This window comes from Cohnella kolymensis (assembly GCF_000829465.1).
In the GTDB taxonomy this organism is placed as follows: Bacteria; Bacillota; Bacilli; order Paenibacillales; family Paenibacillaceae; genus Cohnella; species Cohnella kolymensis.
The window spans coordinates 402,479-517,821 of sequence record NZ_JXAL01000001.1 but is presented as its reverse complement, the minus strand read 5'-3'; the positions used below and the strand labels follow the sequence as shown (position 1 = coordinate 517,821).

General features: G+C 50.3%; 105 protein-coding genes, 7 pseudogenes and 2 riboswitches (2 of these 114 running past the window's edge). Of the genes and pseudogenes, 91 read left to right on the top strand and 21 right to left on the bottom strand.

What is annotated here, in order from left to right; translation table 11 throughout:
* The 5 genes from ctaD to SD71_RS02445 form a co-directional block, all read left to right on the top strand.
* Nucleotides 1-880 carry the 3' portion of a cytochrome c oxidase subunit I gene (gene ctaD / locus SD71_RS02465; RefSeq protein ID WP_052475912.1) on the top strand. It extends 926 nt beyond the left edge of the window, so 880 of the gene's 1,806 nt are visible here — the last part of the coding sequence; its start codon lies off the left edge, out of view; it ends in the stop codon at nt 878-880.
* Complete coding sequence (locus SD71_RS02460) at nt 877-1,494, top strand: cytochrome (ubi)quinol oxidase subunit III (protein WP_041059057.1); 618 nt, start codon at nt 877-879, stop codon at nt 1,492-1,494. The genes ctaD and SD71_RS02460 overlap by 4 nt, the downstream gene beginning before the upstream one ends.
* A 4-nt stretch (nt 1,495-1,498) precedes the next feature.
* Nucleotides 1,499-1,813, top strand: a complete 315-nt coding sequence (locus SD71_RS02455; protein WP_041059055.1) for a cytochrome C oxidase subunit IV family protein — start codon at nt 1,499-1,501, stop codon at nt 1,811-1,813.
* Between the two features lie 86 nt (nt 1,814-1,899).
* Complete coding sequence (gene ctaG, locus SD71_RS02450; RefSeq protein WP_041059053.1) at nt 1,900-2,811, top strand: cytochrome c oxidase assembly factor CtaG; 912 nt, start codon at nt 1,900-1,902, stop codon at nt 2,809-2,811.
* 99 nt (nt 2,812-2,910) lie between these two features.
* Nucleotides 2,911-3,372: a DUF420 domain-containing protein gene (locus SD71_RS02445; protein WP_041059052.1), complete on the top strand. Its 462-nt coding sequence runs from the start codon at nt 2,911-2,913 to the stop codon at nt 3,370-3,372.
* A 54-nt stretch (nt 3,373-3,426) separates the two neighbouring features.
* Here the strand turns inward: SD71_RS02445 and SD71_RS02440 are convergent, their stop codons facing one another.
* Nucleotides 3,427-4,500 carry a site-2 protease family protein gene (locus tag SD71_RS02440; RefSeq protein WP_041059050.1) on the bottom strand — a complete coding sequence of 358 codons (1,074 nt, stop codon included), beginning with the start codon at nt 4,498-4,500 and terminating at the stop codon, nt 3,427-3,429.
* A 241-nt stretch (nt 4,501-4,741) separates the two neighbouring features.
* Nucleotides 4,742-5,305: a hypothetical protein gene (locus SD71_RS02435; protein WP_041059047.1), complete on the bottom strand. Its 564-nt coding sequence runs from the start codon at nt 5,303-5,305 to the stop codon at nt 4,742-4,744.
* A 290-nt stretch (nt 5,306-5,595) separates the two neighbouring features.
* Between SD71_RS02435 and SD71_RS02430 the strand changes: the two genes are divergently transcribed.
* The 7 genes and pseudogenes from SD71_RS02430 to SD71_RS24130 all read left to right on the top strand — a co-directional run bounded on the left by SD71_RS02430 (nt 5,596) and on the right by SD71_RS24130 (nt 10,637).
* Nucleotides 5,596-6,030 carry a DUF2203 domain-containing protein gene (locus tag SD71_RS02430; RefSeq protein WP_041059045.1) on the top strand — a complete coding sequence of 145 codons (435 nt, stop codon included), beginning with the start codon at nt 5,596-5,598 and terminating at the stop codon, nt 6,028-6,030.
* Nucleotides 6,023-6,540: pseudogene (locus tag SD71_RS25770) on the top strand (GNAT family N-acetyltransferase). Before SD71_RS02430 ends, SD71_RS25770 begins: the two are co-directional and overlap by 8 nt.
* A gap of 454 nt (nt 6,541-6,994) precedes the next feature.
* Nucleotides 6,995-7,816 carry an electron transfer flavoprotein subunit beta/FixA family protein gene (locus SD71_RS02420; RefSeq protein ID WP_041059042.1) on the top strand — a complete coding sequence of 274 codons (822 nt, stop codon included), beginning with the start codon at nt 6,995-6,997 and terminating at the stop codon, nt 7,814-7,816.
* Nucleotides 7,817-7,842: 26 nt separating this feature from the next.
* Nucleotides 7,843-8,877: an electron transfer flavoprotein subunit alpha/FixB family protein gene (locus SD71_RS02415; RefSeq protein ID WP_041059040.1), complete on the top strand. Its 1,035-nt coding sequence runs from the start codon at nt 7,843-7,845 to the stop codon at nt 8,875-8,877.
* Nucleotides 8,861-10,156, top strand: coding sequence for an FAD-dependent oxidoreductase (locus tag SD71_RS02410; protein WP_041059038.1), 1,296 nt, complete (start codon nt 8,861-8,863; stop codon nt 10,154-10,156). Before SD71_RS02415 ends, SD71_RS02410 begins: the two co-directional genes overlap by 17 nt.
* Nucleotides 10,138-10,461 carry a ferredoxin family protein gene (locus tag SD71_RS02405; RefSeq protein ID WP_052475868.1) on the top strand — a complete coding sequence of 108 codons (324 nt, stop codon included), beginning with the start codon at nt 10,138-10,140 and terminating at the stop codon, nt 10,459-10,461. The genes SD71_RS02410 and SD71_RS02405 overlap by 19 nt, the downstream gene beginning before the upstream one ends.
* 17 nt (nt 10,462-10,478) lie before the next feature.
* Nucleotides 10,479-10,637 carry a hypothetical protein gene (locus SD71_RS24130; RefSeq protein WP_165418304.1) on the top strand — a complete coding sequence of 53 codons (159 nt, stop codon included), beginning with the start codon at nt 10,479-10,481 and terminating at the stop codon, nt 10,635-10,637.
* 15 nt (nt 10,638-10,652) lie between these two features.
* Here SD71_RS24130 and SD71_RS02400 read toward each other — a convergent pair whose 3' ends face one another.
* A complete protein-coding gene (locus SD71_RS02400; protein WP_041059034.1) occupies nt 10,653-10,883 on the bottom strand; it encodes a hypothetical protein in 231 nt (76 codons plus the stop codon).
* A gap of 134 nt (nt 10,884-11,017) precedes the next feature.
* Between SD71_RS02400 and SD71_RS02395 the strand changes: the two genes are divergently transcribed.
* The 4 genes from SD71_RS02395 (at nt 11,018) to SD71_RS02380 (ending at nt 14,490) form a co-directional block, all read left to right on the top strand.
* Complete coding sequence (locus SD71_RS02395) at nt 11,018-12,187, top strand: PQQ-dependent sugar dehydrogenase (protein ID WP_041059031.1); 1,170 nt, start codon at nt 11,018-11,020, stop codon at nt 12,185-12,187.
* Between the two features lie 130 nt (nt 12,188-12,317).
* Nucleotides 12,318-13,076, top strand: a complete 759-nt coding sequence (locus SD71_RS02390) for a zinc ribbon domain-containing protein (protein WP_041059028.1) — start codon at nt 12,318-12,320, stop codon at nt 13,074-13,076.
* Between the two features lie 264 nt (nt 13,077-13,340).
* Entirely contained in the window at nt 13,341-14,039 is a 699-nt protein-coding gene (locus SD71_RS02385; RefSeq protein WP_041059025.1) for a cyclic nucleotide-binding domain-containing protein, read from the top strand.
* Between the two features lie 22 nt (nt 14,040-14,061).
* Nucleotides 14,062-14,490 carry a DMT family transporter gene (locus tag SD71_RS02380; RefSeq protein ID WP_041059022.1) on the top strand — a complete coding sequence of 143 codons (429 nt, stop codon included), beginning with the start codon at nt 14,062-14,064 and terminating at the stop codon, nt 14,488-14,490.
* Between the two features lie 4 nt (nt 14,491-14,494).
* On the opposite strand, the gene SD71_RS02375 is transcribed toward SD71_RS02380, so the two are convergent.
* Together SD71_RS02375 and SD71_RS21845 are read right to left on the bottom strand one after the other, a co-directional pair.
* On the bottom strand, nt 14,495-15,436 hold the full coding sequence (locus tag SD71_RS02375) for an RluA family pseudouridine synthase (protein ID WP_041059020.1): 942 nt from the start codon (nt 15,434-15,436) through the stop codon (nt 14,495-14,497).
* Between the two features lie 21 nt (nt 15,437-15,457).
* A complete protein-coding gene (locus SD71_RS21845; RefSeq protein ID WP_161793319.1) occupies nt 15,458-17,098 on the bottom strand; it encodes a CAP and S-layer homology domain-containing protein in 1,641 nt (546 codons plus the stop codon).
* 136 nt (nt 17,099-17,234) lie between these two features.
* On the opposite strand from SD71_RS21845, the gene SD71_RS02365 reads away from it, so the two are divergent.
* The 6 genes from SD71_RS02365 to SD71_RS02340 all read left to right on the top strand — a co-directional run bounded on the left by SD71_RS02365 (nt 17,235) and on the right by SD71_RS02340 (nt 23,051).
* Complete coding sequence (locus SD71_RS02365; protein WP_041059018.1) at nt 17,235-17,963, top strand: hypothetical protein; 729 nt, start codon at nt 17,235-17,237, stop codon at nt 17,961-17,963.
* A gap of 35 nt (nt 17,964-17,998) precedes the next feature.
* On the top strand, nt 17,999-18,406 hold the full coding sequence (locus SD71_RS02360) for a GntR family transcriptional regulator (protein ID WP_041059017.1): 408 nt from the start codon (nt 17,999-18,001) through the stop codon (nt 18,404-18,406).
* Nucleotides 18,403-19,323 (top strand): ABC transporter ATP-binding protein, encoded by a 921-nt coding sequence (locus tag SD71_RS02355; protein WP_041059015.1) that lies wholly within the window; start codon nt 18,403-18,405, stop codon nt 19,321-19,323. The genes SD71_RS02360 and SD71_RS02355 overlap by 4 nt, the downstream gene beginning before the upstream one ends.
* Nucleotides 19,320-20,222, top strand: a complete 903-nt coding sequence (locus SD71_RS02350) for an ABC transporter ATP-binding protein (RefSeq protein ID WP_041059012.1) — start codon at nt 19,320-19,322, stop codon at nt 20,220-20,222. The genes SD71_RS02355 and SD71_RS02350 overlap by 4 nt, the downstream gene beginning before the upstream one ends.
* Nucleotides 20,219-21,478 carry an ABC transporter permease gene (locus SD71_RS02345; protein WP_041059009.1) on the top strand — a complete coding sequence of 420 codons (1,260 nt, stop codon included), beginning with the start codon at nt 20,219-20,221 and terminating at the stop codon, nt 21,476-21,478. Before SD71_RS02350 ends, SD71_RS02345 begins: the two co-directional genes overlap by 4 nt.
* Nucleotides 21,479-21,650: 172 nt before the next feature.
* Complete coding sequence (locus tag SD71_RS02340; protein WP_041059007.1) at nt 21,651-23,051, top strand: N-acetylmuramoyl-L-alanine amidase; 1,401 nt, start codon at nt 21,651-21,653, stop codon at nt 23,049-23,051.
* A 76-nt stretch (nt 23,052-23,127) separates the two neighbouring features.
* Here the strand turns inward: SD71_RS02340 and SD71_RS21840 are convergent.
* Nucleotides 23,128-24,515: pseudogene (locus SD71_RS21840) on the bottom strand (N-acetylmuramoyl-L-alanine amidase).
* A 431-nt stretch (nt 24,516-24,946) separates the two neighbouring features.
* Here SD71_RS21840 and SD71_RS02330 point away from each other — a divergent pair.
* From SD71_RS02330 to SD71_RS02205, 28 genes are all read left to right on the top strand, one after another.
* Complete coding sequence (locus SD71_RS02330) at nt 24,947-25,867, top strand: sugar phosphate isomerase/epimerase family protein (protein ID WP_041059005.1); 921 nt, start codon at nt 24,947-24,949, stop codon at nt 25,865-25,867.
* Nucleotides 25,868-25,911: 44 nt separating this feature from the next.
* Nucleotides 25,912-27,024, top strand: a complete 1,113-nt coding sequence (locus tag SD71_RS02325; RefSeq protein WP_041059003.1) for a sugar ABC transporter substrate-binding protein — start codon at nt 25,912-25,914, stop codon at nt 27,022-27,024.
* Between the two features lie 70 nt (nt 27,025-27,094).
* The gene (locus SD71_RS02320) at nt 27,095-28,603 is read left to right on the top strand and encodes a sugar ABC transporter ATP-binding protein (RefSeq protein ID WP_041059001.1); all 1,509 of its coding nucleotides are present in this window, start codon (nt 27,095-27,097) and stop codon (nt 28,601-28,603) included.
* Nucleotides 28,600-29,619: an ABC transporter permease gene (locus SD71_RS02315; RefSeq protein WP_052475865.1), complete on the top strand. Its 1,020-nt coding sequence runs from the start codon at nt 28,600-28,602 to the stop codon at nt 29,617-29,619. Before SD71_RS02320 ends, SD71_RS02315 begins: the two co-directional genes overlap by 4 nt.
* Nucleotides 29,620-29,630: 11 nt before the next feature.
* Nucleotides 29,631-30,242 (top strand): PfkB family carbohydrate kinase, encoded by a 612-nt coding sequence (locus SD71_RS25410; RefSeq protein WP_200889541.1) that lies wholly within the window; start codon nt 29,631-29,633, stop codon nt 30,240-30,242.
* Nucleotides 30,239-30,574 (top strand): PfkB family carbohydrate kinase, encoded by a 336-nt coding sequence (locus SD71_RS25405; protein WP_200889540.1) that lies wholly within the window; start codon nt 30,239-30,241, stop codon nt 30,572-30,574. Before SD71_RS25410 ends, SD71_RS25405 begins: the two co-directional genes overlap by 4 nt.
* Nucleotides 30,571-31,311, top strand: coding sequence for a DeoR/GlpR family DNA-binding transcription regulator (locus SD71_RS02305; protein WP_041058998.1), 741 nt, complete (start codon nt 30,571-30,573; stop codon nt 31,309-31,311). The genes SD71_RS25405 and SD71_RS02305 overlap by 4 nt, the downstream gene beginning before the upstream one ends.
* Nucleotides 31,308-31,898, top strand: coding sequence for a histidine phosphatase family protein (locus SD71_RS02300; protein ID WP_041058995.1), 591 nt, complete (start codon nt 31,308-31,310; stop codon nt 31,896-31,898). Before SD71_RS02305 ends, SD71_RS02300 begins: the two co-directional genes overlap by 4 nt.
* Before the next feature lie 40 nt (nt 31,899-31,938).
* The gene (locus SD71_RS02295) at nt 31,939-32,922 is read left to right on the top strand and encodes a zinc-binding dehydrogenase (protein ID WP_235426974.1); all 984 of its coding nucleotides are present in this window, start codon (nt 31,939-31,941) and stop codon (nt 32,920-32,922) included.
* Nucleotides 32,923-33,166: 244 nt separating this feature from the next.
* A complete protein-coding gene (locus SD71_RS02290) occupies nt 33,167-34,189 on the top strand; it encodes a LacI family DNA-binding transcriptional regulator (RefSeq protein WP_041058991.1) in 1,023 nt (340 codons plus the stop codon).
* Nucleotides 34,190-34,208: 19 nt separating this feature from the next.
* Nucleotides 34,209-34,886 (top strand): RraA family protein, encoded by a 678-nt coding sequence (locus SD71_RS02285; protein ID WP_082033995.1) that lies wholly within the window; start codon nt 34,209-34,211, stop codon nt 34,884-34,886.
* Entirely contained in the window at nt 34,883-35,953 is a 1,071-nt protein-coding gene (locus SD71_RS02280) for an Ldh family oxidoreductase (protein WP_041058990.1), read from the top strand. The genes SD71_RS02285 and SD71_RS02280 overlap by 4 nt, the downstream gene beginning before the upstream one ends.
* 14 nt (nt 35,954-35,967) lie before the next feature.
* Entirely contained in the window at nt 35,968-37,134 is a 1,167-nt protein-coding gene (locus SD71_RS02275) for an iron-containing alcohol dehydrogenase (RefSeq protein ID WP_052475864.1), read from the top strand.
* A gap of 40 nt (nt 37,135-37,174) precedes the next feature.
* The gene (locus tag SD71_RS02270) at nt 37,175-38,662 is read left to right on the top strand and encodes an aldehyde dehydrogenase family protein (protein ID WP_052475863.1); all 1,488 of its coding nucleotides are present in this window, start codon (nt 37,175-37,177) and stop codon (nt 38,660-38,662) included.
* Between the two features lie 29 nt (nt 38,663-38,691).
* Nucleotides 38,692-39,687, top strand: a complete 996-nt coding sequence (locus SD71_RS02265) for a 2-hydroxyacid dehydrogenase (RefSeq protein WP_041058988.1) — start codon at nt 38,692-38,694, stop codon at nt 39,685-39,687.
* A 167-nt stretch (nt 39,688-39,854) separates the two neighbouring features.
* The gene (locus tag SD71_RS02260; protein ID WP_041058986.1) at nt 39,855-40,868 is read left to right on the top strand and encodes a LacI family DNA-binding transcriptional regulator; all 1,014 of its coding nucleotides are present in this window, start codon (nt 39,855-39,857) and stop codon (nt 40,866-40,868) included.
* 88 nt (nt 40,869-40,956) lie between these two features.
* The gene (rpiB, locus tag SD71_RS02255) at nt 40,957-41,430 is read left to right on the top strand and encodes a ribose 5-phosphate isomerase B (protein WP_041058983.1); all 474 of its coding nucleotides are present in this window, start codon (nt 40,957-40,959) and stop codon (nt 41,428-41,430) included.
* A gap of 143 nt (nt 41,431-41,573) precedes the next feature.
* Nucleotides 41,574-42,902 (top strand): ABC transporter substrate-binding protein, encoded by a 1,329-nt coding sequence (locus SD71_RS02250; protein WP_041058981.1) that lies wholly within the window; start codon nt 41,574-41,576, stop codon nt 42,900-42,902.
* A 67-nt stretch (nt 42,903-42,969) separates the two neighbouring features.
* Nucleotides 42,970-43,869 (top strand): carbohydrate ABC transporter permease, encoded by a 900-nt coding sequence (locus tag SD71_RS02245; RefSeq protein ID WP_161793318.1) that lies wholly within the window; start codon nt 42,970-42,972, stop codon nt 43,867-43,869.
* Between the two features lie 13 nt (nt 43,870-43,882).
* Nucleotides 43,883-44,722, top strand: coding sequence for a carbohydrate ABC transporter permease (locus SD71_RS02240; protein ID WP_041058975.1), 840 nt, complete (start codon nt 43,883-43,885; stop codon nt 44,720-44,722).
* Nucleotides 44,723-44,746: 24 nt separating this feature from the next.
* Nucleotides 44,747-45,610, top strand: a complete 864-nt coding sequence (locus SD71_RS02235) for an NAD(P)-dependent oxidoreductase (protein ID WP_041058972.1) — start codon at nt 44,747-44,749, stop codon at nt 45,608-45,610.
* Between the two features lie 488 nt (nt 45,611-46,098).
* Nucleotides 46,099-46,998, top strand: a complete 900-nt coding sequence (locus tag SD71_RS02230) for an SDR family oxidoreductase (protein ID WP_041058968.1) — start codon at nt 46,099-46,101, stop codon at nt 46,996-46,998.
* A gap of 202 nt (nt 46,999-47,200) precedes the next feature.
* Nucleotides 47,201-49,009, top strand: coding sequence for a cache domain-containing sensor histidine kinase (locus SD71_RS02225; protein ID WP_041058965.1), 1,809 nt, complete (start codon nt 47,201-47,203; stop codon nt 49,007-49,009).
* A gap of 20 nt (nt 49,010-49,029) precedes the next feature.
* Nucleotides 49,030-49,320 carry a response regulator gene (locus SD71_RS25765; RefSeq protein ID WP_326998681.1) on the top strand — a complete coding sequence of 97 codons (291 nt, stop codon included), beginning with the start codon at nt 49,030-49,032 and terminating at the stop codon, nt 49,318-49,320.
* Nucleotides 49,321-49,337: 17 nt separating this feature from the next.
* Entirely contained in the window at nt 49,338-50,342 is a 1,005-nt protein-coding gene (locus SD71_RS02220) for a helix-turn-helix transcriptional regulator (protein WP_326998690.1), read from the top strand.
* 61 nt (nt 50,343-50,403) lie between these two features.
* On the top strand, nt 50,404-51,330 hold the full coding sequence (locus SD71_RS02215; protein WP_041058962.1) for a carbohydrate ABC transporter permease: 927 nt from the start codon (nt 50,404-50,406) through the stop codon (nt 51,328-51,330).
* Nucleotides 51,330-52,199: a carbohydrate ABC transporter permease gene (locus tag SD71_RS02210; RefSeq protein WP_041058959.1), complete on the top strand. Its 870-nt coding sequence runs from the start codon at nt 51,330-51,332 to the stop codon at nt 52,197-52,199. The genes SD71_RS02215 and SD71_RS02210 overlap by 1 nt, the downstream gene beginning before the upstream one ends.
* Nucleotides 52,200-52,321: 122 nt before the next feature.
* The gene (locus SD71_RS02205) at nt 52,322-53,758 is read left to right on the top strand and encodes an ABC transporter substrate-binding protein (RefSeq protein ID WP_041058956.1); all 1,437 of its coding nucleotides are present in this window, start codon (nt 52,322-52,324) and stop codon (nt 53,756-53,758) included.
* A 350-nt stretch (nt 53,759-54,108) separates the two neighbouring features.
* Here the strand turns inward: SD71_RS02205 and SD71_RS02200 are convergent.
* Nucleotides 54,109-54,655, bottom strand: a pseudogene (locus tag SD71_RS02200) (N-acetyltransferase family protein).
* Between the two features lie 140 nt (nt 54,656-54,795).
* Here SD71_RS02200 and SD71_RS02195 point away from each other — a divergent pair.
* The 5 genes from SD71_RS02195 to SD71_RS21830 all read left to right on the top strand — a co-directional run bounded on the left by SD71_RS02195 (nt 54,796) and on the right by SD71_RS21830 (nt 62,504).
* Nucleotides 54,796-58,521, top strand: a complete 3,726-nt coding sequence (locus SD71_RS02195; RefSeq protein ID WP_041058953.1) for a carboxypeptidase-like regulatory domain-containing protein — start codon at nt 54,796-54,798, stop codon at nt 58,519-58,521.
* A 432-nt stretch (nt 58,522-58,953) separates the two neighbouring features.
* A riboswitch (cyclic di-GMP riboswitch) is annotated at nt 58,954-59,043 on the top strand.
* A gap of 76 nt (nt 59,044-59,119) precedes the next feature.
* A complete protein-coding gene (locus SD71_RS21835) occupies nt 59,120-60,163 on the top strand; it encodes a copper amine oxidase N-terminal domain-containing protein (RefSeq protein WP_052475862.1) in 1,044 nt (347 codons plus the stop codon).
* 135 nt (nt 60,164-60,298) lie between these two features.
* Nucleotides 60,299-60,742, top strand: coding sequence for a DUF2663 family protein (locus SD71_RS02185; RefSeq protein WP_041058950.1), 444 nt, complete (start codon nt 60,299-60,301; stop codon nt 60,740-60,742).
* 16 nt (nt 60,743-60,758) lie between these two features.
* On the top strand, nt 60,759-61,598 hold the full coding sequence (gene dat, locus SD71_RS02180; RefSeq protein ID WP_041058948.1) for a D-amino-acid transaminase: 840 nt from the start codon (nt 60,759-60,761) through the stop codon (nt 61,596-61,598).
* Between the two features lie 24 nt (nt 61,599-61,622).
* Nucleotides 61,623-62,504 (top strand): alpha/beta hydrolase, encoded by an 882-nt coding sequence (locus SD71_RS21830; protein ID WP_052475861.1) that lies wholly within the window; start codon nt 61,623-61,625, stop codon nt 62,502-62,504.
* Between the two features lie 78 nt (nt 62,505-62,582).
* Here the strand turns inward: SD71_RS21830 and SD71_RS02170 are convergent, their stop codons facing one another.
* On the bottom strand, nt 62,583-64,826 hold the full coding sequence (locus SD71_RS02170) for an S-layer homology domain-containing protein (RefSeq protein WP_041058946.1): 2,244 nt from the start codon (nt 64,824-64,826) through the stop codon (nt 62,583-62,585).
* A 549-nt stretch (nt 64,827-65,375) separates the two neighbouring features.
* Between SD71_RS02170 and dcuS the strand changes: the two genes are divergently transcribed.
* From dcuS to SD71_RS02120, 10 genes are all read left to right on the top strand, one after another.
* Nucleotides 65,376-66,986 carry a DcuS/MalK family sensor histidine kinase gene (gene dcuS, locus SD71_RS02165; protein WP_041058943.1) on the top strand — a complete coding sequence of 537 codons (1,611 nt, stop codon included), beginning with the start codon at nt 65,376-65,378 and terminating at the stop codon, nt 66,984-66,986.
* Nucleotides 66,979-67,734, top strand: a complete 756-nt coding sequence (locus tag SD71_RS02160; RefSeq protein WP_082033993.1) for a response regulator — start codon at nt 66,979-66,981, stop codon at nt 67,732-67,734. Before dcuS ends, SD71_RS02160 begins: the two co-directional genes overlap by 8 nt.
* A gap of 105 nt (nt 67,735-67,839) precedes the next feature.
* Nucleotides 67,840-68,298, top strand: a complete 459-nt coding sequence (locus SD71_RS02155; protein ID WP_041058940.1) for a tripartite tricarboxylate transporter TctB family protein — start codon at nt 67,840-67,842, stop codon at nt 68,296-68,298.
* A 21-nt stretch (nt 68,299-68,319) separates the two neighbouring features.
* Nucleotides 68,320-69,837 (top strand): tripartite tricarboxylate transporter permease, encoded by a 1,518-nt coding sequence (locus tag SD71_RS02150; protein ID WP_041058937.1) that lies wholly within the window; start codon nt 68,320-68,322, stop codon nt 69,835-69,837.
* Nucleotides 69,838-69,902: 65 nt separating this feature from the next.
* Complete coding sequence (locus SD71_RS02145; protein WP_041058934.1) at nt 69,903-70,901, top strand: tripartite tricarboxylate transporter substrate binding protein; 999 nt, start codon at nt 69,903-69,905, stop codon at nt 70,899-70,901.
* An 84-nt stretch (nt 70,902-70,985) separates the two neighbouring features.
* Nucleotides 70,986-72,047 carry a tartrate dehydrogenase gene (locus SD71_RS02140; RefSeq protein WP_041058932.1) on the top strand — a complete coding sequence of 354 codons (1,062 nt, stop codon included), beginning with the start codon at nt 70,986-70,988 and terminating at the stop codon, nt 72,045-72,047.
* Nucleotides 72,048-72,062: 15 nt separating this feature from the next.
* Entirely contained in the window at nt 72,063-72,905 is an 843-nt protein-coding gene (locus SD71_RS02135; RefSeq protein ID WP_041058930.1) for a fumarate hydratase, read from the top strand.
* A gap of 117 nt (nt 72,906-73,022) precedes the next feature.
* Entirely contained in the window at nt 73,023-73,499 is a 477-nt protein-coding gene (locus SD71_RS02130) for a FumA C-terminus/TtdB family hydratase beta subunit (protein WP_152619311.1), read from the top strand.
* Complete coding sequence (locus SD71_RS02125) at nt 73,469-74,704, top strand: MFS transporter (RefSeq protein WP_326998689.1); 1,236 nt, start codon at nt 73,469-73,471, stop codon at nt 74,702-74,704. The genes SD71_RS02130 and SD71_RS02125 overlap by 31 nt, the downstream gene beginning before the upstream one ends.
* Nucleotides 74,705-74,721: 17 nt before the next feature.
* A complete protein-coding gene (locus tag SD71_RS02120; protein ID WP_041058926.1) occupies nt 74,722-75,315 on the top strand; it encodes a class I SAM-dependent methyltransferase in 594 nt (197 codons plus the stop codon).
* 10 nt (nt 75,316-75,325) lie between these two features.
* On the opposite strand, the gene SD71_RS02115 is transcribed toward SD71_RS02120, so the two are convergent.
* Complete coding sequence (locus tag SD71_RS02115; protein ID WP_041058924.1) at nt 75,326-75,811, bottom strand: hypothetical protein; 486 nt, start codon at nt 75,809-75,811, stop codon at nt 75,326-75,328.
* Between the two features lie 163 nt (nt 75,812-75,974).
* On the opposite strand from SD71_RS02115, the gene SD71_RS21825 reads away from it, so the two are divergent.
* The 3 genes from SD71_RS21825 (at nt 75,975) to SD71_RS02100 (ending at nt 78,191) form a co-directional block, all read left to right on the top strand.
* Nucleotides 75,975-76,406, top strand: coding sequence for a MarR family winged helix-turn-helix transcriptional regulator (locus tag SD71_RS21825; RefSeq protein ID WP_052475860.1), 432 nt, complete (start codon nt 75,975-75,977; stop codon nt 76,404-76,406).
* A 120-nt stretch (nt 76,407-76,526) separates the two neighbouring features.
* The gene (locus tag SD71_RS02105; RefSeq protein WP_041058922.1) at nt 76,527-77,246 is read left to right on the top strand and encodes an MBL fold metallo-hydrolase; all 720 of its coding nucleotides are present in this window, start codon (nt 76,527-76,529) and stop codon (nt 77,244-77,246) included.
* 60 nt (nt 77,247-77,306) lie between these two features.
* Complete coding sequence (locus tag SD71_RS02100) at nt 77,307-78,191, top strand: alpha/beta hydrolase (protein ID WP_041058920.1); 885 nt, start codon at nt 77,307-77,309, stop codon at nt 78,189-78,191.
* 268 nt (nt 78,192-78,459) lie between these two features.
* Here the strand turns inward: SD71_RS02100 and SD71_RS26110 are convergent, their stop codons facing one another.
* The 4 genes from SD71_RS26110 to SD71_RS02085 form a co-directional block, all read right to left on the bottom strand.
* On the bottom strand, nt 78,460-78,612 hold the full coding sequence (locus SD71_RS26110; RefSeq protein WP_407637513.1) for a molybdopterin-dependent oxidoreductase: 153 nt from the start codon (nt 78,610-78,612) through the stop codon (nt 78,460-78,462).
* A gap of 136 nt (nt 78,613-78,748) precedes the next feature.
* Nucleotides 78,749-79,672: a S66 peptidase family protein gene (locus SD71_RS02095; protein WP_041058919.1), complete on the bottom strand. Its 924-nt coding sequence runs from the start codon at nt 79,670-79,672 to the stop codon at nt 78,749-78,751.
* Nucleotides 79,673-79,835: 163 nt separating this feature from the next.
* Nucleotides 79,836-81,146, bottom strand: coding sequence for an ammonium transporter (locus SD71_RS02090; RefSeq protein WP_041058917.1), 1,311 nt, complete (start codon nt 81,144-81,146; stop codon nt 79,836-79,838).
* A gap of 126 nt (nt 81,147-81,272) precedes the next feature.
* Complete coding sequence (locus SD71_RS02085; RefSeq protein ID WP_041058915.1) at nt 81,273-81,632, bottom strand: P-II family nitrogen regulator; 360 nt, start codon at nt 81,630-81,632, stop codon at nt 81,273-81,275.
* 133 nt (nt 81,633-81,765) lie between these two features.
* Between SD71_RS02085 and SD71_RS02080 the strand changes: the two genes are divergently transcribed.
* From SD71_RS02080 to SD71_RS02040, 9 genes are all read left to right on the top strand, one after another.
* Complete coding sequence (locus SD71_RS02080; protein WP_041058913.1) at nt 81,766-82,089, top strand: 2Fe-2S iron-sulfur cluster-binding protein; 324 nt, start codon at nt 81,766-81,768, stop codon at nt 82,087-82,089.
* A gap of 183 nt (nt 82,090-82,272) precedes the next feature.
* On the top strand, nt 82,273-83,487 hold the full coding sequence (locus SD71_RS02075; protein ID WP_041058909.1) for a hypothetical protein: 1,215 nt from the start codon (nt 82,273-82,275) through the stop codon (nt 83,485-83,487).
* A gap of 43 nt (nt 83,488-83,530) precedes the next feature.
* Complete coding sequence (locus SD71_RS02070; RefSeq protein ID WP_041059708.1) at nt 83,531-84,268, top strand: hypothetical protein; 738 nt, start codon at nt 83,531-83,533, stop codon at nt 84,266-84,268.
* Nucleotides 84,265-85,827, top strand: coding sequence for a glycosyltransferase family 39 protein (locus SD71_RS02065; RefSeq protein ID WP_041058906.1), 1,563 nt, complete (start codon nt 84,265-84,267; stop codon nt 85,825-85,827). Before SD71_RS02070 ends, SD71_RS02065 begins: the two co-directional genes overlap by 4 nt.
* 18 nt (nt 85,828-85,845) lie before the next feature.
* Nucleotides 85,846-86,796: an FTR1 family iron permease gene (locus SD71_RS02060; RefSeq protein WP_041058903.1), complete on the top strand. Its 951-nt coding sequence runs from the start codon at nt 85,846-85,848 to the stop codon at nt 86,794-86,796.
* A complete protein-coding gene (locus SD71_RS02055; RefSeq protein ID WP_052475859.1) occupies nt 86,793-88,265 on the top strand; it encodes an alkaline phosphatase family protein in 1,473 nt (490 codons plus the stop codon). Before SD71_RS02060 ends, SD71_RS02055 begins: the two co-directional genes overlap by 4 nt.
* 4 nt (nt 88,266-88,269) lie before the next feature.
* Nucleotides 88,270-89,028, top strand: coding sequence for a glycosyltransferase family 2 protein (locus tag SD71_RS02050; protein ID WP_052475858.1), 759 nt, complete (start codon nt 88,270-88,272; stop codon nt 89,026-89,028).
* Nucleotides 89,025-90,452: a UDP-glucose dehydrogenase family protein gene (locus SD71_RS02045; RefSeq protein WP_326998680.1), complete on the top strand. Its 1,428-nt coding sequence runs from the start codon at nt 89,025-89,027 to the stop codon at nt 90,450-90,452. Before SD71_RS02050 ends, SD71_RS02045 begins: the two co-directional genes overlap by 4 nt.
* Entirely contained in the window at nt 90,358-91,341 is a 984-nt protein-coding gene (locus tag SD71_RS02040) for an SDR family NAD(P)-dependent oxidoreductase (RefSeq protein WP_041058900.1), read from the top strand. The genes SD71_RS02045 and SD71_RS02040 overlap by 95 nt, the downstream gene beginning before the upstream one ends.
* Here SD71_RS02040 and SD71_RS02035 read toward each other — a convergent pair.
* Nucleotides 91,323-93,015 (bottom strand): annotated as a pseudogene (locus tag SD71_RS02035) (DUF6044 family protein). The gene SD71_RS02040 and the pseudogene SD71_RS02035 sit on opposite strands and share 19 nt — an antisense overlap.
* Nucleotides 93,016-93,180: 165 nt before the next feature.
* Here SD71_RS02035 and SD71_RS02030 point away from each other — a divergent pair.
* Nucleotides 93,181-95,061: an LTA synthase family protein gene (locus SD71_RS02030; protein WP_052475857.1), complete on the top strand. Its 1,881-nt coding sequence runs from the start codon at nt 93,181-93,183 to the stop codon at nt 95,059-95,061.
* Nucleotides 95,062-95,095: 34 nt separating this feature from the next.
* Here the strand turns inward: SD71_RS02030 and SD71_RS02025 are convergent, their stop codons facing one another.
* Together SD71_RS02025 and SD71_RS02020 are read right to left on the bottom strand one after the other, a co-directional pair.
* On the bottom strand, nt 95,096-95,812 hold the full coding sequence (locus tag SD71_RS02025) for an SDR family oxidoreductase (protein WP_041058897.1): 717 nt from the start codon (nt 95,810-95,812) through the stop codon (nt 95,096-95,098).
* A gap of 13 nt (nt 95,813-95,825) precedes the next feature.
* Nucleotides 95,826-96,687, bottom strand: a pseudogene (locus SD71_RS02020) (VOC family protein).
* A 148-nt stretch (nt 96,688-96,835) separates the two neighbouring features.
* Between SD71_RS02020 and SD71_RS02015 the strand changes: the two are divergent.
* The 6 genes and pseudogenes from SD71_RS02015 (at nt 96,836) to SD71_RS01990 (ending at nt 102,502) form a co-directional block, all read left to right on the top strand.
* Nucleotides 96,836-97,168, top strand: coding sequence for a winged helix-turn-helix transcriptional regulator (locus SD71_RS02015; protein ID WP_041058894.1), 333 nt, complete (start codon nt 96,836-96,838; stop codon nt 97,166-97,168).
* A 39-nt stretch (nt 97,169-97,207) separates the two neighbouring features.
* Entirely contained in the window at nt 97,208-98,131 is a 924-nt protein-coding gene (locus SD71_RS02010) for a DMT family transporter (RefSeq protein WP_041058891.1), read from the top strand.
* Between the two features lie 171 nt (nt 98,132-98,302).
* Complete coding sequence (gene melA, locus SD71_RS02005) at nt 98,303-99,607, top strand: alpha-glucosidase/alpha-galactosidase (RefSeq protein ID WP_041058888.1); 1,305 nt, start codon at nt 98,303-98,305, stop codon at nt 99,605-99,607.
* Nucleotides 99,608-99,668: 61 nt separating this feature from the next.
* Nucleotides 99,669-99,712: riboswitch (PreQ1 riboswitch) on the top strand.
* A gap of 138 nt (nt 99,713-99,850) precedes the next feature.
* A pseudogene (queF, locus tag SD71_RS02000) lies at nt 99,851-100,341 on the top strand (preQ(1) synthase).
* A gap of 32 nt (nt 100,342-100,373) precedes the next feature.
* A complete protein-coding gene (locus SD71_RS01995) occupies nt 100,374-100,907 on the top strand; it encodes a VUT family protein (protein ID WP_041059698.1) in 534 nt (177 codons plus the stop codon).
* Between the two features lie 347 nt (nt 100,908-101,254).
* The gene (locus SD71_RS01990) at nt 101,255-102,502 is read left to right on the top strand and encodes an MDR family MFS transporter (protein ID WP_052475856.1); all 1,248 of its coding nucleotides are present in this window, start codon (nt 101,255-101,257) and stop codon (nt 102,500-102,502) included.
* A gap of 37 nt (nt 102,503-102,539) precedes the next feature.
* Here the strand turns inward: SD71_RS01990 and SD71_RS01985 are convergent, their stop codons facing one another.
* A complete protein-coding gene (locus tag SD71_RS01985; protein WP_041058886.1) occupies nt 102,540-103,553 on the bottom strand; it encodes a YpdA family putative bacillithiol disulfide reductase in 1,014 nt (337 codons plus the stop codon).
* Nucleotides 103,554-103,609: 56 nt separating this feature from the next.
* On the bottom strand, nt 103,610-104,158 hold the full coding sequence (locus tag SD71_RS26360) for a PadR family transcriptional regulator (protein ID WP_152619309.1): 549 nt from the start codon (nt 104,156-104,158) through the stop codon (nt 103,610-103,612).
* Between the two features lie 123 nt (nt 104,159-104,281).
* Here SD71_RS26360 and SD71_RS01975 point away from each other — a divergent pair, with 123 nt between their 5' ends.
* Both SD71_RS01975 and SD71_RS01970 read left to right on the top strand, forming a co-directional pair.
* Entirely contained in the window at nt 104,282-105,505 is a 1,224-nt protein-coding gene (locus SD71_RS01975) for an MFS transporter (protein WP_041058882.1), read from the top strand.
* A gap of 160 nt (nt 105,506-105,665) precedes the next feature.
* Nucleotides 105,666-106,409: a hypothetical protein gene (locus SD71_RS01970; protein WP_041058879.1), complete on the top strand. Its 744-nt coding sequence runs from the start codon at nt 105,666-105,668 to the stop codon at nt 106,407-106,409.
* A gap of 387 nt (nt 106,410-106,796) precedes the next feature.
* Here the strand turns inward: SD71_RS01970 and SD71_RS01965 are convergent, their stop codons facing one another.
* Together SD71_RS01965 and SD71_RS01960 are read right to left on the bottom strand one after the other, a co-directional pair.
* Nucleotides 106,797-107,117 carry an ArsR/SmtB family transcription factor gene (locus SD71_RS01965; RefSeq protein ID WP_041058872.1) on the bottom strand — a complete coding sequence of 107 codons (321 nt, stop codon included), beginning with the start codon at nt 107,115-107,117 and terminating at the stop codon, nt 106,797-106,799.
* A 108-nt stretch (nt 107,118-107,225) separates the two neighbouring features.
* The gene (locus SD71_RS01960) at nt 107,226-108,386 is read right to left on the bottom strand and encodes an ROK family transcriptional regulator (protein ID WP_041058870.1); all 1,161 of its coding nucleotides are present in this window, start codon (nt 108,384-108,386) and stop codon (nt 107,226-107,228) included.
* 151 nt (nt 108,387-108,537) lie between these two features.
* Here SD71_RS01960 and xylA point away from each other — a divergent pair.
* The 4 genes and pseudogenes from xylA to SD71_RS01940 all read left to right on the top strand — a co-directional run bounded on the left by xylA (nt 108,538) and on the right by SD71_RS01940 (nt 112,841).
* Nucleotides 108,538-109,850: pseudogene (gene xylA / locus SD71_RS01955) on the top strand (xylose isomerase).
* On the top strand, nt 109,847-111,343 hold the full coding sequence (gene xylB / locus SD71_RS01950; protein WP_041058867.1) for a xylulokinase: 1,497 nt from the start codon (nt 109,847-109,849) through the stop codon (nt 111,341-111,343). The pseudogene xylA and the gene xylB overlap by 4 nt, the downstream one beginning before the upstream one ends.
* 84 nt (nt 111,344-111,427) lie before the next feature.
* On the top strand, nt 111,428-112,297 hold the full coding sequence (locus tag SD71_RS01945) for an SDR family oxidoreductase (RefSeq protein WP_041058864.1): 870 nt from the start codon (nt 111,428-111,430) through the stop codon (nt 112,295-112,297).
* A gap of 130 nt (nt 112,298-112,427) precedes the next feature.
* On the top strand, nt 112,428-112,841 hold the full coding sequence (locus SD71_RS01940) for a hypothetical protein (protein WP_041058861.1): 414 nt from the start codon (nt 112,428-112,430) through the stop codon (nt 112,839-112,841).
* Nucleotides 112,842-113,357: 516 nt separating this feature from the next.
* Here SD71_RS01940 and SD71_RS01935 read toward each other — a convergent pair.
* Entirely contained in the window at nt 113,358-114,629 is a 1,272-nt protein-coding gene (locus tag SD71_RS01935; RefSeq protein ID WP_041058857.1) for a BaiN/RdsA family NAD(P)/FAD-dependent oxidoreductase, read from the bottom strand.
* A gap of 240 nt (nt 114,630-114,869) precedes the next feature.
* Here SD71_RS01935 and SD71_RS01930 point away from each other — a divergent pair, with 240 nt between their 5' ends.
* Nucleotides 114,870-115,343: the 5' end (the start) of an ABC transporter permease gene (locus tag SD71_RS01930; protein WP_082033987.1), read on the top strand. Its footprint extends 507 nt past the window's final position; the window shows 474 of its 981 coding nt (coding positions 1-474); the start codon lies at nt 114,870-114,872; its stop codon lies beyond the right edge, outside the window.

The window sequence follows — 115,343 nt, the reverse complement described above, 5'->3', positions numbered from 1 at the left end:
GCCTACCGGTGTTAAGATCTTTAACTGGTTGTTCACGTTATGGGGCGGATCGATCCGCTTTACTACGGCGAGCATGTTCGCGATCGGCTTTATTCCGACTTTTGTAATGGGCGGCGTGACCGGGGTCATGTTGGCATCCGCTCCAGCGGACTTCCAATACCATGACAGCTACTTCGTTGTCGCTCACTTCCATTACGTTATTGTCGGTGGTTTGATCTTCGGTATCTTTGCAGGATTGCATTACTGGTGGCCTAAGATGTTCGGCCGTATGTTGAACGAAGGACTTGGTAAACTTACCTTCTGGACATTCTTCATCGGTTTCCACCTGACATTCTTTGTACAGCACTTCCTCGGTCTGCTGGGCATGCCGCGGCGGGTAGCAACTTACCTTCCGTATCAGGGATTCGATACGATGAACTTGATCAGTACGATCGGCGCGTTCCTGATGGGTATCGGTACGATTGTATTCCTCATCAACGTGTTTACGACTTGGGCTAAACCTCGCAACGCTACAGGCGATGCATGGGAAGACGGCCGGACGCTGGAATGGAGCATCCCATCTCCTCCTCCGGAGTACAACTTCAAGCAAACTCCGCTTGTTCGCGGATACGATGCTTGGTGGAAAGAGAAAATGGAAGGTAAGACCGAGATGATCCCGGCAGAGCCGGTGGGCTCCATCCACATGCCTTCACCGTCTATACTGCCATTAATCATGAGTATCGGGTTATTCATCGCCGGTTTCGGGTTCATGTACAATCAACTTATCGTAGCCGGTATCGGATTAGCGATTACGTTTGGTTGCATGCTCCTCCGATCCGTGTTTGACGATCACGGTTTCCATATCGAACCCGAAGATCAGGATAAGGGGGTGCACGTATGAGCGCACATGGCCACGCAGACGGACATTTGCCGCACGATCCGGAGAAAGCGACATTAGAAGGCCGCAATAAGATATTGGGCTTCTGGCTGTTCCTGGGTGCGGAAACCGTCTTGTTCGGTACCTTGTTCTCCGCATACTTGGCTCTGCGCCATAATGTATTGGACGGTCCGCATCCTGCCGAGCTGTTCCAGCTTCCTATGGTGTTCGCGGCTACGATGATCTTGTTGACCTCGAGCTTAACGAGCGTTTTCGCTGTTCAAGCGCTGCATCATCACAAAGTAAAAGCTATGATCAACTGGCTGATCGTAACGATCGTTCTTGGACTCGGATTCCTCGGGCTCGAGATCTATGAATTTTATCACTATGTGCAAGAAGGACACGGCTTCACGACGAGCGCGTTCAGCTCCTCATTCTACACATTGGTCGGCTTCCACGGAGCGCACGTTGCGTTCGGGGTTTTGTGGATCGGTTTGCTGATCGGCCAAATCTTCAAAAAAGGTTTAACGGTTGTAACGGCACCGAAGATTTATGTGTCGGCGATTTATTGGCACTTTATCGACGTCGTGTGGGTATTCATCTTCACCGTTGTGTACCTGATGGGAAAGGTGGGTTAATCTCATGGAGAATAACCAGTCTACTGAGCAGCCGACGAAACGCCATAAGGTTGAAGGCCCGCAAAAACACATTGTCGCGTTTGTAATGTCGCTCGCGTTAACGATTATCGCCTTCGCTGCCGTTGCTGCGGGTGAGATCAATACGACTTTCGTATACATCATTCTGGTGACAATGGCGGTAATCCAGGTGTTCGTTCAGATGTCATTCTGGATGCACTTGAAAGACAAAGGACATTTGTATCCGATCATCGGAATTGTGGCCGGCGTGTTCGTTGTCTTCACCATGGTCATCATGGCCGAGTATTGGGTTTGGTGGTAACAGCTTGATAGGTTAAACTTCAGAGAGGCGGGCCTAAATCCGTCTCTCTTTTTAATGGACACGAATGTAGAAAGGGGGTTATCAAAATGTGGGGTTTGGAGTACTTCTCGTTTCGCGATCTATGGAGTCCTCTATTCATGGTGTTTATGATGGCGGTTATCGTGCTGTATACGTTCGTCGTCGGACCGTGGAGAGATCGTTTTGCAGGCGGCAAGCCTGTCTCGTTCACGCGGCAAGCTTCTTTTATTGCCGCTGCCGTACTGTTGTATTTCACTCAAGGCGGCCCGTTAAGCCTTCTTGGACACTTAATGTTTACTTTTCATATGACGAATATGGCCATCTCGTATATCCTTGTTCCGCCAATGCTGATCTATGGAATTCCGGATTGGCTGTGGCGCGCCATGTTCAAGCCGAAGTTCTGGCGGATGTTCCGGATTCTGCTGAATCCCATTATCAGCTTAGGCTTGTTCATCTTTATGTTTTCGTTCTATCACATGCCTGACAATCACGATTACATTATGACGAACTTTACGGTTCATACCGTTTACTATATTGCTCTTCTGATCTCAGCGATGTTGATGTGGTGGCAGATTTGCTGTCCCGTGCCGGAATGGAACCGGATCTCGGCACTGATGAAGCTGGGCTACATTTTCCTCAGCGGATTGCTGCTGACACCGGCGTGTGTCATGATTATTTTCGCCAGCAGCCCTCTGTTTGCCGTATACAGTGATCCCGATGTCTGGGTAAAGGCAATGGGATATTGTGTATCCGGCGATTCCAAGGCGATGCTCAGCACTTTTGACGGGCCCGGCTTCTTCAATCTTATGACTCCTCTGGAGGATCAACAGCTGGGCGGCATAGTGATGAAGCTGCTGCAGGAATTCGTTAACGCCGCTGCTCTGTATGCGGTGTTCATGCAATGGTATCGTAGCGAACGTTCACGTGAGGATGAGCCTGTGGCGGATGCCCCTGCGGGCAGCCGTTTGAACAATGTGTGACGCTCGCGTAGAACGTTTGTACAAAGCAGGCATGACAGGTAAAATAGGGATAACTGCAGGTATGCAGAAGTTCTGTCGAGTGGAGCGGGTGAACCTTACATGTCTTGGTACGACATATTTCCTATGGTCAGCACGACCTTTATCGCGTTAAGCGCCATTCTTGTTGCCATTGGCTGGCGGTTAATCATTAAGGGTAGGCGAGAAGCCCATCAGAAAGTAATGATCGCTGCGGCGATCTCCGCTTTGCTGTTTTTTATCATTTATGTTTCGCGGACGATCTTTATCGGTAACACCTCTTGGGGCGGCCCGGAAGATCTGGAGAAGATTTATTTGACATTCTTGCTTTTCCATATCGTACTGGCTACGGTTGCGGCAGTCTTCGGCATCACTACGCTGACGCTGGCATTCCGTAAGAATTTCGCCAAGCATCGCAGATGGGGGAGAGTCACCGCCGTCATTTGGTTTGCTACCGCAATAACCGGCGTAACCGTGTATGTGCTGCTGTATCAAATGTATCCGGGCGGACATACGAAGCCGATGATTGAAGCGATTTTCGGTTGAATTTGAAAAAGGAACCCGCAGGGCGCGATATGATCGTCCCGGGGTTCCTCTTTTTTATGCGATAGCAGCGATTCCCTGTATGTGCACGGCATAAAGCATAAAAATTAAAAATATCGCCAGCCCCGCATAAGCGACGCCATAGCCGATCCGCTTGCCGGCAGGTACTTCGTAGTAGTTATCGGGTTCGTGCACTTCATAATCGATTTGGCAGCTTACGGTCAATAGCGGCGGTGTGTCATTCAGGTTTTTTTCGATTTTTACGACGTGTACTTTGTGTATAATAGCCTGAGTGCCTTTCGGCAGACTGATTGTCTCGTTGATGCCTAAAGCATCCCATCGGACCCTTATCCGCTGCTCACCTTCGAGTGTCGAATAAGTGTCGAACGGAAGCTCCCTCTTGTGTTCTTCCCCCGGTATGATTGCTCCTGATGCCCACAATTCCTCAAGCGGTACTCTCAGTTTGATAACGTCAGCACGGCCTCTTCTGTTTTTACCTTTTACATACTTCTGATATAGCTCCCAGGCAAACATGGCCCAGATGACAAAAAACAAAATGCTTTGCAGGTAAATAATGACGAACAGCCCGCCGATAAGGCCGACAAGCCACAGCCATCTGGTGACCGCAGCAGAAATTCTGCCGCCATCTAAAGGGTGGATCGGCATCAAATTGATCAAGTTAAGAAAAAACCCGATGTTGGCAACCACGAGCAGCAGATCATTTTGCAAGATAAGGCCTAAAAGAAACGATGCCAGCGCCCCGGCCGTGCCCAGTATCGGACCGCCAAAAGCGATATAAGCTTCGGTTACCGCATCCCTGGGATTCCTTTTCATCGTGATCAGCGCTCCGAGAAAGGGGATAAAGATGGGTGCCGAAACGGGCAGCCCTTTCTGTTTGGCGGCGATGACGTGCCCCAGCTCGTGGATCAGAATCATGACGACCAAGCCGACCGCGAACTGAACCGGAAAAACCAGAGCATAGGCGCCCATGGTAATAAACATACTGATGAATGTTGCGCCGATCTTGGTGAATTTCAGAAGGGCCAGTATGCTTTTGGCTTTGGTTGCAATGTAAACCAACACCGCTCCGATCCAATAACGCCGCTTGTTCCCTTTTTTGTTTTGCTCCATTCGGATGAACACCCCGGAAGTTTGATAATTCCAAATAATTGCTATTCATTTGCCCACTAAGTATACCAAACTCAAAAAACATTATGCAGATAAATCGGCAAAGTGCCAAGAAAAAGAGCAACCCGGCGTCTTATTCGGACCCGGGTTGCTCGAGTGCTCTGGCAAGCATGGCGCTCTACAGAAACGGTTATTTAACTATTCTGCCGCATTATTCAGGTTAACCGCTGCAGCGCAAGTTCAATTATTGCTTGACGAAGTCAGCGAGAACGAAGTTATTTTCCGTATTTTTCTTTACGGTGAACACGCCGCCATCCTTGGTTGTCATTTTGTATTCATTGTCCGCGCCTTCGTAAGTAAGGTCATCTTTGGACGCAGCAGCTAGAATCGACACGGTGAAAAACGGATCGCTCTTGACTACAATGGCGTTGTCCGCTTTTTCCTCAGTCAGATAGTAGGTAAGGATTTTCTCGGTCAGTGCCGGATCTATGTATGCATTCAGAAATTTCGCTGCCGATTCTTTGTCAGGAGTTACCGGGTTCAAGATCGGTTTCTCGTCTTCTGACGTCGTCTGGTGGAACAGGTAGTTCACTTTCTCTTCAGCCATGCGGCCGGCGATAAAAGCTTTGGTTTTGGACACATCGGGATTCTCGGATGCCGATGCAGGTGCCGTTGCGCTAGGGCTGCTGCTTGCCGTTGATAGGGCCGGCGTGCCGGCTGCGTCGTTGTTGCCGTTTTTCGAAGAACAAGCTGCGCCGGTCAAGGCGATCGTACAGATAAGTGCTGTTGCTGCCAATTTTTTTAACATTGATAATCCCCCAGTATGTTTATTTCTATTTGCTTACCTATAAAAAAGGTAGTTCTCTCCACACTATTCGGGTTAAAAAATAAAGGGCAGAATAGTTAAATAACGGTTTCTATCGAGTAAAGAATAGTATGGATTTACCTCTTGAGATAGGCAGCTCTATCTTTCATACGTTCGTTAACAGTTTAATGTTTCAAAAGAGCGTTAAAAAGGGAACAAATTGTGACAAATTCTTCTCCTTTTACATTGCCGGTCTCTGCTAGTAAAATTTTGAGCAAGGAGTGGATGTCATTATGCAATTTAAAACCTTTACACTGAATGAGGCGAATGCTCTCCTGCCCGAGATCAAAGAGAATTTATTGAAGCTCCAGGCCATGGTAGGTGCGATTGAGGCTCGGCATTCAGATCTTCAGAAGAAAAAAGCGATGTACAAGCAGTCGCCCGTTTCCACCGGAGCCGGTAAAGATGACTTTTTCAAGGAAGAAAGCGCACTGGATTTCATGCGTATGGAAGCTGAGCTTTTACTTTCGAATTTCGCCAGAAAAGGCGTTCAGCTCAAGATGATCGATCCGGGATTGATCGACTTCCCCGCGGTCTGGGACGGGAATGATGTGCTGCTCTGCTGGAAGCAAGGGGAGGAGCGAATCACCCATTATCACGGCTGGAATGACGGATTTATGGGCCGTAAGCCGATTCCCGAGGGGGGAACGCAGGATGCTAATAATTAGAGAAGTTGCTGAGGATGACGCGCGAGAACTGATGGAACTAAATAAGCGGCTCGACTCGGATAATGAGTATATGCTGTACGAACCGAATGAAAGAGTCTTTACCGAAGAGCAGCAAACAATGATGATTAAAAACATGATTAACTCTGCCAACTCTACTATTTTTATTGCCGAGGAAGATGGCAGGCTAGTTGGGCAGCTAATCGTCATCGGAGGCGGCACGAATCGGACAGTCATCGAGCGCATATCGTCATTGGCATACTCAATGCTTACACGGGGCGGGGAATAGGTAAGAAACTATTTGATGCCGTTGAGAGGTGGAGAGAAACAACCGCATTAAGCAGGCTTGAATTAACGGTTATAACCCATAATGAGCGGGCTGTTCAACTGTATAAGAAGTGTGGGTTTGTGATTGAAGGTACAAAGAAAAACGCCATGCGCATAAGAGGTAGATTTGTAGATGAGTATTACATGGGCAAAACCTATGCTGAAAAAGAATGCGATCAAAAATAGATAAATTGGGGGCGGCGATCTATTTGCCAAACCTGCTGGAGACGTATGTTAAGGAGACTGTAAATTCGTAGCGGACAGCTTAGTTGAACGGAAGCATAACTGGAAAACCTCCCGCTAACTAATCAATTAAGGTGGCATATTGCAATAAAACTGGAAAACCTCCCTCTAATTGTCCGGGATTTATGGATTCTCGGTGAATGCGCAAAGATTAGATGGAGCATTTCCAGTTAGGTCCTGTGTAAGCGACATTGCAGTAAAATTAAGAGGAGGTTTTCCAGTAAATATGGTACTGCATTTCGAAAAACCGGGAGGAGATAATCTCTTCCCGGTTTTTCTTTTGCCGCGGTCCGCAAGTCCACGATGGACAAACCCAGTCATGATCTCAGCCCTGCCCTAATATATTAGAGTGATCGGTTGAAGCGGAAATCGGTTACGGACGGAAAGGGTGAAGAATATGCTGCATATCGTCGCTTGCATTAAGCAGGTGCCGGATACGAAGATCATCAAGATGAATCCCAAGACGAACACAATGGATCGCGCCAGCGCACCGGCCATCCTCAATCCTTACGATTCGCATGCGGTAGAAGAGGCGGTCAGGTTGAGGTCGCGATACGGGGGAACGGTTTCGGTGCTTACAATGGGACCGCCTCCGGCAGTGAAGGCCATCAAGAAGTGCATCGAAATCGGCGCGGACGAAGGCTACATGATTACGGATCGTGCATTTGCAGGCGCTGATACATTAGCTACCAGTTATGCGTTAACGAAAGCCTTGCAGAAGATTGCGGAAACACGCCCGATCGATCTGATCATATGCGGCAAAATGACGATCGACGGGGATACCGGCCAGGTCGGACCCGGTATTGCGCGCAGACTGGATATGCCTCCGCTGACATCTGTGAATAAAGTGGTGGAGCTCAACAGAGAGGAAGGATACGCCATCGTGCACCGTAAGTTGGAGGATGGCTATGAGGTCATTCGCTCGACACTCCCTTGCCTGCTTTCGGTGGAAAAGGAAATCAATGATGTTCCGTACTCCACAATGACGAACATGCTCCGGGCAGCGAGGTATCAGCCTCATATTTGGTCGGTGAACGATCTGCCGGACATTGATAAGACACAGCTGGGTTTGAAAGGTTCGCCTACAATAGTGAGCTCCGTCTGGGCACCGGAAAAGCCGAAAGGCGGAACTCAGCTGGAAGGAAATCCTCAGGAACAAGTCCGCCAATTAATTGACATCCTGCTTGAACGCAAAGAGCTGTTTCAAGGCGTTACATAACGGATCGGAGTTAGGAGGTCAGTCCCTTGAATTTTGAGGATTATCGCGGGGTTTGGGTGTTCATTGAGGAGAAAGACGGAATCATTGCGGAGGTAGCGCTGGAGCTGCTCGGAGCGGGCCGCCGGCTGGCGGACAAAAGGAAGACGCAGCTGTCGGGAGTGCTGATCGGGGATCAAGTGACCGGGCTCGCGCAGACGGCTTTTGAGTATGGGGCAGATTGCGTGTATGTATACGACGATCCGATCTATCGGTTCTATCGCACGGAAACTTACATGCGGGCCATGCTGGCTTGCGTGGAAAAGTATAAACCGGAAATTCTGCTCTACGGCGCCACTTCAACGGGGAAAGATCTGGCCAGCGCCGTGGCGACGGATCTGCCGACCGGCCTGACGGCGGATACGACGCAGCTGGATGTGGAGGAAGATACGGGGCTTCTGCTGGCCAGCCGTCCGGCATTCGGCGGCAACATCATGGCGACCATTCTATGCAAGAAGTACCGTCCGCAGATGGCAACCGTGCGTCCCAAAGTAATGAAAGCATTGCAGCGGGTGCCTGGAAGAATCGGAGAAATAGTAGAAGAGAGCATTCCAATCACAGAAGAAGATATCCGTACGAAAGTGCTGGAGATCGTGCGGGCAACAACCCAGCGCGCGCGGATCGACGAAGCGGATATCATTGTGTCCGGGGGCAAAGGACTCGGCGGTCCCGCAGGCTTTCAGCTCATCCATCAGCTGGCCGAGACGCTCGGCGCCGCTGTAGGGGCGAGCCGTGATGTCGTGGAAGCGGGATGGATCGGACATCATCATCAAGTGGGACAGACCGGTGTTACGGTGACGCCCAAAATATATTTTGCCGTCGGCATCTCGGGCGCGATCCAGCATATAGTAGGGATGCAAAACTCCGGTCTCATTATCGCGATCAACAAAGATCCGGCCGCTCCGATTTTTCAATCGTGCCATTACGGAATTGTCGGCGATGCGCTGGAAATCGTCCCGATGCTTATTGAAGGGTTTAAAGCTGCCTTGGGCAGAAAGGAAGAGGCCGATGCCCGAAAAGTTTGATGCCATAGTCGTTGGAGCCGGACCTGCGGGCATCGCGTGCGCATACGAATTGGCGAAGGCTGGAGTCAGCGTGCTGCTGCTGGAGCGGGGTGAGTATCCCGGTTCCAAGAATGTCATGGGCGGCGTGCTCTATCGCAAGATGATGGAGGAGGTCATTCCCGACTTCCATAAGGAAGCGCCTTTGGAGCGACCCATTGTAGAACAGCGGTTTATGATGATGGATAAGTCGTCGGCGGTAACCTTTTCGTACAAAGGTTTGGAGTGGGCGCAGGAACCGTTCAACAATTTCACCGTGCTTCGGGCCAAATTCGACCAGTGGTTTGCCGGCAAGGCGGTTGAGAAAGGCGCACTGCTGGTGAACGAAACGGTCGTGCTCGAATGTATCGTTGAGAATGGCAAGGTCGTGGGAGTAAGGACGGACCGCCCGGACGGGGAACTCCGCGCAGATGTAGTGGTGTTGGCCGACGGTGTCAACTCTTTGCTCGCCAAATCACTCGGGTTTCACAAGGAGTTCCGTCCCGATGAAGTTGCGCTTGCGACGATGGAGATCCTCAAGCTTGACAAGAAGTTGATCGAAGACCGCTTCAACCTGGAGGAAGGTCAGGGCTGCACCATTGAATTGTTCGGAGATGCGACGAAAGGCATTCTGGGTACCGGCTTCTTGTATACGAACAAAGATACGCTCAGCATAGGGGTCGGATCGTTACTTTCAGGCCTGATCAAGCATAAAATAAAGCCTTACGAATTGATGGAATACGTCAAAAAACACCCGATGATCCGCCCCTATATTCAAGGTGCCGAGCCGCAGGAATATCTGGCGCATCTCATTCCGGAAGGAGGGTATCGTTCAATCCCGAAGGTGGCTGGGGCGGGAGTATTAGTCGTCGGCGATGCCGCACAACTTGTCAATGCCATACACCGGGAAGGCTCCAATATGGCGATGACCTCGGGACGTATCGCAGCGGAGACAATACTGGCCGCCAAGGAGCGGGAAGATTTCTCGGAAGAATCGCTGGATCTGTACCGACAGCGCCTGATGAGCAGCTTCGTCGGTCAGGACATGAAGAAGTATAAGGACTCGACGCACCATTTTGACAAGTTTCCTCAATACTTCGAGCAGTACATTCCGATGATGAACAAGGCAATGAGCCAGATGTTAACGGTGGACGGCTCCTCCAAGTGGGAGAAGCAGAAGAAAATCTGGCGGGACATCGGCACGGCCAAACAGAAGTTCAAGATCGCCCGCGACATCTATCGGGCATGGAAGGTGATGAAGTGATGAGCGAACCGTCACCGGCATCTAAAGCGGCCAGCATCGAAGAGAAGCAGTACCTTCTGCGGTTCAATGCCGATACCCAGTCTCACCTGCATGTGATGGATACCGAAGTGTGCATGACGAGCTGCCCCGATAAAATATGCACGATCTTCTGTCCGGCGGAAGTGTATAAATGGGAAGATATTCGCATGCATGTCGGCTATGAAGGCTGTCATGAGTGCGGAAGCTGCCGGATCGGGTGTCCGCATCAGAACATCAAGTGGGTTTATCCCAAAGGCGGTCACGGGATCGTCTTTCGACTCGGATGACGGGGGTGGTGGGACGGATGTTGAAGGTCGGCGATCAGGTCGAGTTTTTACCGGACGGAAGCAAAGGCATCATTATGGAAATCCACGGCAACCTCTATCACATCGTATGGGAAGATCATTTCAGCAGCTGGGAGTATGGTGAGACGCTGAGAAAACAAGAAGCTCTTCCGTCATAGGCGGGAGAGCTTTTTTCATTCATTATTTTGTGTGCATCGATTCGACGGTAACCATTGTTCGATCAAGGTCTTGGTCTCGGAACGAAAGGTGTCAAGCGTCTCACGAACTTCTTTAATCTCTTCCTTGAGCTCAACTTTAACTTCCTTCATTTCCTCGCTTAACTCTTCGATCTTGGCATTGTTGGTAGTTTGCATCTTGATGAGGGTTGCCAGCATTTCTTCCATGCGATTCAACTGGTCGGACAATGTATACCCCCCCTCTTCAACATCAATTCATTATACCAAAAATGTCGGATCTTGCAGAGGCAATTTCACTCATTTACTAATCTTGTGATTCCCCTGTAACCTGTGCGATGATCGTGGAAAAGGGGGTTATTGTTATGAATCGTATGATTACAGTCATAACTGGGCTGCTTATCATGATCGGAATCACCGCATGTTCGGGCTCAAAGGAAACGGATGTTGAGACCGGAGAAACCGCCGATGCCGCCAAAGTGTCTCTTTACCCTATTTTCGGAGATCAAAGGGTAGAAAAGCCGGTGGGACTGGAGCATAGAGACGATCAACCGGACCTTATCTATGTCATCGAGCAGCCGGGGCGAATTGTAAGTTTGAATCTCAAAAAGCCGTCGGACAAGCCGCGCACTGTGTTGGATATTACGGATCGAGTGCACGATGAAGGGCCGGAGCAGGGCTTGCTCGGTCTCGCATTCCATCCTGAGCATCCTGCCCAGGCCTATGTGAATTACACAACGGAGACACACACCATTATCGCTCGTTATGATGCGGATCCCGGGCAGCAGGGTCAATTGGATCCCGCTAGTGAACAAGTGCTGCTCACATTTGAACAGCCGTATGCCAACCACAACGGAGGACAGCTTGCGTTCGGTCCGGACGGTTACTTGTATATTGCAACGGGGGACGGCGGAAACGGGGGAGATCCTCATAATAACGGTCAGAACCTTGATCGTTTGCTGGGTAAAATTTTACGAATTGATGTAGATAAAGAGCAGGGCGGTCGGGCTTATGCGATCCCGTCGGACAACCCGTTCCTCAGTGGCGGGGCGCCTGAAATTTATGCCTATGGGCTGCGGAATCCATGGCGCTTCAGCTTCGATCCCGATGCCGGGCAGCTATGGGCGGCGGATGTGGGACAGAACAGCTATGAAGAGATCAATATCGTGGAAAAAGGAAAAAATTACGGCTGGCGAATCCAAGAGGGGACAGAATGCTTTAACCCGAAGGAAGGCTGTGACAAGACAGGATTGGAGCAGCCCATTTTCACATATGGCCGCGATCAAGGTGTGTCGATAACCGGAGGGTTCGTCTATCGCGGGAAACAGCTGCCTGAACTGATGGGACAGTACATATACGGTGACTACGGGTCGGGAACCATATGGGCGTTAAGCCGCAAAGATAACGGATCGGTAGGCAATGAGATCTTAATCGAATCCAAGCTCAATATCACTTCCTTCGGTTTGGATACGGGCGGAGAAATTTACGTGTGCGACCAGGAGGGACAAATCTTCCAATTGCGACCGTCCGCATAGACGTTTTTCAATATACAAGTATTTTAGGTGATTAATGGTTAGACGAATGTCCCGAATCCTTCTATAATACTAGTGATTATTGAATGGGTAAATGTTCCTATAACCCAATATTATGGAGGATGAATAGCGCGTGCAATGTACCCAATGCGGTCATGACAATCAATCAGGTAAGTTTTGTGTGAATTGCGGTTCCAAGCTTGAAGCTTCAGCAGCCACGGAGGCTTCGAACTCCCCGCTGAGCCAACCGGTGTCACCTGCTCTATCAGCGCAGCCTGTGCAGTACAACACTCCCTCGCAAATGAATCCACAGCTGCAGCAAGTGAAAGAAATGGGAGGCCAATACTTCTCTTTCTTTTATCAAGTTCTGCGCAATCCTGTTCGGGTTGCAGAAACAACGAATGCCGGACATATGGCTAACGCAATCATTACTTTAGTTCTCTTTTGCCTTCTTCTGCCGCTTACCGCTTATTTCCAATTGCGCGCCGCATACGGCTTCTTCGGAGATAGCGTGCCTTTTGGCGGCATCGTCATTAAACCATTTTTCTTTTTGCTGCTGATTGTATTGATGGTCAATTCGATTATTTTTCTGGTGCTTAAGCTGGGAAATGTCAATGCCGATTATCGCGATGTCACCGCCCGGTTCGGTACTCTGATGACCCCGTCCGTTACGTTCATCTTCGCGGCCTTCCTTTTCTCCATCATTCAATTCGATTCTGAGTGGTGGGTTGGATTACGGGCCTGGGAGTTTTCTCATGGCTGGTGGCGATCTGTTTCACGATCTACAGCTTCAAGAAAGGTCACTCAAGTGGTCTGGATGCGTTCTGGGGAGTTATCATCACCTACGCGGCATCCATCCTTATTGTGTACGTGTTCGGAAATAGTGTTGTGAACAGTCTGCTCGGCGGCCTTGATCTGTAAGGAAACCCGGCATTCATATTGCAAAACAAGAAGAGACATTTCCTCTGAGAGGAAGTGTCTCTTCTTGAATACGTACAAAATTACAATTATTTCTGATCAGGAGGGGTCCGGCAAGGAACCCCTTCTTTTATTTACAAATGGGACATATGTCCTTTCTGCAGGCGCACGGTTCATTTACAATGATAGAGATCATGGTGTACCTCGTGCCTGCCGGCGCGGTCAGGAGCGCGACGTTATGAAGAGAATGCAAGACTTGGCAGCACTGCAGCGCTTGTTGGAACAGTACGAGCTCGGCGGCATATTCGATCAACGCGCTGTTCAAGCGATGGAGCTCGTCTCTTATGGAAAAGGAGACATCATCTGCGCGGACGGTGGCCGGATGAATCAGCTGTTGCTGCTTGTAAAAGGGAAGCTCAAAGTTTATAAGACGCTGCCCAACGGTAAATCCATTCTCATCCGGTTTTATAAACCGCTCGCTATTGTTGGGGATTTGGAGCTTTTAACCGACTTCACAGTGAAAGGCACGGTAGAAGCGGTGGGCGAATGTCTGTTTATCGCGATCAAATATGAGGAATTGCAGGCAACTGCGTATCACGATCCCGCATTTTTGCGATTTATCATCAAGCATTTAAGCCAAAAGTTATATACATTTTCCAATGCATCGAGCCTGAATCTTCTTTATCCGCTGGAAACCCGGTTCGCCAGTTATCTCGTTTCGATTAACGTCGACGAGAACGACCATCCGCACATTGAGGAAATCAGAACATCCAAGCTCACGGAAATCGCGGAGCTTCTGGGGGCCAGCTACCGGCATTTGAATCGGGTCGTCTCGCAGTTCGTGTCTGCAGGCTTGGTTGAGAGAACGAGAGGCTCGCTTTATGTGAAAGATATCGAGCAGCTGAAAAAACTTGCCAACGGCAACTTGTACAATTGAATAGCTAATGGGGGAAGGAATCATGCTTGGTATTATATACGCCGTCATTGCGGGTGTTGTCGTTGCTTGTCAAAGTATATTTAATGTCAGAATCAGCGAGAGAGCCGGTTTCTGGTTCACCAACACATGGGTGCACGGAACGGGATTCCTGTTGTCGCTGATCCTGTTCTGGATATTAAAGGACGGCAGTCTCGGCAAGCTGGAGTCGATCAACAAAATGTATCTCCTCACAGGATGCATGGGTGTCCTCATCGTATACTCGGTCATGCACTCCGTCGGCTCGATCGGCCCCGTGTATGCCATCGCGATTTTGCTGATCGCGCAGCTTTTGGCGGCATTGGCGATCGACACACTCGGCTGGTTCGGCGTAGAGAGGGTGGCGTTGTCAGCCAACCGGATCATCGGCATCGGAGTGATGATCGCGGGAGTCATTATTTTCAAGCTGAAATAATCATTTACTTAGGGGCAGGGTCCCGGAACACATTCATGAACGTCTTCGGGATCTCGGTCTCGAAACGCATCAATTTACCTGTACTCGGATGCGTGAAGGCAAGCACGCGGGCATGAAGACCCAGCCTTCCGATCGGCTTCGTTCTGGAGCCGTATTTCTTATCGCCGACGATGGGGTGGCCGATGTCCTGCATATGTACGCGGATTTGATTTTTGCGTCCGGTCTCGAGGCGCACCTCAAGCAGGGAATAACCTCGGCTCGCTTGAAGCAATTTGTAATGCGTGACCGCGTGCTGACCATCGTTCGGGTACGGGCTGGAATACATTTTTAACGTTGCGCTTTCCTTTAACCAGGAAGAGACGGTTCCCTCGGCTTTCTTGACGGAGCCTTCGACTAATGCGACATACGAACGTTCGTGTACGATATCCTTCCAGCCGTTCTGCATCGTTTGCTGAATCCTCTCGCTCTTCGCGAACATCATGACTCCGGAAGTATCCCGATCCAAGCGGTGCAGCACAAATATCCGGCTGCCGGGATCGGAGGCACGGACATGGGCGGTGAGCTGCCGATAGGCGGTCAACTCGGTTTCCTGCGCAGACGCGATGGACAATAATCCGGCGTCCTTATGCACGACAATGAGATCTTCGTCTTCATGGAGAATCTTAAGTCCGATCAAAGGCGGAGCCTCCGCTGTCTTATCCTTGCGGACTGTGACGGTCTGTCCGGGCTGCAGCGAATAGTTATAAGCCTTCTCGATCTTGTCGTCAACGGATACTTGTCCATGCGAAAGCAAGGACTTCACCGAATTGCGTCCTTGATTAGACAGCTTGTTTAATAGAAAAAGAAGAAGCTCCGATGGTTCCGTAACCTTGTAGTTCCTTGCGGGCGTCTCGCTTCGTTTGAAAGCCCCGCCGACTCGGCGGGGCGAATTGTTGTTGCGTCTCATCAGCAGTTATGATCCTCTCGATTACAATGGCATACGCACATCGATTATATTTTTGATGAACTGGACAGCTTCCGCGCGGGAGAGCTTATCGGCTCCGGCATAGCCGTTAACGGTTTTGGATGTTTTACCTTTGGAATAGCCGTTGTCCAGCACAAATTGAATGGCCTTGCTACCTGTAAGTTTAGAGCCTTCAAACGAAGCAATCAACTCTGCCACCGCCAGACGGTTAATCGGCATCGTTCTGGCCTTCGTATTCACGCTTCCGCGCAAGGTGAGTTTATTAGCGGCGGCATAGGTGTAATAGCTATTCGACCACCTGCCGCTCGCGTTGGAAGGGACGCTGACGTCCAATGCTTCAAGGTACATTTTGAGAAACTCTTCTTCAGTTACAAATGTATCCGGCTGAAACGTTCCGTTCGGATAGCCGGTCACAATCTTATTTTTGACTGCCCAATCGATCGCTAAACGGGCCCAGTGAGTGGAAGTGTCCTTGAACTTGATGATCTGTTCAGGCTTCTGCGTCGGCCCAGGAACCGTAATCAGATCCGGCAGCGGAATCGGCGACGGTGCCGATTCTGTGACCGGCGGCGCCAAGTATTTCTTAGCGCTTATGAAATCGACGGCATACGAAATGTAGGTCTGGGCTCCGTACCTTGTCTTAAGACCGTTAACGGTAACTTCGTACCGGTCGCCGTCACGATATTCGTCAATACCGTCCGGGCGGAAAATGATCGCAGGCCCTGTACCGTAATGGCTGTTTTCAACGTTAAAATAAGCTCCCTTAGCCGTGACCTGGCTAACTCCGGCATCGAGCTCCCATGTTCTGCCGTCACGCTCCCTCTTAACCGTCACACTGACTTGGCTTTGTGCCGGCGTTGCATACTCATCGGGATTAATGCTTACCGACCACGCATAGTAGGATTCGAACACTTCATTCGGAATAGGTCCCGGCGCCGGATAAGCGATATAGCGATAATCTACTTCCCCGGAGCGGCTGACATCGAACACCTGCAGCGCAGAGTAGGTCCATTTCGTCTTGCTGTCGGCCAAGCCCAGTCCGACCTGCTTCAGCGGGGGGTTAAGAATCCAGCGGCGATGTCCCACCCGATCCAGGTTATAGGTGTCCGAATCTTCCATATAAGCATCGATGGAACGGGCCATGATGTGATCGACATAACCGTAAGATCCATAAATATTGGCACTCGAGGTCGAGCCGTAACCGATTTTGTAAAACTCATTCGCCATATCCGCAGGCTGCGCGGGCGTATGGCTGAATTCGTCGCCGGCTGCCAGCAATACTGAGCCATGCTGCGCTTTGAGATTAAGCGCGGCAGTAGTCGTAATGTCATACGGCAGGCCGCTGATGAAACGATAGAAATTCACGGCATTCAGACCGTCTTGAATGTAATCCGGACGCAGGGTGCCGGGCGTATAAGGAGTTGCGGTGGCAGGCTTTGTAATATAAGGATTGCGGAAATCTGCAGCAGGGTGCATAAGATTCTGCCACATTGAGGCAACTTCTCGGGCGGTACGTATAGGCAAGCCGCTGTCGGTGTATGTGGAAGCGGCGGATGTGCCGGCCGGATTGAGCGTCAGGGTAAAAGAAAAAAACATGGCTATTATTGCTGTTGCCGATAAAAACTTGCGAATCAATTGTTTCATCTCGCTTTCTTTGGTGTTAATAAATAAGTTCGATAAATAGCAAAACATTCCTTTTGCATTGACGATTAGAATTTATTCATCTATAGTGTGTATATTGATATACACACATGAACACTAGGCGACAGGGGGCGGTCGTTTGACCCAGCGGCAAGCTATTCGGCATCTTGGTTCCTATTTATTGAGGCGGGAATGGATCGGAATTGTGGTTACTTTTTTATTCGCTCTGTATACCGGAGGCTTCATGAGCTTTTCCGTTAACGGCCTAATGAGTGATGAGAAAATCCCGGAGTTTCTTAACGGTCTTGTGGATTGGATTTATTTAACGATGTTTCCGACATTCGGGCTGCTGATGAACAAAACCGTATTCGCGGTTTGGAAAGGGGATGTCTATTCCAAACGGATAGCACACTGGCTCACGATGCCGATTCCCAGGTCAGCCATCGTTAAGGTAAGGATTCTGCAAACCGTGATCATGCTTCCGGTCATCGGGATCGCGTTTCTACTTTTTCAATATATACTCGCACCTGAGCTTCGAGCGGATATCTCGGTGCTGCAATGGTTGGGTGCGGGGCTGATTTGGATGTGCTATGCCTTTGTCATCGACGCCTTGTATACCTTGTTCGAGTTCGGATTCGACGGAAAGCGGAATGTTGTGTTTTGTATGGCGTTTATGGTCTTCACGGTCGCCTTATCCGTGGTGTTGACCTGGCGGGACGTTCATCTGTTTCAAGCCGCTATTCGTGCCGCAGGTTCCGAAATCTATCCGCTGTTAACTGTTTTATTGGTTACGACGTCGTTTATGGCAACCTGGATCGGATATCGCGCTACTTTAATCCGTTTAAATAAACGTTCATTGAACTTCTGATAAGAAGTGAATGAGTAAGGAAAAGAGGTGAGCATGTGTGGCTGCCGATTCGAATTGATGAGCAGCGTCCGGAACCCCTATATCATCAGATAGAAGTGCAGCTGCGCGGGCTCATTCTCGGCGGCCAGCTGCAGGAAGGCGCACTGCTTCCATCCATACGGGAGCTGGCGATGTCTCTGAAATGCAGTGCGATAACGGTGCGAAGGGTCTATCAGGACTTGGAAAATGAGGGGCTCATCCGCACGCGGCAAGGTACGGGTACTTTTGTGGCGGGGGTGGACTCCGCTGCCCGCGATGAACATAGACTGGACCGTGTGGCCGAGGAGTTGGAGCGGGCTATTGAGACCGGGCTCCAGCTGCAATGCACGGTGAAAGAGATGGAAGATCTTTTTCAACGGATTGTTGCGCGAAAAGTGAAGGACAGGAAGGAGGGGCCGTCATGACCGGCTTGGATGATGCTGCAAATGCGGTTACGCTGCGAGGCGTAAGGCTCCAAAGAGATCGATTTCAGCTTGGCCCTCTTGATTGTGATATTCCCCGCGGCATGGTGACGGCTATTGTCGGTCCCAATGGCTCCGGCAAGAGCACCTTGTTCCGAATGCTGCTGGGATTGGAGCCTGTTACGAGGGGTGAAGCTGCCGTTCTGGGAACACGCCTGGATCTCAAAAACGATGGATCTTTCAAAGCACGAATCGGGTTTTTATCGGAAAACCCTCACGCTTATGAGAACTCCTTTACCGCCGATGAGAAAGCCCGGTTCGCCAGCAAATGGTATCCCTCTTGGGACTGGGAACGCTATCGCAAGCTGCTGCGCCACTTTGACGGCGACGGGAATGTGAAGCTTTCCAAGCTGTCCAAGGGAATGCGCCGCAAGGTGGAGCTGTCCATTGCGATGGCTCATGATCCGGAGCTGCTCCTGTTGGATGAGCCGTCTTCGGGCCTTGACCCGTTCGCTTGGAAAGTCATGCTCGAGGAACTGCAACGTTATATGGAAGCCGGGGACAAAACGTTGATTCTGGCTTCCCATGTGACGGAAGAAGTTAGGCGATTGGCGGACTACATCCTATTTATTTACCGAGGACGTATTCTTGGCTTGTATGAGAAAGACCGGCTTTTCGACGATTGGCGCGTACTGGCAGTGCAGCAACAGGGTTCTGACGGCAGCGGGAAGCTGCAGCAGACACCTGGGCTTCAAGGATTGTCGGAAACCGGACCGGGGTTGTTCCGGCTTGAAGTGAATGAGCCGGAGCGGGCGGAGACTTACTGCCGTTCTTGCGGATTTCAGGTGCTGGGAGTACAGCGGATGGAATTGGAAGATATACTTGGATGTTTAATTCGTAAGGAGGAAGCAAGGAGATGAATTCGTTAATCGTAGAGCGTGTCGTCAAGAATTACGGCGACAAAACAGCCGTTAACGGCCTAAGTTTCGAAGTCTCGGAAGGTGAGATTTACGGATTGCTGGGCGCGAACGGCGCAGGTAAAACAACGACAATGAGGATGGTTTTGGGACTTATTCTGCCGGATGCCGGCGACATTCGTTATTTAGGAAAACCCTACAGCAAAGAACAGTTGAGCATGCTGGGGTATTTGCCGGAAGAGCGAGGCATGTATCCGAAAATCAAAGTGAGCGACCAAATTATTTATTTGGCTCAATTGCGCGGTATGTCCCGCAAGGATGCCGAACAGAACTTAAAGATTTGGCTTGATAAATTCCAAGTGCCTGAGTATTACAACAAAAAGGTAGAAGAGCTGTCCAAAGGCAATCAGCAGAAAATCCAGTTCATTGCCGCCGTTATACATAGACCTCGCATCTTAATCCTTGATGAAGCGTTCAGCGGTCTGGATCCGGTGAATGTCGAGCTGCTGAAAGCAACGGTGAAAGAGCTGCGGGATAATGGAACCAGCATCTTGTTCTCCACCCACCGGATGGAGCATGTGGAAGAGCTGTGCCGCAATATTACAATTATGCATAAATCAAATCCTGTGCTGCAGGGACCGATCAAAGAGATCAAGAAACGTTTCCCGCAGGAACGTGTAATTGTGGCGTCGGATGGCACGATCGACGGACTGGAAGCGGTAGCCGGCGTGAATCGGGTCATTCGTCACGAGCATGGCGGTTACGAGTTGAAGGTGCAGTCGCCGGAAGCAGGGCAAGCGATACTGCGGCATGCATTGGCGCAAGGGCCTGTGACGAAGTTCGAAGTCATGGAGCCGACCTTAAACGAAATCTTTATCAAAACGGTAGGTGAGAACCAATGAATAGTATATGGACCGTCATGGCGTTTACAATGCGCAACAAGCTGAGGAGCAAAGCTTTTATAGTCACCACCATCGTACTCGCGGTATTGCTGGTTGTCGTTGGCAATCTGCCGTACATTTTAAGCAAATTCGATTCGAACGGACCGGCAGCCGTAGGTTATGTAGAAGGGCAGCAACCGGCCGTCATCGCTGCTTTACAAAAGTATTACTCCGCGCAGGAGGAACCGGAAGTTGCCCTTCAAGCTTATCAATCGGAATCGGTGCTTAAACAAACGCTGACGGACGGCAATATTGACGGCTATCTCACCTTCGTTGACGATCCGGTCATCCATTTTCCGAAGACAACCTACAACTCGGACAGTGCGCTGGGTTCGGGAGCGTTTCCATCGCTGTTAACGGGTCTGCAAGCTGCAAAGAACGAATTGGTTGTCCAGGATTTAGGTATTACGGAAGCACAGAGAACGATGTTGGCGGCGCCGGTCGAGTTAACCCCGGTTCAGGTCAGCTCTGGCGATGACACCGGTAAAACTCAGGAAGAGCAAGGCACGGCGATCGGTTTAACCTATGTACTCATTATTCTGTTATTTATGGCGGTCATGATTACAGGACAGCTGATTGCAACTGAGATTACTGCGGAGAAGAGCTCCAGGGTGATGGAAATCCTCGTCACGAGCGTCTCGCCTCTGAAGCAGATGTTCGGCAAGATCATCGGCACGTTCCTGATCGGATTGCTGCAAATCGTCGTATTGTTGGGGGCGCTTCTGCTTAATCTTTTGCAGCCGCAGAACGCTGGAGCTTTAGAAACGATGGGCGTGCAGCTGCAGTCGATCGATCCAGCGCTTGTAGCATTCGCAGTACTGTTCTATTTAACGGGTTTCTTCCTATATGCGACTTTATTCGCTGCGGTCGGCTCCATCGTAAGTCGAACGGAAGATTTGGCGCAAGCGGTGATGCCTATCACTCTCATAACTGTTGTGGCATTCTATGTTTCGATGTTCGGGCTCACACATCCGAATCATATACTTATCGTCATCTGCTCATTCATTCCGTTTTTCACACCGTTCCTGATGTTCCTGAGAATCGGCTTAGGTGATCCCGCGTGGTGGGAAGTCGTGTTAGCCATCGGCATTCTGCTGGCGTCGGTACTCCTTATCGGATGGATCTCTGCGAAGATTTATCGCGCGGGCGTACTGATGTACGGCAAGAAGCCTTCGATGAAAGAGTTGTTCAAGGCGATGAAGGCTTATAAGGTTTAACAGGGATATATGGCACTTTGTATCCGATTCGTCAATAATCGGGACAAAGTGCCATTTTTTTGCTTCTACAAAGCAACCTTTGTTGTCTTTGGTCGTCTAATGTTGGGAAAGCAAGAAAACTACCGCATAGTTATTCGATAGGAAGGTAGAAATTTTACTCCCGAGGTGAAGCATGAAGAATTGGGTGACCTTTCTTTTCGTATTTGTATTTATGCTGTGCTTGACTGCCGGAATCACTTACGGGCAGTCGCCAACTCCAAGTATCGTTCTGAATGGCAAAGTCCTAACTCTCAAAGAGCCTCCTGGATTTATTGGAAAACATATGATGCTTCCTGTACGCGCGGTAGGAGAGAGCCTTGGCTACATAGTGAGTTATGATAACAAAACGGAGCGTGTTTCAGTAAAAAACGGCAGCTCCACTATTGTAATGACGCTCAATAATTCAACCGCAATGGTGAATCAAAAGACATTTACTTTGGAAGCCCCACCCACGATAGCTTCGGGTACTACACTTATCCCTCTTAGATTTGTTAGCGAAACTTTGGGATTGCAAGTGTACTGGGATAATGTAAGCAAAACTGTGTTCTTATACTCTGCTGAATCAACGGACAATTCGGGTACAGTTGATGAATCGGATACTCCTGCTAATCCAGTTGATGTTACCGCTCGTCTACGTCAGGTCATCTACGAAAATGGATCGGTCAATTTGAAGTACGATGGGGTGCTGACACCTGCCGTGACGACTTTGGAAAATCCGGATCGAATAGTAGTCGATTTGGCTGCAGTAGACTTCGCCGACGATTTTTTGCCGGCGCTTTCCGCGGACCCGAAGGCGCCGCGTTTGGGTGAACTGCCCATCTCAGGCGATCCCGTGCTGCAAAAGGTTCGTTATTCTGTGTTTAGCGATAATCCCAAGACAATTCGTTTCGTGTTGGATTTAAATAAAAAATCGGAATACGAGATACATAACAACGCAGAAACTGGGGAAATCCAGATTGTATTTGATTCTGAAGAGACGCCGCAGCAGAACACTTCGCTATATACTGTAGTTCTGGATGCGGGACACGGAGGCACGGACCCCGGCGCTAAAAGCATTTCAGGTCGCTGGGAGAAGGATTTTAATTTAAACGTCATATTGAAGGTGCAAGCACTGCTTAACCAAGAACCACAGCTTAACGTGGTACTTACCCGAAATGGGGATTCCTTTCCCGCTTTGGCGGAGCGGGTCAGCTTGGCGGAATCGCTGAATGCCGACCTCTTCCTATCGGTACATGGCAACAGCAATATTAAAAGCAGCATAGTAGGAAGCGAGACTTACTATACGCGGCCTGAAAGCCTGGACTTTGCTAAAATGGTTCATGATTTTGCCGTTCCAGCAGTTGGCTTGAAGGATCGAGGTATTCTCCAAAAGAGTCTGCATGTTACCAGAGAAACAACAATGCCAGCCGTATTGTTCGAAGCGGGATATCTCTCAAATCCGAACGAAGAACAACTCATGTATACTGAAGATTTTCAAAATCAGCTCGCGCAGGGACTGGTTACAGCAATCACAACGTATTTGAAACTGCCATAATAACAAACATGACTAATGTATTGCATTTATACAAAGACCCCTCCAAGTCAAAAGGAAGGGTCTACTTTTTTATTACTTATATTTTGAAAAACTGCTTAATTGACGTCGCAATTGCCAAGGCCATTTTGTCCTGCACTGCTGGATTATACATTTGCCGCTCTTCTTGGGCATTTGAGATAAAGCCCATTTCCAGCAGTACGGATGGCATAGTCGTTTCCCTAATCACATAGAACTCGCTGTCTTTATCTTTCTATCGTTAAAGCCAACCATCGTTTGTAGATTGTCGTGCATAATCTTTGCCAGTCGTTGGCTGTTGCCATGCATGTAAAACACTTCCGTTCCGTGCGCCGAGGACGGACCTGCATTTGCGTGAATAGAAACAAAAGCGTCTGCATCTTTGTTGTTGGCTAGGTTCGTGCGATTGCTTAAAGTCGGGTAGCTGTCGCCGGTTCTGGTCATTAACACTTCGATATTACCCTCTTTGGCTAATAGAGCTTGTGCCTTTTTCGCTACTGCCAACGTAAAGCTTTTTTCGGATCTGCCGGTTACCGAAATTGCGCCAGGGTCTTTACCACCGTGACCGGCATCGATAACCACTTTATATTTAGCTGCAGAAGCCGGTTTAGCGGTGAAGTTAAACAAGATCTGTTGCGTGTCGTTCATTTGACGCACTGTCATTGTTGCATTTTGCGATAAATCAAAAACAAATCGAATGGTGGAGGTTTTCTCGTCGAATAGCCCATATCGAATCTGTTTGATTAGCGGGTGACTTGTTTGGATCGTCCCGGCGAAAGTCGCAGGGTCATCCAAATTAACTAAGCCATTAAAACCACTTTCAAAATTGGAATTCGGCACATCAACCACAATACGATTCGGGTTTTGAAGGGTGAAAGTAGAATATGAAGCTTTTCCCGCATATGACAGCACCAGCGAATGATCTGATTGGGTTACAAAATCCTGAAGCACCGTTTTGTCGGGGGCGTCATGAACGGGTGGTTTTGTGTTTTCCCCTGAAGATGGCACGTTTGTATCCACATTACTCGATAGATGCACCGTCTTTGTTACGGAATTCCATTTCACTTCTAAACCAAATTGTTCTGCTATAAAACGAAATGGCAGCATTGTGGTGCCTTTGATTACAACAGGCTTTGATTGCATATGCAGGATTTGACCGTTCATTACAGCATCAGAGTGATTAAGCTGTAATTGCAGCGTTGTTGTGGCGTCAGTCACCGTAACCATCTTGTCTTGTGCGCTATAATAAACGTCATAGCCTAGCGAATTGGAGATTACCCGAACGGGTACAAGAGTTGTGCCATCTTTAATGACTGGGGACTGTGACAAAATGAGCTTAGCACCATTTAGATATATACTCGGGGTGACTTCTGCGGCATACGTTTTTTGTCCAAACGCAATGGTGATAAATAGAAATGACAAGGCAAGAACAACAAAAAACTTTTTCATTATACTTTCTTTGCTCCTCACAATCTAGTCTGGGTGATTATTTCGATCAACAGATACTTAGACGCCACTTTGTATCAACTAGTTTCTATATTCGCAGCTTTGAAACATTAGAATATTATTGGTTGACATGCCGTGAAGGAATCTAACCTCGCTTGGAAAAAATCACATAAAGTCATAAAATTTCTTTTATGTTCATGAAAAAATGAAAATAATTGAAAATACTTGACAAAAACAAGCGATTATTTTAAGTTAAACGTAGGCAATAACTCAATAACTTTCATCTAGTTTCAAAATTTATCGAACGCAGATACGTTACTTGGGAGGGGGCTCGGTCACCAGCGACCGCTTTGTAAGCGCTTATCCATTCACCCGCGCCGGAAATGGCCTTCAAGGAGTGAAAGAGAGAACCTAACTGACAAGGAGAGCTATACATGAAATTCGCAACAAGGCTTAATTCTTTTCCCAATCGCTCAATCGTCGAGACCATCGATCAGATCGCTGCGGTATCGGGTCTCACTCATGTGGACCTGAATTACCCGGAACATTTTCAAACGAACTCCGTTCAAGAAATTAAAGAGGCGCTGGAGCGGAACAACATCAAGCTGAACGCCATCGCACCGCGGTTTCGAAATGAGTTCATCAACGGCGAGCTTGGAAACTCCAATCCGGATGTCGCACGCAAAGCCATTGAACTGTGCAAGGAATCAATTGACATTTGCAGAGAACTGGGCGGAGAACATATCATTGTGTGGATGGGCTATGAGGGATTCGATTACTCCTTCCAGATCAATTACGCCAAGGTTTGGAAGCAAGTCGCCCAGGCATTCGAAGAAATTTGCCGTTACGGCTCCGATCTGAAAGTCAGCATCGAGTATAAACCGTTCCAACCCCGCGCTTATTCGTTCATTTCCAGTTATGCAGATACGCTGCTGATGGTCGGAGATGTAGGCGCTGTCAATCTGGGTGTCACTCTTGATTTCTGCCACATGCTGATGAAGGCCGAAAATCCTGCCTACGGGCTATGCTTGGTCGCTGAGCGAAACAAATTGTACGGCGTTCATCTGAATGACGGGAACAAGCTCAATGATGACGGACTTATAGTAGGCTCGGTCAACTTTATTCAATCGCTTGAGTTCATCTATTATCTGAAGAAGTATAGCTATCAAGGTGTTGTTTATTTCGATACTTTCCCGATTCGCGAACAGCCTCTGGAAGAGCTCAAGGCCAATATTGTGATGTTTAACAAACTCGACCAGTTGATCGACCAGATCGGAATGGATCGGATACAATCGATCATCGATCGCAACGACGCCGTCGCAGCGCAGGAAATCATGCTCGCCTGCCTGAAATAAACTGCTTTGCCAAGCATTCATACTATTATTTGGGGGAAACAAGAATGAGAAGAATAGGTTCTTTGAAAGCGCTTGTATTGGTTATGATTTTCGCACTGTTTGTAGCAGCTTGCGGTTCGAACAACGGAGGAGGCAACGGCGCGGCTGCACCGAGTTCTTCCGGGTCTGCTCCGGTAGAAACCGCAGCGTTCAACCCTGATGAGGCGGACGGCGTCGACTTTAAAGCAATGCGGGAGCAGCTTGGCGCGGTGCCTAAACCGTCCGGATCCATTAAGCTGGGAGGAGTTTCCAAAGCATTCGAGAATGAATACTGGAGAACTTTGAAAGAAGGTATGGAACTCGGCGCCAAGACAATGAAAGACTCCGGCATCGATGTAAGCATCGACGTCAAGGCGGCTCAAGGTGAAGGGGACGAACAAGGCCAATTGTCCGTCGTCAAAGACATGATTAACAAGAAATATTCTGCTCTGCTGCTCTCTCCGATCTCCGACGGCAATCTGACGCCGGGTGTAGAAGACGCGAAGAAAGCCGGAATTCCGGTCATTAACGTCAATGACGGCCTGATTGCCGCCGCTCCGAATTTCGTAGGTCCTAAAGCGATTCAAAATGGAGAACTGGCAGCAGAATGGATTGCAAATAAAATTAACAAGCAAGGTGAAGTTGCCATTGTGATCGGCATGCCGAAAGCGTTTGCAGCTCGTCAACGCACGGCTGGCTTCGAAAACTGGATGAAAGCCAATGCGCCGGATGTTAAAATCGTAGAGAAGCAAAATGCGGACTGGGATCGGTCTAAAGCGAAGGATCTCGCTCAAACCTGGATCAAGAAGCATCCTGATTTGAAAGCGATTTTTGCGAATAACGACACGATGGCACTCGGCATTGTGGAAGCGGTTAAGGCATCCGGTAAGAATATCCTCGTTGTCGGCGTTGACGGCATCGGCGAAGCTTACGAATCCATCAAGAAAGGCGAACTGGCCGCTACCGTCGATTCTTTCCCGAAATACAAAGGACAAATTTCCGTGGAAGTGGCGCTTCGCGTCCTCGGCGGACAGAAGCTGCCGCGTGTCGTATGGACGCCGCAAGCTTTGATTGACAGCACTAACGTAAACACTCCGGCTGAAGAAATCATCGGCTGGGAGAACGCGAAGTTCGAATAATCAAGCAAGCTGAGCCAAGAGAAATAGCCGGACGGAACCTCCGGCTGTTTCTTCATAAGAGGGTGGGAGAATGACATCAAATCCGATTATAAGCTTTAAGGCGATAACGAAGACATTTCCCGGCGTTAAGGCACTCGAAAACATCAGTTACGATGTGCTTGAAGGCGAAGTACATGCGTTGATCGGGGAAAATGGCGCAGGCAAATCCACCTTGCTCAACATTCTGCACGGCATCTATAACGAGTACGAAGGTGAAGTCTGGATCTCAGGCCAGAAGGCTGCCTTCAAGAATGCGCAAGACGCGATCGAAGCCGGTATCTCCAAAGTCCATCAAGAGGTGAGCTTGATTGCGGATTTGACCGTTGGACAGAACGTTGCGCTCGGGCATGAACCGAAGAACGGTCCTTTTATCGACTTTAAAACCCTGCATGCCAAAGTGGATGTGATACTCAAACGTCTGCGCTGCAAGTTCAAAAGCACGGATTTGGTCAGCACGCTGAGTACGGGCGAGATGCAAATGCTCTCCATCGCCAAGGCTCTCTTTCACGAATCCCGCATCATCTCTTTTGACGAGCCCACTGCGGCATTGACGGAAAACGAGACGAGAGCGTTGTTCGAGATCATTCGGGAATTGAAGGCAAATGGGATCACCGTGATATTTATTTCGCACCGGCTCGATGAATTGTTTCAAATTTCGGACCGCATCACGGTGCTGCGCGATGGTAAATATGTCGGCACCTATCACACGGCGGAGATTACGCGTCAGAAGCTGATTCAAAGTATGGTGGGCAGGGACGTCGCCGCATTCGCGGAACGCAAAAAGCTGGGACTGAGAACGAATGAGGTCGTACTGGAAGTCAAGAATCTTAGCAGAACCGGCGTTTTCGAGAATGTGAGCTTTCACTTGAACAAGGGCGAAATTTTGGGCTTTTCGGGTCTGGTCGGTTCGAAGCGAACCGATGTCGTGCGTGCGGTATTCGGCGCCGATCCGAAGACGTCCGGTGACATATATGTGAAAGGCAAGAAGGTGAAGATTCACACACCGAAGCAAGGTTTGAAGCACGGCATCGGGTTGATCCCGGAAAACCGGAAAACCCAAGGATTTATTCACAATCTGACCAATGCCGAGAATATGGGACTTGCCTCTCTGAAGAAATTTTCGCGGCTCGGCTTTATTAACCGTAAACGGAAAGTCGAAAGCTGCCGCCATTTCACGAAGGAGCTCCAGTTAAACCCCAAAGATCCCTATTATATGACCTACAATCTCAGCGGAGGCAACCAGCAGAAGGTCGTGCTCGGCAAGTGGCTCACCACGGACGTGGATGTCCTCATTTTTGACGAACCGACCAAAGGGGTCGACGTCGGCGCCAAAGCGGAGATTTACAGGCTGATGGAAGACCTGCTTGAGGCCGGCAAATCGATCATCATGGTGTCATCTGAGCTGCCGGAAGTCATCGGGATGAGCGATCGGGTGATGGTCATGCATGAAGGGAAAGTCATCAAAGAGCTTAACAGGCAGGAACTGGATGAAGAAACCATATTACATTACGCCATGGGCGGAATGGAGCAGAAGTCATGAACCTAATCAACGGATTGACCAAAAAAATGGGCAGGGAACTGGGATTGGTCGTCTCCCTGTTCCTGATGATAGCGGTTTTTGCCGCAATAGATCCTATCTATTTAAGTCCCGGTAATCTGCTGGATATCGTGGATCAAAGCACCATTAACGGCCTGCTGGCCATCGGCATCACCTTCGTCATCATTACGGGCGGAATCGATTTGTCCATCGGCTCGATCATGGCGATCGTCATCGTCAGTGTCGGCTGGTTCCTGACCAAACATGGCATGAACCCTTTTCTGGCCATCATTCTAGGAATCTTGCTCGGCGCGGTCATTGGGATCTTTAACGGCCTGCTCGTAACAAAGTTCAAGCTCCAGCCGTTTATCGCAACATTGGCAACTATGAGCGCCTTCCGCGGCGTGGCTTACATCATCACCAACGGCTGGCCTGTATTGGATATTCCTCAAAATTACCGCGATATGATGGATGGGGACCTGGTCGGAAATTTCCCGATATCGATCCCGATCTTGCTGGCGTTTGCGATTATCAGCCACATCATTCTCAAAAAGACGAGAACGGGTACCTTTGTATTCTCCATTGGAGGCAATGAGGAGGCAACCCGCTTGTCCGGCATCAACGTCGATTTCACCAAAATCGTTACCTACGCTTTGTGCGGCGTGGGGGCGGCGCTTGCCGGCATGGTTATGCTGGCTCGACTCGGCACAGGAGAGCCTGCCGCCGGGCAAGGCTATGAGTTGTACGCCATTGCTGCAGCAGCCATCGGCGGCACCAGCTTGGCAGGGGGAAAAGGAAGCATCCTCGGCACGCTGCTCGGTGCGTTGATTTTATCTGCGCTCAAAACCGGTCTGGTCGTTGTCGGCGTTGACTCGTTCTGGCAATACATCGCTACTGGGGGAATTATTGCGGTAGCCGCTTATTTCGAAATTATCCAAAGCAAATTCAGCGGTTTCGGCAAAAGATTGTTCGGAAGAAGACAAACGGACAACAAAGCGGATAAGGTGCAGGCTGGATAGGAGTGGGCAAGGTGAAGGAGAAAATCATTACGGTGATCGGCAGCTTGAATTTCGATATGATCTTTAAGCAGCAGCGGTTAGCCGTCATCGGAGAAACCTACTCGGCCGAGAATTTGACGATCACGGGTGGAGGCAAAGGGGCCAACCAGGCCGTTCAATGCGCTAAGCTGGGAGCTTCCACCTATCTGGTCGGTTCAGTCGGCAGGGATGTTCTGGGAGATCAATTGCTGAATGATTTGGCGCGTTACGGCGTCATTACCGACTACGTCAGTCGAACGGACGCAGCGACAGGTGTCGGGGTCGTCAACGCTTTGGAGGATGGAAGCCTGCTCGCAACCATCTCCAAGGGAGCCAACTATGAGATGACCCCAGAGAGGATCGATGAAATTGAGCCTCTTCTGAAACGCAGCTCTATCGTGATCCTTCAGCTGGAGATTCCGATCGAAGTGGTAGAATACAGCATTCATAAGGCGCATGAGGCGGGCTGCTATGTCATCCTGAATGCCGCCCCTGCAGCAGCCATTTCGGCGGATGCATTGGCGAAGGTGAATTGTCTGGTTGTCAATGAACCCGAGGCGTCTTTCTATTGTGGAGAGATCATCGAAGACTGGAGTCCGCGTTGAAGTATGGACGCGAGCTCTATGACAAGGTGGGTGAGCTGTTGATCATTACGTTAGGCAAAAACGGAAGCGTGCTGTTTGACGCTGCCTCACATGTCCACGTGCCAGCTTTGGAGGTTGAGGCGATCGAAACGACCGGTGCGGGCGATTCCTATATTGGCGCTTTCGCCTGCCAGCTTCTCGAAGGGAAAGAACCTGCCGAAGCAGCCGGGTACGCGACAAGGGCGGCAGCGATTACCGTAACAAAAATCGGCGGACAGCCCGCGATGCCGTCGTCAACAGAACTTGAAACGACCGTTCCGAATGGGCTGAAGGCTGAGGTGAATCAATCATGATTCCGTATGTACGCAGAAAGCAGATTCTTGAAGAGGTCGAAAAGAAAGAAATTGTTTACGTAGAAGAGCTGGCCCAATCGATGAAAAGCGCTTCTTTGTCTACGATCCGCCGGGATCTCAAGACCTTAGCCGAAGAAGGGCAAATCGAGCTTTTGCGGGGCGGCGGCGTCCGAATCAAGGAGGATGCCTACGAAACGCCGATCCAAACCAAAGAGTTACTGAACATTGAGAAAAAGGATCAGATCGCTCGGTTCGCGGCTTCGCTGGTGAATGACGGAGACGTTATTTACATCGATTCCGGAACGACCGTATTCGAGATGATCAAATATTTGAAACAGAAGAATATCAAAGTCGTCACTTCCAACACGAAAGTGATTGCCGATATTGATGATGCCAAATTCAGCTGTATCGTCCTGGGCGGAGAAATCACGAAATCGATCGCTTCTATCGCCGGACCGTTAACGGAAACCGAGCTGGAAAGTATGTTTTTTGACAAGGCATTCATAGGCGCCAGCGGTTACAGCCTTAAGAGCGGGATCAATACGCCGGACCTGAAGGAAGCCAAGAAGAAGGAAATCGTCAAGAACAATTCGGTGGATACCTATGTTCTGCTAGACAGCTCCAAGGCGAATAAAACGACCTTCTGCAAGGCTTTCGGCATCGAGGAATGCATCATCATTACCGATGAGTCGAACGAGACCCTGGAGAAACATGCCAAGTATTTTGTGGCTTCATGATCAGAATCGGATTCATTCGCCATGGCACCACCGAATGGAATTTGCAGGGCCGCATGCAGGGACTGACGGACATCTCACTTGCTGAAATTGGCCGTGATCAAGCTATATTATTAGGCAAGTCCCTTCAACCTGCGGATTGGGATGGCATCTTATCCAGCGATTTAACCAGAGCAGCACAAACGGCTGAGCTCTTGGCAAGCTCATCCGCGATTCCCTTCTTGGGCGTGGATGCGCGGCTGCGTGAGCGTGGGTTCGGGATGTTGGAAGGGACGACATTACCGGAAAGGGTTGCACGGTGGGGAGAGAACTGGCGGCAGTTGGATTTGGGAAGAGAGAAGCTAGATTCTCTGCTTGTTCGCTGGGACTCTTTTTTAGAAGAAAATTCGCGTATTCATGCTGGAAAACGAATTTTAATCGTTAGCCATGGCGGCCTTATTGAACCTGTTCTGGCTAATCGATATGGTACGGTTGTGCAGCAGCATTTGACGAATACTTCATTGTCTGTCCTGGACTTTTACGAGTCAGGCTGGCGCTGTGATTTGCTGAATTGCAGCAAACATTTGAAAATAGCTCAAAACGAGATCTAATAGATTCCGATACAAAGTGAAGGAGTGCATTTCTGTGGCTATGAACATGAAAGCGAGCGTTATTGCCGGACCGCAAAAGAGCGAGATCGCGGAGGTGCCGATTCCAGTCATTGGGGATGAGGAGGTGCTCATTCGGGTTATCGTATGCGGTGTTTGCGCCTCCGAACTCCACCCATGGACGGCAGGCGCCGGATGGCTTGAAGCTTCCGGTCAGCAGCCGATATTCGGTCATGAGCCGGTGGGCGTCATCGAATCCGTCGGCAGCCGGGTCTATGGATTCTCTGTCGGAGACAGAGTTACCGGGCTTATTCAAAACGCATTCGCACAATACGCGAAAGCCGATTATCGTAACATCGTTAAAGTGCCGGATGGATTAGAAGATATAGAAGCGATCGGAGAACCGCTTTCTTGTTTAATGAGCGGTGCGGATCGAACGCCTGTGTCACTGGGTGACAGCGTCGGAATTGTAGGCGCGGGGTTCATGGGCCTTGGCTTTCTGCAGCTAATGCGGCTAAAAGGCGCCGGTCGCCTCATCGCAGTCGATATGCGTGAGGAAAGCCTGCAGCATGCGAGGAAATTTGGTGCGGATGAGATTTATACACCGCAGAACCTACCGGCTTCATATAAAATCACGGAATGGAGTCATATGGAGCAAGGGATTAAGGGCGTGGACATTGCTGTAGAAGCGACCGGTTCCCAGGGAGGACTGCAGCTGGCAGGAGACATGACGGCCGTGCACGGCGCACTCTCAGTGGTAGGCTATCACCAAGGTAATGATGGTGTGCGATCCGTTAACATGGAGTTATGGAACTGGAAAGCCATTTCAGTCATCAATGCGCATGAACGGCGTGCTCATGTCCACATGAAACAGATGGAAGCCGGCTTGAAGCTGATCCAGAACGGATTATTTAACATGAAAGACATGGTCACTCACGTTTACGGTCTTGATGAGGTAGATAAAGCTTACGAGTCCATGAAATCCAAACCTTCCGGGTTTATTAAAGCTGTCATTAAAATCGATTGAGCTGATAGTGGCGGATGCTTATAACAGTTGTAACTATCATGCGTAGAATTTGAACTTTTAAATAGACCCTTGATGAGCCAAATCCTTGGTACATCAAGGGTTTTTCGCTTTATTCAGGCTCTGCTAATTAATCACCCAGCGGAAAAAAAGCGTTGCCAAAGGAGGAATCGTGTGATAAATTGGTTTTTGTAAACCGGTTTCCGAAAACGGTTCCTGAAATCGCTTTCCAGCAGGGGGTTAGCTTTTGAAGATAACGATCGTCGAAGTGGCAAAGCGGGCGGGCGTATCGAAAACGACCGTGTCCCGCATTCTTAACGGCAATTTCGGAAATGCGACGGAAGAAACGGTTATGCGGGTTCAGCGGGTCATTCAAGAATTGGACTACCGTCCGAATTCATTGGCTCAAGGGCTGAAGCAAGTTAAAACAAAGGTGATCGGCATTATTCTCTCCAACCTGCTCAACCCGTTCTGGATGCGGGTGCTGGAGGGGGTGGAGGACACCTGCAGGAGCCGAGGCTACAGCCTCATGATTTGCAACTCGAACGACGATCCTGCTATCGAGGAAGAACATATTCGCAGCTTTCGTTTGCGGCAGGTGGACGGAATTATCATCAACCCAACGGCCGTTAACAGTCCCCTTTTTCAAAGTCTCATCGGCGACAGGTATCCCATTGTTACAATCAACCGTAAAATTACGGATCTTGCCATAGACTCGGTGGTGATGAACAATGTGAGCGGCGCGCAGGCTGCCGTCGAGCATTTGATCGCGCAGGGAAGGAAAAGAGTCGCTTTCCTTGTTTACCCGATGCAAGGCGTGTCACCGAGAGTGGAACGGTTCGAGGGCTACAAGAAGGCCTTGAGCAACCACGGAATCGAAATCCAAGCTGAGATGTTCCACGAGATCGAAGAGAAAAAGGGCGAGGTACAAAAGCTTGTCAAGCACCTGCTTACTTCGGAGAACAGACCGGACGCCATCTTTTCCACGAACAACATGATGTCTTTGGAAGTGCTGGCGGCAATCAAGGAGACCGGGCTGCGGATTCCTCAAGATATCGCGCTGGTGGGCTATGACGAAACCGTATGGTCTCAGCATTTGAATCCGCCGCTCACGACAGTCCGGCAGCCGGCTATGCAGATGGGACAGCTCGCGACGGAACGGATCATTGAGCTTATAAATTCAACTGAAATAAAAGAACCGCAGATGACGGTATTGGAACCGGAATTGATTATCCGCGAATCCAGTTCCGGCACCGCGCTAGCAACTTGAGCAGAAAGGATTGATTTCATTGCCGAACATCGGATTTCGCGTGTTGGATATGAAGAACCGGCCGCCGCAGCAATTGGTGGAGCAGTTCCGCGATGTGGTTACGCCGCATGTCAGCGATAATTTAAACCGGATGGAAGCGGTGTCCGCAGCCCTGCGTCCCTATCATAGCGGCGGTAAGCTGCTCGGTGTCGCATTGACGGTGAAAACCCGTCCCGGCGACAACCTGATGGTACATAAAGCAATCGACATGGCTGAGCCGGGTGACGTCATCGTGGTCGATGCCGGCGGAGATTTGACGAACGCTATCGTGGGCGAAATCATGCTGCGACTCGCTGAGAAACGAGGCATAACAGGGTTTGTAATCGACGGCGCAATTCGCGACACGGCGGCGTTCGCCGACGGAGTGTTCCCGGTATACGCAAGGGGCATCACGCACCGCGGTCCGTATAAGGACGGCCCCGGCGAAGTGAACGTCCCGGTATCGGTAGGAGGGATGATCGTTCGGCCGGGCGACATTATGCTTGGCGACGAAGACGGTTTAGTGGCGATCCCTGCCGCCGAGGCTGAAGCACTGCTTAAAGTCGTACGCGAGCAGCAAATTCGTGAAAAGTCCATCATGGATTCGATCGCCGACGGGACCGTGGACAGAAGCTGGATCGACAAGACGTTAAAGGAGAAGGGCTGTGAATTTGGTTGACATTGCCGCTTAGATTTGACTGGAGGAAACTTGAGAAATTTTGCGCCCGCGTGTTCGAACGGGCAGGCGTTCCCCAAGAGAGTGCCGCAATCATTGCCGATTCGCTCATTCAAGCGGATTTGCGAGGCGTGGAGTCACACGGGGTTGTGCGCACGGCCATCTATCTGAAGCGGGTGGAGGCCGGAAGAATGGATCCGGCCGCTGAAATCCGCATTGTCAATGAAACCGGCGCCATGGCATTGATCGACGGCGGCAACAACTTCGGCTCGGTGATCGGCACGAAAGCACTGCAAGAGGCCATGAAGCGTGCGAAGGACTTCGGTGTCGGAATTGCTGCAGTGAAGGGCTCTAATCATTTCGGCACCGGTGCTTACTATGCTCTGAAAGCGATTGCACAGAACCAGATTTTGCTGGTCATGTCTAACGCTTCGCAAACGATGCCTCCGACAGGCGGCGTGCGTCCGTTCATCGGCACGAACCCGCTCGCGGTCGGTGCGCCGGCTGGTGAACAGCTTCCATTCATTCTTGATATGGCGACAAGCGTCGTGGCAAGGGGAAAAATTATCGTCGCCTCTCAAAAAGGGGAGGCGATTCCGCTTGGCTGGGCGATCGACAGTGACGGTAACCCAACTACGGACGCCGATGCGGCTCTGGCCGGATCCGTGCTCCCTGTGGGCGGCCCGAAGGGTTATGCGATATCGATGTTCATCGATATATTGTCCGGCGTGCTGACGGGTGCCGGCTTCGGCAAATATGTCAACAACATGTACGAGAATTGGGAGCAGCCTCAGAATGTCGGCCACTTTTTCATCGCGCTGGATATCGATAAATTTATTCCGATTGACGTCTTCAAGTCGCGTATGGACGATTACATACGATCGTTAAAGGAAGAGCCGAAAGCTCCAGGCGTCAAGGAAATTTTGATTCCCGGGGAGCTGGAGTTTCGCCAAACGGACAGGTTGAAAGCTGAAGGGATCACATTGCCGCTTAAAGTAGTGGAAGAGTTGGCGGAAATCGGCAAGCGCTATGACCTGGAATTGTTGGAAGCGGCCTATCAAACCACATAACGGAGGAATGTCACATGCAGCCAAATCGCATCGTTCGATATGAAATACCAACCGCCATTGAATTCGGAGCCGGATTAATCGGCAAACTCGCCGATCATGTGAAAGCGCTGTCCGGCACCAAAGTGTTAATCGTTGCAGATCCCGGTGTCGTGCAAGCCGGTGTAGTCGATCGCCTCAAGAAGCCTCTCGAAGAGGCCGGCATTCCGCACTTGCTGTTCTCGGAGATCGAAGCCGATCCGGACATCGAATCGGTAGAAAAGGGCACACAGATCGCGAAATCACAAGGCTGCGATTTGGTCGTCGGCGTCGGCGGAGGAAGTTCACTGGATATAGCCAAAGCGATCGGCCTGATGCTGACGAATCCCGGCAACATCCGCGATTATGTCGGAATCAACAAGGTCATCCACCAGGGGGCTCCGGTCATCGCCGTTCCTACAACTGCAGGAACAGGCAGCGAAGTGACGATCTGGTCGGTTATGACGGATAAGAAACAGAAGCTGAAGTTGAGCGTCGGGAGCCCATACAATTGCCCGACCCTGGCTCTGTGCGATCCGGAACTGACCGTTTCGCTTCCGCCGCACATCACCGCCGCAACCGGTATGGACGCCTTAACGCACGCTCTCGAGTCATATGTAAACAAAGCTACGCACCCGATCTCGGAAGGCTTGTCCATTCAAGCTATGAAAATGATCTCGAAGAGTCTGCGGCACGCGGTTGTCCAAGGGGAGAACGTGTCAGCACGCCATGATATGCTCGTCGCCAGCCTGATCGCCGCGATGGCGTTCAACTCGACCCGCCTGGGACTCGCTCATGCGCTCGCGCTTCCGCTAGGTGCACATTTCAAGATTCCGCACGGCACGGTCAACGCCATCTTGCTGCCTGAGGTGATGCAATTCAACATAATCGGCAACACCTCCAAGTATGCGGAAATCGCCCGGATCTTCGGAGAGAAGACTGACCATCTGTCGGAACGGGAAGCCGCGGAACGTTCGGTTCACGCTATCCGTCAGCTCAAGAACGATGTCGGCATCACCCAGACACTCAGCGATTACGGTTTGGAAGAGAAGCATCTCGACATGATTGTCGAAGAAGCGATGACTTCGGGCAATGTGCCTGTCAATCCACGTAAACCGACGCTGGAGGACCTGAAAAACATTTGCCGCGCCGCGATGGCCAAATAGTAGGTTGTTTCCGCACAATGAGACGAAAGGGGCAGTTCGGATGTCACAACATAAAATGTTAGCTTGGCTGCAGGAGAACACAGGGAAAACGCATGGCAACTTCATTAACGGCGAATGGAAGGCAAGCGTGAGCGGTAAAACGTTTCCGCTGTACCATGTCGCCCGAAAAGATCAACTGCTCGGACACTTCCCCGATTCGACGGAAGCAGATGTGAACGAGGCGGTCGAAGCCGCCCATACGGCATTTCAAACATGGTCGAAAATGCCGGCTCCGGAGCGGAGTGAGATCTTGTTGAAATTTGCCGGGCTGCTCGAAAGGGATATCGAAGAATTGGCATATATGCTGTCCGCCGAACAGGGGAAAACATTAGGCGAATCCCGAGGCGAGGTTGGCCGGGCCGTGAAAGAAACCCGATTTGCGGCCGGTGATGCGCTACGCATTGATGGTGAAACGCTGCCAGGCGAGCGGGGTAACGTGTGGAATTCCACGGTGCACAATCCGATCGGTGTAATCGCAGCCATCGCTCCTTGGAATTTCCCTATCGTAACGCCCGTGCGTAAAATTGCGCCGGCTCTTGCCTATGGTTGTACGGTCGTATTTAAACCCGCTTCGGTAACACCCTGGGCAACGGTCAAACTGATGGAACTGTACGCGGAAGCCGGCGTGCCGAAGGGCGTAGTGAATCTCGTCGTTGGAAGCGGTTCACGCGTAGGCGATCCTCTCGTAAAGCATCCGCTAGTGAAAGGGATCAGTTTCACAGGCTCTACCAAACAAGGATTGGCGATTAACGAAATTGCCGCCCGCAGGCTGGCTCGCACCCAATTAGAGTTGGGAGGCAAGAACCCGGCGGTTGTGCTCGACCATCAAGATTTAGAGTATGTGGCGAAGCAAATCGTCAATGCCGCTTTCGCTTGCAGCGGCCAGCGCTGTACAGCGATCAGCAGGGTCATCGTACTCCAGGATCGGGCACAAGCACTAACCGACGCTCTATTGAAGGAAATGAAACAGATAAAAGTAGGTCCCGCTTGGGAGCAAGGCGCGAACATGGGACCGCTGGTGGGCAAGAGCCATCTGGATACCGTGCTGTCTTATGTGCAAGCCGGCAAGGATGAAGGAGCACGACTTCTTACCGGAGGAGAGCCGCTCACGGGCGAGGAATTCTCAAACGGCTTTTATATGACGCCTGCGCTATTTGACCAAGTTACGCCGGATATGCGAATTGCCAAAGAAGAAATATTCGGCCCCGTACTGAGCGTGATCGCCGTGGAGAACGAGCAGGAAGCGCTGCAGACGGCGAATGCCGTCGAGTATGGACTCGCGGCAGCTGTCTTTACGGAAAACCTATCTTCTGCTTACCGGTTTGCCGACGGTATCGAAAGCGGCATGGTGCATGTCAACCACGGAACCGCAAGTGCGGCCCATATGCCATTCGGCGGGGTCAAGCAATCCGGATTCGGCGCCTATTCTATCGGAAGTACGAACAAGCACTTTTTCACCGAGATAAAAGTCGTCTATTTTCAATATTAATCTCATTAAGAATAAGAGAGGGTGAGGAACTGCGGCCCAAAGTTTATATTACAAGACGAATTCCTGACAATGCCTTAGGGAAAATCGCGGATTTGTGCGACGTTGAAATGTGGCAGCACGAAGACATACCTGTGCCTCGTCACGTGCTGGAAGAAAAAATCGAGCATGTCGACGGTTTATATTGTTTGTTGACGGAAACGATCGACGAACATCTGCTGAACCGCGCAAAAAATTTGAAAGCAATAAGCAACATGGCTGTCGGTTACAACAACATCAATGTGCAAGCGGCGACGAAACGGGGCGTCATGGTGACGAATACCCCGGGGGTGCTGACGGAAACGACGGCGGATCTGACGTTCGCCTTATTGATGGCGACCGCCAGAAGAATTGTCGAAGCGTCCGATTTCTTGAGACAAGGAAGCTGGAAAACCTGGTCTCCAATGCTGTTGACCGGACAAGACATATTCGGGGCCACGATGGGCATCGTCGGCTTAGGAAGAATCGGCGAAGCGCTCGCTAAACGCGCTAAAGGGTTTGATATGCGCGTTCTGTATTACAACAGAAGCCGCAAGGAAGAAGCGGAAAAGGAATTAGGGCTGGAGTACGTCGAGCTGCCGGCATTGCTTAGTCAATCGGACTACGTATGCGTCATGGTGCCTTATTCACCGGAAACCCGGAATTTAATCGGAAAAGACGAGCTTGCTCTCATGAAAAAGTCGGCGATTCTCATTAACACGGCGCGCGGCGGAATCGTGGATGAGGCGGCTTTATATACGGCCTTGAAGGATGGAACCTTGTGGGCGGCAGGCCTGGATGTGTTCGAGGAGGAACCGGTGAAACCGGATCATCCGCTTCTCTCCCTGCCCAACATTGTCACGCTGCCGCATATCGGAAGCGCCTCTATCAATACGAGAATCCGTATGTCGGAGCTTGCGACATTCAATTTGTTGCAGGCATTAACGGGTGAAGCTCCGGAGCATTTAGTAAATCGAGAGGTATTTAAACGATTTAACAGAAATGAATGAGATTAGCTTGAATTTTACCGTTATTAACACTTTCACCGGCGTCCGTGTTACTGCATTACTGAATAAATACCGAGTTCTACAGCTTTTGCCGTATCGTTTTTAATTGACATATAGCGATATCCACTTTTATACTACAGTTAATCGATTTAATGAAGGTGGATACAACAATGAAACGACCCACCCTGAAAGAAGTCGCACAATTAGCGGGGGTATCCACTGCAACCGTTTCTAATGCAATTAACGATAAAAAGTATGTGAGAAGCGAAGTCAAGGAACAGGTTTATTCGGCGATGCAAGCTTTGAACTATCAGCCGAATACCATCGCCAAAAGCCTGCGTAAGCAGGAATCCCGCATTGTCGGTCTTCTCATCTCTGATGTTGCAAACCCTTTCTTCGCCTCCGTGGCGAGAGGGATCGAGATGGAGTTGGCGGCAAATGACTACAATGTGCTGCTGTGCAACACAGATTCCAGTGTTGAAAAAGAGCGGGAGTACTTGGAGGGATTGATCGGTAAAAGAATTGACGGCCTCATCGTATCCTCGGCAGGCAATACCGGTGATTATTTTCGTTCGATGGAAGAAACCGGCGTGCCCATCGTATTTTTGAACCGCTGCCCGCAGTTCATGAACTGTGATGTGATTTTGACCAACAATACGAGAGGGGCATATGACGCCACGGAGCATCTGATCCGTCACGGATATAATCGTATTGCCATCATCACCGGACCGACTTCGCTGAGTACCGGTAAAGACCGGCTCACCGGTTACCGCAGGGCCTTGGAGGATTACGGGATCAGCGAGCAGGACGCTTTGGTCAAGGAAGGCCGTTTCGATATCGAGAGCGGTTACGAGAAAATGAAGGAGCTGCTGGAGCAAGAGTATAAGCCGGATGCCGTGTTTGTCTCCAATAACTCCATGACGCTGGGTGGATACAAATATTTAAAGGAAAAAGAAATTAGCATTCCTGATCAACTGGCAGTTATTGTATTTGACGATCCCGATTGGGCGGAACTCGTGGATCCCCCCGTGACCTCCGTACGCCAGCCAACTTACGAATTAGGAGTTCAGGCTGCTAAGCTCATGATGGCCAGCATCAAAGATAGAAAAACGAAACACGATATCATGTATATGGATCCTGCTTTGATCGTCAGGCAATCGTGCGGGTGTCCGGCGGATCATTAATTCGCAGGTTACCGTGTGAAAAGCATATATAATTTTGTTTATTTAATCGATTAAATGATGGATGGATGACACAGGAGGAAATGATCAGATGAAAATTGCAGTTGGCGGAGATCACGCAGGGTTTCCTTTAAAAGCAACAGTTGTAAACGCTTTAAAATCCATGGGTCACGAAGTTACCGATTATGGGACACATGACGAAAATCCCATCGATTTTCCGGATATCACGAGAACCGTATGCGACGCCGTGCTCTCCGGCAAATCTGAGCGCGCCATCCTGGTGTGCGGTACAGGCGTGGGTGCGTGCATAGCCGCGAACAAAATTCCCGGTATACGAGCATCGGTATGCCATGATGTCTACTCCGCGCACCAAAGCGTGGAACACGACGACGTTAATGTGATGTGTGTCGGCGCACAGATTGTAGGCCCTTGGCTGGTGGTCGATTTAATTGAAAGCTATTTGAAAGCGGAATTCAGTACGGATGAAGAGTTTCGCAGAAGAGTACGGAAGCTGCACGCCATGGAGCGGGAGTTTGCGTCCCATAACCCGGAGGCAGGGAACTGACGGATAAGCTCCATCCACTTGGGGAGGTGATGCTTGTTGTAAGACAAGCAAGAGGCGGATGATCACAATCTTCACCATAGTGACCGACCGGCTGTACCTGAACTAAAAATTGTACGGTTACCATTCGTTGAGGAGGAACTACCTTGAAAAAGCAAAAATGGGTGTCTGTCTTATTGATTGGTTTATTGCTGATACTTGCAGCATGCAGTGGCAAGAACGCACAACCGAATGCATCAAGTGAAACACCGGCAGCCGGCGGGTCATCATCCGAAGCGCCATCTAAGGAAGATGTCACGATTCGGATGGCCTGGTGGGGCGGCCAAGCGCGGCATGACATGATGAACTCCCTGCTTGATAAATTTGAGGAGAAATACCCTCATATTACAGTCGAACGGGAATTCGGAACGGAGAACCAGTTCGTAGAGAAATTGAACACGCAGGCTGCCGGCGGCAATGCCCCGGATGTGGTACAGACGAGCAGTTTCTTCCTTCATGATTTCGTGGCGAGAAATATTCATATGGATTTGGATCCTCTCGTTGCTTCCGGCGATCTTAACGTAAGCGATTTCAGTGAAGCGGATGTAAACGGCGGCAAAGTGGACGGCAAGCTGTATATGATCAGCTTCGGCCATAACATTACAGGCGTAATTCATAACACGACTCTCTTTGAAAAAGCAGGCGTGCCGCTGCCGAAAAATAATTGGACTTGGGATGATTACTTCAATACGGCGCAGCAGCTGCAAAAATACTTAGGTAAGGATGCTTGGGCTTCGGAGGACGAAGGCGGCACTTACAGAGGCTTCGATATGTTCTTGATGCAAAGAGGAAAATCTATGTTTAACGGGAAGGCCCTCGGCTTCGAGAAGCAAGATCTGGTAGACTGGTTCTCGTTCTGGGACAAGATGCGCAAAGCCGGTGTCGTTCCTCCCGCGGCCATTCAAGCGGAACAAGGCGACAAGCCGCAGGAGCAGTCCATGCTGGCACGCGGCAAAGTAGCGATGATCAGCAAAAGCTCCAACCAGCTGAAAATTTTCCAAAAAAGCACAGAAGACAAATTAAGCATCGTCAGCTATCCGCTGAATCCGAGCGGGGAAAAAGTATTCCCACTGATTATTGCGGGAGCAGGCATTTCACCGGATTCGAAACATCCGAAGGAAGCTGCTTTGCTGCTTAACTTTATTGTCAACGAATCCGACGCTGCTACGATCTTCCGAGGCGAACACGGTCCGCAAGCTTCGAAAAAGATGCAGGACGTGATCTTGTCGAATCTGGGAGAACCGGAAAAAATCGAGTACAAGTTTGTGGATGATATGCTGCCGATAACAAAGCCTTATCCGGCCATGCCGGCGGGAAGCACCTCGGTTCAGAAGCTTGTATTGACGGAAAATCAAGCGGTCGCTTTCGGACAGAAAACCATTGAACAAGCTGCTGACGATTTTATCTCCCAAGCTCAACAGATTTTGAACAGATAGGCTGTAAAAGGCAGAATAGCCTGTGCTACACAAGGCGCAGGCTATTCTTTACTTGAAAGGGGTCCGTATGATGCGCAGAGTTCTTACCCGTAGACGTGGCGAAGGCCTAATCCCTTATCTGTTTTTGGCTCCATGGCTGATTGGAGTGCTGGCGTTCAGCGCAATTCCGATTTTCACTTCTCTCTATTTGTCGTTTACGAATTACAATTTCATAGGAACGCCTAACTGGATCGGTTTACGCAATTACCTCACGATGTTCACCGACGATCCGCAATACCTGCAATCCTTAAAAGTGACATTTATGTATGTGTTCGTGGCGGTTCCGCTGGAGCTGGCATTTGCCCTAGGGTTGGCGCTGCTCTTGAACAGAGGAATCGGCGGACTGGGCACGTACCGATCCCTATATTATATCCCGTCTTTGATCGGCGGGAGCGTTGCCATCGCCATCTTGTGGCGGCAGGTGTTCGGCGCGGAAGGCATCGTGAATCAGACGCTTGGAGTATTCGGCTTCGATATGCCCAGCTGGATCGGGACGCCTGGTTATGCCGTGTGGGCGCTCATCCTGTTGAAGGTTTGGCAGTTCGGATCCCCGATGATCATTTTTCTTGCCGGACTTAAACAGATTCCAAGCGATTTTTACGAGGCTTCTTCCCTGGACGGAGCCGGACGTTGGAAACAATTCGCTCATATAACGCTGCCGATGCTGACGCCGATTCTGCTATTTAATGCGATCATGCAGATGATCAGCTCCTTTCAGGCGTTTACCCCGGCGTACATTATCAGCGAAGGAACCGGCGGACCGGTAAACTCCACGCTTTTTTACACGTTGTATCTCTACCAGAACGGATTCGGCAACTTCCAGATGGGCTATGCTTCTTCGATGGCCTGGGTGTTGTTTATCATCATCGGTGTGTTCACCTGGCTCGCGTTCAAAGCCTCCGATCGATGGGTTCACTATGATAATTAGGGGGTGATGAGATATGGCATTGGCTAACCGCTATCAAAAGATACTGCTACATACGCTGATCATCGCCGGGGTCGTCATCATGCTTTACCCTATCCTGTGGATGCTCAGCAGCTCGTTGAAACCGTCGGAGCTGATTTTTACCGACAACAGCCTGTGGCCGAAAAAAGTGACCATGGATCATTACATCAAAGGTTGGGCCGGCATATCGAAGACGACTTTTACGACGTATTATCTCAACTCGATCACACTCGTCGCGATTGCGATTATAGGCAATGTCGTTTCTTGCTCGCTGGCGGCTTACGCTTTTGCGAGATTGGAGTTCAAAGCGAAGAAGTTAATGTTCGGTCTTATGCTGATGACCATGATGATCCCCCTGCATGTCCTGGTCATCCCCCAGTACATCATGTTCAACAAGCTGGATTGGATGAATACGATCCTCCCGATCGTCGTCCCGAAGTTTTTTGCAACCGAAGGTTTCTTCGTTTTCCTGACCGTTCAGTTTATCCGTTCGCTGCCGCGTGAGCTGGATCAAGCGGCCACTGTAGACGGCTGCGGTCCGTTCCGCATCTATACAAAAGTCATTCTGCCGTTGATCGTGCCGGCGATTGTGACGACGACGATATTCACCTTTATTTGGACATGGAACGATTTCTTCAGCCAGCTGCTCTACCTGACGGGTCAAGAGAAACTAACGGTTACGCTTGCGCTTCGGATCTTCCTCGATGCCATGGGGGAATCCGCGCTCGGTTCCTTGTTTGCGATGTCGTTCCTTTCCATCGTGCCGGTATTTTTAATGTTCATGTTCTTCCAGCGTTTTATCGTTGAAGGGATTGCGACATCCGGAATCAAGTAAATTCTCATCTGGAGGCGAAAAGGTATGGGAACGAAACGCGTGGGTTTTATCGGGCTTGGCGCCATGGGGCTGCCGATGGCTCGAAACTTGCTCCGTAACGGATTCGAGCTGCATGTGGCGGGGCCAAGGAGTCCCGGTTCAGTTGAGGCGCTCAAGAAGGAAGGGGCTTATACGCATGCCTTCCTTTCAGACATGATTTCGCATTGTGACGTATTGATCACGATTTTGCCCGAGGATCGGGAAATAAAAGAGGTGCTTCTATCTCCAGCAGTGTTGGGAGGCCTCCGGTCCGGCAGCCTATTGATTGAAATGACCTCCGGCTCACCGGAGATGATGAAGCGGGTTCATGCCGCCTATCAGGAGAAGCAGATTTTAGTGCTGGATGCACCGGTCAGCGGCGGTACGGCGGGTGCCGAGAAAGGCACACTGACCGTCATGGCCGGCGGAACTTCGGAGGTTCTTGAGCGCGCTCGTCCGGTACTGGAAGCGATGGCCCAAAACATCTTTTTGGTTGGCTCCGTTGGTGCCGGCAAAGCGATTAAAGCCATCAATCAGATGCTGGCGGGCATTCATATGATCGCGGCTGCAGAAGCGTTGGCTTTGGCGGAGAAGCTGGATATTGATATTGAAATGTTAAAAGAAGTGATCGGGAAGAGTTCAGGTGCTTCTTGGATGCTGCTTAACAAATCGAACAGTATTTCGACTCGCGATTTTTCCCTTGGATTTAAACATAGATTGATGAAAAAAGATATGCAAATCGCGGCTGCAGAAGGAGCGGATCTTACGCTGCCACTGGCCACACTCGCACTGCAGCTGTATAAGATGAGCGAAAGGGACTGCGGGGAACAGGACTTTTCCGCCATCAGCAAGTTCATTCTTGCAGAATAATGAAGTTAGTCATCAACCTTGATACACCACACCCATGGTATATCAAGGTTTTTTGTTGTAAAAAAAAAGTCCCCCCACAGGCTGGACTTCAGCCTTCAGGGGGATGGAACTAATAAATTCTTTGATTAGAAGCCTGCTCTCAAAATGATAACCAGCAAGACGAAAAGCACCAGAAAGAACGCAGCCCCACGACCCGCGCCATACCCGGCACAGGAATAACCAACTCCACCAGCATAAGACATCGAACTCACCACCGTTTTTGTTATTGTCATTACCCTGTCTAATATATTGTGGAGATAAATATACGGTCAGTCTATTGGCACAATTGCAATAAAAACGGCATGTACACAGTCAAGCCCCGCTTGTTCGCTTAAGGCTCGGCTGGGTACCAATCTCGGACACAACCTTAAAAATGGATTACAGGATAGCACAAGCGGGCACTGGGCGAATATCCTACTGTTGATCAGAATTGCAATGGAGGATTGTCCATGATTCCAATGTATCCTTATTACGGTTATGAATCACGCTGCCGCCAGGTGCCGATCACTTTTCCGCCGCAGCATCAGAATGTGCAGCCCGGTTTGGAATATTTGATGTATCCGGTTCCGATCTCCGACAATCCGCAATACAAGGGAAGCGGAAAATTAGCCGGGAAAATCGCCATTATTACCGGAGGAGACAGCGGGATCGGCCGTGCTGTCGCAATCGGTTTCGCTAAAGAAGGAGCAGATATTGCGATCGTCTACTTGTATGAACGGGTGGACGCCGAAGCGACTAAGCGGATGGTGGAGAGTTACGGGCGCCGCTGCCTTATGATTGAAGGCGATTTGCGCCAGCCCGCTTTTTCCGCAGAGGCGGTAAGAAGAACTTTGGAATGTTACGGGAAGCTTGATGTATTAATATTGAACCAAGGGGTTCAGTTTCCTCAGGCAAGCATCTTGGACATTTCCGACGAGCAGCTCGAGAATACGTACCGCACGAACATATTTCCGCTGTTTTACATGACGAAAGCCGCACTTCCTTATCTAAGCCCGGGAAGCTCCATTATATCGACGGCTTCCGTAACCGCTTATGCAGGTGCGCCTTTGCTTGTTGATTATTCCTCGACCAAAGGTGCAATCGTATCGTTCACACGTTCGCTGTCACTCCAACTGGTCGACAAAGGGATCCGCGTCAACGCCGTGGCGCCGGGTCCGATTTGGACACCGCTCATCGTATCCAGTTATTCAGCCGAGTATGTTCGGACATTCGGTGTGAACACACCGATGAAACGCGCAGGACAGCCGTTCGAGCTTGCGCCGACCTACATCTATTTAGCTTCAGAAGACTCTTCTTTTGTTACGGGACAGGTGCTGCACGTGAACGGCGGCATTATGACAGAAACATGAAGAACCGGAATAAGCGCAAAAGTTTGACAAAGCCACCGGAGCTTTATGTTCCGGCGGCTTTTATGTTAATTTGTTATTTTTACATATGCAGTTGCGCGTTTGAAATATAAGATTGTAATAAAACACTTTAAATCGATAGAAACAGGCATACAACAATAGCCGGGATATTTATATACTGGGTCAAAGTCGAAGGGAGAGCTGTATGAGAGCATGGTTCGGTAACGGTAATCCCCTGACCAAAATGAGCGTCAAACAGCAGTTTCTGCTGCTTTTTGTACTCCTAATCAGTCCCGTCTTCGTGCTGCATTGGTACGGCAATTCGAAAGCGGAGCAAATCCTGACCCGCCATGTCACCGAAGCCTACAGGGAACTGAATAAAGAGAACCATCTTCTGATCGGCCGCGATCTCGGAGCGATCGATCAGGTGACCCGGACGATCATTCAAAATCCCCTGGTGCAATCTCTTGGTACTTGGGAATCCGAGACCATTTACGAACGTGTACGGGAATACGTACACATGGAACAACTGCTGACCAGTTATTCGCAGGGAGGTGTAGACGGGGAAGCGATGTCCTTCTCGTTGTATATCTACGATCCGGATCAATATTACAGCTTCGCGCCGGATAATTTCACTTCGACCGAAGGCGTTTATTTCTATAACGATAAGACGGTTCCTGTTTGGATGGAGGACGCGGTCAGCAGGAAAGGATCGGGATTCCTCACCCTGTTGGACAAGAACTGGCCGATCGCCGGTAAAAAGACGCTCGCATATGTACGGGCAGTCAACAGTACCGCTCATGGGGGCAAAGCGATCGGCGCGCTGGTCGTAACGAATATGGAGCATACGATCCGCGAATCCTTGCGTACGGTATCTTTGCCCTTCGGAGAAATTTATTTGACCGACAGCAACAATCGAATCCTGGCCGCGACAACACCTGAAATGGGGTCCATCCTCCAGGTCGATCCCGAATACGAGGCGAAGATCAAGCCCGGGGGAACGGTCGATTTTATGTCTTCCGGTTACGTGTATGTAGTGAACGCAAATCCATCGTTGTCCCGGCAGCTGTACTACCTGATTCCGGTGAAAACGCTGCTCCGGCAGCAGAGCGAGCTGACGAGGGTCATCCAGTTGATCTCGATCGTCTACGCCGCTTTCGCGGCAATCGTCATGGTATACCAGTGGCGCTCTTTGATCGCACCTCTACATAAACTGGCGTCTTTCATCCGAACCTACGAGCCGGGTAAGCTGGTGCCGAGTACGCCCGGAGCCGGCAGGAGAGACGAAGTGGGCGTGCTCATCGCTTCGGTCTATGATTCCACCAGGCGAATCAACGATTTCGTTGAGTACAAATATTTGATGGAACTCAAGCAGAAGGAGTCGCAGCTTCAGCTGCTTTATCAGCAGATCAACCCGCATTTGCTGTACAACACGCTTGAAAGCATTTATTGGAAGAGCATTCTGGAAGGCAACTCGGAATCGGCGGAAATGATCAAAGAGCTTTCCAAGTTGATGAAAATCGCGCTCAGCAGGGGAAGGGAACTCATTACCCTGAGAGAGGAATTGGAGCACGCGCAGGCTTATACCGGGCTGCAGCGGAAGCGGTATGAATACGGCTTCCAAGTGGAGTGGAGCATCTCGGACGAAGTTCTGGACCGCTTGATTCCGAAAGTGACGCTACAGCCGCTCATCGAGAACGCGATCAATCACGGTGTGAAGAACATGGGAGAAGACGGCCGTATTATCGTAACCGCTTACGCGCGGGACAAAGATATGATCATTACCGTCGAAGACAACGGCTATAAAGAAGCGGACATGCAAGCGATCGACAAGCTTCTGAACGAAGAACAGTCGCACCCCGATCTCGGATACGGCATTCGGAACGTACATCAACGGATCAGACTCCATTTCGGCGACGCCTTTGGTCTGACTTACCGAAGGGAGCCGGGAGTTGCGACAATCGCGACGATTATCCTTCCGATCGGCGAGACGTCACCGGTGCCGGAACAATAAGCCAAAGGCGAGGTATCGATATGTACAGCATTCTCATTGTGGACGACGAACCTTTCATTTGCAAAGGATTAAGCAGCCTTCTTGCCGGATCCGGCTTGGACATCGGGCAAGTGTATACTGCTCACAGCGGCTACGAAGCGTTGGATTACTTGCGCATGGAAGATATCGATTTGCTCGTTACCGATATTCAGATGGGAGCCATGAACGGCATCGAACTGATGCACCAGGCCAAAATCCTGAAACCGTGGGTGGAAACGATCATTATTTCGGCTCACGAAACGTTTCAGTACGCTCAAATGGCCATTCGCTAGGGGCCAAAGATTATTTGGTGAAACCGTTGAAAAGCGAGCAATTCCTCGACTCCGTTCGCAGCGTGCTGCTGCACTTGAATAAGCGCCAAACCACGGAAGCGGACTGGGCCTCCGGTTTTCATGAGCATTTTCGAATGGACGAACCGCGTCAGGAACAGACGGAGCTTCTGAATCGCCTGTTCGGCGAGCCGTTCACGGAGGAGATTGGGCGTGCGGCTGCTGCGGCCGACGCACCTTTGCCGGGACCGTATTATGCGGTCATTCGCATTCAGCTTTTAGACAACGTTGACGGGAAGCGGGCGGCTAAAGACACGCATTTGCTGCAATATGGGGCTTTAAACATTGTGAGCGAAGTGTTGGAAGGCCAGTGGAACAGTGTCAATTTTTATACAGGCGGCACGGAAATCAGCGCGATTCTGCAATGGAGAGAAGAGCAGTACGCAGACGATGCGGTCAATAAGATCGACCAATTGGATATGTTGGGACGGAGTCTCCATCATAATATCCGGAAGTATTTGTCCACTTCTTGCGTTGTCGGAATCAGCCAGATACTGAAAGGCCCCCAGTTCATCAACCTGCTGAATCAGCAGGCCTGCAGAGCGATCGGATGGCACGGCGAGCATCGCGATCATTATGTGTTCTATTACGGCGATTTCAAGTGGAATTTCAGTCAGGAGGAGCCCACACCGGATGAAGTTTCGGCCCAGCATAATCTGATCGTCGATAAAGCGAAGGAATATATTCTCGGCAATTATGCCCGCAAAGGTCTCACCTTGCACGTAGTCGCGCAAAACAATCATGTGAGTCCCAATTACCTCAGTTATTTGTTCAAGAAAAATATGGGCATCAACTTGTGGGAGTATGTCATCAAGCTGCGAATGGAAGAGAGCAAGCGGCTGCTGCAGCAAACCGATATGCGGCGATACGAGGTGGCGGAACGCGTGGGGTATGAATCTCCGGAGCACTTCAGCAAAATCTTCAAAAAATATTACGGCATCAGCCCGAGCGAACTAAAGAAGTAAGAACACGCATCATTGAGATAGATTCGCAAATATCCAGAGAAAATGGAATGAGGGATATGAGATGAGCCAGCCAGTCCACGCGAGTGCCGAACTTGCGCCTGCCGCAAGGCGAATTGCGGCCGCGGCCTTCGTACGCAAATACTTCTGGGGGATCCTATTTCTTCTCCCGGCGGTGATTGTTTTTTTGCTGTTTTTGTGGATGCCGATCGTGAAAGGTTTCATTTACAGCTTTTATCATGTGGATTTCGTCAAAGGCAACGAATTTGTCGGTTGGGACAATTATCGTGCCGTGCTGGACAACCCGGACGTCGGGATCGCCGTCAAAAACACGCTATATTACATGTTCTTAGGGCTCGTCATCGGATTTTGGGTGCCGATCTTATTTGCCATTCTCATTTCGGAGCTGAGACGGTTTCAAGGATTCGTCAGGGTTATCGCTTACCTCCCCAACGTGCTTCCGGTCATCGTCTTATACGGCTTGTGGCGTTGGTTCTACGATCCCGTAGGACCGGTCAACGCCGGTCTGACGCAGCTCGGACAGGATCAGATTCTGTTCATGAGCGATCCCAAGTGGTCCATGGTGTCCATTGTCATTATGGAGACGTGGCAGCAATTCGGAGCGGGGATGCTCATTTATCTGGCCGCCATTCTCAGCATTCCGAGAGACTGGTATGAGGCTGCGGAAATCGACGGAGCCGGAATTTGGCAGCGGATTCGCCACGTGACGCTTCCTTCGATCCGCGGTTTGATCGGCTTGCTGTTCATTCTTCAACTAATCGCCACTTCGCAAGGATTGCAGGCGCAATTAGCGATGCTCGACGGCGGGCCGAATAAAGCGACGCTGACGTACGCACTCTTGATCGTCAAATCCGCGTTCAATCAATTGAATTATGGCGTTGCCGCGGCTATGGGAGTATTGATGTTTCTCGTTCTCGGTGCACTTGCGGTTATCCAGTACAGACTTTCCGAGCGGGGGGAGAGAGCGTAATGCAGAACCTGGACCGGGGTATATTGTCCGTATACGATTACAGGAAAAAATCCAATTCTATTTTGTTTTTCATAGCAGTTATTGCAATTGTCGGCATGGTCGCCTCGATGCTTTATCCTATTCTCATTACGGTTTTCAACGGTCTCAAGAGCAGGGAAGAGGTGTTTGCTTTTCCGCCGACGTTCGTTCCCTCTCAATGGGTATGGGAGAACTTCGATAAAGGTTGGCATTATATCGACCTGATGCAGTTTCTGAGGAATACTCTCTCCATTTTCGCAGGCAACCTTGTCGCGACCGTGCTTATATTGGGGCTTGCCGCCTTTAGCTTATCCAAGCTGCAAATTCCATACCGTAAGCCGATTTATTTCTTCTTCCTGTCGACTTTGTTCATTCCGCCGACCACGTATATCATTCCTAACTTCGTGAATCTGCGGGATTTAGGGCTGCTAAACACGTTTTGGGCTTTTTGGCTGCCGGCGGGTGCGAGTGCATTCTATCTGCTGCTGCTGAAAAATTTCTTCGACGGCATCCATAACGAGATGTTCGAGGCCGCCCGCATCGACGGCGCATCGGAATGGAGATGCTTCATTCAAATCGCGCTGCCGCTGTCGGTTCCGATTTTCTCTACTTTGGCGATTTTCGTATTTTCCAATGCGTGGAATGATTGGTTCTGGCCGAACTTGGTTCTGCAGGGCGACAATATTCCGCTCGCCACGGCGATTTACAAGTTCGTCATCAATGCCAGAGGTTTGCCGATGAATGTCAGGTTTGCGATTCTGACCATGGTCATGCTGCCGCCGATCATCGTGTTCCTCGTGTTTCAGAAGTACATCATGCGGGGGCTGCAGCTCGGAGGAGTGAAGGGATAGCGGGAGGAAACGTCATCGTAATGTTACACACGATCGAGATAAGAATACACATCGTCCTTTGAAAGCGCCTCTCTTATGATGAAGCTGTAGCGATCATTTCATTTTCGAAAAGGGGAATTTCCATGAGAAAGATTTCTGCAATTTCGCTTTGTCTTGTGTTGCTGGCATCCTTGCTGGCGGCATGCGGCGGCGGCAGCAACAAAGGCGAACAGGCGTCCGCACCGACGAACAGCAGCACGCCGTCGAGCTCCGGGGATGCGTCCGAGACGCCGAAAACGGCGGAACCGGTCACAATCAGCATCTACTATCCGAACCCGGACCAAACCGAATTGAGAGCGATTGAAGACGCAAAAATCAAACGCTTCGAAGAGAAGTATCCGCACGTTACGATCGAGAAAAGCGATTGGCACTACAACGTGAACGAAATCGGTATCAAAATGGCGGCAAACGAGGCTCCGACTTTCTTCAATACCTGGGCGACGGAAGCGAAGTTCCTGGTCGAAAAAGGCTGGGCGGCCGACATTACGGAACTGTGGAACAATTACGAGTTTAAAGATCAAATCAATCCGATTCTGCAAAACCAATTTATTATCGACGGCAAAGTGTACGGAGTCGCGCAAAAAGGGTATGTGACAACAACCGTCGTCAATAAGAAAATGCTTGATGAAAAAGGCGCAGCGGTTCCTTCCTATGACTGGACTTGGGACGACATGGTGAATACGGCGAAAGCGGTTGCCGACCCAGGTAAAGGAATTGCGGGCATTGCGCCGATGGGCAAAGGCAATGAATCGGGCTGGAACTGGACGAATTTCCTATTCCAAGCCGGCGGAGACATCCAAAAGGTGGAAGGCGGCAAGGTGTCGGCAGCGTTCAACTCGGATGCCGGCGTGAAAGCGCTGGAATTTTACAAGAAGCTGCGTTGGGATGCCAATGTCATCCCACAAGATTGGGCACTCGGTTGGGGTGACGCGGTCGGCGCCTTTGCACAAGGCCGCACGGCGATGGTGATTGCAGGTGCCGAAGGTCCTTTGGATCAAGCGCTGAACCAAGGCGGTCTTAAACCGGAGGAGGTGCTGGTCTATCCGATGCCGGCAGCTGAGAAAGGCGGCAAACATACGGGCGTTCTGGGCGGCGACTACCTGGTGATCAATCCGAATGCAACGCCTGCCGAGCAAGAAGCGGCATTTAACTACATCACATTTGACTATTTTTCCGAGGACGGCCTGAAGTCGCTGGAAGACAACATCAAGAAATTCAAGGATGAAGGCAAATTCTACGTACCTCCGCACATGGATTATTTCAACGCCGACTCGGACTACGGCAAGAAGGTGCAAGACATTCTTGCGAAATATGACAACGTCTACCGTTACAACGCGGAATCCAATGCGCTGCTGGACGGCAAGCCTGAAGCCCAATATAATACGCAAGATTATTACGGTGCGATGACGAACGTCATCCAAGAGATTTTCTCCAAAAAAGACACCGATGTGAAAGCGAAATTGGATGCGGCGGCCAAGACCGTTCAGGAGCAATTCTTTAACGCGATTAAAGTGCAATAATCATCTCTTATGACGGAGGGTTGCTCCAGGCAGATCGCCATCTGCAGGGGGCAGCCCTTCTATTCATTTGCGGCTGCATCGGGGTATGAATCCTGATCGGGCATGAACATTGTCACTGTCCCAACAATTGTAACGGGCGCATACGCCCAAAATGTCCTTAAACACACGATGTTCCTGACAAATAGAAGCGGATGCGGACAAAATGGGCGTATCAGCAGACACTTGGCTCAAGATTAGCCTTCTTCCCTTGCTGATACGCCCAAAACGTCCTTAAACGCAGCATTCCATTATCAATTTCCCGCTGATGCGGGCAAAATGGGCGTAAGGCGCCCTGTAGGACTACGCAGATATCAATCATGAAACCTTCCCATAATAATGGTGTTATAGTATTTACCGTCAGCAAGGATTTTGTCGTTTTTTTAATATACCTTCAATCTCAAAGCCAAGCTTTTTATACAGGTTAATAGCTTTATCATTTGTTTCCAGAACATTCAAAGTCATTTTTTTAATGCCGTTGGAGTCCGCCCAAGAAACAGATTCTTGCAGCAGATTTTTCCCAATGCTGTATCCCCAAAAGTCTTTTAATACGCCTACTCCGAATTCCACTTTATGAGAGAATCTATTTAAATAAATGCCTTCGCATCTTGAAAACCCGACGATCCGATCATCCACTTCAGCAACTAAAAATAAGTTTCGCGGCTTCTCAGTGTCCGTTTTTATAATCTGGTGGAACCCTGACGCGTCTATGAAGGCCTCCCCTTTTTCTCTGTCCAAATTTTCGGTCTCACCATCAATCTGTAATCTTAATTCAGACAAATCTTGCGCATCTTTCTCGATTGCAGATCTAACAGTGTACTTTAGCCCGTTAACGTCAAATTCTTGTTTGTTAATTATCATGGTAAACTCCCATTCTTACTCACAATAGAAAAGTTTCAGATAGGCAATTATAGGATACATAACCTTATCTGTCGATATTGCATCACTCACTATGGCGGCCCCTAGAACATACTTCAGGGGTCTATTGGAGGTTGAGAAGTTTGATTAAAAAGCAACTGGTATCTCTATTAGTGTTTTGCCTCATTTTCTCATTTGGCGTTACTCCCGGGAGTCATGCGGCGGAAACGAGCATCGTGCATTACATAATTGACAACGACGATCTGAGCACCGGATTAACGAATTGGGAGACAGGCGATGCATCCAAGTTCGCCGCGCAGAAGCATCTGACTTTGAAACAGGGTGCTGCGCTGTGGCGGGCAATTCCGATTACAGGTAACGGTAACGCCCCTGCTGCGGGGGATTCCGTCTATGCAAAAGCGACGTTCATTTTGAATGGCGACGTAACGACAGACGCTAATGTATTGATCCGGTTGAACGCCGGAAGCACTCTGGCGGAGATCAACGACTTGAGCGGGCTGCAACGCGGCAAAGAAGCGGAATCGACAACCAAGTTTATCGACAATAACGGTGTCATTCCGGTCGGCCAGAACGACTTGTGGATCGAAATTCACAACGATACTCCCGGAACGATCGAAATTGCCAAAATCGTCGTCTGGGGGGAAGCGAATGGCGTTGTCAAAAACTATGCGACATACGATTTCTCCTCAGGCATGGCGGGCTGGGACAACAACGGAACGGACAAATCTTATTTGACAAGCTCGCTTCTTATGCAGCCCGGCGCGGCGGCATGGCGCAGTGTTCCTTTTGGAGACGGCAGCGGCGAGCCGCAAGCAGGCGACAAAATACAAGTAAAATCCGACTTGTTCGTCGAGGATGGCGTTAACCGGACGGACGGCGTATTTGTTCGGGTTCATGACGCGAAGGGAACGCAGGTCGATATTAATGATATTGCAAATACGCCGCGGGGCACTTGGTTTACGGCGCAGGATTCCGTCAGGACGAACGGCGGTATCCTTCATGACGACGCGGTGGAAATTTGGGTGGAGCTGCACAATGAAACGGACAAGCCTGTAAGGATCCGAAATATCGGCATATCCGCCGAGCGGGAAGAATCGATATCCAAATATGATGTCAATGGAGACAACGCCGTTGATGCCAAGGACGAAGAAGCGCTGACCGCCATGCTCCGAACCGGCAAGCCGGATTTGAAATACGATTACGACGCTGACGGGCAGCTTACAGGCAAGGATTTGTCCTTTTTCCGCAAATACGGGCTGAAAAGAGCAGATGAAGTCTACCTCAACCTGAAGCATTTCAATTTTATGAATGAGAAAATAACGATCGACGGCGTCCCCATGTTCATTACGCACCTGTACTCCGAACCGGTCGACCGCAACGATTTGTCCAGAGGGTACGAATGGGTCGGAGACCCGCAGGAAGGCCTTGGGGCCGTTGACGATGTGTCCCGGTCAGTTATCGCGTATGTCGAACACTATGAAACCTATGGGGACGACTACAGCTATGACATGATCAAGCGCGGACTCGAGTTTCTGATGTGGATGCAGTATGACGACGGCGATTTTGACAATTTTGTCGTAAGGGACGCAGACGGCACCATTCATAAGAAGGACAGCCATTCATCGCAAAAAAGCTTCAGCTGGTGGGCTGTCCGGGCATATGAAGCGATGGCGAAGTCTCTTCCCCAGTTGAAGAAAACGGATCGGGAGCTTGAGGCTCGCGTAACGGCTAGACTGAATCTTTCTTTGAAACGTCTGAAGGAGAAAACGGATCCGAATTACGGACAATATTATACTTTTGGCGATGTGAAAGTGGCGAAATGGCTGCTGATGGGGGATGTATGGGTATCATCCATTGCGGTTAACGCATTAACGGAGCATTATCATGCTACCAACGACGCGTCGGTCAAAAAATCGATACGAGAATCGCTGCTCAAGCTCGGGGAAGGCATTTACATGGCAAGAAGAGGGACTTCCTTCCGAGACTTTGCTTACGGCGGCATTATGCAGCATAACGGCGAGATGACGAATCCCGACCGCTGGGATGAATGGGGAAGCATTCAGGTAAGGGCGCTCGCCTTTGCGGGCGAAATTACAGGCCAGAGCCAATGGATCGAAGCCGCTGAGCAGGCAGCGGACGCTTTCTTGAGCGATTTGCTCATATCCGGCCGGGCCGAGAATCTTCACCCCAACAAAAAACCTTATCCGCTCATCAACTACGGAACGGCGAGCTATGTGGACAATTATCTCGCGTTGTACGAAGTAACAGGCAAGCGCAAATACGCTGTGATGGCCGGATTAGCCGGCACATGGTGGACGGGCAACAATGTGCGCAGCTTTTCGATGTTCGATCAGAAAAACGGGTACGCTTACGACGGACTATATGATACGAGGGTGAACATCAACAGCGGGGGAGAGTCGCTCGCCGAAGCGCTTCGAGCATTGTTGCGGATCAATGAGAACACGGTTGCGCGATCTTATCTGCCGGGAGTAACGACAAACGCGCATATCGCACAAACGATTGAGATCGAAAATTTGTACAAGGGCACCGCGCCGGCCGATATCGAAATGACGCTTCCCGGAGGGGAGCTGAACGTACCGGAGAAGGCGGTTATGAAGCAAGATGCGGATTCCGGTTCCGACGAAGCAAAAATTTATGAAGATGCCATGCAGGTCGGGGCCGATACGCTGATCTACCCTAACTGGAAGGGGCAGAAAACGATTTTCGTTGCCGCGAGCGGGCATAACAATATCCGGCTGTTCGATGACGGAGCGATCCGGACCCGAATTCCGCTCGATGGTGGGCAAGGCGGCTTTAAGCCAGGCGATTCTGTCAGGCTTCAGTTTAACGGACGGGTAGAGTTCGATACCGGACTGCGCGCAGAAGTGGCTGCGATTAACGCCGCAGGAGAAGAGACGATTGTCGCCGACGCCAACGACATGAGCTATCATCCCCGCACGTGGTATGCGGGTGAAAGTGCGGTAAGCACGACACCAAGGGCTGCGATCCCGGAAGGCACGGTGGAGTTGGTTGTGCGTTTTGAGGTTGACGCGGATAATCCGAAACCGTATGAAGGCTATGCGTCAATTGCGGATGCGAAGATCTATAAGATGACCGTCCCCGAAGTGCGCTACGCAAGCCCGGACTCTTCCGGCGGCGCCTATGTCGAAATGCCGGCGGGACAACAGAAGACGTTCGCCGTTGAAGTACCTAAACCCGGCGTATACGATATCATGTTAAGCTCGGTTGCGGCGGGGGGAGACGGTGCCGAGCCGGCTGTGGTCATCGGAGTCGATGATCAAGCCGGGAAAGAGTTTCCGCTGCAGAACGCACCTTCCGGCCATGTCAGCTTGAAACGGATTGCAACGGTTTCCTTAACGGCCGGCAAGCACGAGCTGCATTTGAAAAATCCCAGCCAGTCCTTCAAGGCTAATATTGACGCAATCATCCTGTACCCGATTGAGTCCGGCGTTGTTATTTCGACAGCGGACGGCGGACAAACACAAGTGGTGAGAGACAGCGTCAGCGGCACCTTGTTCGTGGGAACACCTGCAGATGCGGCTGCGCGCGACCGCATTTCCGTCAATGCGGTGACCAACGGCGTTCGCGGGGGTCAAAGGGTAACAGTCAGCGGAAAAGTAACAAACGGTGCGGGAAAGGCCGTATCGAACAAAATGGTCACGATTGCGATAGCCAATGTATCCGCCACAGGCAAAACCACGGATACGGGTGACTTTACCGTGCATCTGGCTTTGCCGTCATCCATAGAGCCCGGCCAACACCGGGTGACAGCCAAGACCGGTACAGGAGAAGGTACAACATGGATATTCGTTAACGGCACGAAATGATAATTCAATATCGAGGAAGGGGTGCCGAATGGCACCCCTTTCGTTTTATTACATCCGATTAATTTAGTTGGGCGCAGAGTGATCGTGTAAGTCCGATAGCCGGACTTAAAGCTCGAGATTGAGCGTTGAGTGCATCGTGTAAGTCTGATGGTTAGCCTTACAGCTGGATGTTGAGCGTTGAGTGCATCGTGTAAGTCTGATGGCCAGCCTTACAGTGCAAGGTGGAACGTTCTGTGCATCATTTAAGTCCGATAACCGGCCTTACAGTTCGCTTCGCGGGGGAATTTGCTCGTGTAAGACGGTTATGCCGCCTTACAGAAAGGGGTGCCGCATGGCACCCCTTTTGCTTTTTAACATCTCATTAAATCTTCTAGAAAATCGAATTTTCCATGTTATTCCACAAATTTCGATATAATGATATAATCTATGCACCGCCGCACATGGCAAACCCATTGAAAGATGGGGACGCAAAGCTAAAGGGGCTACCGCCGGGATAACAGGCCATGCCAGCCAGCTGCCGGACGAGTCGTTATGAACGAACTTGCCGGACTACGCGACGTAGTCTTTTTTTATTATATTTTCAAGGAGGAAAAGGAAAGTGAAGAAAAAAGCGAGATCACTGATGACAGCCACGTTGGCCGCGGCATTAGCGGCAGGCTTGGCACTCTTGCCAGTCCATGCGTTGGCTAAGAATGACCACGCACAAGGCGCCTCGAAGCAAGAAGGTTCCAGCACCGAAAAGCAAGGCAAGACAGACTCCGCATCGGAAGCGGATGTAGAAAAGAAAAGGGGATTGCACCGCGCTATTGAGCAAGTGAAAGACACCCCTGCCGAAGAGACCATTTCCATTCTGCTATCGTCCAAGTATGAGGTGGATGAAATCATCGAATCTCTGGACGAGCTTTCCGAGAGCGGAGAATCCGCCGACTTGACTGGGGAACCAGCAGCTGAAGCGGACGTCGAAGCGGTGGCGGATGCAATTCGTAAAGGACATAAGGAAGGCAAGTACAAAGTAACATACGAAGGTCTGACACAACTGGCGGACGTATTCGATCAATTGGACAAGCCGGCAGAGGCCATCGATACGCAAGAGGAGGCCATTGCCGAGAATCCGGCTGATTTGGAAGGCTACAAAAAGCTCGGTAAGCTCAAGAAGAAAGCAGGCAAAGCAGGTTTGCAGGCTTTTGTAAATGGTGAGGCGGTTGTCTCCGATGTTGAGCCGTTTTTCATCAAAGGACGTGCCATGGTGCCTTTCCGCGCCATCGCTGCCTCTTTGAAAGCCACAGTGGAGTATAAGGAAGACGGCACAGTAACCGTCACCAAAGACGGCGTTGTGATCGAACTCAAAGCAGGAAGCACTACGGCTTTGGTAGACGGTAAGGAATATACGCTGTCGGCTGCGCCGATTGTGAAACATAACAGAGTGTTTGTGCCTTTTCGTTTCATTGCTGAAGCGTTCGCCATGAAGGTTGGATACGAGCCGGAATCGGGGAGCGTGATCGTTAACGATCCGGCGGAGAGCACTGACGACGGATCCGCTCCGGAAGACGCCGCTGCGCCCGCCGATACGGTCACACCGGATTCCACCGGTACACCTACAGATATGACACCGGCTGAACCGACGCAGTCCCCGGCATCTTAATCTAATAGCATCGTTTAGCCAGCCGCATATTGTGTTCGCGACAAACAGTTGACAGGTCAATTCCTGTCAGCTGTTTTTTTTCGAGTCTCATATTTCATCGGAAGACAAGCATATACATTACCGGAGGTGGTATGCATGAGTGTGAACAAGGATCCGGATTTAAGCGATTTAAACCTGCCTAACGACATCATAATGATGATAAAAGAATTAATGAAGCGGAAGGACAAATTGGATCATGCCAAATTTCTCAACACCTCGGTGTCGATGATCAGTCTCATGCTCGTGTTCGTATTGGTCATTTGGATGAATAAGATTGGCTCGCTGAATGTTCAGGGAATACTTTCTGCTTTCGCGAACCCGATATCCTTTTACTCTATATTTTTTATGATAGCATTGTTAATATACTCTAGAAGTCTCAGCGTCAAACATAAAAAGGCGAAAGACAAATATGAGGATTTGCGTAAAGAAGTCGTAACGAGGCTTGACGCGGACTGGGTGTTAAATTATCGTTCCAATAAGAGAGACAAACTGTCTGAAAGGCTGTCTTCCAAAGACATTAATATCAGATTTAAAAATTAGGATGGAGGTTCCGGTTATGGCTTATGTATTGATGAACGACGATTTTGTATCAAGGGAAGCCGCACGAGTCGACATAGAAGATCGGGGCTATCAGTTTGGTGACGGCATTTATGAAGTGGTCCGCGTCCATGGCGGGAAATTGTTTAAAATGGACGAGCATTTATCCAGATTCGTTCGCAGTACCTCCGAAATCGGAATAACGCTGCCTTTCAGCGTTGAAACGATCAAAGATAAGCTGCTGCAGTTATTTGAACTGGACCCGCTGGAGGATGGGATGATTTATTTTCAGGTAACCCGCGGCACGGCACCCCGCATCCATCATTTTCCGGAGCCATCCGTACCTGCGCGATTGATCGCTTATACGAAAACATCGGCGCGCCCGGCCCAGCTGCAGCAACAGGGCGTTCAATGTGTATTTGCGGAAGATATCCGTTGGTTAAGATGCGATATCAAAAGCTTAAATCTGCTGGGGAATGTTATGGCTAAACAACAGGCGAAAACGGCAGGTGCATATGAAGCGATTTTGCATCGGGGCGAGATGGTTACGGAGGGCAGCTCGACGAATGTCTTCATCGTTAACAATGAGACGCTATATACTCATCCGGCCAATAACTTTATATTAAACGGAATTACTAGAATGACCATTCTTGAAATGTGCGCCAAATTAAATATCAAAGTCGTGGAGAGCACATTCACAACGCAGGACCTGCTCGAGGCTGATGAAGTTTTCATATCCAGTACCAACATTGATGCGATGCCCGTCATCCAGGTGGATGGCCGACCAATAGGCAGCGGCAAACCGGGTGCTTTGACAAAGGCGATTCAAAGGGAATTCGAGCAGCTTTTCAATAGCTGACAAGCCACATATAGGGAGACAACTATGCTGGAAGAGAAAAAGATTGTGTTACCGAATTCCCTAGGTATTCATACCAAATATTCCATTGATGAAAAGCCTGTCATTCTATTTATTCATTTCAGCGGCGGCAACTTACGGATGTGGGATGGCATCATTCCGCAATTTGAGAGGGAGTACAGCATCGTGGCTGCCGATCTACGGGGACACGGTAAGTCGGATAAACCATTGCAGGGTTATCATATCGACGACATGGCGAACGATCTGTATCTCCTTTTGAAAGAATTGAACGTGGAAAAATGTCATGTCGTGGGCAGCTCGCTGGGAGCCGAGGTTGGCGTAAGTTTGGCCGCTGCGCATCCGGAGATGGTGTTGTCTTTAGTGTGCGAAGGTGCGCTCTATAACGAATTCGGGGAATTTGGGTTGTTTAACGGGCTCGTGGAAGAATTCGAAAATAAAAAACAAACCTGGCTCGCCGAGTTGGCCCAAAGAGAGGATCCCGTATATCCGTCAGTTGCTGAGTTTATGGAGAAGAAGAAAGGTGCTTTCGAGGAGGACGGCTTGTGGAATCCGTATTTTGCGGCGTTCTTCGAAGGCAGTGTTGAAGAGAAGGACGATGGCACCATCGGTCATTATTTTTCCAATCATGTGAGAACCGAATATATGAAAAGTTACTGGGATCTCCGTTTTGAAGACTACTACCGAGAGGTAAGGTGCCCGGTTCTGTTCCTCCCCAGCGAAGAAGAATGGAAAAATGAAAGAATTCATCACAGTCTTCATGCCTTCGCAGGCATGCTCGAGAAGTCGCAAATCCAGCTTATTGACCGGTCCCTGCATGCCTACGTATGGATGCAATTCGCCGAAGCGGCCGGCGGAGCCGTCAAATCTTTTATCCGCAGATATGAGTAAGACCCGACGCCTGTAGGCAAAAACAAATGCAGAAAATAAAAAAGAGTCAGGACCGAAGTCTTGACTCTTTTTATTATTTTATTGCAAAGCTGCTTGAACAATATGGACAGAATTATCATCTTTGCTGACGAGTTTAAATACTGCTCTTGTTGGTGGTGCGTTAGTAGCATAGGCACCAATATTCCAATTCTCATCAATATCTGGATCTGCTTTGTCTCCAATGCCGAACAAGTCCGTCAAGCCTGGATGATTGCCATCAAGTAACTTTTGCTTAGCCGTGTTGGTAGCCAACAGAGTGTTGCCGTTATACAAGCTTATCTCTGCCGACTTAAAGTCACTGCTTGTGGTACCATCGGGGAAGTTTATATTAGCTTGGAAGACGGTATTTGGAGGATATTCACCCCATGTTTTATCTTTGTTCGGCTCGTAAACCTTTAGAGTAGGATCCAATACCAAGCCGTCACGTGCAAAGACGACTCTGTAATAGATTGGAACGCCTGCTGCAAATTCATTTGTTGTTTCCTTGAGAGATCTATCTGCTTCAGTACTTCCAACTGGCATTGTGATTCCGTCACCGGAGGAACCATCACTTAGCATCTTAAGTGACTCAATCTTGTTTCTTGTAACTGTAAGATTTGAGAGTGTTGCATTCTCCAGCGATATGGCATGTTTTTCGTTACGAATGATGTTATCGGTGATAGTGGCTTTGGTCTTCGCACTGTCCACGATAATACCGATCCATCCGTTTTCAATGGTGGTATCACTGACTGTGAATTGTGTGCCAGTGCTTCCGGTCTTATCGCTGATGCCGATGGAATCAGTACCATCTATGCTTACAATTTTACTATTCAGGATTTGTACACCGGTATAATCCCCAACCATTACTCCATAGAACCAATCAAAATCTTGATTATTGTAAAATTTAGACGGGGTGATTACAACATTATCAAGGATAACATTGGAGGCTTCGATAGCAATGCCTTTGTTGAGACTTTTTGCCTGACCATCAATGCGTACGGATCGATTAATCTGTAAATAATCCGCCTCTTCCTTGTTTGTGAAGGTTACATTTCCAACCAGTTTGATAGTAGGTACATTTGTTTTTGCTAAAGCTGCCAATAACTCGGTCTCTGTATCAACCTCTGCGACAACAATCGTTTTTATTGAGTATGATGCTTGTCTTCCATTGTTCATAAGAATATTGAATGGCTTAGTGTCTTCAACACGATTGTTCAAATCAACCCAGATCAGATAAGCGTTACCCCAGTTTGCATCTGTAGTCATGTTTGCTGGTGAGGAGTGACTAAAGCTAAGTTTCACTGGTACGCTGCTGCCGCCATAGTTAGTATGGATAAATTGCTTCATACCCTCAGTGACGTTCTCAGCATTCACGGTGAGTGTTGCACCTTCAACCGTAAACACCTTATTCACAGTAATTCCATCCACTTCTGTGCTAGCATCCGATCCACTTTGTCCGCCCCATAGTGCTGTCATGAACTTATTCAAGTTCTCCTTATTGGGGAAGTTACTTGTGTTCTCCGGCCTCGACAACGTTACTGTCGGTGTTACAGGTGTTGGACTAGGAGTTCCGCCTCCGCCGCCACCGCCGCTAGGAGGTGTGCTAGGACTAGGGCTTGGGCTTGGGCTCGGACTTGGACTTGGAGACGGAGAAGGCGACGGCGACGGCTGCGGTTGATTGCTGATAATTTCTGCAATTGCTTTAAATAAATTGATTGCCATTACCGCAGCCATTTCACGATTAGCAGCACCTTTGGGATTAAACGAGCCATCTGGAGTTCCGTTAACTAAACCGTATTTTTGCGCAATTGCTATGAAAGATTTTGCCCATGCTGCAATTTTATTTGCGTCACTGAACTTCAGAGTAGCATTGCTATCATTAATCATGCCCTTGGTTTGTAATGCTCTAACTAAAATAGTAGCAGCCATTTCTCTCGTTACGACCCCTCGAGGCGCAAACTTCCCATTACCGATACCAGTGATGATACCAGCCTTTGATGCTGCTTCCACATAGGGGAGTGACCAACCGGATACATCGCTAAAAGAAGAGCTCGTTGCATTGGCTTGAATATCCAACGCCCTTACAATAATCGCTACAAACTCAGCACGAGTCAAAGTACCCTTCGGGTTAAAATGAGTTTCATCGATTCCGTTAATAATGCCTTTTGCTTGTAATTCAAGGATCGCACTCTTGGCGTAGGATTTATTGATATCGGAAAACGACTTGGATTCTGCAAAGCTTGTAGATAGCATTGACGTCAGAATAAGTAATAATGCTAATACACCAGCTAGAGTTTTCTTCATTCTTTTTGGTTCCTCCTAATGAGTTGGTCACGATGCCTTGTGACCCCATGATAAATTGCTAACTTTGCTTGTACTCGGAAATCAGCTTCCCAGTCGAATCATGATATATGCGCTCACAGGGATACCATTGTAATCACCTCCGTTTGCGACACGAGTCGGATTTTAGGAGATATCACTTTATGTGAAGTTATTTGGTTGCAGTGATATCCATGGAGTGTTTCAGTGAGGGACTTGATGTGACTTAGGCAGCGGGGAATGACTCAGTGAAAGCCAATTATGAAACAAAATACATATAAGGGAATTATTTGGAGTTACTATGACTATTTAATCTTAGGTAAAGACAAATGAAACACCGGAAGATCCAAACACTACTCACAGTTTGGATATATTCCGCTGTTTCATTTTTTCATGAATCAAGGTTTTTCTTTTTTTCGACAAATATATACGATTAACCCGAAAAAAATTATAATGAATGACAAGTGAAATAATTCGAAATTTTACGCAATTCCAAATTGAATGCGTTTTCAGTGAGCGGAAAGGGCAGCCAATATGCGTTTGAACAACCGGTTTTTCAGCCTCCAGACCACCATCATCATGCTCGTTTGCGGCATTTTTATTTTAGCGTTATTTGTAACCGACTTTCTCATCAGCGGCAGAATCGCCGCAACGGTTCAAAACAATAAAATCGAGAAAACGTCTGATATTGCGCGGATGGTAGCCAACTCGCCTGTAGTCATGGAAGGCCTGCTGGACAAAGAAAAGGAAGGCGCCATTCAGCCTTTTGCGAACAGGATCAAAGAAGTGACGAACGTCGATTTCATTACTGTCATGGACATGCAGGGAATCAGAAAGTCCCATCCGGATCCCGGCAAGGTAGGCAAGCGCTTTGTCGGAGGGGATGAAGGCCGGGTCCTGCAAGGCTTCGAACACGTATCCACGGCAACGGGCACATTGGGCGTCTCTTTGCGTTCGTTCGTCCCTGTCTATGCAGCGGACGGGCGGCAAGTCGGGGCGGTCTCGGTAGGCATTCTGCTAGTCAATGTGAAGCAGGCCATTGCGGACAGCAGAATGATTATTTTCGCGGGTATCGGCGTCGGCGGGTTAGTGGGCTTGCTTGGGGCTTGGCTGCTCGCTCGAAAAATCAAGAAAATTCTATTCGGCTTGGAACCGCACGAGATTGCCAGACTCCTGCAGGAACGCAGCGCCATGCTGCAATCGACGAAAGAAGGGATCCTGGCCGTTGATATCAATGGCACGATCACTCTCGTAAACGCGGAGGCCGTTCGGTTGTTTCAACAGGCCGGTCTTGAAGGCGACCCGATCGGCAAAAGCGTGAAACAATTTCTGCCCAACTCACCTATGGAAACTTTGCTTCAAAAAGGCGAGGTGGTGTTGGACCAAGAGTATGATCTGGGCGTAAGCACGTGGCTGATTAACCGGGTGCCCATATCGATCGCCGGTAAAACCGCCGGAGCCATCGCCACCTTCCGGGATAAAACCGAAATTACTTCAATGGCGGAGCAGCTGACCGGTGTCCAAATGTATGTGGAGGCGCTGCGGTCGCAAGCCCATGAGTTCATGAACAAGCTCCATGTCATTCTGGGTATGGTCCATATGGGTTATCATGATCAGCTGACCAACTATGTAAATCAAATTGCGGGACATCAACAGAATGAGGTCGGCTTTATTGTCAGGAAAATCAGAAATGCGGCTTTAGCGGGATTTATTCTTGGAAAGCTCAGCTATGCGCGTGAGGTCGACGCGGAGCTGACGCTTTCAGGAGATTCTGTGCTGCCGGAGCCTGATAATCCGGAAGTGATTCATGAGCTGATCACGATCGTGGGCAACCTGATCGATAATGCTCTGCACGCGGTGCAAGGATGTGCGCGGAAAGCAGTCGATGTCTGCTTCGACTATGAGAATATGGGCTTAACCATCATAGTAAGCGATACCGGCCCGGGTATTCCCGATCATCACAAGAGCCATCTTTTCACCAAAGGTTTCTCTACCAAGGGAGATAATAGAGGCTTAGGCCTTTTCTTAGTACAGCGGAGCTTGAAACGTTTAGGAGGCACTCTGGATTTCACGTCAAAGCCGGAGCAAGGAACGAGATTTACGGTTACAATCCCATACGCAGGAAAGGAAGAAGATGATGATTAAAGTAATGATCGTAGAAGACGATCCGATGGTTGCCGAATTCAACGGACGATACCTTGAAAGAGTAGATGGGTTTAGACTAGTGGCTTCTGCCTCATCGGTGAAGGAGTCTCTCGATCTGCTTCAAACCCATGACGTTGAATTGATCTTATTAGATATATTTATGCCGGGAAAAAGCGGTTTGGAGTTACTGTCGTATATACGTAAAACAGGAAAGGCCATCGATGTGATCGTGATAAGCGCGGCTTGCGATATGCAGAGTGTTAAAAAAGCCATGCGTTACGGCGCTGTGGATTATTTAATCAAGCCGTTTGAGTTTGACAGGTTTCAGGCGGCGCTCGCCTCTTATAGAGAAGAAGTAAGGTTCATGGAGAATCAGCAAGTATTAAGCCAGGCGGAGCTGGACAAACGTCTGTTCTTTAGGGAACCGGCGGCCGGCACCTCCGAGCTGCCTAAGGGGCTGACAAGAACAACTCTGAAACTCATTTGGGATCACGTCCAACAACTCGCGCACAGTCCCTTTTCAACGGATGAGTTGGCGGCTCGGGTCGGGGTATCCAGAATCTCAGTCCGCAAGTACATTCACTTCCTTAATGAAATCGACATCTTGGTATCCGAGATCAATTACGGTTCGATCGGCAGGCCGGTCTTTAAGCACAAGTATAATGAGGCGCCGGCCAAACCATCAAAAACTATTTGTAAACTGCGCTGCAATTCTCCGCTTACTTTAATTACAAAAAGATTAACATAGTTACTTAACGTGTTTCGACACAAATCGCACATTATAATAGTCTTAATTACAGCGCTTACATTTAATTGTAAGCGTTTCAAAATGTCCAAAATCAGAGGTGATAATATGACTGAATCCATTAAACTGGCAGACCGAGTGGGCGCAATCCTTACTTTCTTATTGGGCGTCGCCGCTCTTGTCGAAGCGGCACGCTTATTTCCGGATCGCTCGGCGTTATTTGTCGGCGATCACACATTTGCCGGATTGATCGGCATTGCGCTGCTGGTACTGGGAGGATTGCTGCTTTTCCAACCGGTGCCGGCGATACGGGTGGACTTTCCGACGGGAAAAGTGTTGATGAATATCGGATTTGTCATCCTGATCATGTTTCTGTATTGGCTGCTTATTCCTATTCTTGGCTATGTACTGAGCACTTTATTGGCTTTGGCCGGTTTGTTCAAAGTGATGGGTTCTTACAGCCTCATCAGATCGTCACTATATGGAGCGCTGACAATCGCTGCGCTGTACTTACTGTTCATTTATTGGCTGAGAACACCGTTCCCGGACGGAATCTTCGGATTTTAGAGAGAGGGTGGCAATCGTTTCATGGACTCACTAGGAATGCTTTTACATGGATTTGGAGAAGCCATTACGCCCCTCAACTTGCTGATGGCCGTGCTTGGAGCGCTGGTCGGAACGCTTGTCGGGATGCTCCCGGGACTCGGCCCCACATCCGCGATCGCGATTCTCCTGCCGCTCACTACAGTACTCGAGCCGACGCAAGGGATAATCATGATGGCCGGAATCTATTACGGCGCGATGTACGGAGGATCTACGACAGCCATTCTGCTCAATATTCCAGGCGAAGTGTCGTCCGTGCCCACTTGCTTGGATGGCTACCCGCTGGCTAAGCAAGGAAAAGCCGGCCCCGCCCTTGGCATTGCTGCGATCGCCTCATTCACCGCCGGCACGATCGGCGTCGTCGGACTCGTGTTTTTCGCTCCGATGCTTGCGGATCAGGCGTTGAAATTCGGTCCACCGGAATATTTTGCGTTAATGGTGCTGGCTCTCACCATGATTGTAAACCTGGCAGGCAGCTCCATTATTAAAGGACTGATTATGGGACTATTCGGTTATTTGCTTGCGATGATCGGCATGGGCCCTTCCGGAAGCCCCCGGTTCGATTACGGCAATCAAACTTTAACGGCAGGTCTCGAGATGATCAGTATTATTATCGGACTTTTCGCCATAACCGAAGTGCTGAAAGGGTTGGCCGAAAGACACGCTCCGGTCCCTACCGAGAACATAGGCAGTGTGTATCCAAGCGCGGCTGACTTAAAGAAGAGCGCAGGCGCTACCATTCGCGGCAGTATTGTGGGATTCCTAACGGGTCTGCTGCCGGGCTGCTCAACTGCTGTGGCGACCTTTCTGGCGTACGACCTGGAAAAGAAAGTGTCCAAGCACCCGGAGAAATTCGGGCATGGAGCAATGGAGGGAGTGGCTGCCCCTGAGGCGGCGAATAACTCGAACAGTTCCGCCGGCTTCATACCGCTTCTGGCTCTGGGAATTCCGAGCTCCCCGCCTTTAGCGATCCTGCTGGCAGGGTTGATGATCTATGGTCTGCAGCCGGGACCCGTTCTGTTCGAACAGAACGGCAGCTTCGTCTGGACGATTATTGCCAGTATGTTCATAGGCAACATTATGCTGCTCGTGTTAAATCTGCCGCTGGTGGGGATATGGGCCAAGATCACCAAGGTCCCATTCGGTGTCATGGCTCCGATTATTCTCATTCTGAGCATTATCGGTTCATATACCGTTCGAAACAGCATGTTCGATGTCTTCGTTGCTTTGGTGTTCGGTGTGCTCGGCTTCATCTTCCACAAATATCACTGGCCGGTCGTACCTTTAATTTTATGTTTCATATTGGGTCCTATCATGGAGCAATCATTCATGCAGTCGATGGCCATGTCCAACGGCAGCATGCTGATCTTTGTCCAACATCCGATTACATTAGCGATCCTAATCGCGGCAGTGGTGTTGCTGGTCGTGTCGATCGGTTTGATCCGCCGTACGAAATCCCGTGTGAAAGAAATCGTGGGCGAGGAAATGGTTATTGCCGACTAGGAATGAAACTCAGCATCAATGTACCAACACATACAAGAAACAAATACATTTGAGGGGGAAATAACATGCAAAAAAGAAAACTATTTTCACTGGCAGCAAGCTTGCTCCTAACCGGCTCACTGTTGGCAGGCTGCGGCGATGCAAAAGGCGGAAGCAAGGACTATCCGACAAAAGGCATTGAGATTGTTGTACCGTTCGCAGCAGGCGGCGGAACGGATCTTTCTGCCAGAGCGGCGGCCGAATACTTAAGTAAAGAATGGGGCCAAGCCATTACCGTTGTAAACAAACCCGGCGCTTCCGGCGCAACGGGAACAGATGCGGTGCTGAAGCAAGGCTCGAAAGACGGGTACAGCGTGCTAGTGCATAACGTATCCAGCACATCTGCTTTGATGGGCGGAAAGAGCGATCTGACATTCTCGGTGGACGACTATCAATTCGGCGCCCAGATTGTAGAAGATCCGCTGGCTTTCGTTGTGAAAGCGGATGCGCCATGGAAAGATCTGAAAGAGTTTGCCGATTGGGTGAAGGCTAACCCCGATCAGTTGACGTTTACCAGCTCCGGTCCTACGGCAATCGCCACATTCAGTCTGGTTGAATTTCTGGACAATGTCGGAGGAGACTTCTCGAAAGCCCGCATGGTGACCACCAAAGGTGCGGCTGATTCAATGCCGAAGATTGCCGGCGGACATGCCGTTCTGGCTATTCAAGGCGTCAGTGAATCAGCAGTAATCGTCAAATCCGGTAAAGCCAAGATGTTAGGTATCATCGCAAAAGAAAGAAGCCCTTATTTCCCTGACGTGCCGACGGTTGAAGAATCAGGTTTGCCTCCTATGAAAGCGAAGTGGTGGTCAGGCGTTTCATTCCCGAAAGGCACGCCTGCAGAGGTCGTTAAGAAATGGGAAGATGCGCTCAAAAAAGCGTCTGAAGATCCGGCTTTCCAAGAGAAGCTCAAAGCGATTAACGCCCAAGGCGCATACTTGAACTCGGCCGATTTCGGCAAATTCGTAACGGATGAGACGGCACATTATACGGACATCGCAACCAAGAAAGGTTTACGCAAGTAAACCGCCAGTTAAGTTGAAAGAGAAAGGGTGTTGCATGATACCCTTTCTCTTTTTCACATCACTTGTGATCATCAGGAGGCTGCCATGAATAAATATGAGATAGCTGTAATTCCGGGAGACGGCATTGGAAATGAGGTTGTTCCCGAAGCGATGCGGGTGCTTGAAGCAGCAGCCGAGATACATGGAGGACTGTCTTTGCAATGGAGCCAATTCTCCTGGAATTGCGAGTATTACCTGAAGCACGGCCAGATGATGCCGGATGATGGAATAGACACGCTCCGCAGCTTTAACCAAATCTTCTTGGGTGCCGTCGGGATGCCCGGGCTTGTTCCGGATCATATTTCCTTATGGGGCTTGCTCATTAAAATTCGTCGAGGGTTCCAGCAGTCGATCAACGTGCGTCCGGCCAAACTGCTGCGCGGCTTGGAATCCCCGCTGAAGAACCCCAAGGATTTCGATTTGATTGTCGTTCGTGAGAATTCGGAAGGCGAGTATTCCGAGGTCGGCGGACGAATTCATCAGGGAAGCGACCAAATCGCCATCCAGAATGCCGTATTTACCCGCAAAAGCACAGAGCGGGCGATGCGCTATGCATTCGATTTGGCCGCAGAAAGACGAGGCCATGTTACGAGCGCCACGAAATCTAACGGTATTTCCCACAGCATGCCTTTCTGGGACGAGGTTTTTAAAGAAGTCGCAGTGGACTACCCGGAGATGAATACGACGAGCACTCATATTGACGCATTGGCCGCCTTCTTCGTCATGAAACCTCATATCTTCGACGTCATTGTGGCATCAAACCTGTTCGGCGACATCCTCACCGATCTTGGGGGAGCGATAATGGGCAGCATCGGGATCGCCCCGGCGGCGAACTTGAACATCGAGCGGAAATATCCTTCGATGTTCGAGCCTGTCCACGGGTCTGCGCCCGATATTATGGGGCAGGGTGTGGCCAACCCGATCGGGCAGATTTGGACGGGAAAGATGATGCTTGACTTCATGGGCTACCGTGAATTAGGGGAGCTCATACTTGGCGCGATTGAGGACACGCTGCAAGCCGGCGTCAGAACGCCTGACTTGGGCGGCCGTGCGAAGATGATGGAAGTGACGGATACAATTATCGCTAACTTGAAGAAAAGAGCGTAAAGGCGAGGGATATCCATGCGGGAAATTCATACCGATGAAATCCGGGACACGGTTGCAAGACTTTGTATGGAAGCTTGTTACTATTTGCCCGAAGATATATTAGCAGGCTTCAAGAAGGCCGAGGCGAAGGAAGTGTCGCCTTTAGGGAAGACGATTATCAATCAGCTCATCGAAAATGCGGAGCTTGCGGCAGCGGAGCACGTTCCCTATTGCCATGATACGGGGATGACCGTTGTATATGCGGAGATCGGACAGGACGTGCACATTGTTGGCGGAAGCTTCTCCGACTCTATTAACGCCGGAGTCAGAAAAGGTTATCAGGAAGGCTTTCTGAGGATGTCGGTAGTTGGAGACCCGCTTCTGAGGGTCAATACCAATGATAATACGCCTGCTGTCATTCATACGGATATCGTTGACGGAGATCGGATTAAATTCACATTGCTCCCTAAAGGCGGCGGCAGCGAGAACATGAGCGCTATGAAATTCCTTCTTCCGGGAGAAGGAACGGAAGGCGTCAAAAAATTCGTCATCGAAACGATCGAGGCCGCCGGTGGAAAAGCGTGTCCTCCCGTCGTGGTCGGCGTAGGGATCGGCGGAACTTTCGACAAAGTGACGGCCATCGCCAAGGAAGCAGTGCTACGCGAAGTAGGCGTCCATCATCACGAACCGCATATCGCTGAACTGGAGAGAGATCTGCTCGAGGCAATCAACCGGACCGGCATCGGTCCGCAAGGACTGGGCGGAGTAAGCACGGCGCTCTGGGCGGCTGTCGAAACGTATGCATGCCATATAACCGCTTTACCGGTCGCCGTGAATATTCAATGTCACGCGGCTCGCAAAAAATCGGCCGTGCTGTAATTGTCAGCCGAAGGAGAGATGCGTCTTGGCTGTGTACCATTGGGATACACCTCTGACAGAGGAAAAAATCAAAAAGCTTCAAATAGGCGACCAGGTTTATTTGACAGGAACCTTTACATGGCGCGGGACGCCGCTCATAAGCGGATGATCGAGCTGCTGGGGAACAACGAGCCGCTGCCTGTCGATTTGCGGCAGGAAATTATATTTTATGCCGGTCCATGCCCGCCCAAACCCGGGCAAGTCATCGGCTCTACCGCTCCGACTACGGCATATCGGATGGATCCTTACGCACCTGCCATGTATGAATACGGGGTGAAAGGGACTATAGGAAAGGGTCCCCGCCGCGATTCGATCAAGGAAGCCTGCAGAGAGTACGGGGCCATTTCTTTTGCTGCCGTAGGGGGGTTATCCGCCATATTAAGCAAATGCATTACCGCGGTAGAAATTGTCGCCTACGAAGATCTTGGGCCTGAGGCCATCCGCAAGCTGGAGGTTCGGGATTTCCCGGTGCTTGTTGCATATGATTCTTACGGCAACGACCTGTACGAGCAAGAGATTGCGAAATACAGAACACTAGGGGATGGCGTAACCTGAAGAGTGCAGAAAGATCACGAAAAAAACAAGTCCAGCTGATAGCTTTAATAACCGCAGCTTGTTTGCTAGGCGATTCGATGCTCTATATTGTTCTTCCTCTGTATTGGAAGGACGCGGGTCTGACCGCTTTGTACCAAGTGGGAATCCTCTTATCCGTGAACCGGTTCATTCGGCTGCCGTTTAACCCTGTGGCTGCATGGCTGCTGCAAAGGATCGGCCTAAGGAACGGCATAATCGTTGCAGTCGCCATATCAGGAGTTGTCACGCTCGGTTATGGTTATGTACAAGGATTCTGGATATGGCTTGTGCTCCGATGTCTATGGGGAATGTCTTGGACGTTGCTCAGACTAGGGGCATTTTTAACGATTGTTCAAATGACTGATAATAATAAGCACGGCTACCATATGGGGTTATATAACGGATTGTTCCGCATCGGAAGTTTGGTAGGAATGCTGGCGGGAGCATTGTTGACTGAGCTGATCAGTTTGACGGCCGCGGCCGCCGTGTTTTCTTTATTAGCCGTATTGTCTATGCCTTTTGCCATCCGCTATGTACCCGCGACTGACATGGAGGTTGTGCCGAAGGGACAATCCGTGTTGAATCCGCTCATTACAGTGGTCGGCAAAGACAAATTTTTAATGATGACGTTGTTTTCCGGGTTATCGATAGCGATGATCTATCAGGGGTTTTTTACATCCACTTTGAGTCATCTGATTGATGCAAATGTGTCAGTGCTCTATATATGGGGGATTCCGATAGGGGCCGCTGTGCTTGCCGCCATGCTGCAGGCGTTGCGGTGGGGATGGGAGCCTTGGCTCGCTCCGTGGATCGGGCGGCGGTCTGACAGTTCCAGACATCGGCCTGCTGTGTTTATTGCCGTTCTTGTGGCGGCAGCAGTGTTGTTTGCCTTCGTACCTGTGACAATGCCGGCAGCTTGGTGGCTGCTCCTGCTCTTAGGAGTACAACTGACCGCTACTTTGCTGACTACGCTTGCGGATGCGATTGCAGCCGACGCCGCGTCTCACTCTTTAAAGACATTCAAGATTACCTTATACTCTTTTATGTTGGATTTAGGAGCAGCGATCGGCCCATTATTAGGTTATCTGTTAGATTACAGAGAGTTATACACCGCGGCTGCTGTCATTCTATTGCTATTGGCATTGATCTGGCGGCTCGTTCCTCGACCAAAGCCGTTTACAGCCTGATTCGGGAGGTGTAGTACTTGAGCAACGAAAAGTTAATCCGCAAATTTGACAAACAAGCAAAAGTGTACGAAGCGAGAAGAAAGAAGCTGACAGAAAGAGTATGGCGTGAAAAATTGATCAGCTGCGCAAAAGGTCGTGTTCTTGAAGTTGCGGTCGGTGCAGGGGCTAATTTTCATTACTATCCCAAGGGAATTGAATTGACGGCGGTCGATTTCAGCCTGAACAAGGCTAAAACCGCTGCTGCTGATTATGGAATTGACGCGGAATTTCAACTCTCTGATGTTGAGTCGCTTTCATTTCCCGATAACTCTTTCGACACTATAGTATCTACACTGTCGTTTTGCGGATACGAAAATCCAGGCACAGTCCTGGATGCATTCCAAAAATGGTGCAAGCATGATGGCCAAATACTGTTGATGGAGCACGGAATCAGTTCTAATCGCCTAATCGGCGGAATGCAGACTCTCGTGGATCCGCTGTTTAAAAAGGTTGTTGGCTGTCATTTCAATCGTGAGATCATTCAGATATTACAGTCTAAGTTGCAGATTAATAGAATCGAGCATTATATGTTTGGTGCGGTCCATTTGGTCTGGGCAAGCCCCAACAAATGATCGTTCAGCACTATGCCTCCGTGATGACCTTACGTTTACAACTCCATATAATAAGCAACCCTGTCAGCACAAGTAGCAAGAGAAAAAGCATTAGATACAGAGGTAAAAAGTACACAGAGATTGCAAGCCATGCGAAGAGCAGGGAGACAGGGCTAGTTGATTTGAGAAACCGATAAAAAATGGCTGCAAATCCGGATCGATAAAGAGAGGTTGCTTCAATAAGAAGAATCAACGGATTACAAATGGTTCCGAATATCAAGGGTATGACGATAAACAAAGGGAACTCCGATTTTGCAGCCCATTCCAATAAATAAACAAACCCAGCCGCAAATGCTTGCATGAAAAAATCGGTATGAGCTGATTTTAGTTTACGGGGATTATTAAATATTTTCGCCCACGGCGGTGAGTTATCGTAATATACCGCGGCAAGCGGAAGCGATAGGATCAGACCGATTGTAAAAGATACAAGTCCCCATTGTAATAATTGAATGTTCATGTTCATCTCTCCTTAATGATTGCTTTCATGTAATGGTTGTGATATAAATGTTGTTGTAAAACAATTGTTGTATATGTACAAATGTAATACATTTCTACGTCATGTCAATAACCAAATTATCGATTGATACATGGCAGAACACTCGAAAGAGGTGATGATTACAATGAACCATGATGTACTTGGTGAGTTAGCATATGCCATTATTAAATTGTCGGGTGTATTCGGCGCTGACAAATCATTTGTCGAAGGACTTACCCCTAAACAACTGCATCTCCTGATGGAAATAGGCTCGAGAACCTACCGGCATGGGGATTTGGCAAGCATCCTTGGGGTTGATCCATCCACGTTGACGAGGACTCTGGATCCCCTTGTGAAAGCCGATCTTGTAGACAGGAAGTCTAACCCGGATAACCGGAGGGAGGTATTGATCCGCCTTTCGGAAAAGGGGTTAAGCGTAATTGAGGTGGCTCACGAAAAGCACAAGCAATTATTTGAGCGTATTTTGAGTCAGGTGCCCAAGAGCCAGCAAAAACAAGTAGAGGAGAGTGTCGGTATATTATTGAAAATCATCAAGCACACCGAGATAAAGCATTAAGCAAAATCGGCAGCGGAACTTGAAATTCATATTCAAGGCTGCCGGTGTAAGCTAAAATTGTATACATACAACAGTTATTAAGTTACAAATTTCTGTGAAGGAACGTTGGAGGGATTTATTATGCAGCAAATTATGAATGGAATTTACATGGTGGAAGGGCTTCGTCTCGGCAATATCTACGTGATTGAGGCGGCGGACGGTATGACCCTCGTCGATACGAGTGTGCCCGGTTCGCTTCCCCGTATAGAAAAGGACTTACGGAGTGCAGGCCGCAAGCTGAGCGATATCAAGCGAATTCTCATCACACACGCCCATTGGGACCATCATGGAGGTCTGGCAGAACTGAAAGAAGTGACGGGTGCGCGGGTGTATGCCCACCACCATTGTGAAAGCGCGGTCCTTCGCGGGGAACGGAAGCCCGACTATCCGCCCTATTCGCAGCTTGGCGGTTTCGACCGCGTCATCGCGGCGGTATGGGTTCGGCCGCGTTTGAAGTTCAATTTGTCGGTCCCAGTCGACTGCGAGCTTACAGAAGGAGACCGTCTGGACGAGGTTCTCGCCGGCTTGACGGTTGTTGATATTCCTGGCCACAGCCCGGGTCAATGCGGGTTCTGGCATCCGGAGCACCGCCTCTTCTTTGGCGGAGATCTCTTGATGCGTGCTCCTTCCGGCCGTTTTCTCCTGCCCATCGCAGCGGCAACCCCGGATATGGAAGAAGCAAAACGCTCGATTCGAAAAGTTGCGGATATGAATGTCGCGACATTGTGTCAGGGGCATGGCAAACCGTGTATCGGCAATGCCGACCCTTTGATCCGAGCCTTTGCCGGCAAGCTTTGCTGAACCTTTTACTCAGTGACATTTCGCCGTTTGCTAACTATTCATAGGTGAGGAGATGTTCAAATGCAAACCATGCTGGTATTCATAGGGGCGCTATTGTTATTAGGGGCAGTTGCGATTGTAGGTCTGTGGTATCTTACCGTCCAGAGTCAGTCGCCCAAAAGATCAGAGACAAGGGCGGTACCGAAATATCCGTATGAGAAAGAATCATTTTTCAGTAAAGGAACATCGATTTCGGGTTGGTTCATTCCAAATCAAAACAGCGATCCAGCACAGAGATCACCTGTCATTATTCTCGTTCACGGCTGGGGTTCAGACAAATCCAAAATGCTAAGGTATGCAGCTCCTTTACATGAGGCGGGTTACGCTATTTTGTTGTACGATGCGAGAGGTCATGGCGAGAGCGGGTCGTTCGACGCGCCTACGGTTAAGTCTTTCCGGGATGATGTGTTAGCTGCTGTCGATTATGTTTCCCGACGGGAGGAAGTGGATGCCGATCGTATTGCTGTATTGGCTCATTCATTTGGAGGCTTTGGCAGTGTATTGGCCTTGAAAGAAACGAGAAGGATTCGGGTCTTAGTCACTGATTCGATGCCGGCACGTTTCGATACGATCATGAGAGCGTATCTGTCGAAATCAAGGTTAAAGCGTCTGCCTCTGGCTTATTTTCTATTGAAAATCGGATTCTGGAGAGCAGGAATAAGCAGCAAAGAAGCAGCAGGTTTTGATCTTGTGCCAATCATCAAAAGTACGACTACACCGGTTCTTATGATGCATTCTCTAAATGACGATTTTGTTCCTGTGAGTGAGTTACAATACCTGATTAGTCAGGCCCCTGGGGTCTACTATCGGTATATACATACGCCCGGCCATAGAAGCTCCCATAAGGACAAGGAATTTTGGACTGAGATGCTTCCATTTCTGAGAGAGGGCCTGCTAAATAATTAGGAAGTCATGTAATTACGAAGTCATCGATACGTGAGTCTGGAATAATCAGTTACAAAAAATGCGACGACCGCTCCGAGTAATTTCACCAAAACGTCTCCTTCCGTTACATCACCACATAGTGATTATATTGCTTTAACTACTAGAAATCTGCAATTTTTGCGGTGATGGCTTAATATTAAGTTTGCGTGCTCCAAATTCTTTGATTATCTCATGTAAGTAGAGATAGGATGAAAGATCAGCATCTACATCTGCTGAGGAAGTGAGGCAATTAATATGCGAATCGTTCAGGAAAAATCATTTTAAATAAGGCACGCTTATTGCCTGCACATTCAAGCGGCAGAATTAACGTTTTTGATGGCATAGAAAGCAAATCATGATAGCTGAACGTAATTGGATGTTTAACTTTGCCGTCAACCTGCAGGTAAGAGAATTTTTTTACCGGATAAGCGAAATGATTTCTGCGGAAAAAATAAAATGGGCGTTTCTTGATTTTCAGGCGCTAGCTTGTGTGTTTTCAAGTATGGAATCGTTTTGTCGGAGTTATCATTATTCATTTTTCACACCCTGACAGTGGGTTCGAGGACAGTCAATGTATTATTATTTGTATCCAGATTTACTGTTGCGCCAATCGGGATCGCGGCTTTATACAATCCATGCGCAGTTGTCAGGTTTGTCATTAGCGGCTTGCCGAGCGGTACGACGAAATTGTCGATTAAATCCTGGTACGACACCCCGTATGCCTCCAGGCAGCCTGTGCATTCCCCCATAATAATACCGATGCAGTCTCGCAATTTTCCAGCTAACTTCAAATGGTTCATATACCTGTAGACGGTATTGGTAGGCTCGTGTGTTTCTTCGATAAGCAGTATTTTGCCTCGCACATCGATTTCGAAAGGTGTTCCAAGCGTATCGACAAACGATGTGAGATTGCCCCCGACAAGCGGACCCGTGACATTGCCCGGCACCCTGCTTACGAGCGGAATTCCAGGCGGATTTTGGATCTGCCGAGTCGTGGAAAACACGGATGTCGCGGAAAAAAACTGGTTGAAATTATAGGCGGGAGTTTCAGGCCTGAAGTCAAGCAGAAGCAGACTTTGGAACGTGATTAAATCCACATACTGATGCAAAACATTTGACAATACCGTTATGTCGCTGTAGCCTGTAACGATTTTCGGGTTATTGCGGATCACATTATAATCCAGGTACGGTAGAATACCGGCCACTCCTGTGCCGCCTCTGGTCGGGAGTATTAATTTGACCTGCTGGTTTTGAAACATCATCATCAAATCGGAGGCCCGCTGCTCGTCTGTGCCGGCAAGAAACCCATTTTGGGAATATACATATCGACCCAGTATGACGTTAAATCCCATTCTTCTCAGAGCTTCGATCCGCGCATTGATAACATTTGCATCCAATGGGCTGCCTAAGGTTACGATTCCTACGGTATCGCCGCTCCGTAAAATTGGCGGAGCAATTGCCATAAGCACTTTCCTTCCCGAAAAAATCCATTGTTTTTCTTAGATTATATTGGCAAAGCCGATCAGCTATAACAAAAGTTTCTTGAACACCAGACAGGTCAGACCTAACTGCCGACGGTTATAAAAATAGTGCCGCGGATGAACCGCGGCACTAGTATTGCGAGTACTATTTTGAAACGGTTAGGCCAGTATGTTCTTTTCCCAATGAAAGCTTCGGAGCTAGCGCCATTTCTATAATCGGCTGATCGCTGAAACGTTCCAGTTCATTGTAGGCAGGAATACCATGCATGGCCATATCCAAGCCTTCTTCTTCGTCTGATATGGACACTCGCAAGCCGATCGTTGATTTCAACAGCTTTGCCAGGCCATAACTGAGGACAAATCCCCACAGAGCGATCATGATTACGCCGAACGTTTGGACAACAAGAAGATGAGTTCCACCAGTTGTGAAAAATCCATCTTTTGCATCAAAGAGTCCAACGGCAATCGTTCCAAAAACCCCATTTACTCCATGAACCGCAACAGCACCGACCGGATCATCCACTTTTAGTTTATCAATGACAAGAGTTCCCCAGATTACAAGTATCCCGGCAACCAACCCGATTAGAATGGCAGAATATGAAGTGACGTATGCGCACCCGGCTGTAATAGCCACTAATCCCGCTAAAGCACCGTTCATCGTCATACTCGGGTCGGCTTTTTTGAAGCGGAACGTCGTGTAAATCATTGCAGAGGTACCGCCTGCCGCACCGGCCAATGCTGTATTCAGTGCAATGACAGAAAGATTGCTATCGAATGCATTCAGTGTGCTGCCGGCATTAAATCCAAACCAGCCAAACCAAAGAATGAACGCCCCGGCCGAGGCTAAGGGAATGTTGCTTGGAGCAAATACGTTCACGCTGCCGTCTGTATTAAACCTGCCTCTACGAGGTCCTACCACATAGGCAAAAGCAAAAGCGGCCCATCCACCAAGAGCATGAATAACAGCAGATCCGGCAAAATCTTTCATGCCGAGCTGCGCCAGCCATCCGTCAGCGTTCCAAATCCAATGACCGGAGATGGGATATAGAATAGAAGTCACAAACAAAGCGATAATGATGTAAGCTTTAAATGACATTCGCTCCGCAACGGCACCGGAAATAATCGACACGGCTGCTATAGCGAATCCTATCTGAAATAATATATAGGCAGACAACGGTAAATCGATAGGTATTGATAAGTGTTGCGAGGCGCCCCAGAAATCAAAGCTGATCAAGCCGCCATAATCTTTACCGAACAAAATGCCGAACCCGATAAGGAAAAATGCAAGAACACCTATTGTTAAATCGACGAATATTTTCATTGTCACGTTTACTGCATTTTTAGTCCGGACTAAACCGGCTTCAAGTAAGCTGAACCCGCCTTCCATGAACAAAACCATAGCTGCCGCCAGTACCACCCATATTGTATTTAATGCCACAGTGGGTCCAGCATTCATGATGTGAGCCTCCTAACATTCGTTTGCCACAACTAAGTATAAGGAGGGTCAAAACCTGTGTCAATGACTCATGTCATGTTTTGTGACATCAATACAGAAAAGAACAAAGCGAGAAGCTTTGTTCTTCTAAATGTTATTATCGCTTAACTCGTCGATCGTTTCATCGATTGTTCCGGTTCTGATGTTATACATTTCAAGAATTGGACTGACAAATATTTTTCCATCGCCCATTTCACCTGTTTGTGCTGCTTTGATAATGGTTTGGATTGTATCGTTCACCAAATAATCGGAGACCACAATTTCCATTTTTATTTTGTGATGAAGGTTCACCGTATATGTTTTACCCCTGTACACGCCTGTAGCATTCTTTTGCTGCCCGCGGCCTTGTACTTGGCTTACAGTGAAACCGGTGACTTTGATTTCCCTTAGCTTCTCAATAACCTCTCTCAGTCGCTCGGGACGGATAATGGCTTCGATTTTTTTCATAGGCGCCTCCGTAAAGTGTTCCTGTACCGTTATTATGTTAGTATTAGGCAGAAATGTACAGTACATAAGAGATGTTCAAGCCGTTTTACATTACGGTAGATAGGTAATTACTGATGGGAGGAGGAATTTGACTATGCCATCTATTGAAGTAGAAGGAAAAGGTTCATTCCAGGTCGAAGAGGGGAAAAAGCTGGTGCTCGCGCTCGAGGATAATGGTGTGGATATCATGCACCGCTGCGGGGGAAATGCGAGATGCACCACGTGCCGTGTGGAGATCTTGGCTGGAGATCCCGGGCCGATGGGCGAGGCGGAAGCCGCGATACGGGAAACTAAAGGGATTACGGAATCCAACATCCGGCTTTCCTGCCAGATTCGTGTGCGTTCCGACCTGTCAGTAAAACCGGTCATGACGGCATCGGAATCCGGCATGGAGCCGGGCAAACGGCCGGAAGATTAAGAATAAGAATACAAGCAGCCCGGTCAGGTCAATTCATTGATCTGGGCGGGTTTTTTCGTGCCTTACAAAAAGGCGGGACCATTATCAATAATTTCATTGACAACGATTCTCACTCTCAATACAATAGACATTGTAATTGAGAAACGCTCTCAATAACATACAAGCTGAGAGGGGAAGTACTTAATGAAATCGTGGAAAGCTGCTCTTACATTAATTATATCAGCAAGCTTCGTCTTATCCGCATGCGGCAATGAGGAATTGGCGCCTGCGCAATCGGGGTCGGAAACGAGCCAGCCTAGCGCTACAGCTTCAGCACCGGCATCGCCAAGCAACAGTGAGGATGCCGCTGACAAGGAAGAGGGCGGCACTGAGGCGTTCGTCTCTGCTGTGAAAGAGCTGGTCGATGGAATGAAAGCCGGCGCTGAAGCGGGGAATGTAGATTGGGCCAAATCGCAAGAGCTGTATAACTCTAAAATCAAACCGAGCGTAGAGGCACGCGATGCTGAAGCGGAAAGCCAAGTGAACCAACAGCTGGAGGCGGCTGCAGCGGCAGGTAAAGACGGTTCACTCGAGCCGATGGTCGTCGCTCAGATTCATGATAAGCTGCTGCAGAAGGTGGCATTCTTAACTCTGCGTCACGAATTCAAAGAAGCGAATGATAAGTTTACTGATAAAGAATTTGTAAATAATGAACTCAAAGAAGCCCGTACCGTATATGAAGGTATCTTGAAAGGCATGGTAGAGAAACGCGACACCGCCTATCATACCCAATTGCTGGGCGTGATCGACAGCGGGTTTGCGGAGATGGAGCAAGCGGCCGGGAAGGGTGACAACCTGGCTTATAATCTAGGCAAGCAGCTTGTCGACAAATCGTTGATGAAAGCATTCTATCTGGCTTCCGGCGCGGAAAAAGGATATGGTTACAAGATAGAAAAAGCGGTTAAAGAGGGTAGCAAAGACGCGAAGGTAGAGCAAGCGGAAGGCTGGGCGTTCTTCCAATCCTTAAAGAATTATCTAGAGGAACATGACAAGGAAGCGGCTGATTTCATTGAAAGCCAATTCGATCTTGCCAATGATGTTAAGAACGTTAAAGGCGAACCGATCAACCAGGCCTATGTACGTGCATTTGCCGCTACAGCAAAAGGGGAGTATAAGGAGACCTTTGAGAATTGGGGTAAGGATAAAGCCGCAATTACTGCTCTCGAAGGCGCGTTGTTCATCAGTGTAATCGAGAGCGACCTGCCGAAAGCGCTTGGCGGAGAAGCTGCGGCCAAAGCATTGATCGATAATGCCCAGAAGCTGCTGGATCAAGTGAAAGCCGGCAAGAAGGCGGAAGCTGAAGGCACGTACAAAGCTGTTGAAGCTGATTTGAACAAATTAACGGCTTTCGGGAAGTAATGTGTGAGGAGTGAGCTGTTTGAAGGCGACGATTGCAATTGCCATGCTGCTTGTGTGCTGCTTGCTTGCTCCGATAAGCGTACAGGCCTATTCTTACGGAGATCCCAACGAGGAGCCATTGGCAGAGGCGTACAAAAAAATGGCTGCAGAATTAAATGGAGCCTCACCCAATTTTGCGGGTGCAAAAGGCGCATTCGATCCGATGAAGCAGGAGCTCGACATGCACATGGGGCCTGAGCCGGCTCAGACGGTGCTCACTCATCTTGAAGAGAAGGACAAACAAGCGGTGCTGAGCGATATGCACAAGATTCTCGTGCTTAATATCGCGCGCCGGATGGCATCCATTGCTGCCGATTTTGAGAATTACTCGCAGAACAAAACATTGATCGCCAAGGCCAATGCAACCTATGAAGCGCTGTCGCCGACGGTCAAACAAACGGATGCGGCGCTTGATGAGAAGATAAGAAAAGAATTCAACAACGCGCTCACTTCATTAGGAAATCCCGGCCTGTTCGGGGTTGGAATCAAGGAAGCGGATAAGGATCTCTTCGAATCCAGCCGAGGCACCATCTTGAATTCACTGCAGGACCGGTTCAAGCTAGCAAGCCTTGAAGTGGGACATTTCACCGACAGCGACAGTCCCGGCGGGCAAGCGGAGCAGCGCGACGGCAACCGGACCACGGACTTGTCGGATCCGAGAAACTGGATTCCTTTGGTTATTATCGTGCTGGCTTTGGTCGGCGTTGTCGCTTATACGATGAGGAAACGTAAGCGCGCGTGAAACGGCGGCGCGTGGAACTCGCGGCGCTGGCGTTATTCGCCGTTGCCATACGGCTCCTCTATATGTCGCCGTATCCGGCAGGCTGGGATGATATCGATTTCGCTCTCGCGCTGGATCGTTTCGATTTATCCGCTATGCAGCCGCATTTTCCCGGTTATCCGGTATATATTTTAGCGGCTCATCTGTTCTATTACGCAGTCGGCGAGCCATTCACGGCATTATCCATGTTGTCAGCCGTTGCCGGAGGACTTACAGTTGTACCCCTTTGGCTGCTGTTTCGTCAGCTTGGCTCGATATCCGCTGCAAGATTGGCTTCCATCCTGTATGCGTTGGCTCCGCTGCCGGTCGTTACGGGAATACAGCCTACGTCCGATGCATTGGGAACATTGTTGGCAGGCATTTTCGCGCTGTTAATCTGGCGGTCGATGCAGCCGGAGCCGGAAGCGGTCCGGAATCGAACGGTTTCCTTTATTCTCGCCGGTGTCGTCCTTGGTTTACTGCTTGGTGTTCGTGTGTCCTACGTGCCTTTATCCGTCCTGTGGGCAGGTGCTGCCGCCGTTGTTATATGTGACAGGGAGATTCCTCGCCGGCAGGCTTTAAGAAATGTGCTTCTGTCGGCCGCCGCAGCAGCATTGGTGTGTGCGGCATGGGCAGGCGCTCTGGCCGTATCGGAGGGCGGAGTTGCTCCTTTGATGAAGCTGGCGTTCGCATTCACAGAGGGACATTTCACGGACTGGGGCGGGACCTATTCCGCCGACACCTCTTTCACGGGGAGAGCGCGTTACTTCTTGCTTCGCCAGATCGGCGGTGCAGGGCTCGGGACGCTCTGGGCCGGGTATGCCGGATGGCGCTGGCTGTCCACGATCGCTGCTGCAATCGGAGTGATCGGTTTGCTTTCCGTGGTCGTAACACGGGTGGTCAGGAAACAAAGCGTCAGCAACTCTAGACGAACATTGTTTTTGCTTTTATGGATTCTGCCGTACCTGCTGTGGGCGTTTTTCGCACAGAATGTCGATAAACCGCGGCATATCCTGCCGCTTATCCCGCCGCTGCTGTGGCTTCTCGCAACCGGGCTGGAGCACTTTTGCACTTTCTTACCCCGGTCGGTTAGCCGCCGGATCGGCAGTAAAGCTTTGTTCGTCTGCTTCAGCCTGCTATGGCTGGTTGGAACCGCCGCGGTGACTTACCCGTTGGCACGTGAAGCCCATAATAAGAAACCGCCGGTACTGGAGCTTGCCGAATACGTGAAAGAGTCAGTGCCCAAGGATGACAGCATCATGTTCACCTGGGAGGAACAACGGGTTATCTCCTATATAAGCCCGGAACATCAGGTACGGCGGCTTCGACATTGGAGCGATATGCGCATGGAACTGCTGCAATACCCCGTGCCGCCGCGTCATATTTTTGCCACCAATGCCTTTATTCAAGGGATAGACCGGAGCGCCGGTTCATGGTTCAATGAAGTTATAGCGTTTGAAGGGAGCCCCTGGCTGTATCCCACCTACCACCGCGTCGTGCTGTACGAGCAAAAACCCGGATTCATCGAAGGGCTCCGATGAACCAAGGAGGACACTCTTTTGGAGATTCAGGCATTATTAATTACTTTTCGCGAAGCGCTTGAGGCGTTGCTTATTATAGGAGTAATCACCACTTATCTGCGGCAAGTCAAGCGCCCGGAATTCACCAAATGGGTGTGGCTCGGCGCGGGTCTTGCGGTCGTTGCCAGCTGCGGCGTTGCGCTTCTGTTCCAGGTCGTCCTAACCGGATTCGCTTCCATGGGCAGCGAAATGTATCTTAAGATCGGCATTATGATCATTTCGACTATTCTCCTTACGCAGATGGTCTTCTGGATGGCCAAACAGTCCAAGGAAATGAAAGACAAGTCAGTCAGCAAAATGGACCAGTTCGTTACAGCGGGCAACATCGCCGGCATGGTGCTTCACTCCTTCCTTGTCGTACTGCGCGAAGGCGTGGAAACCGTATTTTTCTTCGCTGCCATCACAGGCGGCAACATCGGCAATGCTTTCAAAGGATGGGGAGCCATTACAGGCATCCTGCTCGCTTTCGCTGTCAGCTTCCTGCTGTTCCGCGGGGGCCGCAAAGTTTCGCCGCGCGTTTTCTTTAAATGGACCGGCATTTTGATTGTCATGATCGCAGCGGGACTGCTCGTTCAAGCTGTGGGAATGATGCAGGACATTAATATGATCGGTACCGTGATCCCTCATTTGTATGACATTACCTGGTTCATGCCGGAGCACCCGATCGACCAAGCTCATTACATTCGCGATACAGGAAACAGCCCTCTCATCTCAGGTGAAGTCGGTATTTTCCTAAAAGCGTTATTCGGATATTCGGCGATGCCTTCACTCGAGGAAGTATTGGTATATGTAGGTTACTTCGCTGCTCTATACGTTCTGATCATGAGGAGAAACGCGTCTGATGAAGCCGAAAAGGCGGAAATCCGCCGTGTGCAAGAGAGCAGCACGCCTGCTATCAACCCGCAGTTGAAGTCGGTGAACCGCCTTTGAAATCCGCGTCCTTGTTTGAAATCGCGGCGGCTCGCTGCTGGAACGTTTTGAACGAAGGGAAGTCATTCACGCCGGTCTTCGTGTTGGCGGTTTTTCTTCTGGTGCAGGCCGGAGAGCTGAAAGCCGTTCCGCTGTTTTATGCGATACTATTAAATCTACCTTTGTTTGTCATTTTTTATGTTTATGATTATCCGCTTCACTTGCGGTGGTTTCTTTTCGGGCCGCTGCTGGCCAGCGGCCTCCTATACGGCGGTTCTTTCGATATCGGCATGTGGATTTGGGCATTCGGGCTGTATGCTTTTTTTACGGTGTTCTTCTGGGGAACGCTTTATTACCATTTGCGGATCGGTACGACCTGGTGGAACTTCACGAGGATCTGGAAGCTTTTTTTGAAAAACTCCGACTCCACAAGCGGAAATGTCTTCGAACAGCTGCCTAAAGTGTTTACGCTATTGGTTACACTCGATTGGAGTTACCGTCTATTCAGCGCGCAGACCTCAGCCGGTTCGGTAGCCGGGTTTCTTATTCTAAGCGCCTGCATCGGCATGTACAGCTGGGTTATACATAGATTGCTGTTTACATGGAAACCGCGAGAATACCCGAGCTACACGGCCCCTATCCATCTGGATGACACCCCTGCCGCCAAGCGGATGATCGTATTCGTCATTGACGGCTGCCGCAAGGAGCGTTTTGAAGAGGCCGACGCTCCATTTCTTCATCAGCTGATGGAAACCGGCGTTTATTACGACCGAATGGAAACCGTATATCCGGCCAGGACTGTGGTGTGCTTCTCGTCGATGTTCACCGGTACATATCCGCGCGAGCACGGAATCAGATCCAACATGGTCTGGAAGCTGGGAGTACGGGTTGAAAGTATATTCGACACACTGAAAGAAACCGGACGGAAAGGCATTCTGTTCGGATGCGCGCATCTGATCGACGCGTTCGGCAGCTACGTGGAAAGCTTTACGGCTGTCGAGAAGAACGATGTGGTCGATCATAAGATCATGGCACACGCCAAAACGATTATGAAACGCGAGCTCCCGGATTTATTCGTCATTCAGATGATCGCAGTCGATCAGACCGGGCACAGCCGCGGAGTTCTTTATCAGGAATATCTAGACAAAATTAAGGAATCCGATGCGCTCATTCGCGATTATTGCGAATGGCTGGAGGAAGAAGGGCTCATGGAAGGCACCGCGATTGCGGTTATGGCTGACCATGGACAGGGCAACGGCATCGGCGGGCATGGCCATTTGGACACCGGTGAAAGATATGTGCCGTTTCTTTTGCATGGTCCGGGCATCCGCAAGGGAGAGCGGGTGCAGGAGCCGCGGAGTATTGTGTCTCTGGCGCCGACGATTGCAGCTCTGCTCGGTGTGCCGCTTCCGTCCCATTCCAGGGGCCCTGTGTTAATGGAGGCCCTCGAAGCGGGATCATCGGACAAGCATACAGAGAAAGTGGGATAGCCTCATGTTGAAACTGATTGTCGTCATTCCCGCTTTGAACGAAGAATCTTCAGTTGGACAAGTGATCCGCAAGGTCCCGCGCGCGTTCAATCCCGAAGTCGACGTGCAAGTACTTGTTGTGAACGATGGTTCAACCGACCGTACTCCGGACGTGTCCTTCCTGGAAGGCGCGGACTACGTCATTTCCTCCCCGGAGCGGCGCGGGCTTGGAGCCGCGGTACGCGAAGGGCTGCGTGAAGCTTACAGGCTTGGCGCGGATGTTGCCGTCATGATCGACGCAGACGACGAGTATCCGGCGGATCACATTCCGCAGGTCGTCGAGCCTGTCCTCACCGGATCGGCTGATTACGTGCTCGCCTCCCGGTTTGCCGGCCGGATTCAGGGAATGAAGCTCCATCGCCGGCTTGGAAACTATACGTTTACACTGCTGCAAATGATGCTGCTGCGCAGGAAAATCACGGACGGACAGACCGGGCTTCGCGCATTCTCACGGGCGGCGCTGCAAAGGCTGGACATTATACACGATTACAACTATGCGCAGGTCATGACGCTTAACCTGGTACGCCAAGGTTTTCGCATGGCCGAGGTGCCGATTCCCTATAAAACAAGAACGACGGGCACTTCGTTCATCCGCTTCTGGCCCTATATGAGCCGGGTGCTTCCTGCCATTGTCAGGGAAATGGCCCGTAAGCCTAAGCGCGGGGAGCACGACAAGGTGCTTGTGCTATACGAACACCTTACGAAAGGGGCGCCATTCCATTGAGGCTTGCGGTGATAGGGGCCGGTTATGTCGGCATGACAACAGCCGCATGTTTTGCGGAGGCGGGGCACCAGGTAGTGTGCGTAGACGCGGATACCGACAGGGTTAACCGGCTGCGCAGCGGTGACATTCCTTTTTATGAACCCGGCTTACAAGAACTTGTAGAGAAAACCGCCCAGCTTGGGCGGTTATCTTTTACATCAGACACTCCGCAGGCAGCCGGCCAATCGGACGTTATTTTCTTGACGGTGGGAACCCCGCTTCGTGCGGATCAATCGCCTGACCTGTCTTTCCTCGAAGCGGCAGCGGCGGAAGCTGCTCAGGGTATCAGGAAAAGCGGAGATTACAAGATCGTCGCGATCAAAAGCACCGTGCCTGTCGGCACCACTGAACGTTTGGCAGGAACGATGCGAGACCTTGCGGGAGCAGCTTGTGATATCGTCTCGGTGCCTGAATTTCTGCGTGAGGGCTCGGCCATCAGGGACACCCTGCACCCGGACAGGGTCATCATCGGAACCGACAGCGATCGAGCATGGAACATATTAACGGAATTGTATCGCGGTTTTGCCGGCAATGTCGTACGTACGGATCGGACAAGTGCGGAAATGATAAAATACGCCTCTAACGCTTTTCTGGCGACTAAAATATCGTTCATCAACGAAATTGCGAATTTATGCGAAAAAATGGGTGCGGATATCGGGCAGGTTGCATACGGAATGGGACTGGACCATCGAATCGGGCATTCCTCCCTGCAGGCAGGGATCGGCTTCGGCGGCTCCTGCTTGCCGAAGGATACGACGGCGCTCATCGGCAGCGCAAGGGAAGCCGGCGCGGACTTGCGCATTCTGCAAGCCGTGGATGAAGTGAACCGCGGGCAGCCCTATCGCATCCTCGATAAGCTGAGCTCTGCGCTCGGCAGCTTGGAAGGCAAGGTGGCGGGAGTGTGGGGGCTCTCCTATAAGCCGGACACCGACGACATTCGGGAAGCAGCTGCGCATACGATCATTCAAGAGCTGCTGCGTGCCGGTTCCGTTGTGCAAGCTTATGACCCGGCAGCCGTTCAGGCTATGAAGGCCGCAATGCCCGGCAGCTCGGTGAAGTGGTGCGGCACGGCAGCGGAGGCCGCAGCCGGAGCGGATGCGCTGTGCCTGTTAACGGAATGGGATGAATTCCGCTCTTACCCGCTGACGGAGCTTGCCCAAATCATGAAGCAGCCGATACTTGTAGATGGGAGAAACGTCTTCGATCAATCCGAAGTGAGGATGCCGGATTGCGTTATTATTCGATCGGACGTCCGGAGCGCTGATTCAGAGAGAAAGGAGGCGCGGGAATGTGAGCATTGTAATAACCGGCGCCGCCGGCTTTATCGGATTTCATCTGTCACGTCACCTGCTGCGCAAAGGTTATACCGTCGCAGGTGTCGATAATCTGAACGACTACTATGACACCGGTCTTAAGCGCGGCCGTTTGCAGCTGCTCAGTGACTCCTCGTCGTTCACCTTTCATCAAGCCGATGTCACGGACTTAAATGCCGTTGCGCGCGTTCTAGAGCAGCATAGTGCGGACACTGTCATTCACCTGGCCGCTCAAGCCGGCGTCCGTCACAGTCTGACTCATCCCGAACAATACGTATCGTCCAATTTACAAGGTTTCTCCACGATGATCGAAGCCTCACGCCTCCAACGGGTGAAGCACTTCATTTATGCCTCTTCCAGTTCAGTGTACGGAAATCGTCCGGGCACCCCTTTTTCCGTTGAAGACCGCACGGACCGCCCGGCAAGCTTGTACGCGGCGACCAAGAAGGCGAATGAGCTCATCGCGCACGCCTACAGCAGCAGCTTCGGCCTGCCCACCACCGGCATGCGTTTTTTTACGGTGTACGGCCCTTGGGGAAGACCGGATATGGCCTATTTCAAATTTACGAAAAGCATCCTGCTGGGGGAACCGATCACGGTGTACAACTACGGGAAATCCAAAAGAGATTTTACGTATGTGGACGATGTGATTCTGGGGATCGAAAAGGTGCTGTCGCACCCGCCGTCAGCAACCGTCGACAAACCGGTGCCGGCCGCCATCTATAACTTCGGGAACAGCAAGCCGGTCGAGCTGCTGCGCTTTATTCAGATTCTTGAAAGACTGCTCGGCAAGGAAGCGATTCTCAAGCTCGATGTGATGCCTGCGGGCGACGTGGCAGATACTTTTGCGGATATCTCATTAACAAGGCAAGAGCTCGGCTTCGAACCATCCACCGGCCTGGAGACCGGTCTCTCCCATTTCGTGAACTGGTACAAGGAGTATTACAAAGTGACCTTATAAACGTAAATTCGCCATGCCGATTGCTCGTCCTCGAATACACCGAACAGCTCCAGTCTGTTGCCCTCGGCATTCATAATTTCCACGGATGAGAAAATGTATCTCCCGCCCATCTCCTTGAAGGCTCGGGTGTTGAGCTGCAGATGATGAATACGTTTGTGCGAGTCCTTGCGGAAATCATATTTCTTGCCCAGTTCATTGACGAAAATATAACACCTTCCGCCCCAGGTATCGAAATACGTTTTCAACTGTTCGTTCTTGTCGAGTTCTTGGGCAATGATTGTGCGAAAACGGTGCTTATAAGCTAGTGGGTAAAAGTTGTTATACGTATCCAGCGTGTAGAAGCCGTTATATTGCGGAATCGCCGGGTGCAGGCCGATACTTGCCACCCGGTACGTGTCCGGCGGCAATCCGATGGCGGCACGTATGCCGGCAAATTGCCGTTCGGCATAAAACTCACGGACGCTGGGCGCGGCTGTCTTGCGGTAGACGAGCTCCTCATTCGTACAGAAAAGCACCGCAATTTGAAGCGCCAGTGCCGCCATGGCAGCGCGCCGTCCTGCTCGGCCCATTTTCCATAAAATCAGACAAGCCAGAGCAAACCCCAGATAGATGACGAGCGGCCTAAGAAAGTGAAACCGCGCAAAGTTAAACGTGTTAAGCAGGCTGAACTGTTCTTTTAACGGATGCCAAGCCTGATTGAACCAGAACGCATACCAGGCGGACAATGCCAGATTAATGCCGAGGAGAACGAGAAACAGGCTTTCCGTTCCGCCTCGCTTTTTTTTGTGCTGCCACTAAGTAGAAGACGATCAGGGTCACCGGTAAAATGACCAATGTATGCACGGTTGCGACGTGGTTGTGTCCCAAGATGAAATTGGTGAAGGTGAGCTTGACGCTGCGCCATAAATTTAACCGGGAGGAGACAAACTCATTCCGGCTGGTCGGTTCATCGTTCAGCACCAGTGAGTAAACAAGCCGGTACTCGACCAGAAGGAACATGCCGGTCATGAAAGCAATGCTGCCGAGAAACATAGGGTTCCAATCTCGCCTGACCATCACATCGCGGAGCCAGAGTATTCCTATAGCGACCAAAAAGAAAAAAAAGCCGAGCACAAGACTTGAGTACAGCGGCAGCAATCCCAAGGCAACCCACTCCACCCAACCGGAGCGACGGGAGCGAATGTTGAGGAAAGCCCAAAGCGCCAGCGGCATCCCGAGTGTGCTCAGCATACCTGACGGCCAGAAGGGGGTCAGCGCGAAAGCGAGCGCGACGAAAACACGAATCGCCCAATGTTCCGGCTTCGTTACGAAATGGTTTTTCAGCAGCAGGTACATGCCGATAAAAGCAAATATACGCGTGATGGTCTGGCTCAGCGCATAAGCGATCATGGACGGGAAAAGGGCATGAAGCAGTACAATTCCACTGAATTCGGTGCCGAAGGCGTTGCGCGGCAAGCCGCCGATCACTTGCTCGATGGAAGCATTCACTCCGCCGAACCATTCGCCGCTCCGTACAAGCACCTTGTACCAAGCGATGTTGGAATCCAGATTATCATGTACCCGAATATGGGCATCTTCACCTAGAATGAACAGCGGGGAAACGTAAATCGCCAATAATAATAAGGCCAGTATAATCGCTTTTCGTTCGGCGGCCGGTTGTGTCGATTGAGGCATGGTCCCTCCATAAGCAGTGTCAGGATATGCTGAGGGCTCTATTATTCCTGTATTTAGTAAATAAAATACGACTATCGTCTTACAGACCGGCACGATCCGAACAGCTGAATAATTTGGCAAAATGTGTTAAGCCTAAATGCTAGTTCATTTGAGGGGGATCGATCCTTGAAATTTCTAGCGCGCTTAGCAGGCGGGACACAGAGTCGATTTTTGTTTCTGGCTGTTTGCCTGATTTGGCTGAAAACTTACTTAACGCATCGTTTGCAGTTTGAATTGCCCGTCACCGGTTGGTACCAGGAACTTATTCTTTTCATTAGCCCGGCCAGTTCCATACTCGTGCTGCTTGGCCTAAGCCTGTTGCTTCTGAAGGACCGCCCGCATAGGGCGGTGATCATTGTCAGCGCGGTGTCGGGTTTGATGTTGTTGGCAAACATGCTGTATTATCGCTTCTTCAACGACTTCATCACCTTCTCGATCATGCGGGAGACGACCCATATATGGCAATTGGGGGCGAGTATTTTCGACCTTCTGCGCGTTTCTGATATTTTCGTGTTCGCCGATACCGCATTGCTTCTGATCATGATGCGTATGAGGAATTATCGCATCGTTTCGGTGAGGCGCACCCAAAGCTTGTTTACGATCGGTTTTGCTGTAACTCTATTTTTGCTGAATCTATGCATGGTGGAGATCGTCCGTCCCGGATTGCTGACCAGAACCTTTGACCGCCAAATGGTTGTGAAAAGTATCGGAGCCTTCAATTACCTGGTCTATGATGCGGTTGTGACCACCAGGATGGAAACGAGAACGGTGCTGTCCAACAGTGAAGATTTAGCGGTGGTGAAAGCCTATCTGGACGCTGAACCCAAGGATAAATTGAATCCGAAAATGTTCGGTTTGGCGAAGGAACGCAATATTTTTATCGTATCCATGGAGTCTCTGCAAAGCGTCATGCTGGAGCGGGAGATGCTCGGCTACGAGCTGACTCCGTTCCTGAACAGCCTAATTAAAGAGAGCTTTTATTTCGATCAGTTCTACCATCAGACAGGCCAAGGCAAAACATCGGACGCTGAGTTTACTGTCGATAACATGCTCTATCCGCTGCCGAGCGGAGCGGTTTTTTTCACCCACAGCCATAACAAGTATTACTCCATACCCAAGCAGCTGAAGGAAAACGGGTACTACCCGGTTGCTTTGCATGCGAATGACAAGACATTCTGGAACCGCGAACAAATGTATAAAACGCTGGGCTATGAACGGTTTTTCTCCGCAGAGGATTATGAAGTAACTGCGGAAAACTCCGTCGGCTGGGGACTGAAGGATATTCCGTTCTTCGAGCAGTCGGTGGAGAAAGTCCGTGTGCTGCCGCAGCCGTTCTATGCAAAGCTGATCACCCTGACCAATCATTATCCGTTTACATTGGAGGAGGAGGACAGACTGATTCCGCAATACAACTCCAACTCCAAAACGCTAAACCGATACGTTACGACAGTGAGATACATGGATGAGGCGCTGAAGCAATTCTTCGACTCGGTGAAGGCGGCCGGCCTGTATGAGAATTCGATATTCATTCTGTATGGCGATCATTACGGCATATCCAAGAAACATCGAAAAGCGATGGCCATGTTTCTTGGCAAGGAGAAGCTGAGCGCCGTTGACCATGTGCAGCTGCAGCGGGTTCCGTTGATCATTCACATTCCGGGCGTGAAGGGTAAAAGGATAAGCTCGGTGTCCGGACAAGTGGATGTGAAGCCGACCATTCTGCATTTGGCGGGGAACATTTCACTGCGGGGGCTGGGGTTCGGGCATGATCTGTTCGCTCTTAACAAGCCTGATTTTGCAGTGCTGCGGGACGGCAGCTTCATTACTGAAAATTTCGTATACACGAATGGCAAATGCTACAACAAGAGAACAGGTGAAAAGATAGACGGCGCGTTCTGTGAGCCGTTGAAACAACAAGCCCAGACGCATCTGAAGTTCTCGGACAAAGTGATTTACGGGGATCTCAACCGGTTCGCCGAAAGCAGGAAAAAACCTCACCATCCTTAACGGAGGACGGTGAGGTTTTTAATGTTCAGTCGGCTTACACCAGGTGAGCGCCGCCGTCGACGAGCACTGATGTACCGGTAGTAAAGCCGTTTTTCGCCAAATAGACATATGATTGACCGATATCCACAGGCTGGGCGATACGTCCGACAGGCAGTTGCCCGGCGATACCGTCAAACATGGCGTCCCGCTGCGCATCCGGCATGCCCGCGTAGATCGGCGTATCCACGATCCCAGGGGAAACGACGTTCACCCGGATTGGAGCAAGATCGACGGCAAGTCCGCGTACCAATCCTTCGATGGCGGAATTGATGGACGCTAGAGTAGAAGCACCTTTTGGCGGCCGAATGCCGTATACACCGGAAGTGAGCGTGATTGAGCCGGCTTTGTTCAAGTAAGGAACAGCCGCTTTAGCCGTTACGTATTGCCCCCAGAATTTGCTGTCGAAAGCTTCTTTTACAGCGTTGACAGGCAGTTCGCTGAACGGTCCCATAGCGCCGTCTCCTGCGGTGATGACAAGGTGATCGAAATTGCCGACCTTGGTGAAAAACTCCGTCAGCTTCCCTTCATCGCGGAAATCAAGCTCATAGCCTTCCACTTGGTCACCCAGCGTACGTTTGGCATCGGCAAGTTTGGATGCCGAGCGACTCGCTATGATGACCTGAGCCGACTCCTCGGCAAAAGCTTTGGCAGTGGCTAATCCGATCCCTGAAGTACCTCCGACAACGACAACACGTTTTCCTTTTAAAGACATTACATAAACCTCCTTAGGCTTCAACAGCCAACTTGATTCGATTGTTAGAAGGGTCATTCACGAACAAGGCCGAGTTTTGCTCGTACGTCGAAACCCCGGCCTCTTGAAGACGCTGCACGACGTCATCGCGTTCGGTCCGGTTCGGGAACATGATCGTGTAGTAGTCCAAGCCGGTCGCATGGGCAGGTGGATTAGGGGCGCCGGCTCCAGCCATATGTTTAGCCCCAAATGGTGGTGGTAGCCGCCTGCAGATACGAACAAAGCGGAGAAGCCGCATAGTTGCCGACGATATCAAATCCGAGCAAGCGGGTGTAAAATTCGTTCGAGCTTTTCAGATCGGCAACGTGCAGGTGGACATGGCCGATTATCGTTTCCGGCGGAAGACCGCTCCACGAGTCGTCACCGGCTTCCTCCAGCAAGCTCTCCCATTCGATCGGATCCGTGGCCATCTCGTAATTTCCTTGCGCGTCGCGTTTCCAAGTGTCGCGAGGGCGATCGCGGTAAATTTCAATGCCGTTGCCTTCCGGATCCGAGATGTACAGGGCTTCGCTGACGAGATGATCCGCCTGCCCGATATGAATCTGCGCTTGGATCAGATTGCGCAGCGCAAGTCCAAGATGTTTTCGATCCGGCAAGAGAATCGCAAAATGGTAAAGACCGGTGGTCGTTCTTTGGGGCAAAATAACCGAGTCCGGATGAGCTTCCAGAATGAGCAGCGGTTTTTGTCCGTCGGTAGTAAAGTATACGGTGCTGCTGTCTTGTTTTAATACTTTTAGTCCCACAACGTCTTCATAAAATCGCGCCGACCGTTCGAGATTCTTAACCTTCAGCTTAACTTCGCCAAGGCTGGTGTCCGGGTGTATGGAATGAGGCATATCGCTGTTCCTCCTAAATGAAAATTAATAATTACTTTTCGTAACCAACTATAAAATATTGCATTAGTAGTGTCAAGTAAAGTGATTATGCCGAGTAACCTTGTTTAATGCATATTTTTGTTATAATGTGTAAGTTGAGGTGAATGCCATGGAACAGGCGTTACTTTGCCCCCGTTTTGAGAAGGGCATGCAAATCGTGAGCAAGCGTTGGGCGGGTCTGATCATTTTTCAGCTATTGAAGGGGACCCAGCGATTCAGCGAAATAGAAGCGGCGCTTCCGAGCATCAGCGGAAGACTGCTGTCTGAACGGCTAAAGGATTTGGAGCAAGAAGGAATTGTACGGCGAGAGGTGTTTCCGGAAACCCCGGTTCGCATAGAGTATTCGCTGACGGACAAAGGCATGGCGCTGGAGCCGGTGTTTGCGGAGATCACCAAATGGTCGCAAGCTTGGGTTGAGCCTGTGGCGCGAACGCCCCGCTAAGATTGTGATATGACAATGGAATGGAGCAGACATTGACTGATGACGACAAAATGGATGTACTACTTGGGCCTGGTGCTCGTGGCGGCGATCTGGGGAGCCAATTTCGGCGTTCAGCGCCTGGCGATGGATACTTTTGATCCGATGTTGTTCAATTTTCTTCGTTTCGGCTTGGCTGCGCCATTGTTTTTTGTGCTCCTGAAAATCACAGAAGGCAGTGTCGGCATTCCGTGGAAGGTCGCGCTAAAGCTCGCGTTAATCGGTTTGTTCGGTGTCACTCTGCTGGAGATGACCGTTATGTATTCCATTAAATATACAACACTGGCCAATGCGTCATTGCTCAGTATTGCGCCTTGGCCGATCTTTGCGGCTCTTTTCGCACCATTGTTCTTTAAGGAAAAGTTCTCGGCGCGGCTTGCCGTCGGCGCTGCCGCAGCGATGGCCGGGGTCAGTCTGATTATCGTCGGCGGAGGACAAGGCATGAGCTTGTCGTCGGACAATATGGTCGGTAATCTTATTGCTCTGTCCACCGGTATCATCGGAGGCATATACAATGTCGCATGTATGCCGTTGATGAAGCAATATTCCGCCCTTCGGGTCAGCACTTGGGTAATCATGTTCGGATCTCTGTTCATGATCCCGATGACAATCGGCTCTTGGGGGAAAGTGGACTGGGCACAGCTTACAGCGGGACACTACACCGCCATTGCTTATAATGCGCTGTTTTGTACCTTCATCGCTTTTAGTGTCTGGAACACTTGTATGTTAAAAATTGGCGCCACACGCTCGAACTTTTTCCGCTACGTTGTTCCGGCGTCTGCTATGGTTGTCGGGTTCGCTTTCTTCCGGGAGAGCATCTCGGGCTGGCAGCTTGCCGGCACACTTTGTATGGCAGCGGGCCTCGTCTGGATCAGTACAGAGAGCAGCAAGAGAGTACCGGCACCGGAGCTCACCACCGCACGCTAATACATACCGATGATCCGGATTCATATACTCACCCGCGCAGTTTCTTTTCCCTCTACATTAGCAAAAAAACGTCAAATGTCCATATAGTTGCGTGTTCGATCTATACTTTTTGAGCCCGGCATAAAGTACATTAGGGATAGCAGTCACCCTTTTCATACGGAGGCGTTATTCTTGTCTAAAATTACTTTCCTCGGCGCAGGGAGTACGGTTTTCGCGAAAAACGTGCTTGGAGATTGCATGCTGACTCCGGCTTTGCAAGGATTTGAATTGGCGTTGTACGACATCGATAGTGAGAGGCTCAAAGATTCCGAGAACATGCTCCATAACATCAAGGCGACTTCCGGCAGCACATGTATCGTTAAGGCTTATTCCGATCGTAAAGAAGCGCTTCGGGGTGCCAAATATGTGGTGAATGCCATTCAAGTCGGCGGCTACGACCCCTGCACGATTACCGATTTCGAAGTTCCGAAAAAATACGGTCTGAGGCAGACAATCGCGGACACTGTGGGGATCGGCGGCATTTTTCGGAATCTTAGGACGATACCGGTCATGCTGGATTTCGCCGAAGACATCCGTGAGGTGTGTCCCGATGCCTGGTTCCTGAACTACACCAACCCAATGGCCGTATTAACGAATGTCATGAACACTTACGGAGGCGTGAAGACGGTCGGCTTGTGCCACAGCGTGCAGGCATGCATCCCCGGGTTGTTCGACAGCTTGGGGTTGGATCAGACGGGCGTGCAGGCCAAAATCGCCGGAATTAACCATATGGCTTGGCTTCTGGAAGTGACGAAGGATGGAGAAGACCTATATCCGGAAATCAAAAAACGCGCGGCGGACAAGCAGAAAGAGAAGCATTGGGACATGGTCCGATATGAAATGATGCTCAAATTCGGTTATTACATTACAGAATCGTCGGAACACAATGCAGAGTATCATCCGTATTTCATCAAACGCAATTACCCCGAACTCATCGAGCGATTCAATATACCATTGGACGAATACCCGCGGCGGTGTATCGAGCAGATCTCCAATTGGAAAAAGATGCGAGAAGAGCTGGTGAACAACACCGGTTTAGAGCACGAACGGTCACACGAGTACGCATCATACATTTTCGAAGCTATGCAGACGAATGTGCCTTTCAAAATCGGGGGCAACGTCATGAATACCGGACTTATCACCAACCTGCCGCGAGAAGCGTGCGTGGAAGTGCCTTGCCTTGTCGACCGCAATGGCGTGACACCTACATACGTCGGCAATCTGCCTCCGCAGTGCGCGGCGCTTAACCGCACGAATATCAATACACAGCTGCTGACGATCGAAGCGGCCATTACCGGCAAGCGGGAGCATATTTACCACGCGGCTATGCTGGATCCGCATACGGCGGCGGAGCTCTCGATGGACGATATCGTATCCTTATGCGACGATTTATTGGAAGCGCACGGGGATTGGCTGCCCAAGTTCCATATGGTATAGTACGGATAGACAATTAAAGAAGATAGTCTGAGGCCCGGCACCAGTTGATCGTCGGCCGGTCTCAGGAGAGGTTCGCGAACTCCCTCTATAAAAAACTAAGGAAAACGAACACGTTTCTTACAGGCCTGCTGCAGCCTTAGCCGCTGCAGCTTTGGCCTTAAGCGTGGTGCCGTTTTTTTCACGTTCTTTAGAGCATGTTCTGCCGCGATCTCTTTCTTCTATTCTAGAAGGGAGATTTTTTTTATGCGCACCAAAGAAGAAATGCAGGACATTACGCTCCTCGGCAATCAAGGAACCAAGTATACGTTCGACTACGATCCCGGGGTGCTGGATCTTTCGACAACAAGCATCAGGGACGCGACTATTTCGTCAAGTTCAACTGCCCGGAGTTTACGAGTCTCTGTCCGATCACAGGCCAGCCGGACTTCGCTACGATCTATATCTCGTATATTCCGGATGTGAAGATGGTGGAGAGCAAGTCTCTGAAGCTGTATCTGTTCAGCTTCCGGAATCACGGCGATTTCCATGAGGACTGCATGAACATTATCATGAACGATCTCATTGCCCTCATGAATCCCCGTTATATTGAAGTTTGGGGGAAATTCACTCCGCGCGGCGGGATTTCCATCGATCCCTATTGCAATTGGGGACAGCCGGGCACCAAGTATGAGCGAATGGCGGAGCATCGCCTGATGAACCACGACCTTTATCCTGAGAAAGTCGACAATCGATAAGGGGGCGCGCACAATTGAAAATCTTATATGTAATGCTTTATTTGCTAGCCATCGTTTTCGCCAATGTCGTTACGGCTTCGAATGACCCGATTAAATTCGGTTCGCTCATCGTTCCTGCGGGCTCATTCCTGATCGGCGCCACGTTTATTTTCCGGGATCTCGTACAAAATGCGGTAGGCCGTAAAAATGTGTACGTCATTATAGCCGTGGCCATGGTCTTGTCTGCTGTTACTTCCTCCGTTCTAGGAGACACATTATGGATCGTATTTGCTTCTGCGCTCACGTTCATGTTTTCGGAAACGACGGACACTGAAATCTATACGAGGCTTAAGCTGCCAATGTCGCTGAGAGTGCTTTACAGCGGAGTGGCGGGCGGCGTTCTGGACAGCGTGATTTTCGTCATTGTCGGCATGTCACCGATCGGCGCTAACATCCTGCCTTGGGATGTTGTCGGTTATGCAATCGCCGGCCAAATCGTCGTCAAAGTCGTCATGCAACTAATCGGTACATTGATCATTCAATTGTTGCCGGCAAGGGTATTGGCTCAACCGGTCAAGGTAAATTGATGGCCGCCATATTACGCGGTAATTATGATAAGCCCGTTTTGTCCGCATGCACGGGATATAGATAAACTATTGCTGCGTTTAAGGACATATTGGGCGTATCAGATAGGGATGAAAGATAATATCAAGTCAAATGCATGCTGATAAGCCTGTTTTGTCTTTATCCGCGGGATATTGTTAACAAACACCGGCTGATAAGCCCGTTTTGTCCGCATACACAGCGGCCTGTTGCCCCGGCAACAGGCCTTCTTTCTATACTCTCATGGCATAGAGGCTTACAAGCGGGATGATTCTGGTTTATACTTTTGGATGCAAGCTATCCAACAGTTACTAGAGTGGAGCAGTCATCGATGGCGAACAGTAAATGGTATAACCAACTTCTTTTATTTGCAAAATCTTATCATCCGGTCGTTCATTATTTGCTGCTTGGAACCATCCTTGCGAGAGCTGCAGCGTCAATGAGCATGCCGTTTCTCGCCATTTATCTCGCGAAGAATACCGAGATGGACCCGGTCATGATCGGCCTGGTCATTGGAGCAGGCTCATTAGCCGGCACGGCGGGAGGGTTTATCGGAGGCACACTTTCAGACCTGCTCGGCCGCAGACGAATTCTGCTCGGAGCGCTGTTCGGTTGGGGCGCGGTGTTTCTCGGCTTTGCGCTGGTAAAAAGCGCCGTCCTGTTCCTGCTGCTCAGTCTCGTGAATGGACTTTGCCGTTCATTCTATGAGCCTGTATCTCAAGCGCTTATGGCGGATTTGACGGAGAAAGAGAAGCGTTTTAACGTATTCTCGCTCCGATATTTGGCCATTAATATCGGAGTTTCCGTGGGACCGCTGCTGGGAGCGGTTTTTGCGGCTTTGGACAGTACCCTTCCTTTTATCATTACCGGCTGTATCTATCTGGTTTATGCTTTGTCTACCTATTTGCTTCTAAATAAATACGGAATCAACAAGATCGCAGGGAACGGGAACCCCGGCAGCACGTTCCGCCACGCATGGAACGTAGTGAGACGCGACTCGGTGCTGAGATATTACCTGCTGGGCGGGCTTGTTACCGCTGTCGGCTACTCGCAGATGACGGTAACTCTATCCCAGTATGTCGGGGGCAAGCTGGCGGATGGTGTCGCTCTTTTCGCCGTAATGATGAGTGTGAACGCGGTCACCGTTGTGGTTATGCAGATTCCTTTTACGAAATGGTCCGGCCGTTACTCCCCTCTAACTGTGTTAACCGCAGGCATATTCTTTTACTCTTTAGGCAATGCCGGCTTTGCGTTATCTTCCGGATGGATCACGTTTATTGTGTCGATGATCGTATTTACATTTGGTGAGATGCTGTGCTACCCTGCGGAAAATGTGCTGATCGACCGGATATCGCCGGACGGTATGCGGGGAACGTATTATGGGGCAAAGTCGTTCAGCCAGTTCGGGCATTTCCTTGGACCCTGGATCGGCGGCATCCTGCTTAGTCATTACAACGGGACGGTGCTGTTTTTGACGATGTCGGTTGTAGGGTTGGGTGCTATCGTCTTTTATAGGCTGGGAGAAGCGGTACGTTTGTCCGTAGTTGTGAAAAATAAAGGGATAGACCATCAGATGTAATTCTGACGAGCTATCCCTTCTCGATGTCGTGCTTAATTTAGCGCTGGATCAGTTCCTTGATGTGGTTGGCGATGAGTGCCCCGTGAAAGCGTCCGCTCTCGATGAAGATTTCGTTGGCCGCGCGTCCGGCTGCAATGACTCCAGCAATGTAGAGCCCCTGGACATTCGTCTCCATGGTAGCCGGATCGAAGGCCGGAACCGTCGACTCGGCGTTGACTTCCGCACCTGCATTCGTCAGCAGACTCCGCTCGGGGCGGAACCCGGTCAATGCCAGGACAAAATCATTTTCGAGGACCATCGGGGAACTGTCCGCCGTAGCGGATTCCACGGTGACGGTGCGCTCTTCGATCCGGATGACACGCGATCCGAACAGCATCTTGATCCTGCCTTTATCTACATTGCTCTCGAAAAGCGGCCTGACCCACGGCTTGATACTTGGCGAATAGTCTTCCCCTCGATAGACCACCGTGATGTCGGCGCCGACACGGAGAATTTCCATCGCTGCGTCGACCGCCGAATTGCTGCCCCCGATAATGGCTACCTTCATTCCCGTATAAGGATGCGCCTCTTCGAAGAAGTGGTTTACTTTAGGCAGATCCTCACCTGGAATTCCAAGCATGTTCGGATGATCGAAATACCCTGTCGCGACAACTACGAAACGAGCCTCGTAAATGCGCACGCCTCCGAAACGATCGGCTGTCTCCACGCGGAACATTCCCTTCTCCGTACGCGACAGGGAAACAGCCTCTTCGTATGCGCGGATACGCAGCTCCCGACGGAGCGCAACATCACGGTAATACTGCAGCGCTTCGCGGCGCGTCGGCTTCTCATTCGGTGTCGAGAACTGGATTCCGCCAATCTCGAGAAGCTGCGCGGTGCTGAAAAACTGCATATAGGTCGGATATTGATAGATAGAATGAACAACGGCATTTTTCTCGAGGAGCAGAGGATTTATTCCGATGGCTTGAAGCTCCAACGCTGCGGATAACCCGCAAGGACCCGCTCCGATAATGATCACTTCTTCTGTACTTTCCAACTTTTGCTCGTTCATATTTGTTCTCCTGTTGCTTTTTTTAACAATTATTGTAGCACGTTCAATCGGAATGTCTAAAATTCACGGCAGAAGCCGAAGCACCCACTCGCACCATTCGATATTGGACCGGCAATTAGACATTGCCTTGTGCAGTAAGATATACGGACCGAACAGAGGGGAAGCGTAGACAGGGATGTCTCCGGCGTTAAGCCGCCCCGCTGCTCCAGTTGCGTAATCTTCTCCTCAAAGCTTCGCATTTTGGCTCGGTAGTGCTCCAACCGGCCGGTGAACAGCTTCCTCGCAATTCGCGGTTCAACAAGCGACAGGCAGTAAGCTTTCAACATCAGCTCGTCGCGGGTTACCGGATCTGAGGCCGGCTCGGCGAGCCATTGTTGGAGCGCCTGCGTTCCTTTCTCGGTGAGGGAGTAAACCTTTTTATCCGGCTTATCGCTCTGAGCGACGTGCTCATATCGAACATATTCTTCTTTCTCGAGATTGGCCAGCAACGGATAAATTTGGCTGTGCTTGGCGGGCCAGAAAGGTTGTATTTTGAGCATCAGATCATATCCGGAAAAGGATGACTGGGTTAGAAAACTCAGCAACCCGTAAGAGAGAGTGTTCATTTTCAGTTCTCCTGTCGATTTGTACGCTTTGACACCGAAATGCCAGAGTAGTATGATTGGTTTTTACTCCTTATTATATGTAAATACAGACATATTATCAACATTCATCAAGGGGGAACGAAATTGGCTTCTTCAGTTGCCCAAACCCGGACGGCGGCATCGACGGCAGCCGTGCTGCCTGTATTGCTGTCGATCAGCCTCATTCATATGATGAACGACTCGATGCAGGCCGTCATTCCGGCAATGTATCCGATTCTCGAAAAAACGCTGGACCTGTCTTATGCTCAAGTGGGATGGATCGGATTTATGCTGAATATGACCTCATCGGTCATGCAGCCCGCTGTCGGAGCTTATTCGGACAAGCGTTCACGATCCAACCTGCTTCCGATAGCGATGTCGCTGAGTCTTCTGGGTATGGTCGGGATCGCTTTCGCCCCAAGCTTCTGGTACGTTTTGTTTGCGGTCATGTTTATCGGATTCGGTTCCGCGATTTTTCACCCTGAAGGATCGAGAGTTGTATATTTTGCGGCAGGCAGCAAGCGCGGATTTGCGCAGTCGGTGTTTCAGGTCGGCGGTAACGCGGGCAGCTCGCTGGCTCCGCTCATGACGGTGTTCATCTTCGTTCCGCTCGGACAGTCCGGCGCCATATGGGGCACGCTGCTTGCAGCTTTTGCGATCGCCGTCTCGTTCGGCCTTCTGCCTTGGTACAAGTCGAAGCTTGCGGAGTGGGAACTTAAGCGATCCGACGCGGCATCGCCGGATGGAAGCACTGTATTCACTGTGGCGAATCATCCCCGGGTAAAATTCGCAATGGGAGTGTTGGTTTTTCTCGTGTTCGCACGCTCTTGGTATCATTCCGGGATCAGCAGTTATTATCAGTTTTTCTTGCAAGAGCACTACGGGCTCACCGTTCAGCAAGCTCAAATCCCGGTGTTTCTTTTTCTAGCTGCCGGTGTGCTGGGTACTTATTTCGGGGGCGTGCTGGCAGACCGGTTCGGGCTAAGAAATATGATCGTGTTCTCGATATCCGGAGCGGCGCCGTTCTCACTCATACTGCCGCATCTGCCGTTGTTCTGGGTGTATCCGCTTATCACAGTGCTTGGATTCGTCGTTCTTTCCGGATTTTCCGTCGCTGTCGTGTATGCCCAGTTTCTCATGCCCGCGAAAGTCGGGATGGCGTCGGGGCTGACGACCGGCTTGGCCTTCGGGATGGGGGCGATCGGAGCCGTTGTTCTGGGAAAAGCCGCAGACGTGTTCGGCCTGCAGCCGGTAATGTGGTTTTGCAGTGTGCTTCCACTTTGCGGGCTGTTTGCGATGTTGCTGCCGAGCGACCGGCCGAAAATATAGAGAATCGCCTTGCGGAATGCCGTTGTGCGCGCTGCAAGGCGATTTTTTCGTTAGAAGGGTAAATTCTAATCTGCGGTTAATGTGTTATTTATCCCATTTTAAGGAAACAACACAATAATGGGTATAGTAAGACCATACATAAGCAGGGAGGTAGTATCAAATGACAAAGTACGTCAAGTTGATCGGTATTACAACGGCTCTTGCGGTAATGATTCCGCTCAGCGCGTATGCGGCGACAACCGCTGTAGAGTCATCGGCCGCAGGGACATCAACTGCAGGGACAAGTTCAAGTGTAACGGCTGTTGAGAGTTCTGCGATGGACGGCCGCTGGGAACATGGGAAACATGGCAGGCATGGATTCGTATCGCAAGAAGTGCTGGATTTATTGAAGTTGGATGAGGCGGCTTTTAAGGAAAAGGTTCAAGCAGGCAAAACATTGGCCCAAATTGCTCAGGAGCAGGGAGTATCTCGCGAGGCCTTGAAGAAAACGATGACCGACGCCTTCAACAAGCGGGTAGCAGAGCACAAAAAGAATTTCGCCGACAATCTGGATAAAATCATCGACTCGCAGCCTCATTTGCGTGAAGTGGGCCATGGCGGAATTCATGTGTACAAGGATTTCACCGCAATGTCTAAAGTTCTCGGCCTAACGACCGACGAGATCAAGCAGGGTTTAAGAGACGGCAAATCGCTGGCCGATCTTGCCGCAGAACAGAAGGTGGACGTACAGAAGCTGATCGAAGCGCAAAAAGCTGCGATCACTTCCGCGGTTAATCAAGCGGTCAAGGACGGCAAGTTGACGCAGGCCCAGGCGGATAAGAAGCTCGTCGATGCCCAGGTGATTGCAGAAAAGATCGTCAACGGCAAAGGCTTCGGCCACAAAGGCCGCCACGGCGGACATTAAAGTGAAACTGCCCCCAGACATGGGGGCAGTTTTCATGTAATCCGGTGTGCAACGATGTAAATCATACTATCTGCCGTCGCCGAGCGGGTTCGAGTATCTAGTTAGTCTATTTTGCGTACTATCTCCGCCTGTGGAGCGGGTTCGAGCACGGAGTTAGTCTAGTTTTTGGACTATCTCCGCCTGCAGAGTGGGTTCCAGCACCGAGTTAGTCTAATTTATGTACGATCTCCGCCTGTCGAGCGGGTTCGAGCACAGAGTTAGTCTAGTTTATGTACTAACTCCGCCTGCCGAGGCACCCTGACGCTAATACGTTCATCCGCCGCTGAAACTTGAATTAACGTTGAAATGCATCACACTTGCACCATCAATCATTCGGTCTGAAACCATTCATTTTCTGTCCGGTAATTCGGCGAGGGAAATCAGCCGTTCTTTGCGCCCGGGCAGCTGGGACAAGAAGATTCGCAAATCCGGGAAATCGTTCAGGTTTAACGAGTAATACACCCATTGCCCGCGCTTGTATTCTCTTACGAGCCCGGCACTTTTGAGTTTCCGCAGATGCTGGCTTGCATTCGGTTGGCTTGTGCCCAGCAATTCCACAATATCTCCCACACACAGCTCGCGCTCCTGCAGTAAGCCCAGGATCGCCAGACGCATCCGATCCCCAAGCAGCTTCAGAAGCTCAGCCATATCCGCCAATTTATCATGCATCGTTGAAACCTCTTTTCCGCAGTGAATCGTTCATCTAGTTAATTGAATTTTCATATAAACATATAATTATTTATACCATAAATTTCTTGCAGCATAAAACGATTTCATTCAAACCGTTTTTAATCGGGCGAAAAAGCCGGCAATGGCCATTTCGGCAGCTCCCATCATGGCAGAACGCTCACCCAATTCGGCGAAAAGTAGATGCACGTTGCGCAGGTGGAAGCCAAGCGCCCGCCGGATCACCGTTTGGCGCAGCGTTTCCTCAATCCAAGGCCTCGCTTGGCTCATGCGATTGCCGATGATGACGGCATCGGGGTTAAACACATTAACGATATTGGCAATGCCTATACCCAAGTACTCGCCGATGCCCTGAAACAGCTCGAGAACATCCTCCCGCCCTGAGGCCGCCGCAGCAAGCAAGCTTTCCAGATCGTCAAACCCGAGCGGACGCGCGCTTTCCAGCAACGCCAGCTCCGAGGCGTACATTTCCCAGCATCCCTGGTTGCCGCAGCTGCACGGCTTACCATGAGCTTCCACCGAAATATGTCCCATTTCACCTGAGAAGCCGGATGCGCCTTTATATAGTAACTTATTCAGAACGAGTCCCGTTCCGATCCCCATGCCGACACTCACATAGACGAGGTTGGGAATCTGCCGGCCGGCGCCGTATTTTTGTTCGCCCAGCGCGCCGGCATTGGCTTCATTGTCGATCGTAACGGGTAAACAGAATTGATCCGACAGAAGCCGTTTTAATGGTACGTCCCGCCATTTCAGGTTAGGCGCGAATAACAGCGAGCCGTTGTCGTCGACAAGCCCCGGAACTCCAACGCCGATCCCGACGATGCCGTACGCGCACTTCGGCGCCTCGGCAATCAATTCGGCAATGCACCGGCACAGCTCTTCCAGCACAGGTTCCGGCTTGGAATGACGAAGCGCGGAAGTTCTTTCGGCCACAATCGCACCTTGTAAATCGGTCAATACCCCTCGAATGTAATTCACGCCCAGGTCAATGCCGATTGCATATCCGGACGTTGCGATGAATTCGAGCATGACCGGCTTGCGTCCGCCGCTGGATTGGCCCCGCCCGATTTCCCTCACCAGAGAGCTATCGATCAAATCCTGAACGAGACTCGACACCGTGGCTTTATTCAACCCGCTCCGTTCCGATATTTGCGCACGCGAAAGGGGAGCCCCCCGCAGAATGGACTCCAAGACAATCGCCGTATTCATTCTTTTTATTAAAGCCTGATCCCCCGTCGGTGCGCTCATAAGTTCCCTATACCCCTCATGTAACTAGTACGCCAATCATATCATAAACGAAGGTCGGCGACTTTGTTTATTGGATAGACAAACTAAGTACCACCATGCTATCCTTGAGTCACGCAATTAATTGATACCGCTTACAAGGAGGAATTTTGCAATGAGTAAATTTCCTAATGTGCCCAAGATTCAGTATGAGGGCCGCAGCTCCAAAAACCCTTTTGCATTCAAACATTATAACCCGCAAGAGACGGTATTCGGCAAAACGATGGAAGAGCATCTGCGTTTCGCGGTCGCTTACTGGCATACTTTTAACGCAAGCGGCGCCGACCCGTTCGGCGTAGGCACGGCCGTCCGCAGCTGGGACTCCCTGTCCCCGCTCGACAGATCGAAAGCGCGCGTTGAAGCGAATTTCGAGTTTCTTGAGAAAATGAACGTCAATTTCTACTGCTTCCACGATGCCGATATCGCGCCGGAAGGCGCAACGCTCGCAGAGACGAACAAAAATCTCGACGTTATCGTCGCTATGCTGAAGGATTACCAGAAGTCGACCGGCAAAAGGCTGCTTTGGAACACCGTGAATATGTTCAGCAACCCTCGGTATGTACATGGCGCAAGCACATCCAACAATGCAGATGTGTTCGCATATGCAGCTGCATCCGTTAAAAAAGGTTTGGAAATCGGCAAAGAGCTCGGAGCGGAGAACTACGTGTTCTGGGGCGGCCGAGAAGGCTATGAATCGCTGCTTAACACCGACCTCAAGCTGGAGCAGGACAATCTGGCGCGTTTCCTTCATATGGCTGTGGATTATGCGAAAGAAATCGGCTTCGATGCGCAGTTCCTCATCGAGCCGAAGCCCAAGGAGCCGACCAAGCATCAATATGATTATGACGCGGCTACGGCACTTGCGTTCTTGCAAAGCTATGACCTGAAGGACAAGTTCAAGCTCAACCTTGAGGCTAATCATGCGACACTGGCCGGCCATACGTTCGAGCATGAACTGCGCACAGCCCGCATTAACGGAATCCTCGGTTCCATCGATGCCAACCAAGGCGATCTGCTGCTCGGATGGGATACCGATGAGTTCCCTACGGATCTCGTATCCACCACACTAGCCATGTTCGAAGTACTTAAGAACGACGGTCTCGGCCGCGGCGGCATCAACTTCGATGCGAAGGTTCGCCGTTCCTCCTTCGAGGACGAAGATTTGTTCTTCGCTCACATTGCCGGTATGGATACATTCGCCCGCGGCTTGAAAGCTGCAGCCAAGCTCATCGATGAGCGCGTGCTCGACGAAATCGTCGAAAACCGTTATCGCAGCTTCCAAGAAGGCATCGGCGCGGATATCGTCTCCGGTAAAGCCACTCTGAAGTCGCTGGAAGCCTACGCATTGCAAGCCAAGCCGATTAAAATGAGTCGGGCCGCCTCGAGCAGCTCAAATCTGCTTTGAACGATATCATTTTCAGCGTATGAAGTATGTGATCGGCGTGGATTTGGGAACCAGCGCGGTGAAGACTCTGCTTGTCGCACAAGACGGCACGGTTAAAGCCGAGTCAACGCGGGAATATCCGCTTTATCATGATAAATCCGGCTGGAGCGAACAGAATGCCGATGATTGGGTCGAGGGCACTCTCGGTTCTCTTAATGATCTGTTGTCCGGCTCGGGTGTGAATCCGCAAGACATCGAGGGCATCAGCTTTTCCGGTCAAATGCATGGTCTTGTCCTGTTGGACGAGAATCATAAACCGATCCGCAGAGCCATACTGTGGAATGACACGCGCACCACCGAGCAGTGCCGCGAAATCGAGCGGAAGCTCGAAGACACGTTATTATCCATTACACGCAATCCTGCGCTCGAAGGCTTTACGCTGCCCAAAATTCTTTGGGTACGCGAGCACGAGCCGAACATTTTCAGACAAGCCGTCAGGTTTTTACTGCCGAAAGACTATGTGCGCTACCGTCTGACCGGCGAAATACATGTGGATCTATCCGACGCCGCCGGCACGTTGATGCTGGATGTGGCAAATAAACGATGGAGCCCGGAGGTTCTGTCCGCGTTCGAGATTTCATTCGGGTTCTGTCCGCCGCTCATTGAAGCGGGTGGACTCGCCGGAACACTCACATCGGAAGCGGCCTCATTGACCGGACTATCCCAGGCGACGAAAGTATTCGCCGGCGGAGCCGACAACGCTTGCGGCGCTGTAGGCGCAGGCATTTTGTCACCGGGTCATACCCTCTGCAGCATAGGAACGTCGGGTGTCATTTTGACTTATGAAGAGGATGCCGGTTCCGACTACAAGGGACAAGTGCATTTCTTCAATCACGCCAAAGCGGACGCGTTCTATGCGATGGGCGTTACGCTGGCTGCCGGCTACTCGCTCAGCTGGTTCCGCCACACGTTTGCGAAAGGGGAATCCTACGACTCGCTGCTGCAAGGAGTAGAACATATTTCTCCGGGAGCGGAGGGGCTTCTCTTCACACCTTATCTCGTCGGGGAACGAACGCCGCATGCCGATTCCGTCATTCGCGGCAGCTTCATCGGCATCGATGGCAGCCATACGCGCGCGCACTTTGCACGTGCGGTTATGGAGGGGATCACCTTCTCGCTGAACGAATCGGTCGATATTTTCCGGGCGGTAGGCAAGCAGATCGATACGATCGTTTCCATCGGCGGGGGGGCCAAAAACCCGGTTTGGCTGCAAATGCAGGCCGATATCTTCCGGGCTGACGTGGTGGCTTTGGAGAACGAGCAGGGTCCGGGTCTTGGAGCGGCGATGCTGGCTGCTGCCGGCTGCGGCTGGTTCCCGAGCCTTGATGCGTGCGGAGAGGTTTTCGTCAAGAAAGCAAAAGTGTATACTCCTAATGAAAAAGCAAGCCAGCGTTACGGGCAATTGTTCCGTATCTATCAACAGATTTATTACCAGACTAAGGCCGTTAACCAATCGCTGCAATCTTTCCGCAGTTAAACGGCAATACAGAACAACAGCCTCCGCAGTTCCCGGCCGCAAACCGGGAGGAGGCTCTTCTTATTTAATGGAGGGGGTGGCAGTGTGAGTGACGGGCTGCAGGAGAAAGTCGCTTTGGTGACGGGGGCTTCCAGCGGTTTCGGGTTGCTGACTTCGATTTTATTAGCGGAAAAAGGATGGGTCGTATACGCCGGTGTTCGGGACATGGCGCGTGCTGAGGAGTTGATGAGTACTGCGCGGGATGGCGGGGTACATAACAAGGTAAGGCCCGTACTTTTGGACGTCACCAAACAGGAGCAAATCCATGAAGCGGTTAACCGAGTCATGGAGCAGTCGGGACAAATCGATGCGTTGCTGAATAACGCAGGTTATGCTGCAGGCGGCTTTGCTGAAGAGATACCATTGAGCTTATGGCGTGAACAATTTGAGACGAATTTTTTCGGCGCGGTTGCAGTGATCCAAGCGGTTCTCCCAACCATGCGGCGGCAGCAATCCGGACGGATCGTACTGGTGAGCAGCGTCAGCGGCCGCATCGGGTTTCCAGCACTGAGTCCCTATGTCGCCTCCAAGCATGCGCTCGAGGGCCTAGGTGAGTCTCTCCGATTGGAGCTTGCAGGCTTGGGCATCCAAGTGAGCATTGTACAGCCGGGTCCGTACCGGACAGCCATCTGGCGTAAAAGTATGGATGCCATCGCTCTCCCGGAGCCCGGATCACCTTATTATGAACTGTATAAGCGCATCGAGCCCATGCTGAAGCAATCCGCTACCGTCGGCGGGGATCCGATTAAGGTTGCTCAAACGATATACCGGGCTCTAAACGACCCCAAGCCGAAGCTCCGGTATTTACCGGGAAGCGGAGAGAAGAAAATGATAGCGGCCAAAAACTATCTTCCTTGGAGCTGGATCGAACGTGCCGCGCTTCGCATGATTGGAATGAAGAGTAAGGACCGATAGCTTAGTCGTAGATGTTGTCGAAGTGAGTGTTGTATCTATCGGATCAGTTGGCGGACGCATAGGGAGTGTCCGCAACGGGGTATGCTATCCGGGATGTTAACCGAATATCTGGAAACGGAGTCGATTATCTATGAATCATGCAGCCTTGATGTTCAAGTTTCCCGAAGACTCTGCCGCAAGGAGAGCCGCAGATACACTGGAAGAATTGGGTTATGAACCGCAGCGGCATGAGGGAGCACGTGTTCATATTCATGTCGAGAACGAGGATTTGACCTCCGCGCTCGAGATCGTGCAAAGCTGCGGCGGCCAGCTGGTGGAGCATGCGCCGGCTGAAGTTGTGGATATCACAAATGCCGCTTACTGTTTGGACAGCATCCCAATTCCGGCACATACGGTGAACGAGGATTGGCAGGAGGATTACCGTGATGCGGATATCGCCGCGCAAGACGGCAATTGGTCGGATGATGCCCGCCCGACAGCAACGGCAAATGGCGATGATTTCAGGCGGGACGACGAGCCATATGATCATTTTCAAGCTACATAGCAAATATCATTATCGTTACTTCTAAAAGCTCTAGTCCTGGGATCGCCAGGAATTGGAGCTTTTTTTGTTAGGGGGGGCGAGCAAGGCTGAGTTAACCGGAAAAACTGGTTATCTCGGGGTTCGAGGAGGCGCGGAAGGCTTGGTTAACCGGAAAAGCCGGCTATCTCTGGGCTCGAGGCGGCGGACAAGGCTGAGTTAACCGGAAAAACGGGTTATCTCGAGGCTCGAGGAGGTGCGGAAGGATGAGTTAGTCTGAAAAACCGGTCATCGGTGGGCTCGAGCGCACGCGTTAGTGGCTGCAGCAGCTTAGCGCACAATCAACTGGAAAACCTCCAGCTAATTTATTCGTGGCACCGTGCCCGGACAAAGTAACTGGAAAATCGCCATCTAATTGGCTGTCAATTGCTTGGAATGGCTGTTTCCAGCTGAATTATCGGGAGGATTTCCATCTAATGTGCCGTAACAGCCTGAGTAGAGGAAATTAGCAGGAGGATTTCCCGCTAAACCCAAAAGCAGTCAGTCCTGCTGAGCGCGGCTCAGCTCCGCGGCGGCGGTGCCGGCGCAATGGCCGGTGGCGAAGGCGGAGGTGATGTTGTACCCGCCGGTGTATCCGTGAATATCCAGTATCTCGCCGCAGAAAAACAAACCCGGCATGAGCTTCGACTGCATCGTTCTCGGATCGACCTCTTTCACATGAACCCCGCCGCCGGTAATGAAAGCCTCTTCAATGCTAAGCGTCCCGTTCGCTGAAACTCGCAACGAATGGCATAAGCCCGCAATTTTCTGCCACGAAGCCTTCGACACGTTGGCGCCGTCTGTGTCGCCGTCTGCTTCCGCTAACCGCAGAATCAAAGGCACTAACCGCTCCGGCAGCTTTTGGCGCAGCAGGTTCCTTAAAGCTTTGCGAGGCTCTGTCCGCGCCAATCCCAACCATTCCTCCAACAACGCACCCTCCGAAGTGCCGGGAAACAAATCGATGCCGACCTCAACCGGTCCCCGGCCATCGCGCAGGGTGCGAACGACAAAACCGCTGCAGCGCAGAGCCGCCGGACCGGACAAGCCGAAGTGCGTGAAAATCATATCCCCTTTGTGCGAGATCACCGCTTTACCTTTGCCGTTATAGACCGTTAATTCCACATCCCGCAAAGACAGCCCTTGCAGCTCGCGATTGCGGATCCAGCTTTCACCCGATGTAATCGGAACTTCCGTCGGATACAGCTCTGTAATGGTGTGGCCCGCTTTCTCCGCCCAGGCGTAACCGTCGCCGGTCGAGCCGGTTTTGGGCACGGATTTCCCGCCGACTGCGAGAATGACCGCCCGACTTCGTACCGCTTCCCCGGTTCTAAGCCGTACTCCCGCCACCCGGCCGTCCTCGAACAACACTTCCTCTACCGGCGAATCGGTCCGGATCTCCACACCTTGTTCACGTACTTTATTGATCAGCGCATTAACTACAGTCGATGCTTTATCCGACACAGGGAACATTCTGCCGTTGTCTTCTTCCTTCAGCTCGATTCCTAAACCTTCGAAGAACGCCATGATCTGACGGTTGCCGAACATCGAAAGAGCGCTGTACAGAAAGCGGCCGTTACCCGGTATATGTTTAATCAGCTCGTCCATTTCTTTGGCGTTCGTCACGTTGCAGCGCCCGCCTCCCGAGATCCCGAGCTTGCGGCCCAGCTTGTCGCCCTTGTCGACGAGCAGAACGCGGCTTCCATCCGCGCTTGCCGCCACACAGGCCATAAGGCCCGCGGGTCCCCCGCCAACCACGATCACATCGTACATCATTGCAGTAACTCCTCAGTACACCGTCATTTTTAACCTCTATAAATTCTACCACGGCGTAAACGGACTACAAAATCCAAGAGTTCAGCCTGTTTCAAATGTTCCGCAGAAGTTTAATAAGAGAGTACGGTGAATCGCCCTTTTCCGCACAATCGTGCGTTGCGGGGTGACAACTAGGCGATTAAGCGCGTGAACCTGCGGGCTTAGTCGCTTTTTTGAATCATAAATATGGGGTGGTCCTCAATGCAAACGGTTCCACAGACACAGAGAGACGCACATACTCCACCAAGGCCGCTCAGACCCGCGAAAAGAATCGGCTTTTTCCGCGAGCTGATAAGAAACCGTTACTCCTATCTGCTCGTGCTTCCCGCGGCGGTCTATGTGTTTCTATTCTCGTACGCGGCATATCCATACTTGCTCATTGCATTTCAGAGATTCGATTACACCAAAGGGCTGCTGAACAGCGAATGGATCGGCTTTGACAACTTCAAGTTCTTCTTCAACTCCAGCGAGGCGGTTGTGGTGACTTTAAACACCATTAAATTGAACCTCCTCTTTCTACTCTTTGTTACTTTCTTCGCGGTCGCAATTGCCTTGCTGTTCAATGAAATCCGCAGCCGGTTATTCATCAAATTCGCGCAGACGACGATGATTTTCCCGAGCTTCCTGTCCTGGATTATCGTCAGTTACATGATGTACAGCTTTTTCACTATGGAT

What these genes read in the sequence shown, in the direction of transcription:
- SD71_RS02460 (WP_041059057.1), top strand. Translation starts at nt 877, where the DNA reads ATGAGCGCACATGGCCACGCAGACGGACATTTGCCGCACGATCCGGAG.
- SD71_RS02455 (WP_041059055.1), top strand. Translation starts at nt 1,499, where the DNA reads ATGGAGAATAACCAGTCTACTGAGCAGCCGACGAAACGCCATAAGGTT.
- ctaG (WP_041059053.1), top strand. Translation starts at nt 1,900, where the DNA reads ATGTGGGGTTTGGAGTACTTCTCGTTTCGCGATCTATGGAGTCCTCTA.
- SD71_RS02445 (WP_041059052.1), top strand. Translation starts at nt 2,911, where the DNA reads ATGTCTTGGTACGACATATTTCCTATGGTCAGCACGACCTTTATCGCG.
- SD71_RS02440 (WP_041059050.1), bottom strand. Translation starts at nt 4,500, where the DNA reads ATGGAGCAAAACAAAAAAGGGAACAAGCGGCGTTATTGGATCGGAGCG.
- SD71_RS02435 (WP_041059047.1), bottom strand. Translation starts at nt 5,305, where the DNA reads ATGTTAAAAAAATTGGCAGCAACAGCACTTATCTGTACGATCGCCTTG.
- SD71_RS02430 (WP_041059045.1), top strand. Translation starts at nt 5,596, where the DNA reads ATGCAATTTAAAACCTTTACACTGAATGAGGCGAATGCTCTCCTGCCC.
- SD71_RS02420 (WP_041059042.1), top strand. Translation starts at nt 6,995, where the DNA reads ATGCTGCATATCGTCGCTTGCATTAAGCAGGTGCCGGATACGAAGATC.
- SD71_RS02410 (WP_041059038.1), top strand. Translation starts at nt 8,861, where the DNA reads ATGCCCGAAAAGTTTGATGCCATAGTCGTTGGAGCCGGACCTGCGGGC.
- SD71_RS02405 (WP_052475868.1), top strand. Translation starts at nt 10,138, where the DNA reads ATGGAAGGTGATGAAGTGATGAGCGAACCGTCACCGGCATCTAAAGCG.
- SD71_RS24130 (WP_165418304.1), top strand. Translation starts at nt 10,479, where the DNA reads ATGTTGAAGGTCGGCGATCAGGTCGAGTTTTTACCGGACGGAAGCAAA.
- SD71_RS02395 (WP_041059031.1), top strand. Translation starts at nt 11,018, where the DNA reads ATGAATCGTATGATTACAGTCATAACTGGGCTGCTTATCATGATCGGA.
- SD71_RS02385 (WP_041059025.1), top strand. Translation starts at nt 13,341, where the DNA reads ATGAAGAGAATGCAAGACTTGGCAGCACTGCAGCGCTTGTTGGAACAG.
- SD71_RS02380 (WP_041059022.1), top strand. Translation starts at nt 14,062, where the DNA reads ATGCTTGGTATTATATACGCCGTCATTGCGGGTGTTGTCGTTGCTTGT.
- SD71_RS02375 (WP_041059020.1), bottom strand. Translation starts at nt 15,436, where the DNA reads ATGAGACGCAACAACAATTCGCCCCGCCGAGTCGGCGGGGCTTTCAAA.
- SD71_RS21845 (WP_161793319.1), bottom strand. Translation starts at nt 17,098, where the DNA reads ATGAAACAATTGATTCGCAAGTTTTTATCGGCAACAGCAATAATAGCC.
- SD71_RS02355 (WP_041059015.1), top strand. Translation starts at nt 18,403, where the DNA reads ATGACCGGCTTGGATGATGCTGCAAATGCGGTTACGCTGCGAGGCGTA.
- SD71_RS02350 (WP_041059012.1), top strand. Translation starts at nt 19,320, where the DNA reads ATGAATTCGTTAATCGTAGAGCGTGTCGTCAAGAATTACGGCGACAAA.
- SD71_RS02345 (WP_041059009.1), top strand. Translation starts at nt 20,219, where the DNA reads ATGAATAGTATATGGACCGTCATGGCGTTTACAATGCGCAACAAGCTG.
- SD71_RS02340 (WP_041059007.1), top strand. Translation starts at nt 21,651, where the DNA reads ATGAAGAATTGGGTGACCTTTCTTTTCGTATTTGTATTTATGCTGTGC.
- SD71_RS02330 (WP_041059005.1), top strand. Translation starts at nt 24,947, where the DNA reads ATGAAATTCGCAACAAGGCTTAATTCTTTTCCCAATCGCTCAATCGTC.
- SD71_RS02325 (WP_041059003.1), top strand. Translation starts at nt 25,912, where the DNA reads ATGAGAAGAATAGGTTCTTTGAAAGCGCTTGTATTGGTTATGATTTTC.
- SD71_RS02320 (WP_041059001.1), top strand. Translation starts at nt 27,095, where the DNA reads ATGACATCAAATCCGATTATAAGCTTTAAGGCGATAACGAAGACATTT.
- SD71_RS02315 (WP_052475865.1), top strand. Translation starts at nt 28,600, where the DNA reads ATGAACCTAATCAACGGATTGACCAAAAAAATGGGCAGGGAACTGGGA.
- SD71_RS02305 (WP_041058998.1), top strand. Translation starts at nt 30,571, where the DNA reads ATGATTCCGTATGTACGCAGAAAGCAGATTCTTGAAGAGGTCGAAAAG.
- SD71_RS02300 (WP_041058995.1), top strand. Translation starts at nt 31,308, where the DNA reads ATGATCAGAATCGGATTCATTCGCCATGGCACCACCGAATGGAATTTG.
- SD71_RS02295 (WP_235426974.1), top strand. Translation starts at nt 31,939, where the DNA reads ATGAACATGAAAGCGAGCGTTATTGCCGGACCGCAAAAGAGCGAGATC.
- SD71_RS02275 (WP_052475864.1), top strand. Translation starts at nt 35,968, where the DNA reads ATGCAGCCAAATCGCATCGTTCGATATGAAATACCAACCGCCATTGAA.
- SD71_RS02270 (WP_052475863.1), top strand. Translation starts at nt 37,175, where the DNA reads ATGTCACAACATAAAATGTTAGCTTGGCTGCAGGAGAACACAGGGAAA.
- SD71_RS02260 (WP_041058986.1), top strand. Translation starts at nt 39,855, where the DNA reads ATGAAACGACCCACCCTGAAAGAAGTCGCACAATTAGCGGGGGTATCC.
- rpiB (WP_041058983.1), top strand. Translation starts at nt 40,957, where the DNA reads ATGAAAATTGCAGTTGGCGGAGATCACGCAGGGTTTCCTTTAAAAGCA.
- SD71_RS02245 (WP_161793318.1), top strand. Translation starts at nt 42,970, where the DNA reads ATGATGCGCAGAGTTCTTACCCGTAGACGTGGCGAAGGCCTAATCCCT.
- SD71_RS02240 (WP_041058975.1), top strand. Translation starts at nt 43,883, where the DNA reads ATGGCATTGGCTAACCGCTATCAAAAGATACTGCTACATACGCTGATC.
- SD71_RS02235 (WP_041058972.1), top strand. Translation starts at nt 44,747, where the DNA reads ATGGGAACGAAACGCGTGGGTTTTATCGGGCTTGGCGCCATGGGGCTG.
- SD71_RS02230 (WP_041058968.1), top strand. Translation starts at nt 46,099, where the DNA reads ATGATTCCAATGTATCCTTATTACGGTTATGAATCACGCTGCCGCCAG.
- SD71_RS02225 (WP_041058965.1), top strand. Translation starts at nt 47,201, where the DNA reads ATGAGAGCATGGTTCGGTAACGGTAATCCCCTGACCAAAATGAGCGTC.
- SD71_RS25765 (WP_326998681.1), top strand. Translation starts at nt 49,030, where the DNA reads ATGTACAGCATTCTCATTGTGGACGACGAACCTTTCATTTGCAAAGGA.
- SD71_RS02215 (WP_041058962.1), top strand. Translation starts at nt 50,404, where the DNA reads ATGAGCCAGCCAGTCCACGCGAGTGCCGAACTTGCGCCTGCCGCAAGG.
- SD71_RS02210 (WP_041058959.1), top strand. Translation starts at nt 51,330, where the DNA reads ATGCAGAACCTGGACCGGGGTATATTGTCCGTATACGATTACAGGAAA.
- SD71_RS02205 (WP_041058956.1), top strand. Translation starts at nt 52,322, where the DNA reads ATGAGAAAGATTTCTGCAATTTCGCTTTGTCTTGTGTTGCTGGCATCC.
- SD71_RS02185 (WP_041058950.1), top strand. Translation starts at nt 60,299, where the DNA reads ATGAGTGTGAACAAGGATCCGGATTTAAGCGATTTAAACCTGCCTAAC.
- dat (WP_041058948.1), top strand. Translation starts at nt 60,759, where the DNA reads ATGGCTTATGTATTGATGAACGACGATTTTGTATCAAGGGAAGCCGCA.
- SD71_RS21830 (WP_052475861.1), top strand. Translation starts at nt 61,623, where the DNA reads ATGCTGGAAGAGAAAAAGATTGTGTTACCGAATTCCCTAGGTATTCAT.
- SD71_RS02170 (WP_041058946.1), bottom strand. Translation starts at nt 64,826, where the DNA reads ATGAAGAAAACTCTAGCTGGTGTATTAGCATTATTACTTATTCTGACG.
- dcuS (WP_041058943.1), top strand. Translation starts at nt 65,376, where the DNA reads ATGCGTTTGAACAACCGGTTTTTCAGCCTCCAGACCACCATCATCATG.
- SD71_RS02160 (WP_082033993.1), top strand. Translation starts at nt 66,979, where the DNA reads ATGATTAAAGTAATGATCGTAGAAGACGATCCGATGGTTGCCGAATTC.
- SD71_RS02155 (WP_041058940.1), top strand. Translation starts at nt 67,840, where the DNA reads ATGACTGAATCCATTAAACTGGCAGACCGAGTGGGCGCAATCCTTACT.
- SD71_RS02150 (WP_041058937.1), top strand. Translation starts at nt 68,320, where the DNA reads ATGGACTCACTAGGAATGCTTTTACATGGATTTGGAGAAGCCATTACG.
- SD71_RS02145 (WP_041058934.1), top strand. Translation starts at nt 69,903, where the DNA reads ATGCAAAAAAGAAAACTATTTTCACTGGCAGCAAGCTTGCTCCTAACC.
- SD71_RS02140 (WP_041058932.1), top strand. Translation starts at nt 70,986, where the DNA reads ATGAATAAATATGAGATAGCTGTAATTCCGGGAGACGGCATTGGAAAT.
- SD71_RS02135 (WP_041058930.1), top strand. Translation starts at nt 72,063, where the DNA reads ATGCGGGAAATTCATACCGATGAAATCCGGGACACGGTTGCAAGACTT.
- SD71_RS02130 (WP_152619311.1), top strand. Translation starts at nt 73,023, where the DNA reads ATGGCGCGGGACGCCGCTCATAAGCGGATGATCGAGCTGCTGGGGAAC.
- SD71_RS02115 (WP_041058924.1), bottom strand. Translation starts at nt 75,811, where the DNA reads ATGAACATTCAATTATTACAATGGGGACTTGTATCTTTTACAATCGGT.
- SD71_RS21825 (WP_052475860.1), top strand. Translation starts at nt 75,975, where the DNA reads ATGAACCATGATGTACTTGGTGAGTTAGCATATGCCATTATTAAATTG.
- SD71_RS02105 (WP_041058922.1), top strand. Translation starts at nt 76,527, where the DNA reads ATGCAGCAAATTATGAATGGAATTTACATGGTGGAAGGGCTTCGTCTC.
- SD71_RS02100 (WP_041058920.1), top strand. Translation starts at nt 77,307, where the DNA reads ATGCAAACCATGCTGGTATTCATAGGGGCGCTATTGTTATTAGGGGCA.
- SD71_RS02095 (WP_041058919.1), bottom strand. Translation starts at nt 79,672, where the DNA reads ATGGCAATTGCTCCGCCAATTTTACGGAGCGGCGATACCGTAGGAATC.
- SD71_RS02090 (WP_041058917.1), bottom strand. Translation starts at nt 81,146, where the DNA reads ATGAATGCTGGACCCACTGTGGCATTAAATACAATATGGGTGGTACTG.
- SD71_RS02085 (WP_041058915.1), bottom strand. Translation starts at nt 81,632, where the DNA reads ATGAAAAAAATCGAAGCCATTATCCGTCCCGAGCGACTGAGAGAGGTT.
- SD71_RS02080 (WP_041058913.1), top strand. Translation starts at nt 81,766, where the DNA reads ATGCCATCTATTGAAGTAGAAGGAAAAGGTTCATTCCAGGTCGAAGAG.
- SD71_RS02075 (WP_041058909.1), top strand. Translation starts at nt 82,273, where the DNA reads ATGAAATCGTGGAAAGCTGCTCTTACATTAATTATATCAGCAAGCTTC.
- SD71_RS02070 (WP_041059708.1), top strand. Translation starts at nt 83,531, where the DNA reads ATGCTGCTTGTGTGCTGCTTGCTTGCTCCGATAAGCGTACAGGCCTAT.
- SD71_RS02050 (WP_052475858.1), top strand. Translation starts at nt 88,270, where the DNA reads ATGTTGAAACTGATTGTCGTCATTCCCGCTTTGAACGAAGAATCTTCA.
- SD71_RS02025 (WP_041058897.1), bottom strand. Translation starts at nt 95,812, where the DNA reads ATGTCTTTAAAAGGAAAACGTGTTGTCGTTGTCGGAGGTACTTCAGGG.
- SD71_RS02015 (WP_041058894.1), top strand. Translation starts at nt 96,836, where the DNA reads ATGGAACAGGCGTTACTTTGCCCCCGTTTTGAGAAGGGCATGCAAATC.
- SD71_RS02010 (WP_041058891.1), top strand. Translation starts at nt 97,208, where the DNA reads ATGACGACAAAATGGATGTACTACTTGGGCCTGGTGCTCGTGGCGGCG.
- SD71_RS01995 (WP_041059698.1), top strand. Translation starts at nt 100,374, where the DNA reads ATGCTTTATTTGCTAGCCATCGTTTTCGCCAATGTCGTTACGGCTTCG.
- SD71_RS01990 (WP_052475856.1), top strand. Translation starts at nt 101,255, where the DNA reads ATGGCGAACAGTAAATGGTATAACCAACTTCTTTTATTTGCAAAATCT.
- SD71_RS01985 (WP_041058886.1), bottom strand. Translation starts at nt 103,553, where the DNA reads ATGAACGAGCAAAAGTTGGAAAGTACAGAAGAAGTGATCATTATCGGA.
- SD71_RS26360 (WP_152619309.1), bottom strand. Translation starts at nt 104,158, where the DNA reads ATGAACACTCTCTCTTACGGGTTGCTGAGTTTTCTAACCCAGTCATCC.
- SD71_RS01970 (WP_041058879.1), top strand. Translation starts at nt 105,666, where the DNA reads ATGACAAAGTACGTCAAGTTGATCGGTATTACAACGGCTCTTGCGGTA.
- SD71_RS01965 (WP_041058872.1), bottom strand. Translation starts at nt 107,117, where the DNA reads ATGCATGATAAATTGGCGGATATGGCTGAGCTTCTGAAGCTGCTTGGG.
- SD71_RS01960 (WP_041058870.1), bottom strand. Translation starts at nt 108,386, where the DNA reads ATGAGCGCACCGACGGGGGATCAGGCTTTAATAAAAAGAATGAATACG.
- xylB (WP_041058867.1), top strand. Translation starts at nt 109,847, where the DNA reads ATGAAGTATGTGATCGGCGTGGATTTGGGAACCAGCGCGGTGAAGACT.
- SD71_RS01940 (WP_041058861.1), top strand. Translation starts at nt 112,428, where the DNA reads ATGAATCATGCAGCCTTGATGTTCAAGTTTCCCGAAGACTCTGCCGCA.
- SD71_RS01935 (WP_041058857.1), bottom strand. Translation starts at nt 114,629, where the DNA reads ATGATGTACGATGTGATCGTGGTTGGCGGGGGACCCGCGGGCCTTATG.